Annotated in this window: 108 protein-coding genes, 2 tRNA genes and 1 riboswitch (2 of these 111 only partly in view); of the genes, 42 read left to right on the top strand and 68 right to left on the bottom strand. The window is 67.8% G+C overall.

Annotation, left to right across the window (positions count from 1 at the left end):
- Both aztC and aztD read left to right on the top strand, forming a co-directional pair.
- Positions 1-319: the 3' end of a zinc ABC transporter substrate-binding protein AztC gene (aztC, locus tag FJV46_RS06160; RefSeq protein ID WP_087028918.1), read on the top strand. 593 nt of this gene lie to the left of the window's left edge; 319 of the gene's 912 nt are visible here — the last part of the coding sequence; its start codon lies beyond the left edge, outside the window; its stop codon occupies positions 317-319.
- A gap of 33 nt (positions 320-352) precedes the next feature.
- Complete coding sequence (gene aztD / locus FJV46_RS06155; RefSeq protein ID WP_232008531.1) at positions 353-1,609, top strand: zinc metallochaperone AztD; 1,257 nt, start codon at positions 353-355, stop codon at positions 1,607-1,609.
- A 74-nt stretch (positions 1,610-1,683) separates the two neighbouring features.
- Here aztD and FJV46_RS06150 read toward each other — a convergent pair whose 3' ends face one another.
- Positions 1,684-2,142, bottom strand: coding sequence for a MarR family winged helix-turn-helix transcriptional regulator (locus tag FJV46_RS06150; protein WP_087028920.1), 459 nt, complete (start codon positions 2,140-2,142; stop codon positions 1,684-1,686).
- Between the two features lie 61 nt (positions 2,143-2,203).
- Here FJV46_RS06150 and FJV46_RS06145 point away from each other — a divergent pair, with 61 nt between their 5' ends.
- Positions 2,204-2,572, top strand: a complete 369-nt coding sequence (locus FJV46_RS06145) for a VOC family protein (RefSeq protein ID WP_087028921.1) — start codon at positions 2,204-2,206, stop codon at positions 2,570-2,572.
- A 239-nt stretch (positions 2,573-2,811) separates the two neighbouring features.
- Here FJV46_RS06145 and FJV46_RS06140 read toward each other — a convergent pair whose 3' ends face one another.
- The 3 genes from FJV46_RS06140 to FJV46_RS06130 are packed head-to-tail and all read right to left on the bottom strand — an operon-like array spanning position 2,812 to position 4,586.
- Complete coding sequence (locus FJV46_RS06140) at positions 2,812-3,693, bottom strand: DUF4031 domain-containing protein (RefSeq protein WP_087028923.1); 882 nt, start codon at positions 3,691-3,693, stop codon at positions 2,812-2,814.
- 33 nt (positions 3,694-3,726) lie between these two features.
- Positions 3,727-4,020, bottom strand: a complete 294-nt coding sequence (locus FJV46_RS06135; protein ID WP_087028924.1) for a DUF4287 domain-containing protein — start codon at positions 4,018-4,020, stop codon at positions 3,727-3,729.
- Positions 4,021-4,022: 2 nt separating this feature from the next.
- A complete protein-coding gene (locus FJV46_RS06130; RefSeq protein ID WP_087028926.1) occupies positions 4,023-4,586 on the bottom strand; it encodes a dihydrofolate reductase family protein in 564 nt (187 codons plus the stop codon).
- Positions 4,587-4,721: 135 nt separating this feature from the next.
- Here FJV46_RS06130 and FJV46_RS06125 point away from each other — a divergent pair, with 135 nt between their 5' ends.
- Positions 4,722-5,777 carry a sigma-70 family RNA polymerase sigma factor gene (locus FJV46_RS06125; protein ID WP_087028927.1) on the top strand — a complete coding sequence of 352 codons (1,056 nt, stop codon included), beginning with the start codon at positions 4,722-4,724 and terminating at the stop codon, positions 5,775-5,777.
- On the opposite strand, the gene FJV46_RS06120 is transcribed toward FJV46_RS06125, so the two are convergent.
- The gene (locus FJV46_RS06120; RefSeq protein WP_087028929.1) at positions 5,774-6,208 is read right to left on the bottom strand and encodes a hypothetical protein; all 435 of its coding nucleotides are present in this window, start codon (positions 6,206-6,208) and stop codon (positions 5,774-5,776) included. The two genes, FJV46_RS06125 and FJV46_RS06120, sit on opposite strands and share 4 nt — an antisense overlap.
- Before the next feature lie 187 nt (positions 6,209-6,395).
- Between FJV46_RS06120 and FJV46_RS06115 the strand changes: the two genes are divergently transcribed.
- The 3 genes from FJV46_RS06115 (at position 6,396) to FJV46_RS06105 (ending at position 9,275) form a co-directional block, all read left to right on the top strand.
- Positions 6,396-7,490, top strand: a complete 1,095-nt coding sequence (locus tag FJV46_RS06115; protein ID WP_087028931.1) for a WD40/YVTN/BNR-like repeat-containing protein — start codon at positions 6,396-6,398, stop codon at positions 7,488-7,490.
- A 14-nt stretch (positions 7,491-7,504) separates the two neighbouring features.
- Positions 7,505-7,816: a MoaD/ThiS family protein gene (locus tag FJV46_RS06110; protein ID WP_087029381.1), complete on the top strand. Its 312-nt coding sequence runs from the start codon at positions 7,505-7,507 to the stop codon at positions 7,814-7,816.
- Between the two features lie 172 nt (positions 7,817-7,988).
- Positions 7,989-9,275, top strand: coding sequence for an ammonium transporter (locus FJV46_RS06105; protein ID WP_087028933.1), 1,287 nt, complete (start codon positions 7,989-7,991; stop codon positions 9,273-9,275).
- A 165-nt stretch (positions 9,276-9,440) separates the two neighbouring features.
- Here FJV46_RS06105 and FJV46_RS06100 read toward each other — a convergent pair whose 3' ends face one another.
- The 19 genes from FJV46_RS06100 to FJV46_RS06005 all read right to left on the bottom strand — a co-directional run bounded on the left by FJV46_RS06100 (position 9,441) and on the right by FJV46_RS06005 (position 29,968).
- The gene (locus FJV46_RS06100; protein WP_087028935.1) at positions 9,441-11,066 is read right to left on the bottom strand and encodes a carbohydrate-binding domain-containing protein; all 1,626 of its coding nucleotides are present in this window, start codon (positions 11,064-11,066) and stop codon (positions 9,441-9,443) included.
- Positions 11,067-11,104: 38 nt separating this feature from the next.
- The gene (locus FJV46_RS06095) at positions 11,105-11,884 is read right to left on the bottom strand and encodes a polyphosphate polymerase domain-containing protein (RefSeq protein ID WP_087028937.1); all 780 of its coding nucleotides are present in this window, start codon (positions 11,882-11,884) and stop codon (positions 11,105-11,107) included.
- On the bottom strand, positions 11,881-12,588 hold the full coding sequence (locus FJV46_RS06090; RefSeq protein WP_087028939.1) for a DUF4956 domain-containing protein: 708 nt from the start codon (positions 12,586-12,588) through the stop codon (positions 11,881-11,883). Before FJV46_RS06090 ends, FJV46_RS06095 begins: the two co-directional genes overlap by 4 nt.
- Positions 12,585-13,826, bottom strand: a complete 1,242-nt coding sequence (locus FJV46_RS15565; RefSeq protein ID WP_087028941.1) for a bifunctional glycosyltransferase family 2/GtrA family protein — start codon at positions 13,824-13,826, stop codon at positions 12,585-12,587. The genes FJV46_RS06090 and FJV46_RS15565 overlap by 4 nt, the downstream gene beginning before the upstream one ends.
- Before the next feature lie 9 nt (positions 13,827-13,835).
- A complete protein-coding gene (locus tag FJV46_RS06075; protein WP_087028943.1) occupies positions 13,836-14,840 on the bottom strand; it encodes a phosphodiester glycosidase family protein in 1,005 nt (334 codons plus the stop codon).
- Between the two features lie 137 nt (positions 14,841-14,977).
- On the bottom strand, positions 14,978-16,516 hold the full coding sequence (locus tag FJV46_RS15685; RefSeq protein WP_087028945.1) for a CotH kinase family protein: 1,539 nt from the start codon (positions 16,514-16,516) through the stop codon (positions 14,978-14,980).
- Between the two features lie 136 nt (positions 16,517-16,652).
- Complete coding sequence (locus tag FJV46_RS06065; RefSeq protein WP_232008532.1) at positions 16,653-18,185, bottom strand: HAMP domain-containing sensor histidine kinase; 1,533 nt, start codon at positions 18,183-18,185, stop codon at positions 16,653-16,655.
- Entirely contained in the window at positions 18,182-18,928 is a 747-nt protein-coding gene (locus tag FJV46_RS06060; protein ID WP_087028947.1) for a response regulator transcription factor, read from the bottom strand. Before FJV46_RS06060 ends, FJV46_RS06065 begins: the two co-directional genes overlap by 4 nt.
- A gap of 170 nt (positions 18,929-19,098) precedes the next feature.
- A complete protein-coding gene (locus FJV46_RS06055) occupies positions 19,099-19,311 on the bottom strand; it encodes a hypothetical protein (protein WP_087028949.1) in 213 nt (70 codons plus the stop codon).
- 49 nt (positions 19,312-19,360) lie between these two features.
- Positions 19,361-20,395 (bottom strand): glycoside hydrolase family protein, encoded by a 1,035-nt coding sequence (locus tag FJV46_RS06050; protein WP_126130660.1) that lies wholly within the window; start codon positions 20,393-20,395, stop codon positions 19,361-19,363.
- Between the two features lie 68 nt (positions 20,396-20,463).
- On the bottom strand, positions 20,464-20,823 hold the full coding sequence (locus FJV46_RS06045) for a GNAT family N-acetyltransferase (RefSeq protein WP_204840866.1): 360 nt from the start codon (positions 20,821-20,823) through the stop codon (positions 20,464-20,466).
- Between the two features lie 156 nt (positions 20,824-20,979).
- Positions 20,980-22,314 carry a multidrug effflux MFS transporter gene (locus FJV46_RS06040; protein WP_158250148.1) on the bottom strand — a complete coding sequence of 445 codons (1,335 nt, stop codon included), beginning with the start codon at positions 22,312-22,314 and terminating at the stop codon, positions 20,980-20,982.
- Between the two features lie 94 nt (positions 22,315-22,408).
- Positions 22,409-23,965, bottom strand: coding sequence for a 5-oxoprolinase subunit B/C family protein (locus FJV46_RS06035; RefSeq protein ID WP_087028957.1), 1,557 nt, complete (start codon positions 23,963-23,965; stop codon positions 22,409-22,411).
- Between the two features lie 133 nt (positions 23,966-24,098).
- Complete coding sequence (locus FJV46_RS06030) at positions 24,099-24,854, bottom strand: LamB/YcsF family protein (RefSeq protein WP_087028959.1); 756 nt, start codon at positions 24,852-24,854, stop codon at positions 24,099-24,101.
- 112 nt (positions 24,855-24,966) lie between these two features.
- Positions 24,967-26,754 carry a hypothetical protein gene (locus FJV46_RS06025; protein WP_087028962.1) on the bottom strand — a complete coding sequence of 596 codons (1,788 nt, stop codon included), beginning with the start codon at positions 26,752-26,754 and terminating at the stop codon, positions 24,967-24,969.
- Positions 26,755-26,985: 231 nt separating this feature from the next.
- Positions 26,986-27,258 carry a CDGSH iron-sulfur domain-containing protein gene (locus FJV46_RS06020; protein ID WP_306298281.1) on the bottom strand — a complete coding sequence of 91 codons (273 nt, stop codon included), beginning with the start codon at positions 27,256-27,258 and terminating at the stop codon, positions 26,986-26,988.
- Positions 27,255-28,289, bottom strand: a complete 1,035-nt coding sequence (locus FJV46_RS06015; protein ID WP_087028964.1) for an iron-containing redox enzyme family protein — start codon at positions 28,287-28,289, stop codon at positions 27,255-27,257. Before FJV46_RS06015 ends, FJV46_RS06020 begins: the two co-directional genes overlap by 4 nt.
- A gap of 278 nt (positions 28,290-28,567) precedes the next feature.
- The gene (locus FJV46_RS06010; RefSeq protein ID WP_087028966.1) at positions 28,568-29,038 is read right to left on the bottom strand and encodes a DUF4383 domain-containing protein; all 471 of its coding nucleotides are present in this window, start codon (positions 29,036-29,038) and stop codon (positions 28,568-28,570) included.
- Positions 29,039-29,086: 48 nt separating this feature from the next.
- Positions 29,087-29,968 carry a manganese catalase gene (locus FJV46_RS06005; RefSeq protein WP_087028968.1) on the bottom strand — a complete coding sequence of 294 codons (882 nt, stop codon included), beginning with the start codon at positions 29,966-29,968 and terminating at the stop codon, positions 29,087-29,089.
- Positions 29,969-30,250: 282 nt separating this feature from the next.
- Between FJV46_RS06005 and FJV46_RS06000 the strand changes: the two genes are divergently transcribed.
- From FJV46_RS06000 to FJV46_RS05990, 3 genes are read left to right on the top strand one after another with little or no spacing between them, the layout of a single operon-like run.
- Positions 30,251-31,138, top strand: coding sequence for a hypothetical protein (locus tag FJV46_RS06000; RefSeq protein WP_104150525.1), 888 nt, complete (start codon positions 30,251-30,253; stop codon positions 31,136-31,138).
- Positions 31,138-31,590 carry a phage holin family protein gene (locus FJV46_RS05995; RefSeq protein ID WP_087028971.1) on the top strand — a complete coding sequence of 151 codons (453 nt, stop codon included), beginning with the start codon at positions 31,138-31,140 and terminating at the stop codon, positions 31,588-31,590. The genes FJV46_RS06000 and FJV46_RS05995 overlap by 1 nt, the downstream gene beginning before the upstream one ends.
- A complete protein-coding gene (locus FJV46_RS05990; RefSeq protein WP_087028973.1) occupies positions 31,587-32,303 on the top strand; it encodes a DUF3618 domain-containing protein in 717 nt (238 codons plus the stop codon). Before FJV46_RS05995 ends, FJV46_RS05990 begins: the two co-directional genes overlap by 4 nt.
- 27 nt (positions 32,304-32,330) lie before the next feature.
- On the opposite strand, the gene FJV46_RS05985 is transcribed toward FJV46_RS05990, so the two are convergent.
- Positions 32,331-33,023, bottom strand: coding sequence for a cysteine hydrolase family protein (locus FJV46_RS05985; protein WP_087029387.1), 693 nt, complete (start codon positions 33,021-33,023; stop codon positions 32,331-32,333).
- 410 nt (positions 33,024-33,433) lie between these two features.
- Between FJV46_RS05985 and FJV46_RS05980 the strand changes: the two genes are divergently transcribed.
- Positions 33,434-34,339, top strand: coding sequence for a DUF2382 domain-containing protein (locus tag FJV46_RS05980; RefSeq protein WP_087028975.1), 906 nt, complete (start codon positions 33,434-33,436; stop codon positions 34,337-34,339).
- Between the two features lie 227 nt (positions 34,340-34,566).
- Complete coding sequence (locus FJV46_RS05975) at positions 34,567-34,989, top strand: MarR family winged helix-turn-helix transcriptional regulator (RefSeq protein ID WP_158250149.1); 423 nt, start codon at positions 34,567-34,569, stop codon at positions 34,987-34,989.
- Here FJV46_RS05975 and dnaB read toward each other — a convergent pair.
- The 15 genes from dnaB to FJV46_RS05900 form a co-directional block, all read right to left on the bottom strand.
- Positions 34,986-36,362 carry a replicative DNA helicase gene (dnaB, locus tag FJV46_RS05970; RefSeq protein ID WP_087028979.1) on the bottom strand — a complete coding sequence of 459 codons (1,377 nt, stop codon included), beginning with the start codon at positions 36,360-36,362 and terminating at the stop codon, positions 34,986-34,988. The genes FJV46_RS05975 and dnaB overlap by 4 nt on opposite strands.
- Before the next feature lie 695 nt (positions 36,363-37,057).
- The gene (gene rplI / locus FJV46_RS05965; protein ID WP_043442543.1) at positions 37,058-37,507 is read right to left on the bottom strand and encodes a 50S ribosomal protein L9; all 450 of its coding nucleotides are present in this window, start codon (positions 37,505-37,507) and stop codon (positions 37,058-37,060) included.
- A gap of 15 nt (positions 37,508-37,522) precedes the next feature.
- Complete coding sequence (rpsR, locus tag FJV46_RS05960; protein ID WP_005273147.1) at positions 37,523-37,762, bottom strand: 30S ribosomal protein S18; 240 nt, start codon at positions 37,760-37,762, stop codon at positions 37,523-37,525.
- 123 nt (positions 37,763-37,885) lie between these two features.
- Complete coding sequence (locus tag FJV46_RS05955) at positions 37,886-38,467, bottom strand: single-stranded DNA-binding protein (RefSeq protein ID WP_087028981.1); 582 nt, start codon at positions 38,465-38,467, stop codon at positions 37,886-37,888.
- 60 nt (positions 38,468-38,527) lie between these two features.
- The gene (gene rpsF, locus FJV46_RS05950; protein WP_087028983.1) at positions 38,528-38,833 is read right to left on the bottom strand and encodes a 30S ribosomal protein S6; all 306 of its coding nucleotides are present in this window, start codon (positions 38,831-38,833) and stop codon (positions 38,528-38,530) included.
- 168 nt (positions 38,834-39,001) lie between these two features.
- Positions 39,002-40,282 (bottom strand): M18 family aminopeptidase, encoded by a 1,281-nt coding sequence (locus FJV46_RS05945; protein WP_087028985.1) that lies wholly within the window; start codon positions 40,280-40,282, stop codon positions 39,002-39,004.
- Between the two features lie 88 nt (positions 40,283-40,370).
- Positions 40,371-41,078, bottom strand: coding sequence for a response regulator (locus FJV46_RS05940; RefSeq protein WP_087028987.1), 708 nt, complete (start codon positions 41,076-41,078; stop codon positions 40,371-40,373).
- Positions 40,978-42,348: a sensor histidine kinase gene (locus FJV46_RS05935; protein WP_087028989.1), complete on the bottom strand. Its 1,371-nt coding sequence runs from the start codon at positions 42,346-42,348 to the stop codon at positions 40,978-40,980. Before FJV46_RS05935 ends, FJV46_RS05940 begins: the two co-directional genes overlap by 101 nt.
- A gap of 36 nt (positions 42,349-42,384) precedes the next feature.
- Positions 42,385-43,260: an ABC-2 transporter permease gene (locus FJV46_RS05930; RefSeq protein ID WP_087028991.1), complete on the bottom strand. Its 876-nt coding sequence runs from the start codon at positions 43,258-43,260 to the stop codon at positions 42,385-42,387.
- A 2-nt stretch (positions 43,261-43,262) separates the two neighbouring features.
- Entirely contained in the window at positions 43,263-44,222 is a 960-nt protein-coding gene (locus tag FJV46_RS05925; protein WP_087028993.1) for an ABC transporter ATP-binding protein, read from the bottom strand.
- A gap of 175 nt (positions 44,223-44,397) precedes the next feature.
- The gene (locus FJV46_RS05920; RefSeq protein ID WP_087029389.1) at positions 44,398-45,183 is read right to left on the bottom strand and encodes an ABC transporter permease; all 786 of its coding nucleotides are present in this window, start codon (positions 45,181-45,183) and stop codon (positions 44,398-44,400) included.
- Between the two features lie 86 nt (positions 45,184-45,269).
- Positions 45,270-46,265 carry an ATP-binding cassette domain-containing protein gene (locus FJV46_RS05915; RefSeq protein ID WP_087028995.1) on the bottom strand — a complete coding sequence of 332 codons (996 nt, stop codon included), beginning with the start codon at positions 46,263-46,265 and terminating at the stop codon, positions 45,270-45,272.
- A gap of 32 nt (positions 46,266-46,297) precedes the next feature.
- Positions 46,298-47,518 (bottom strand): MFS transporter, encoded by a 1,221-nt coding sequence (locus FJV46_RS05910; RefSeq protein ID WP_087028997.1) that lies wholly within the window; start codon positions 47,516-47,518, stop codon positions 46,298-46,300.
- Between the two features lie 132 nt (positions 47,519-47,650).
- Entirely contained in the window at positions 47,651-49,333 is a 1,683-nt protein-coding gene (locus FJV46_RS05905; protein WP_087028999.1) for an ABC-F family ATP-binding cassette domain-containing protein, read from the bottom strand.
- Between the two features lie 57 nt (positions 49,334-49,390).
- Positions 49,391-50,137, bottom strand: a complete 747-nt coding sequence (locus FJV46_RS05900; protein WP_087029001.1) for a response regulator — start codon at positions 50,135-50,137, stop codon at positions 49,391-49,393.
- An 88-nt stretch (positions 50,138-50,225) separates the two neighbouring features.
- Between FJV46_RS05900 and FJV46_RS05895 the strand changes: the two genes are divergently transcribed.
- The 3 genes from FJV46_RS05895 (at position 50,226) to FJV46_RS05885 (ending at position 52,514) form a co-directional block, all read left to right on the top strand.
- Entirely contained in the window at positions 50,226-50,984 is a 759-nt protein-coding gene (locus FJV46_RS05895; protein WP_087029003.1) for an alpha/beta fold hydrolase, read from the top strand.
- 186 nt (positions 50,985-51,170) lie between these two features.
- Positions 51,171-51,614, top strand: coding sequence for a MarR family winged helix-turn-helix transcriptional regulator (locus FJV46_RS05890; RefSeq protein ID WP_087029005.1), 444 nt, complete (start codon positions 51,171-51,173; stop codon positions 51,612-51,614).
- Between the two features lie 168 nt (positions 51,615-51,782).
- On the top strand, positions 51,783-52,514 hold the full coding sequence (locus tag FJV46_RS05885; RefSeq protein WP_232008533.1) for a GAF and ANTAR domain-containing protein: 732 nt from the start codon (positions 51,783-51,785) through the stop codon (positions 52,512-52,514).
- Positions 52,515-52,617: 103 nt separating this feature from the next.
- Here FJV46_RS05885 and FJV46_RS05880 read toward each other — a convergent pair whose 3' ends face one another.
- The 4 genes from FJV46_RS05880 to gcvP are packed head-to-tail and all read right to left on the bottom strand — an operon-like array spanning position 52,618 to position 58,857.
- Positions 52,618-53,442: a methylenetetrahydrofolate reductase gene (locus FJV46_RS05880; protein WP_087029007.1), complete on the bottom strand. Its 825-nt coding sequence runs from the start codon at positions 53,440-53,442 to the stop codon at positions 52,618-52,620.
- Positions 53,443-53,458: 16 nt separating this feature from the next.
- On the bottom strand, positions 53,459-54,832 hold the full coding sequence (locus tag FJV46_RS05875; RefSeq protein WP_087029008.1) for an L-serine ammonia-lyase: 1,374 nt from the start codon (positions 54,830-54,832) through the stop codon (positions 53,459-53,461).
- On the bottom strand, positions 54,829-55,962 hold the full coding sequence (gcvT, locus tag FJV46_RS05870) for a glycine cleavage system aminomethyltransferase GcvT (protein ID WP_087029010.1): 1,134 nt from the start codon (positions 55,960-55,962) through the stop codon (positions 54,829-54,831). The genes FJV46_RS05875 and gcvT overlap by 4 nt, the downstream gene beginning before the upstream one ends.
- A 12-nt stretch (positions 55,963-55,974) precedes the next feature.
- Positions 55,975-58,857, bottom strand: a complete 2,883-nt coding sequence (gcvP, locus tag FJV46_RS05865; protein WP_087029011.1) for an aminomethyl-transferring glycine dehydrogenase — start codon at positions 58,855-58,857, stop codon at positions 55,975-55,977.
- 157 nt (positions 58,858-59,014) lie between these two features.
- A riboswitch (glycine riboswitch) is annotated at positions 59,015-59,115 on the bottom strand.
- 195 nt (positions 59,116-59,310) lie between these two features.
- On the opposite strand from gcvP, the gene FJV46_RS05860 reads away from it, so the two are divergent.
- Positions 59,311-60,375 carry an SGNH/GDSL hydrolase family protein gene (locus tag FJV46_RS05860; RefSeq protein WP_338079058.1) on the top strand — a complete coding sequence of 355 codons (1,065 nt, stop codon included), beginning with the start codon at positions 59,311-59,313 and terminating at the stop codon, positions 60,373-60,375.
- A gap of 51 nt (positions 60,376-60,426) precedes the next feature.
- Here FJV46_RS05860 and FJV46_RS05855 read toward each other — a convergent pair whose 3' ends face one another.
- Positions 60,427-61,344, bottom strand: a complete 918-nt coding sequence (locus FJV46_RS05855) for a LysR family transcriptional regulator (protein ID WP_087029013.1) — start codon at positions 61,342-61,344, stop codon at positions 60,427-60,429.
- A gap of 72 nt (positions 61,345-61,416) precedes the next feature.
- On the opposite strand from FJV46_RS05855, the gene FJV46_RS05850 reads away from it, so the two are divergent.
- The 5 genes from FJV46_RS05850 (at position 61,417) to FJV46_RS05830 (ending at position 65,135) form a co-directional block, all read left to right on the top strand.
- Complete coding sequence (locus tag FJV46_RS05850; RefSeq protein ID WP_087029016.1) at positions 61,417-62,385, top strand: EamA family transporter; 969 nt, start codon at positions 61,417-61,419, stop codon at positions 62,383-62,385.
- Complete coding sequence (locus tag FJV46_RS05845) at positions 62,382-62,819, top strand: YybH family protein (protein ID WP_087029018.1); 438 nt, start codon at positions 62,382-62,384, stop codon at positions 62,817-62,819. The genes FJV46_RS05850 and FJV46_RS05845 overlap by 4 nt, the downstream gene beginning before the upstream one ends.
- Before the next feature lie 67 nt (positions 62,820-62,886).
- Positions 62,887-63,357: a hypothetical protein gene (locus FJV46_RS05840; protein WP_087029020.1), complete on the top strand. Its 471-nt coding sequence runs from the start codon at positions 62,887-62,889 to the stop codon at positions 63,355-63,357.
- A 117-nt stretch (positions 63,358-63,474) separates the two neighbouring features.
- The gene (locus FJV46_RS05835; protein ID WP_087029022.1) at positions 63,475-64,506 is read left to right on the top strand and encodes an LLM class flavin-dependent oxidoreductase; all 1,032 of its coding nucleotides are present in this window, start codon (positions 63,475-63,477) and stop codon (positions 64,504-64,506) included.
- Between the two features lie 266 nt (positions 64,507-64,772).
- Positions 64,773-65,135: a hypothetical protein gene (locus FJV46_RS05830; RefSeq protein WP_087029024.1), complete on the top strand. Its 363-nt coding sequence runs from the start codon at positions 64,773-64,775 to the stop codon at positions 65,133-65,135.
- Here the strand turns inward: FJV46_RS05830 and FJV46_RS05825 are convergent.
- Positions 65,090-65,905 carry a response regulator transcription factor gene (locus tag FJV46_RS05825; protein ID WP_087029027.1) on the bottom strand — a complete coding sequence of 272 codons (816 nt, stop codon included), beginning with the start codon at positions 65,903-65,905 and terminating at the stop codon, positions 65,090-65,092. The two genes, FJV46_RS05830 and FJV46_RS05825, sit on opposite strands and share 46 nt — an antisense overlap.
- 100 nt (positions 65,906-66,005) lie before the next feature.
- Positions 66,006-68,273 (bottom strand): putative bifunctional diguanylate cyclase/phosphodiesterase, encoded by a 2,268-nt coding sequence (locus FJV46_RS05820; protein WP_126130662.1) that lies wholly within the window; start codon positions 68,271-68,273, stop codon positions 66,006-66,008.
- 143 nt (positions 68,274-68,416) lie between these two features.
- Here FJV46_RS05820 and FJV46_RS05815 point away from each other — a divergent pair, with 143 nt between their 5' ends.
- Positions 68,417-69,202: a class I SAM-dependent methyltransferase gene (locus tag FJV46_RS05815; RefSeq protein WP_087029031.1), complete on the top strand. Its 786-nt coding sequence runs from the start codon at positions 68,417-68,419 to the stop codon at positions 69,200-69,202.
- Positions 69,203-69,270: 68 nt separating this feature from the next.
- A complete protein-coding gene (locus FJV46_RS05810; protein WP_087029033.1) occupies positions 69,271-69,666 on the top strand; it encodes a DUF7793 family protein in 396 nt (131 codons plus the stop codon).
- Between the two features lie 109 nt (positions 69,667-69,775).
- Here FJV46_RS05810 and efeB read toward each other — a convergent pair whose 3' ends face one another.
- The 6 genes from efeB to FJV46_RS05780 are packed head-to-tail and all read right to left on the bottom strand — an operon-like array spanning position 69,776 to position 77,333.
- Complete coding sequence (efeB, locus tag FJV46_RS05805; protein ID WP_087029035.1) at positions 69,776-71,050, bottom strand: iron uptake transporter deferrochelatase/peroxidase subunit; 1,275 nt, start codon at positions 71,048-71,050, stop codon at positions 69,776-69,778.
- A 5-nt stretch (positions 71,051-71,055) separates the two neighbouring features.
- A complete protein-coding gene (gene efeO, locus FJV46_RS05800; protein WP_087029038.1) occupies positions 71,056-72,258 on the bottom strand; it encodes an iron uptake system protein EfeO in 1,203 nt (400 codons plus the stop codon).
- On the bottom strand, positions 72,255-73,112 hold the full coding sequence (gene efeU / locus FJV46_RS05795; protein ID WP_087029040.1) for an iron uptake transporter permease EfeU: 858 nt from the start codon (positions 73,110-73,112) through the stop codon (positions 72,255-72,257). Before efeU ends, efeO begins: the two co-directional genes overlap by 4 nt.
- Positions 73,113-73,171: 59 nt before the next feature.
- Positions 73,172-74,650, bottom strand: a complete 1,479-nt coding sequence (locus FJV46_RS05790) for a phytoene desaturase family protein (protein WP_087029043.1) — start codon at positions 74,648-74,650, stop codon at positions 73,172-73,174.
- A gap of 38 nt (positions 74,651-74,688) precedes the next feature.
- Positions 74,689-75,783, bottom strand: coding sequence for a lipid II:glycine glycyltransferase FemX (locus tag FJV46_RS05785; RefSeq protein WP_126130663.1), 1,095 nt, complete (start codon positions 75,781-75,783; stop codon positions 74,689-74,691).
- Positions 75,780-77,333 (bottom strand): glycosyltransferase family 87 protein, encoded by a 1,554-nt coding sequence (locus FJV46_RS05780; RefSeq protein ID WP_087029046.1) that lies wholly within the window; start codon positions 77,331-77,333, stop codon positions 75,780-75,782. Before FJV46_RS05780 ends, FJV46_RS05785 begins: the two co-directional genes overlap by 4 nt.
- Positions 77,334-77,523: 190 nt before the next feature.
- On the opposite strand from FJV46_RS05780, the gene FJV46_RS05775 reads away from it, so the two are divergent.
- Positions 77,524-78,609 (top strand): inositol-3-phosphate synthase, encoded by a 1,086-nt coding sequence (locus FJV46_RS05775; RefSeq protein WP_087029048.1) that lies wholly within the window; start codon positions 77,524-77,526, stop codon positions 78,607-78,609.
- Between the two features lie 92 nt (positions 78,610-78,701).
- Here FJV46_RS05775 and FJV46_RS05770 read toward each other — a convergent pair whose 3' ends face one another.
- The 4 genes from FJV46_RS05770 to FJV46_RS05755 all read right to left on the bottom strand — a co-directional run bounded on the left by FJV46_RS05770 (position 78,702) and on the right by FJV46_RS05755 (position 82,976).
- Positions 78,702-80,369, bottom strand: a complete 1,668-nt coding sequence (locus FJV46_RS05770; protein ID WP_087029050.1) for a formate--tetrahydrofolate ligase — start codon at positions 80,367-80,369, stop codon at positions 78,702-78,704.
- A 26-nt stretch (positions 80,370-80,395) separates the two neighbouring features.
- Entirely contained in the window at positions 80,396-81,166 is a 771-nt protein-coding gene (locus FJV46_RS05765) for a phosphatase (RefSeq protein ID WP_087029051.1), read from the bottom strand.
- Positions 81,167-81,175: 9 nt separating this feature from the next.
- Positions 81,176-82,444: a D-inositol-3-phosphate glycosyltransferase gene (gene mshA / locus FJV46_RS05760; RefSeq protein ID WP_087029053.1), complete on the bottom strand. Its 1,269-nt coding sequence runs from the start codon at positions 82,442-82,444 to the stop codon at positions 81,176-81,178.
- A gap of 187 nt (positions 82,445-82,631) precedes the next feature.
- Positions 82,632-82,976 carry a hypothetical protein gene (locus FJV46_RS05755; protein WP_087029055.1) on the bottom strand — a complete coding sequence of 115 codons (345 nt, stop codon included), beginning with the start codon at positions 82,974-82,976 and terminating at the stop codon, positions 82,632-82,634.
- Positions 82,977-83,339: 363 nt separating this feature from the next.
- Here FJV46_RS05755 and FJV46_RS05750 point away from each other — a divergent pair, with 363 nt between their 5' ends.
- Positions 83,340-84,500, top strand: coding sequence for a DUF418 domain-containing protein (locus FJV46_RS05750; RefSeq protein ID WP_158250150.1), 1,161 nt, complete (start codon positions 83,340-83,342; stop codon positions 84,498-84,500).
- 70 nt (positions 84,501-84,570) lie between these two features.
- Here FJV46_RS05750 and FJV46_RS05745 read toward each other — a convergent pair whose 3' ends face one another.
- Positions 84,571-85,212, bottom strand: coding sequence for a histidine phosphatase family protein (locus FJV46_RS05745; RefSeq protein ID WP_087029392.1), 642 nt, complete (start codon positions 85,210-85,212; stop codon positions 84,571-84,573).
- A 5-nt stretch (positions 85,213-85,217) separates the two neighbouring features.
- On the bottom strand, positions 85,218-86,663 hold the full coding sequence (locus tag FJV46_RS05740) for a CCA tRNA nucleotidyltransferase (RefSeq protein ID WP_087029059.1): 1,446 nt from the start codon (positions 86,661-86,663) through the stop codon (positions 85,218-85,220).
- Positions 86,664-86,900: 237 nt separating this feature from the next.
- On the opposite strand from FJV46_RS05740, the gene FJV46_RS05735 reads away from it, so the two are divergent.
- From FJV46_RS05735 to trxA, 5 genes are all read left to right on the top strand, one after another.
- Positions 86,901-87,380 (top strand): NUDIX hydrolase, encoded by a 480-nt coding sequence (locus FJV46_RS05735; RefSeq protein ID WP_232008534.1) that lies wholly within the window; start codon positions 86,901-86,903, stop codon positions 87,378-87,380.
- Between the two features lie 78 nt (positions 87,381-87,458).
- Positions 87,459-89,186: a murein biosynthesis integral membrane protein MurJ gene (murJ, locus tag FJV46_RS05730; protein ID WP_087029061.1), complete on the top strand. Its 1,728-nt coding sequence runs from the start codon at positions 87,459-87,461 to the stop codon at positions 89,184-89,186.
- 74 nt (positions 89,187-89,260) lie between these two features.
- Positions 89,261-90,916, top strand: a complete 1,656-nt coding sequence (locus tag FJV46_RS05725) for an ABC transporter substrate-binding protein (protein WP_126130664.1) — start codon at positions 89,261-89,263, stop codon at positions 90,914-90,916.
- 222 nt (positions 90,917-91,138) lie between these two features.
- On the top strand, positions 91,139-92,173 hold the full coding sequence (trxB, locus tag FJV46_RS05720) for a thioredoxin-disulfide reductase (protein WP_087029394.1): 1,035 nt from the start codon (positions 91,139-91,141) through the stop codon (positions 92,171-92,173).
- A 23-nt stretch (positions 92,174-92,196) separates the two neighbouring features.
- Positions 92,197-92,523 (top strand): thioredoxin, encoded by a 327-nt coding sequence (trxA, locus tag FJV46_RS05715; protein WP_087029064.1) that lies wholly within the window; start codon positions 92,197-92,199, stop codon positions 92,521-92,523.
- 2,723 nt (positions 92,524-95,246) lie between these two features.
- Here the strand turns inward: trxA and FJV46_RS05710 are convergent.
- From FJV46_RS05710 to rpmH, 8 genes are all read right to left on the bottom strand, one after another.
- Positions 95,247-96,656 (bottom strand): ParB/RepB/Spo0J family partition protein, encoded by a 1,410-nt coding sequence (locus FJV46_RS05710; RefSeq protein WP_087029065.1) that lies wholly within the window; start codon positions 96,654-96,656, stop codon positions 95,247-95,249.
- Between the two features lie 71 nt (positions 96,657-96,727).
- Complete coding sequence (locus tag FJV46_RS05705) at positions 96,728-97,651, bottom strand: ParA family protein (RefSeq protein WP_232008722.1); 924 nt, start codon at positions 97,649-97,651, stop codon at positions 96,728-96,730.
- A 266-nt stretch (positions 97,652-97,917) separates the two neighbouring features.
- Positions 97,918-98,598, bottom strand: coding sequence for a 16S rRNA (guanine(527)-N(7))-methyltransferase RsmG (rsmG, locus tag FJV46_RS05700; RefSeq protein WP_087029070.1), 681 nt, complete (start codon positions 98,596-98,598; stop codon positions 97,918-97,920).
- Complete coding sequence (locus FJV46_RS05695; RefSeq protein ID WP_087029072.1) at positions 98,591-99,157, bottom strand: Jag family protein; 567 nt, start codon at positions 99,155-99,157, stop codon at positions 98,591-98,593. Before FJV46_RS05695 ends, rsmG begins: the two co-directional genes overlap by 8 nt.
- Entirely contained in the window at positions 99,154-100,116 is a 963-nt protein-coding gene (gene yidC, locus FJV46_RS05690) for a membrane protein insertase YidC (RefSeq protein WP_087029074.1), read from the bottom strand. The genes FJV46_RS05695 and yidC overlap by 4 nt, the downstream gene beginning before the upstream one ends.
- Positions 100,117-100,118: 2 nt before the next feature.
- A complete protein-coding gene (gene yidD, locus FJV46_RS05685; RefSeq protein WP_370684678.1) occupies positions 100,119-100,481 on the bottom strand; it encodes a membrane protein insertion efficiency factor YidD in 363 nt (120 codons plus the stop codon).
- Positions 100,478-100,849, bottom strand: coding sequence for a ribonuclease P protein component (rnpA, locus tag FJV46_RS05680; RefSeq protein ID WP_306298283.1), 372 nt, complete (start codon positions 100,847-100,849; stop codon positions 100,478-100,480). Before rnpA ends, yidD begins: the two co-directional genes overlap by 4 nt.
- A gap of 90 nt (positions 100,850-100,939) precedes the next feature.
- The gene (gene rpmH, locus FJV46_RS05675) at positions 100,940-101,077 is read right to left on the bottom strand and encodes a 50S ribosomal protein L34 (protein ID WP_022892375.1); all 138 of its coding nucleotides are present in this window, start codon (positions 101,075-101,077) and stop codon (positions 100,940-100,942) included.
- Between the two features lie 460 nt (positions 101,078-101,537).
- On the opposite strand from rpmH, the gene dnaA reads away from it, so the two are divergent.
- From dnaA to FJV46_RS05620, 12 genes are all read left to right on the top strand, one after another.
- Complete coding sequence (gene dnaA / locus FJV46_RS05670) at positions 101,538-102,953, top strand: chromosomal replication initiator protein DnaA (protein WP_087029080.1); 1,416 nt, start codon at positions 101,538-101,540, stop codon at positions 102,951-102,953.
- A gap of 468 nt (positions 102,954-103,421) precedes the next feature.
- Positions 103,422-104,546, top strand: a complete 1,125-nt coding sequence (gene dnaN, locus FJV46_RS05665; RefSeq protein WP_087029082.1) for a DNA polymerase III subunit beta — start codon at positions 103,422-103,424, stop codon at positions 104,544-104,546.
- Positions 104,547-104,590: 44 nt separating this feature from the next.
- Complete coding sequence (gene gnd, locus FJV46_RS05660) at positions 104,591-105,508, top strand: phosphogluconate dehydrogenase (NAD(+)-dependent, decarboxylating) (protein ID WP_256940815.1); 918 nt, start codon at positions 104,591-104,593, stop codon at positions 105,506-105,508.
- A gap of 10 nt (positions 105,509-105,518) precedes the next feature.
- Positions 105,519-106,805 carry a DNA replication/repair protein RecF gene (gene recF / locus FJV46_RS05655; RefSeq protein ID WP_087029085.1) on the top strand — a complete coding sequence of 429 codons (1,287 nt, stop codon included), beginning with the start codon at positions 105,519-105,521 and terminating at the stop codon, positions 106,803-106,805.
- Positions 106,806-106,866: 61 nt separating this feature from the next.
- Positions 106,867-107,421, top strand: coding sequence for a DciA family protein (locus FJV46_RS05650; protein ID WP_087029087.1), 555 nt, complete (start codon positions 106,867-106,869; stop codon positions 107,419-107,421).
- Between the two features lie 240 nt (positions 107,422-107,661).
- A complete protein-coding gene (gene gyrB / locus FJV46_RS05645; protein WP_087029396.1) occupies positions 107,662-109,689 on the top strand; it encodes a DNA topoisomerase (ATP-hydrolyzing) subunit B in 2,028 nt (675 codons plus the stop codon).
- Positions 109,690-109,831: 142 nt separating this feature from the next.
- Positions 109,832-112,501, top strand: coding sequence for a DNA gyrase subunit A (gene gyrA / locus FJV46_RS05640; RefSeq protein WP_087029089.1), 2,670 nt, complete (start codon positions 109,832-109,834; stop codon positions 112,499-112,501).
- Positions 112,498-113,034, top strand: coding sequence for a DUF3566 domain-containing protein (locus tag FJV46_RS05635; protein ID WP_087029091.1), 537 nt, complete (start codon positions 112,498-112,500; stop codon positions 113,032-113,034). Before gyrA ends, FJV46_RS05635 begins: the two co-directional genes overlap by 4 nt.
- 85 nt (positions 113,035-113,119) lie before the next feature.
- A tRNA-Ile gene (locus FJV46_RS05630) sits at positions 113,120-113,193 on the top strand.
- Positions 113,194-113,231: 38 nt separating this feature from the next.
- Positions 113,232-113,348 (top strand): DLW-39 family protein, encoded by a 117-nt coding sequence (locus tag FJV46_RS15550; RefSeq protein ID WP_218777874.1) that lies wholly within the window; start codon positions 113,232-113,234, stop codon positions 113,346-113,348.
- A gap of 34 nt (positions 113,349-113,382) precedes the next feature.
- Positions 113,383-113,455, top strand: a tRNA-Ala gene (locus FJV46_RS05625).
- An 86-nt stretch (positions 113,456-113,541) separates the two neighbouring features.
- Positions 113,542-114,459, top strand: coding sequence for a DMT family transporter (locus FJV46_RS05620; protein WP_087029093.1), 918 nt, complete (start codon positions 113,542-113,544; stop codon positions 114,457-114,459).
- A gap of 85 nt (positions 114,460-114,544) precedes the next feature.
- Here FJV46_RS05620 and FJV46_RS05615 read toward each other — a convergent pair whose 3' ends face one another.
- Positions 114,545-115,343 carry the 3' portion of a hypothetical protein gene (locus FJV46_RS05615; RefSeq protein ID WP_140995575.1) on the bottom strand. 128 nt of this gene lie beyond the right edge of the window, so 799 of the gene's 927 nt are visible here — the last part of the coding sequence; its start codon lies off the right edge, out of view; its stop codon occupies positions 114,545-114,547.

Genomic DNA, 115,343 nt, shown 5'->3' with positions numbered 1-115,343 from the left:
CTTCGGCTACCTCGCCGAGCGCTACGGCTTCCGCATCATCGGCGCCGTCATCCCGGGAGGCACCACCCTCGCCTCCCCCAGCGCCTCCGACCTCCGCGACCTCGTCGCGGCCATCGAGGAGGCACAGGTGACCACGATCTTCGCCGAATCCTCCCAGCCGGACCGGCTCGTCCAGGTGCTCGCCGACGGCGCGGACCTCGAGGTCGACGTCGTCGAGCTGTTCACCGAATCACTCACGAACCCCGGCGAGGGTGCTGACACGTACCTCGCCATGATGCGCACGAACACGGAGCGCATCGCCGCCGGACTCTCACCCTGAGCGTCCTCCTACAGGAAAGACACCCCGATACCCATGCAGACACCGAAGCACCCACCGTTGCGCCCCAGGCGCCACGCCCTCGCGGCCACCGTCGCGACCTCCGCGCTGCTCCTCACGGCGTGCGGCTCCTCGTCGGGCCCGGCGGCTGACGCCTCCGCCGCACCCGACACCACTTCCTCGGCCACTGCTGCCACGGCCACACCGCGCGTTGCCGTGACGTACGACGGCGGCATCGTGGTCCTCGACGGCACCACGCTGGAGGTGGAGGGCGACCTCCCGATCGAGGGCTTCACGCGCCTCAATCCAGCGGGCGACGGGCGGCACGCCCTCGTCACCGTCCCCGCAGGCTTCCAGGTCCTCGACCTGGGCACCTGGACCGACGACTCCGGATCACATCTGGCCGAGCCGGATCTCAACGACCTCGTGTTCGAGGCCGACACCGCCGGCCACGTCGTCCGGCACGGCGGAAAGACCGTCCTCTACGCCGACGGCACCAGCGACACCACCATCTTCACCACGGCCGACCTCCTCGACACGAAAGGCAGCCTCCCGGACACCGAGGTGATCGAGGGCGAGGACGCACACCACGGCGTCTCGATCGTGCTCGAGGACGGAACCTTCCTCACCACGGTGGGCAACGCGGAGAGCCGCTCGGGCATCGCGGTCATCGACGCCGACGGCAACGAGGTGGCGACGAGTGACGAGTGCCCGTCCGTCCACGGCGAGGGGACCGCGATGAACGAGGTGGTCGTCTTCGGCTGCAGCGACGGAGCACTCGTGTACGACGGCGGCGAGATCACCAAGATCACCGCGCCGGACGAGTTCGGCCGCATGGGCAACGCCTACGTCAGCGAGACCAGCCCCATCATCGCCGGCGACTACAAGTCGGACCCCGACCTCGAGGGCTACCTCCTCCATCAGCTGACGCTCATCGACACCGAGACGAAGACGATGGACGTCGTCGACCTCCCCGACGGCGTCGAATACACCTTCCGCGATGTCGCACGCGGGCCGGCTGACGAGATCCTCATCCTCGCCTCGGACGGGGCACTGCATTCCATGGATCCCGGAACGGGTGAGATCACCGGGTCGACACCGGTCGTGGACGCCTGGGACGGACCCGTCGAGTGGCAGGACCCGCACCCCGCCCTCACGGTCGTGGACGGCACGGCATTCGTCACGGACCCGGCCTCGAAGAAGCTGCACGCCGTCGACATCGCCACGGGCGAGATCACGTCCTCGAAGGAGCTCCCCGGCGCACCCGTCGAGATGGCGGCGGTCACCGGCTGACCTCCAGCAGGCGCGGCGCGGGCCGGCACCTCTGCGAAGGTGCCGGCCCCCGTCGGCTTCTCTTCCGGCGTCGTTCACTCCAGCGAATCCTCGTCGGCGTTCCGCAGGGCTCGGATCATCCTGTTCAGAACATGGTGCGCAGTGGCCTGCTCCTCGGGTGTCATGCCGCCGAGCATCTGCACTTCGACGGAGCGGACTGCTGCTGAGGCCTGCTCGAGGCTTTGCCGACCACGTGGTGTGAGCTGTGCAGGAGAGACTCTCCCGACGCGAGCTTCCGTGGGGCGTGTCACGTATCCGTCTCGCTCCAGTGCCTGCAGGAGCACGTTCATGGATTGTCGGGTCACGAAGGCACCGCGGGCGAGCTCCGAGTTGGACAGCCCCGGGCGCTGCGCCAGCAGCTCCAGGCACGAGTAGTGCGTCACGGTCATCCCCAGCGGACGTAGAACCGCCTCCATCGCGGCCCGGAGCTCACTCGAAGCCTGTTTCAGCAGGTAGCCCAACGATGTCTCGAGGTGGATGCCTTCTTGACTCATGTCAGCATTCTGACATACTGTTTTCATGGCAGATAACTGACGGCGAACCCAGGAGTAGCGTATGCCCGTCACCGGCCCAGATTTCATCTCCCTCCAGGTGAGAGACCTCGATGCATCGCAGGCGTTCTATGAGCAGCATCTCGGTCTCGTCCGCTCTCCAGCCGGCCCGCCCCACGCCGTCGTCTTCGAGACGACCCCGATCGCCTTCGCACTTCGGGACCGTATTCCCGGGACGGACTTCACATCCGTTGTCCAGCCCGGAATCGGAGCCGCGATCTGGCTCCACGCCACAGATGTCCAGGCCATCCACGACACTCTCGTCAGTCACGGCCACCCCATCGTCTCCAGTCCCGTGGATGGACCCTTCGGTCGCACCTTCACCCTCTCCGACCCGGACGGCTACCACATCACCCTCCACGACCGGGCCTGAACACCACCGAGGCCCGCGGGGATGACAAGGCATGGGTGGCATGCGACACCAGGACCCCGACGCCGTCGTGCGCGGCTGCTCCCCTACCTGCGGGTGGTGCACAGCAATGAGGAGAAACTCCCCTGGATCACCGACGTGGTCCTGAAGACCCAGGACGTGAGGGTCCGACGTCTCCCCGGTCTCCCGCAAACTGATACCACCGCCGGGCGGCACTGACCCGCCACGCCTGCCCCGTCCGGTCAGCCGAGCCCCGTCAGCTCCCGCTGCAGGTTCCGCCGCGCACGGTCGCCCCAGCGACCCTGCGCCGCTGGGGTGCGGAACAGCGGCTCGAGGGCGATCAACCGCGTCAGGACCTCCCGCCGGCCGGCGGCGAATACCTCATCCGTCAGCTGGGCGTACTCCTCGCGGATGGCTGCCGTGTAGCGCGCGTAGTCGACGTCGCCGCCGCCGAGAACCGCGAGATCGGCGTCGCAGAGGAGTTGCCCTGCGCGGTCCTCGTCAGCCGGATCGTGACTGATCGTGAGGAGCACGAGGCGCTCGATCTCATCCACCTCCGAAGCGGGGATCCGCCCGGCCAGACGGGCAGCCGCGAGGGCAGCCGACGCGCGTTCGTCGTCGCCGGCCGCACCGTCATAGATCGCGTCATGGAACCACGCGGCCAGGCGCACCGGACGCCGGAGAGCCGCGTCCGAAGCGTGCAGGAGGAGGTCGAGTGCCTCGAGGACAGCCAGGAGGTGGGTCTGCGTGTGGTACCGGCGGTGCGGCTCGCCCCACCGGTCGAGGAGCTCCGCGCCGAGTGCGGGATCCTGCGGAAGCAGGGCGTTCCACCGGGAGGTGAGGGCCGCGCGAAGCTTCGGCCCGCGCCGTCGCGCCGGGACCCTGAGTCCGCTCGCGATCAGCGCCCGCACCAGCTCCGTCCCACTGACCTCCTCGGCGCCGCGCTCGACCAGCTCGCGATACCGCCGCGCCGGTACGTCGTAGTGGTCCTCGTCGAAGGCGCGCCGGGAGATGCCGGCGGCACCCGCGAAGGCGTGCAGTTCAGCGAGCGACGACGTCGAGACCAGGTGCGAGAAGACCGTTCCGTGGGCGGGCCAGGACGGCGGATCGATGAGGACGGCCATGGGCAGCAGTCTAGGGCGGCTCCGTCTCGACGTTCACGGACCGGGTTTCGATGCGACCCCATCGAGCCACAACTCCGTGGAGGCATCCGCATGGACGCCGCCGCTCCCCACGTGCTGTCCGCTGATGGTGGGCCCGTTCCTGATGACGTGGACCAGTGCCATGGCATGGCCCCGCCCGAGCCCGTGGTCCTCCTTCAGCCAGGAGACGATCTCCCCGGCCTTCGCGCCCGGACCATCGAAGCCGTGGTCCCTGGCCTGCGCCACGAGCTGCCGTGGGGTCAGCCCCGTCTTCGCTTCGATGGCGTCGAGATATGCCTGGAAAGACATGCTTACTCCCCTGCCGTCCCGGGACGGAGACCGTACGAAGCGAGGACATTGCCCCTGCTCGTCGTCGTGACGTCCTGCAGTTCGAGCCTCGTGACGGGGTCCGAGGGCCCGAACAGGTGGCGACCCGCGCCCGCGACCACGGGGTGGGTCATCAGCATCAGCGAGTCGAGCAGCCCGGCGAACAGGAGCTGGCGTACCAGGGAGATGCTGGCGCAGACTGCGATCTCGCCGCCCTCCGTCTGTCTGAGTGCGCGGACGAAGTCCTCGAGCGGCTGGTCCATGAGGGACGCGTTCGTCCAGCCGAGCTGCCCCGAGAGGGTACGGGACGCCACGAACTTCTCGACCGGGTTGATGAAGGATCCGAAGGGGTCCGCTGCCTCGGCCGCGGGCCAGTACTCCGCCCATTCCTCGTAGCCGTGGCGTCCGAGCAGCACGGTGTCCACCCTGCTGATCATCGCGCCCATCCCGGCCCCGAGTTCGGCGTCGAAGCTGTCGAGTTGCCAGAGATGGGGGGACTCGACCACCCCGTCCACGGAGGAGAAGAGGCCTGCTGTGACTCGACGCATGGAAGTGCTCCTGTCCGGATGAAGTGCTGCTGTCCTCCAGTAGACGGCACGCGGCCACGGGAGTCATCGCTTCAGGACGAAACTTTATGCGCCGGATACCTCCCGCGGTCCCCCTGGCATCGCTACGCTCGAGCCATGCAGCCCGTCACCGCCGCCTCGCAGCAGGCTACGACGATGCCGACCGGCCCGGACGGCACCCCTTTCGAGCAGCTCCTCGAGTCGTCCCGCCGGGACCTGACGAGCTACTGCTACCGGATGCTCGGGGCGTCGTCGGAGGCAGAGGACGCCGTCCAGGAGACCATGATCAAGGCCTGGTCGGCGCGGGATTCCTTCGCCGGCCAGTCCTCCCTGCGCACCTGGCTGTTCCGTATTGCACACAACGTCTGCGTCGACATGGTGCGCAGTCCCCAGCGGCGGGCCCGGCCGATGGACCTCGGGGCCTCCACCCGGACAGCAGATGCCGTGCTCGGCGCGCCCCTGCCGGAGAACGCGTTCGTCCAGCCGATTCCCGATCAGCGCGTGATCGACACCTCCGGGGATCCTGCCGCCGTCGCCGAAGCCCGTGACAGCATCCGGCTGGCTTTCGTCGCCGCGCTCCAGCACCTGCCGCCGCTCCAGCGCAGCGCGCTCATCCTGTGCGAGGTGCTGAATTGGTCCGCCTCGGAGGTGGCCACCCTGCTCGAGGTGACCCCTGCCTCCATCAACAGTGCCCTGCAGCGGGCCAGGAAGACCATGTCCTCGCACCGGGCCGCCGCATCGATGCCTCTCGAGGACCCCGCGCACCGGCACCTGCTGAACCAGTACCTGCGCGCTTTCGAGGCCTACGACATGAACCTGCTGGTATCGCTGCTGCGGGACGATGTGGTCCTCTCGATGCCGCCGTTCGGCCTCTGGCTCAGCGGGCCGGACGACGTGATCGCATGGTTCGTCGGGAAGGGCAGCGTCTGCGAGAACGGACGGCTGATCCCGCTGGACGTCAACGGTGCGGGCGGGTTCGCCAACTACCACTTCGTGGAACCCGGACTGTGGAAGCCCTGGGCCATCCAGGTCATCGAGACGGACGGCGGGCGCATCATCGGCCACCACAACTTCCTCTACCCGGAACTGTTCGAGGCGTTCGGCCTTCCGACGGTCATCGACGAGCGCGAGCGACCCGCCGTCGGCCGCTCTCCCGGCGGTGCGTCGGACTAGGTTGCGGGGCAGCCGGCCCCGGCCCACTCGGCAGCGAGCTGTGCACGTTCGAAGTAACGGGACTCGCAGATGCCGTGGTCGAGGAAGGCGGCAATGACCTGGTCCACCGGACCCGTCCCGACGAACGCGACACGCGCGGCGATCTCGTCCTCGAGGATGAGGGCCCGGGCGTCCGCGGCGATCCCGGTCATGGCCTGCAGATGGACGACCAGCGGCAGCAGGTACCCCTCGGAGAGGTCGCGGACGGCGTGGTGGGCGCTCTCGACGTCGGTGCTGTTCAGCAGGGACCCGGCGGCCCACCAGAGCTGCAGCCCCGCGGTGGTGGACTGGACGCAGAACTTGCCCTCGCAGTATGAACGGACGCACGGATCGTGGCCGGATGCCGGACACAGCCGTGCCGGCGCGGGTGTTCCGAGAACTGTCTGACGCACGGATTGCCTCCTGGGTGAACGGGTTGTCCGCGCCCCAGCGTCCGGATAATTCCACTCTGACACGGCCGGACCCGCACGTAGAAGGATCAGGACAGAAGCGGGTAGCCACCCCTGTACAAAACGAGTGGCGGGTGGCATCCTCCCAAGTGATCTGCATCAGGAATCCACGACGCCAACGGGGGCAGTCATGTCAGCAGCGGGAACCACACTCCTCGCCATCGGCACCAAGAAGGGCCTGTGGCTCGCGACGAGCACGGATCGAGCAACGTGGTCGCTGTCCGATCCGCTCTTCCTGATGGAGGAGATCCCGAGCGTCGGCATCGACACCCGTGGCGGGCGCACACGCCTCTTCGCCGGGCGCATGTCATGGCACTTTGGCCCCTGCATCGCCCACTCGGACGATCTCGGGTCCACCTGGACGGAGCCGAAGGAGGGCAGCATCCGCTTCGCAGCGGAGGACGGCGCCGCCCTCGAGCGGGTCTGGCAGATCCAGCCCGACGCCGAGAGCCGCCCCGGCGTGGTCTGGGCCGGATGCCAGCCCATCTCGGTCTGGAAGTCCACCGATCATGGTGAGACCTTCGAGCTCAACCGTGGCCTGTGGGACCACCCGCACCGGAGCGAGTGGGGCGCGGGCTTCGGTGGCGCAGCAGCCCACACCGTGCTGCCGAGCCCGGCGGACGAAACCCTCCACGTCGCCATGAGCACCGGTGGTGTGTACCGGTCGGACGACGGCGGAACCTCCTGGGAACCGAAGAACAAGGGGATCAGCGCGTACTTCATGCCCGGCCCGGAGCCGGAGTTCGGCCAGTGCGTGCACAAGGTGGCGCGCGACGCCGTCGATCCGGACCGTCTCTTCGCCCAGAACCACCACGGCGTGTACGCGAGCACGGACCGGGGAGACTCCTGGCAGTCCATCGCCGATGGCCTTCCCGCCGATTTCGGCTTCGTGATGCTCTCCCACCCGCATCGCAGCGGCACCGCCTGGGTGATCCCCCTCAAGGCCGACGGCGAGCGCATCCCGCCGGACGGGCATCTCGCGGTCCACCGGACCGACGACGGCGGTGCCAGCTGGCAGGCGAGCGACGCCGGACTGCCGACGAGCGAGTTCAATGCCGTGCTGCGCGACGCCGCCTGCGTGGACGACGCGGACACGACGGGTGTGTACTTCGGCACGCGCGGCGGGAGCGTCTACGGGAGCGCGGACGAGGGCCGCACGTTCCAGGAGATCGCGAGCCATCTACCGGACGTGCTGTCGGTGCGCGCCGCCGTCGTTCTGGCCTGACGCCCGTGCACGCCATGCGCACTGCAGCGACCGATGCCCGCGGCGCGGTGACCGTCCTGATCCCCACCCTGCTCCGCGCGTACATCGACGGCCGCAGCGAGGTCAGCATGGACGTGCCGGACGACGGCGACGTCGCGTCACTGCTCGACGGCCTCGGTGAGGGGCGCCCGCTGCTGGACCAGCGGATCCGTGAGGAGACGGGGGCGCTGCGACGCTACGTGAACATCTACGTGGACGGCGAGGACGTGCGGCGCCTGGACGGTCTGGGAACAGCTGTCCCGGCGGGCTCGACCGTCATGATCATCCAGTCCGTGGCGGGCGGCTAGTGCCGAAGCGCGGCGTAACACGGAATTAACCCCGTTCGCGGGATTCCGAAACGTCGCGCTGACTACCATGATCCAGCGCGGCGTGTCCTCCCGGTTGCGCACCACACCCCGGTGCGAGCACGGGCCCAGTCCCCTCCGGCACGCAGGAGCGCTGTCACGGAAATGGACTCCCATGGATTCTGGAAACGTCGCTTGGATTCTCGCCAGTTCTGCACTCGTCTGTTTGATGATCCCCGCGCTGGCACTGTTCTACGGAGGAATGGTCGGCTCGCGCCGCATCCTCAACATGATGATGATGTGTTTCGGCGGCGCGAGCCTCGTCGCCGTGCTCTGGGCACTGTTCGGCTATTCGATGGCCTTCGGCAACTCGGTGGGCGGCCTCGGCCTGATCGGTGACGTGGCCGAGTACGCCGGGATGGGCCAGCTCCTCGCCGAGGATCCCTCGGCCTCCATCCCGCCGATCCTGTTCGCGGCCTTCCAGCTGTTCTTCGCCTGCGTGACGACGGCGCTGGTGGCCGGGGCCGCGGCCGGTCGCATGAAGTTCGGGGCGTGGATGATCTTCGCGGGTGTCTGGGCCACCCTCGTGTACTTCCCGATCGCCCACTGGGTCTTCGCGTTCAGTTCCGAGGACGGCTCCGTGGTCGGCGGGTGGATCGCGAACACGCTCGGAGCGATCGACTTCGCCGGTGGCCTCGCCGTCCACATGAACGCGGGTATCGCGGCTCTTGCGCTGGCGCTGGTGCTCGGGCGGAGCCACGGCTGGCCGACGGTCGATCATGCCAGGCCCCACAGCCGGCCCCTGATCCTCGTGGGTGCCGGTCTCCTGTGGATCGGCTGGTTCGGCTTCAACGCAGGCTCCGCCCTCTCGGCCGGCCAGGCCGCGTCGGTGGTCTTCCTCAACACTGCCGTCGCCGCCTCCGCCGGGCTGCTCGCCTGGGCCCTGGTGGAACGGATCCGGAACGGCGCGGCCACGAGCCTCGGTGCGGCGTCGGGTCTCATCGCGGCCCTCGTGGCCATCACTCCCGCGTGCGGGGCGGTGAGCCCCATGGGCGCCCTCGCCATCGGTGCCATCGCGGGGGCCGTCTGCTCGCTCGCCGTCGAACTGAAGTTCCGCCTGGGTTTCGACGACTCGCTCGACGTCGTCGCCGTCCACCTGGTCGGTGGAATCCTCGGTACCCTGCTCATCGGCCTGTTCGCCACGGAGGACGCCCCGAACGGAGTTGCCGGCCTGTTCTACGGGGGTGGCCTGGAGCTGCTCGGCATCCAGTCGCTCGCCACGCTGGCGGTGCTCGCCTACTCCTTCGTGGTCACCTGGGTGATCGCCCAGGTTCTCCAGCGCACCATCGGCCTCCGGATCGAGGAGGCGGACGAGCTCCGGGGCATCGACATCTCGGCGCACTCGGAGTTCGCCTATGTGACCGACGAGGATCCCGTGGACCTGGGTGCTCCGCGCGCCTGAGCTGCGAGCGGACCCAGCGGCATCGGTACCGGCTGTCGGCGCAGCGATGAGGGCTGCACGGACGGTGAAGCCCCAGCAGTCCGGGCGGTGGCTGACCGACCGGTGCCCGGGAGCTCGGTGACCTCGAGCCCCGGGCGCCGGCGGCTGTGCCCGGGCGGATCCTTGTCAGCGCCTGCCGGGTCCCTGCGACTGGGTGTACTCGCCCGCCGTGACGGTGCCGAGCTCGTCGGCGCCGTCGAGGGTTCCCTCGGTGACGCCCTCCGACTCGGTGGTGGTGCCGCCCGTGTAGACGGTGTAGGTCTCACCCGCCGCGATCGACGCCGAGGAGAAGATGAGCGAGGCCGTGTCCTTGGTGCCGACGAAGGACCCCACCACGGTGCCGTCGGCGTCGGCGATCTGGATCGCCGTTCCGGCCGGAACGGTGGAGGCGAACGTGAGTTGCACCCCGGATTGTGTGGAGGCGGCGCCCGGTGCCACCGCCATACCCGCGCTGCCGGCCGCCGCGACGGTCCCGCCGTCGACCGTCAGTTCGCCGTTGACGTCCAGGGCTCCGTTGCCTTCGCCGGTCGGGCCGTTCACGACGACGGTCCCACCGGTAATGCCGGCGTCACCGTTCGAATCCAGGCCGTCGCCGTCCGATGTGATGGTCAGGGAGCCTCCCGTCACGCTGACCGTGTAGTCGCCGACGGCATCCATGCCCCCGCCCATGCCGCCCATGCCGCTGGTGGTTTCCGCTGAGCCACCCGCGGCGTTCACGCCGTCGTCGCTCGACGTGACCTCGGAAGTACCCCCGTTGATGATGATGTGGGGTGCTTCCATACCCTCCACCGACTCCGTGACCGTCACCGTTCCCGCATCCACGGTGAGCGTGGTCGCCGCCTTGACGCCGTCGTCGCCCGAGGACACCACGAGGTCACCTCCGTAGACGGTGAACCAGCCGCGGCCGTCCTCGTCCTCGTTGGTGGACTTGATGCCGTCCCCGCCGGCTGTCACGTCATACGTTCCGCCGAGCAGCGCGATGTAGTCCTTGCCCGTGATGCCGTCGTCGACCGCGTCGACGGTGACGTCACCGTCTGCGAGGACGAGCCCGTCTTTGGAGACGATGCCGTCATTCGAGGTGCCGTTCACCGTCAGGCTCCCGTCACCGGCGATCGTGAGATCGGCCATCGAGTACAGCGCGGCGTCAGGTGCGTCCGTGCTGTCGTCCGCATAGGAATCGGCATCGGTCAGGGTGTTGGTGCTGCCGTCCTCGAGGTAGACGAGGGCCTCGTCTGCGGTCGTCACCACGAGCGGGGAGCCGGTGCTGCTGGTCAGCTCCACGCCGTCGAGGATGAGGCGGACCACGTCCTCCTCTCCCGCGGCAACGACGACCTGACCATCGGTGAGGCTGCCGGACAGGCGGTAGGTCCCGGCAACGGTGATGGTGACGACGTCTCCGTCCACGGTGACGCCGTCGCCCGCCGCACTGGTGGAGCCGTCGGCCAGGGTGACAGCGACTTCGTCGGCCGCATCCCAGGTGAGGTCGTCGTCATCGTAGTGGGTGTCCTCCGCGATGGCCGTGGAGTCGGCGACGACGGCGGTCGTCGCGTTCGTGTCGCCGGACTCCGCGGTCGCGGTCGTGTCGGAGGCAGCCGAATCCGTCGTGGCCGTGCCGGCGGACTGCGTGGTGGAGGTCGTGGAGCCGGCGCCCGCCGTGGTACCGACGCTGCAGCCGGCCAGCGCCAGTGTGAGCGCGAGGCCGGCAACGGAGGTCCTGAGGGTCGTGGTCCGGATCGTGGAGAGGAGTCGCATGAGGTGTCCTTGGGTGGGGAGGTTCGGAATCGCGCAGGTCAGCGGGAGAGGGGGCGAAGCGGGAGGGTGGTCGAGACGGTGCGGTGCCAGCGGTTGGCCGGAAGCGACGGGTCGAGCGCGGCCATGCCGGTGGCGAACTTGGAGATCCTGCAGGGCCGGATGCCGTATGCCCAGAGGTGGCGGTCCAGGGCACTCGCCGCACTGCCTGACTTCGTCTCGATGATGACGGCGCCGTCGAGTTCGTGGGCCTGCCCGCCCGGGCGGCGCCAGGTGACGCCCAGGTCGAGCGTGGCGCGGCTCGCGGAGCTGGGCAGGTAGAGCGTGATCCGTCGATACGCGGTCTCGATCACCGGCCGGAGGTTTCCCGAGGGTACCGACCCGATGGAGCAGGCGAGCGTCTCGTTGATGTAGTCGAGACCCGCGGGCGTCAGACGATGGCTGTCGGAGGGCTCATAGGGGATGCGCTCCTTCACGGTGGCCGCCCGAGCGCCTTCGGTCTTCACCTCGAGGAAGCTGATGCCACTGTCCACATAGGTGCGGGTGCGGATCTTGTAGCGGCGACGCCTGCCGTGGGCGGCGAGCAGGTAGCTATCCAGGGCTGGAGTGTCGAAGTAGACGGAGTCGTAGGCGAAGGTGCGTCGCCCCGCCATCTCGAGGACCTGCACCTCGGCACCGAAGGCCTCGATGGCATCGACTGCCCGATGCGCTTCGACCACGTATTTGCGGTCCGTCCTCGTCTGGAGCGCGGCTGCACTGTTGAGGTCGGCCAGGCTGACCGCCGGCCGGTGGTCCAGGTCCGCGAAGGTGCCGGTGCTCATGGCCTGCCCGCCGTGCTGCGCCCGCTGTCCGCCGGCACCAGGGCCGGGTCTGCGCCGGGTACGGTCTCCGGGAGGTGCGCGGCGTAGGTGGTGCCGGTCGGGCGATCGGGCAGGGTGGCGATCAGGGGCGCTGCGGGGGCCGGCACGGCCCGGGGGCCGGCAGCCGCCGCTTCGTAGCGGACCTCGACGATGGTCTTGTCGTTCACGAGGTCCAATTCGGACACCGTGGCGGAGTGGATGCGTGCGCCCAGCACGTCGGCGAGACGGGCATGGAGCGCTGTCTCGTCGCTGATGGCCTGGTCCAGCACGACGATCTGGTGCCGGTAGGCCGGCAGGACCCCTGAGTGGTCGCCGATGAACATGACCACGAGGATCAGGCCCATCAGGGCCAGGGGCAGCCACAGCGGTTCCGCACCGAGGCCCGCGATGAGGCCGAGGGCGAGAGCGGAGAAGTAATAGGCCACCTCGTGCTGCGCCAGCTCCGTGGAGCGGAGCCGGATGATCGAGAGGACCCCGAACAGGCCGAGGCCCAGGCCGACTCCGGCCGCCGACCCGGAGAGGGCGGTGGCAACCGCGAGGACTCCGACATTCATGCCGAGATAGGAGACCACCAGATCGCGGCGGCGGTGGCGGCGGAGGTACAGGCCGACGGTGAGGAGCGTGATGGCCAGCAGGTCTGCGGCAATGAGGATCAGGATGTTCATGGCGTGTTCTCCAGAAGATGGGCAGTTGTTCGTTCTCTACGATCGACGCGGAGTCTGTGCCGGGGCTGTGCCGGCCCAGAGCCCCTCATATGAGCTGTACCGCGGTGCCCTTTTCCCCGTCCCGAAAGAAAGCGTTGCTGGGCGGTGAAACTCACGGCGAAGAGGAGGATCTCCGTCAGGACCTTCGCCGGCACGTCCGGCATCCCGGCGACGGTCAGCACGAGGATGGCTGCGTAGTTCGCGGCGAGCAGGGCGACGACCAGCCCGAAGTACCGGCTCGCGGCCGGCAGGAGAGGCCTGTGCCGACCGTCGGGGAAGACGAGGCTGCGGTTGCTGAGGAAGTTGATGAAGGAGCTGATCAACCTCGCTCCCACGACCGTCAGCAGCAGCGACTCCGTCATGAAGCCGAGCACCACGAAGGCCGCCAGATCGATCCCGAAGGCGGCGAGCGAGGACAGGGAGAATCTGAGCAGCGGAGCATAGATGCGGGCCGAGTCCACCAGGGGCCGGAAGTGGGACGAACTGTTCCCCGCAAGGTAGATGGTCGAGATCTCGACACTGTCGATCCGATACCCTGCCTGCCCTGCGTGAAGCAGCAGATTGAGCTCGTACTCGTAGCGGTCACCCCGCACCGACCGGAGCCAGGGAAGCAGTGCAGCGGGATACCCGCGGAGCCCGGTCTGGGTGTCGTGCAGCCGCACGCCGGCGGAGTATCGGAACAGGGTGCGGGTGAGGGCGTTCCCCAGGCGGCTGCGGACGGGGACCTCGCCGTCGAAGGTCCGCTCCCCCAGGACCATCGCCGGACGCGAAGCGTGCCGATCGTCGCGGCACTCATCCTGGGGATCGCCCCCGCCACCGCAAGCACCGCACCCACCGGATCCACCGGATCCACCGAAGACACTGGAGACGCCTGCGATGCCGAGCACACGCGCGGCGACGCGCAGGATGTCCGGCACCGCATGCTGGCCGTCGCTGTCCGCGCAGACCACGCCTTCGCCGGGATGGTGGCGTTCCGCATACCCGAACCCGGTCTTGAGGGCCTGTCCCTTGCCCCGGTTGTGCGGATAACCGATGACCGTGGCGCCGGAGCGGCGGGCGGTCTCGAACACCGCGGCGAATCGCGGACCACTGCCGTCGTCGACCACCAGGACCACCAGGCGCGGATCTGCGGCGAACAGGTCGCGGACGAGGTCGGGGAGTGCTGCGTCCGGCTCGAACGCCGGGATGAGGATGATCATGGCACGGCCCTACTGTCCGATGTAAAGGATGTCGGACGTCGCGCGTTCCTCACCCCGGCCGAGTGGATTGTTGACCAGCTCGCCATCGAAGTACATGGTCGAGGAGCCGCCGCCGTCGATGTTGTAGGCGGTCGTGGCACCCAGGCCCTGCAGGATCCCCGCGAGCTCTGTCATGGTGACGCCGTCGCTATAGCCGTCGGACCGCCCGTCGACGACGACGAACACCAGGTGGTTCTCGTCGATGACACCGATGGCGGTGCGCGGTTGCTCGCCCTGGATGGAGTGGTTGCCGAAATTCGTGTCGACCTCGATGTCCTCGATGCCCTCGGCGATCTCACTGGCGTCCAGCAAGGACGGCCCGAAGGAGAGTGTGTTCCAGACGCCGTCCGCCACCAGCTGGTCCGCCGTCGTGGCCGTCTCGTCGTACACCTCGACCGTGCCGTCGGTGTAGAAGGCCAGACCCTCCCGCGCGCCGTCGTCGCGGTACACGACGCCGTTGCGGATCACGATCCCGGTGTCCCGGAAGCCGTAGTAGTCACCGTTGATGGCGAAGATCGCGTCGTTGTCCTCTGCGATCGCCGAGGTGGTGTCGGTGATGTTCTCCCCGAAGCTGTCCTCGGCGAAGGCCGAACGGAGCGTCGTCGCATCGGTGAGGTCGACGTCGGCCACGTAGTATGTGACCGTCTCGTCACCGGACCCCGTGACGACGGTGGAGATGTCGATGCTGCTGTCCGCCGACGCGTAGGACGTGTCGGTAAGGACGTCCGCGGAGGTCGTGCCGGACGCCGCATCGGAGCCGGACGTCGTGCCGGACGAGGAGCCGGACGGTGTCCCGGTGGCGGTCGTCTGCTCCGCCTCGTACGCGGAGACATTCGAGATCTCGACCTTCTCGACGACGAACCTGTCGAGAGCCCAGGCTGTCGTACCGCCTGCGGCGAGGGTCACGGCGAGGGACGACGCGATGATGGTTCTGCGGAGACGGCCCGGCGTCCGGGTCTTCGAGGAAGTAGGCATACTCCAGTTCTATGGAGCCGCCCTATGGCTGGCGTGTGCCGTTCTTATGGCGAAGCTGTGAGCATCGGGCATTCGCCTCGGGACGAGAAGGGCACCGGGGAGCCGGCGTGAGCGGTTCCCGGGTGCCCCTGGATAGGTCAGCCGGCCTGGTCTGCCAGGGCGTCCGTCCGTTCCTCGACGAACGCCGACAGCGTGTCGACCTGCTGGTCGATCTCCTCCTGGGTCAGTGCGTCACTGGTCGGGATGGATGCTGCGATGTCCTCTAGCAGACCGGACGCCGTACCGTCTCCGTACATCTGCCCGTAGAGATCGGCATACGCGGAGTCGTACGCCTCCGCGAAGGCGTCGGATGCCAGGAACCGCTCCTTGAGCAGGTTGCCTCCCATCCTTCCCGTGCCCCCCATTCCGCCACCAGCTCCGCCGGAGTCCGGAGCTGTCTGGTCCTGGGCTGTGCCGGGATCGATCAGGCCACCACCGGGCGGCGAGGAGCCGTCCTGCTCCGCGACCGCGGTGTCCGCGGAGGGCGGCTGGGTCCCGGCGCCGTTCCCGGACGGTCCCGCGCCGGGGCGCCCGCCCGGGCCCATGCCGCCCCCTCCGTAGCCGTTCATACCGCCGCCCATACCGCCAGGACCACCCTGTCCTCCCATGCCACCGATACTCGGTTGCTCATCGGCGGACAGCGTCGCGTCGCCCGTCATGGCCCCGTTGAGATCCCAGGAGATGACGGAGATCTTCCCGGTATCGAGGTCGTACCGCAGGTAGTAGTTGTGGCCCGGCCCTGCCATGTCATCGCCGTTGACCAACAGGTTCATGGTCGCCGCGTACCGCGCGAAGGACTCGACGTCGACCCGGCCGGCGAGACCGGCGTCGAATTCCTCGTCGCTTGCTCCTTCCATCCACTCGAGGAAATCGACAATGGGCTGGAAGTCCGCTTCATCCTCCGCATTGAGTTGCTTGAACTGGTCTTCGTAGGTGGCGAGGTCATCCCCCTGATAGGTGAAGCTCGAGTCCGCGTCGGCCTTGAACAGGACTCCGGACGTGTCGAACAGGGCATCGGCATAGTCCTCGTCGGGATTCTCGATCACGAGCCGGGTCTCGGTCGCACTCCCGTTCACCGAGTAGGTGGTGTAGGCGTAGCGCTGGCTCGCCTGCCCCGACGCGGCGGTGAGGGCCAGTGCGAGCGCCTCGTTGACGACGGGGCTGCCCGGCCGGATGGCCAGCTGGGTGAGGCCGTCGAAGTCCTGGCCGTCCACGTACTTGTCGAAGTCGACCAGCAGGGGCAGGGTCTGGGGGTCGTCCGCTGACACATCGGCAGAGGTGCCGCCGGCACCACCCGCTCCCCCGGTGCCCTGGAGCGCCCGGAGGGTCGAGTTCCCCTTGAGCCTCACCCCCACGTCCTCGAACACGGCTCCGTCGATCGTGATGGTCGCATGAATCCACTCCTTGGACTCATCCACACCGTAGGCGTCGATCATGGCGTCGTAGTCTGCTTCGTCCCACTCGACACTGACGGTGTGGGGGCTGTCGGTGAAGAAGCTGGAACCTGTTGTGAGGACCGTGATCGCGCCGGTCTGGCCGGTACGTGCTGCGATGTCGGCGGTGCCGATCGAACTGCATCCGGCGAGCGCGAGTACTGCGACGACGGCTGTGGAAAGGCTGAGCGGTGGGCGGGGCATGGCTTCCTCCGAGTAGGGCTATCGGTCTGCTCCAATGCTCGTGACGTTTGCTGTGCCGCTGCTGTGCCTGCCCCCTGTCGGGAATGTGCAGGTGCTCGCCACTCATGCCGGCAGTTGCGGATCTGCGACGACGGCGTCAGGACGCTCCCTGTGTCAGCGCCGATGCCAGGGGGAGCTGCACCCGGAACTGTGTTCGCCCCGGCTCACTGGTGACCCTGATGTCACCGCCGTTGGCCTGGACGAGTGCGTGGACGATGGCGAGGCCGAGCCCTGTGCTCCCCTCCGTCGCGGTCCTCGCGGAATCTCCACGGCTGAAGCGCGTGAAGATCGTGTCGAGGAATGCGGGGTCGATCCCGGGGCCGCTGTCCGTGACGGTGAGGATGGCCGTGCCGCCGTCGGGGCCCGGTGCAACGGTGAGCGCCGTGCTGACGGACGTTCCCGGCGGTGTGTGCTTGTAGGCGTTCGAGAGCAGGTTGATGAGGATCTGGCGGATCTCGGTACCCACGGCCCGGATCTCGACGGGGTCCTCGGGCAGGTCCAAACCCCAGGAGTAGCCGGGCGCCGCGACGCGGGCATCGCTGGTGGTCTCGATGACGAGTTCCGTGAGGTCGACGTCGGCCACTTCACCACGCTGCCCCTCGTCGAGGCGCGCGAGCAGCAGGAGATCCTCGACGAGGCTGGACATGCGTCTGGACTCGCTGTCCACGCGCTCCAGCGCAGACCGCCCGGACGGGCTGACCGACTCGCTCATCAGGACGAGTTCCGTGTAGCCGCGGATCGAGGTCAGGGGCGTGCGGAGCTCGTGGCTTGCATCGGCGACGAACTGGCGGACCTTCATCTCGCTCGCGTGCCGCTCCCGTAGGGCGCTGGTGACGTGGTCGATCATCTCGTTGAGCGCGAGCCCCACCGTCCCCACCTCCGTCCCGGGCTGGGCGGCAGCGGGCGGCACCCGCACGGGGATCGCCACCTCGCCGGAGGACAGCGGCAGCCGGGAGACGGAGGTCGCGACGGCGCTGAGTTCCTCGAGTGGACGCAGGGACCGCCTGATGATGGCTGTTCCGGCGAGCCCTGTCAGGACCAGTCCGGCGAGCGACAGCCCGGCCACTGTGATGTCGAGGGACACGAGCGTACTGTCGCGCTCCGTGGTGGAGAGACCCGTGACCAGGACGGTCCCGTCGGTGGTGAGCTCGGTAGGGAGCTCCGCGGCGTCCACCCGGTAGTCCCCCGTGCTCAGGGTGACTTCCTCGGGCCCCGCAGAGGGGTCGATACCGGCCAGGGTGTCGAGGTCGGCCTGCACGAGCGAGGCAGTGGTGCCGTCGTCCAGAACGAGCCCGGAGTTCTGCGCCTCGCCGTCCGCGAACACGGCGTTCAGGGTGCCTGGCCGCTGGCCGGCTGCGTCACCCGGGTCGATATCATCCGGTCCGATACCGCGGAAGGGACGCGCATCGTCACCGGGGGGACGTCCACCCGGGAATCCTGCGCGAGTGGCCGCCTGTTTCAGGGCCTCGTCGAGTTGCCCGGTCAGGTAGGTGCTCATCGCGAGGTGGCTGAAGACGCCGATGGCGATGCAGATCGCGGTGAGCAACGCGAGGGTCGTCAGGATCAGCGTGGTGCGGAGGTGCAGCGGGCGCCGCCCGCCCGGGCCGGCAGGAACGGGCGGGTGGCTCACGGGAGCGCGGGCTTGATCACGTAGCCGGCGCCGCGCACGGTGTGGATCATGGCGGGGCGGCCGACGTCGATCTTCTTGCGCAGATAGGAGATGTACAGCTCGACGATGTTCGCCTGCCCGCCGAAGTCGTAGTTCCACACGTCGTCGAGGATCTGCGACTTGCTGACCACGCGCCGCGGATTCTCCATGAGATAGCGCAGCAGGTCCCACTGGGTGGACGTGAGGGCGATGTCCTCGCCTCTCCGGGTCACCTCCCGGGTGTCGACGTTCATCACGAGGTCCCCGACCACCAGTTCGGCGGAGTCCGACGCCGCGACGCCGGAGCGCTGCACCAGCCGGTGCAGGCGGAGCATGAGCTCCTCCATGCTGAAGGGCTTGGTCACGTAGTCGTCACCGCCGGCAGAGAGCCCGGCGATGCGGTCCTGGACGGCGTCCTTCGCGGTGAGGAACAGTGCCGGGACGTTGGGGGCGAACGAGCGGATCTTCGTCAGCGCCTCGATACCATCGACCCCCGGCATCATGACGTCGAGCACCAGGACGTCCGGGCGGAAGTCGCGCGCCGCGGCCACGGCGGTGGCGCCGTCGTTCGCCGTCGTCACGCTCCAGCCCGCCATGCGCAGTCCCATGCTGACAAGTTCCGCGAGGCTGGTCTCGTCGTCGACGACGAGCGCACGGATCGGGCTGCCGTCCGGGTGGGCGAGGCGCGGCAGGTTGTCGGTCATGGAATGGGAGGCGTCGGCCATGGTGGGTTCCTCGAGGTTGGTCCCGGAGTCGGCTCGGGTGCCGGGTGGTGAGTGGAGCGATGCGGTCAAGTATTTCGCACAGGATGCAGAGATCCGGGGAACGGGATTGGGGCGGGAGGCTCGGCGCCTCGCGGTGTCAGTGGCCCTGCCGCACCCTGCACGGCCGGATTTCAGAGGTCCTGCCGTCGGGCGATGTCCTCATCCGCGGCAGGGGCGGTCCCGAGGACGACGGCGTCGAGGGTGGGCGAGGCCGCAACCGCGCCGGCGTCGGCGGGCGCGAACGCCGTGGTGCCGATGACCGCCGCCAGTGCCATCGCTCCCACCGCGGCCCTGAATCCTTTCCGTCCGGCGATGAGAGCGGGTGTGGGTCGGTAGGTGATCATGGTTTCCTCCTGATGGGCCGGCGTTGTCCCTCCACGATGCAGCCCCCACCTACGCTCCTGCTTTCCCGAAGCTGTGCGGCTGCTGTGCAGCGGATTCCCAGCAGGGCATCAGGTGACCGGCGGGCGACACGGTGAACCACGCCGCGCGGATGTGGCTTCGCCGGTGGTCGGTCCCGCTGGTCATGTCGGCCAGCTCGGAGCCCGACCAGGCGGGGTGCGTGAAGTAGACGACGGCCGCGGCTGCTCCCTGCACCACGACGTCGGCGTGCCGGGCGACCACCGGCCGGCCCTCGAACTCCTCCGGCCCGGTGAGGATCAGCCCGTTGTCGCGATGCTGTCGTTCCCACCCTCCCGCGCCATCCGCGGAACGGTACACGGCCAGTCCGCGCCATTCGTCCGTGATCAGCCAGAACCAGCCACCCAGGGTGAAGACCTTCGGTCCCTCGTGCGGGCGTCCGTCGATGGCGACGCCTTCGACCTGCCAGGAACGTGGATCGGAGGGCGTGGCGGTGACGGCCGAGAAGGTCCGTGACCCGCGCTGCTCGTCCTTGTACCAGAGCCGGTACAGGCCATCCCCGCAGAGAGTGACCGCGGCGTCGATGACGCGGTCCGAGCGCAGATCCACGTACGCCTGGAAGGTCCAGCGCTTCAGGTCGCTGCTGGTGTACTGCGCAATCACGGCATTCCCCGACCAGTCCGACCGCTTACCGCCGAGGAGCGTCAGGAACATCACCCAGTGCTCACCGATCCGGACGACGTCGGGAGCCCACTTCGTCACGGGGTGGTCAAGCCCTGGTGTCGGCACGTCGTCGAGCACGCCCTCGTACGCCCACGTCTCCCCGCCGTCGTAGGAGCGGGCACAGCCGATCTCGGACTCGTGGACCCATTCCACACCGCCGAGGCCCGCAAGCGCCGCACGGCGCTGGGTGTAGAACAGGAGCCAGGAACGGGTGGTGGGATCGGCTACGAGGACCGGGTCCGTCGCGCCGTCAAACAGGGGGTCGCGGTACGGGGTCAGCAGAAGCCGGTCGGACAGCACAGGAACGGTTCCTGGCAGGTAAGCCTCGGTCGGTGGAGGCTGCATTCAGGGCACCTCACAGGCGGCGGGTCGTCGCCCGGACCAGCGATCACCGAGGCCGGCGCGGGAGTGCCTCAGAGCCGGAGGGCGGCGAGTTCCGCCAGGGCGCCGTCGGGCCCCACCGCCGCAATGCCGTGGGCCCGTGCCCACGCCGTCAGTTCCTCCGTGATGGCCCTCGACACACCTGACCACCGCGCGTAGGGCAGCACGTAGATGTAGTCCACGTCCGCCCTCGACGCGCCGACCAGCCGGAGCCCTCCGCAGCCCACGGGCTGGCCCGTGGCCAGCTCGTAGGCGATGAGGAACACCGCCACACGCGTGCCGTCGTCGTCCGCCGCGGGCGGGGCGGACGGCACCCGGCCGCGACAGGACTCCGCATGCAGCGCCTCGCGCAGCCCGATACCCACCGGATTGGTCCATGGGACCTGTCTCACCCTCAGCGTCTGCACGGCGGCCTCCTCGGCGTTCCTGTCGTGACTTCACGGTAGGCAGCAGTGGTTTCGGGGGCGTTTCCACCGGCGAAATTCCGTGTGCACTCCTCCGCACCGCCCTGAGGCCCCGTGCATGGGCTCCCTGGCCCGGTCGACGGATCATGCCCGTCGCGCGGGCTCGCGGCGGGCCGTCACGGTGTCCCGGCTCTCCGCCTCCTCGCGAGCGGACTCGGGCGTCTTCGATGTCCCGGCTGCTTTCCGGGCCCCGTCGACCAGCAGGGCTGCCGCGACCAGGACGCATCCGGCCATCACGACGGCGGTGGGCAGCGCGGACGAGAGACCGAACGCCCCGGAGACGGGTGCGATCAGCGCCGCGCCGGCCATGTTCGAGGCTCCGAGCAACGAGGCGGCCGTCCCGGCGCGCAGCCCATGGTGCTCCAGGGCGGTCGCCTGGATCGCCGGGCTGACCAGGCCGAAGGAGAGGGTGAAGGCCATGATCGGACCCGTCAGTCCCCACAGTCCGAGACCGGGCGCAAGACCGACACTCGAGACCAGCAGCCCGATGGCAACCACCAGCGCAACGGCCCCGACCCGGATGACCAGCACGGGTGAGGAGCGCTGGGCAATCACACCGCCGAGCTGCGCCCCCACCACCATCAGGGCGCCCTGCGCGCCGAAGACCAGTGCGTACTCCGTGGCGCTCAGGGCGAACAGATCCTGGAGCAGGAAGGCACTGCCCGCCATGTAGGACATCATCGCGGCGAACAGGAACCCGCCGGCCAGGGCCAGCGACCGGAACTGGCCGTCGCGCACCAGGCTGCTGTAGTCGTCCCGTGGACGTACGCTCGTGCGAAGCCGCCGCCGCTCGACGGTGTGGGTCTCGTTCCGCAGCAGGATCCCTCCTGCGACGCACAGCAGCACCACGCCGTACCCGAGGAGAACCCAGAACAGGCCCCGCCACCCCACGACCTGCAGCAGCTGGGCGCCGAGGGCGGGGGACAGCACCACGAAGACACCGGAGGCGATGGACAGCCGCGCGAGGAACACCATCAGGCGCCGCCCGGTGTAGAGGTCCCTCACGATGGCGATCGCGAGGACGGCGCAGGCAGCCGAGCCCATGCCCTGCAGCGCGCGCCCGGCGATGAGCCCCTCGATGCTCGTCGCAAGAGCGCAGGACGCCGTCGCTGCGCAGTAGACCAGGATCATCGCCACGAGCGGTCGGGCCCGCCCGACGGCATCCGATACCGGCCCGGACCCCAGCTGTCCGATCCCCATGCCGATGAATGCGGCCGTCAGGGTGAGCTGGACCCCGGCCTCGTTCGTCCCCAGATCGCTCCGGATGGCGGTGAACGCCGGAAGATACAGGTCCATCGTCAGCGGCCAGATGACCTGCAGCATGACGAGTGCGCAGACTAGGACCACGATGTTCGGGTGCGGCCGCGCTCCCCTGCCGCCGTCGTCCTGCCCCCGAGGATCCCTGTACAGCTCTGACACCCGACCTCCTGCTGGATAGCGCTTTCCAACAGTCTGCCTCATCCGGGCCGAGGCAAGAAGTCCCGCCTCCGGTCCGCGCGTCGGGCAGGCGCCGTCAGGAGTCGGCGGCCCGGAACCGCATCACGGACCCGGGCGCCAGCTGCGCTGCCCTGTCGAGATCCGCGGAGACGACGACAGCGATCACCGGGTACCCGCCGGTCACCGGATGATCGGCGAGGAAGAGGACGGGCCGTCCGGACGGCGGCACCTGCAGGGCGCCTCGCATCGTACCTTCGCTCAGCAGCTCCCCTTCCCTGGTCCTCAGGAGAGCCGGACCGTCGAGGCGCAGGCCGATGCGGTCCGACTGCGCCGTGACCGTCCAGTCCGCAGCCAGGAGGCGCTCGAGACTCTCGGCGCCGAACCAGTCGTCCCGCGGACCGGGGATCACGCGCAGGATCTCCGGCGATGCCAGCGGGCGGGGCAGTTCGGGGACGCCGACCGCCGACGCCGCACCCTGGGCCGCCACGACGAGCCGGCTACCGGCCACAAGCGGGGCGGGTCCGAGTCCCGACATGGTATCGGTGGAGCGGCTGCCGAGGGTCTGCTCCTCGGCGAAGCCGCCGCGGACGGCCGTGTAGGTCCGCAGACCCGACGCCGGCGCGGACTGCCGCAGCACTTCGGCGCCGCGCAGGAGGAAAGGGGCACACAGGAGGGCCGCTCGCTCACGACCGTCCGGCGCGGTGATCACGAGTCCGACATCGGCGCCCGTCACGGCCACCACGTGGTCCTCCCCGGCCTCCAGCACCAGACCGCCGTTGAGGCTCTCGATAACCGCTGCTCCCGCAGGATTCCCGACGAGCCGATTGGCCTGCCGTGCGGCGGACCGGTCCAGCGCGCCGGCTTCCGCGACACCGAGGGACATGTGTCCGGGCCGGCCGAGGTCCTGGAGGGTGCTGGACAGGCCGGGGTGGACGACGGCGAGGCCTTCCCCACGCGCGGCTCGGGTAGCATCGGGCGTTCCCGTCGGCGTCGGGCCGGAAGCGTCGGCCCGGACCAGGACCCGGTCACGCACCGCGACGAACCGGACGCGATTTCCGGGCCGGATGAGCGCCGGAGCCTCTCGGTGCGTGTCCCACAGGACGGCGTCGGTGTGGCCGATCAGTTGCCACCCGCCCGGAGACACCCGCGGATAGACAGCCGAGAAAGTACCGGCGAGCGCCACGGACCCTGCCGGGACAGCTGTGCGGGGCGTCTCCCGCCGGGGTACCTCGAGGCGTGGATCGCCTCCGGTGAGGTAGGCGAACCCGGGGGCGAACCCGCCGAAGGACGCGATCCAGGGCCGGGACGTGTGGGCGGAGACCACGGCCTCCTCGCTGAGGCCCGACCGTCGCGCCACCTCCGCAAGGTCCTCGCCGTCGTACTGCACCTCGAGGGTGACGAGCGCGTCCTCCTGTTCCACCGGCACCGTGGGATCGAGGGACAGCAGTCGGTTCCTCAGCGCCCGGAGGTTCGATGCGGCCTGCACCGTCACGAGGACCGTTCGGGCCGCCGCGACCACGTCCACCTGGCCGTCGGCCGGATCCGCGTGCAGCTGGGCCTGGACACTGAGCACCTCAAGGAGGCCGGGCAGCTCGACGAGCAGACCGCGGTCCCCCACGGGCCGGAGCGTCATCCCGACGGCATCCGTTTCGCAGGCAGCCGTTGCGGCACTGCCCGGTCCGTGGGGGACCGGGCCGTCGCGGCCCGGTCCAGTACTGTCCGGTCCGTCACTGCCCCTTTGGTCACTGCCCGATGCGTCGGGCACCTCAGGCGAAGGCACCGACGTCCACCCCTGCCGCGGTGAGGGCCCGGCGGACGGCGGCGGCCATCGCCACGGCACCGGGCGTGTCCCCGTGCACGCAGATGCTCTCGGCACCGATCCGGACCCGCGTACCGTCGGCCGCGAGCACCTCTCCATCCGTCGCGATGCGCAGTACCTGCGCGACGACCTCGGCTTCGCTGCGCAGCACGGCGCCGGGTTCCCGACGGGAGACCAGGCCGCCGTCGGAGGTGTAGGCGCGGTCCGCGAAGGCCTCCGCCACCGTCCGCAGCCCGGCCGATCGCGCCTCGGCCTCGATGACGGTGTTCGGCAGCACGAGCAGCGGCAGGTTCTCGTCGACCTCGCGAACCGCCCGCACCACGGCACGTGCCTGCTGCTCGTGCACCGCGATGGTGTTGTAGAGGGCACCGTGCGGCTTCACGTACCGGACCGTCGTCCCGGCTGCCCGGGCCAGCGCCTGCAGGGCACCGATCTGGTAGACCACGTCATTGGTCAGGTCCGTCGGTTCGACGTCGATGAAGCGGCGGCCGAACCCTGCGAGGTCCCGGTAGGCGGGATGCGCACCGACCGACACCCCGGCCGCTGCGGCCGCGCCGCACGTGACCCTGATACCCGTGGGATCGCCCGCGTGGAAGCCGCAGGCCACGTTGACGCTCGAGACGGACTCGATGATGCGCGCGTCGTCGCCGAACGTCCAGGTGCCGAAGGACTCCCCGACGTCGCTGTTCAGATCCAGTCCCACGGTGTCCTCTCGATGGTCTTCCGGATGCCGCTCCCCGACGCCCGGCCGGCGACCGGAGTACGGCGACCGGAGTACGGCGACCGGAGTGCCCAGGAGTCGCCGCTGCCGTCCCTTACTGGTAGGTCACCAGCCAGGGTTTCGGGTCGACGAGCGCGTAGGTCTCCTCGGGCCCGAGCATGGGCTGGTCCTCATCGTAGAAGTTCTTCCACGACGGCCACACGCCCGCCGGCATGGAACCCTGCAGCGCTGCCCAGGTGTCGAGCTTCTGTCCAGGGGTGCCGTGGCCGTCGGCGTGGAGCGTGACGGCGAGCTCGCTGCGCGAGGTGTCGAGCGCCGCGCGGTCGCCGATCATGTCCAGCCGGAACTGGTGCACCATGAACAGCTTCTGCGGCAGGTTCCGGTCCCGGGTGAGGTCCGCGAGCCAGGCCGAGGACGCGTTGATCTCCGCGGCGTCGACGGTCCCGATCTGCTGGAGTGGTAGCTGGCCCGGCATGAGCCTCCACTCCGGATCGAGCGCCAGTCCTACGGATGGGCGTGCCAGCAACTCCTCGTAGCGGCGCACCTGGGAAAGGAAGTCCGTGCGACCCGATTGGAAGTCGAGCACCACGTACACGCCCGCCTTCTCCGCGGCATCCACCCAGGGCTCCAGGACCTCCACCGGGGTCTCACTCGAGTAGTCGCCGTCCGGCCCCGGATCAGCGCTGGCCACGGTGGCGATGAGGTCCAGGGCCGGAACCACCGGCTCGTCACTGAAGGGCTGGTATTCCGCCGCCAGGTCCTTCACCCGCGCCATGGTCGCGTCGACGTCCTGCTCTCCCAGTGCACCCAGGTAGGGGCCGCTGGGGTGCCCGTAGAGCGCCACCATCCTCCTCCCCGGGAACACCGTCTGGCCTCCGCCGGGAAGTTCGACGCCGGTCGCCGCCACCGCGGCGTGGGCCGCGAAGTCCTCGGTGCTGCCGAAGTCCGCACCGATCCCGTAGACGGGCGCGCCGACGTTCCGGTGCACGGCGGACACCGCAGCCGCGGTCGCCCGCGGATCCCCGGTGGGCAGCACCTCCACCTGTGCTCCTGCCGCCCGCGCCGTGGCGATGGAGGTGGGTGACGACGCCGCTGTTGCCAGGACCAGTGCGGCTGCGCTCCCCTCGGGCGCGGTGAACGCGGGCAGCTCGTCGAGGGTCGCCAGCGACGCCAGGTCGTGGGGGCCCTCGGCCGCTTCGTCCGTGCCGCCGTCCGTGGCCGCTCCCGTCCCGGCGTCGGCTTCCGTGGTCGGGCCTGTCGCCGGGTCCGTCCCGCCGGACTGGGCCGACGGGGCAGCCGACGGGGCTACCGAGGCGGCGTCGTCCTCCGACGCCTCCGACGGCCCGCCGCCGGACCCGGCGATCGCCACGACAGCCAGGTCGTCGGCGGTCAGGGCGCTCACAGCGGTGACCAGATCCGCGGCCGGCACGACCTGCTCCCTGACGGTGAGACCCAAATCCGCCGAGAACGCCTCCGGGGACAGCGGTCCTGCGAGGAGGTCGCGCGTGGCGGTGATCCCCGTCCAGTCCGCAGCCGCGTCGCCGTAGCCGAGCACGGTGTCCGCTCCGAGCCGGTGCAGTTCGTCCAGAACCGGAGCGAGGCCCGCGGGGCCCGGCTCGAGGACGAGAAGGGGGACGTGAAGGCCGACGGCTGCCGCGGCGGCTCGACCGAGCTCCGCGTTCACCGCAGGTTCGTTCGGGTACCCCGCGAGGACCACGGCGACGGGACTCCGCTCGAAGAGGGCGTGACTCAACTCGACGGCCTCCCGGGCGGGCGGGCCGGCGACGACGCTGCGGTCTCCTCCAGCACCGGTTGCGAGGACCACCGCATCCGTCGGCCGCTCCCCGGCCGTCTGCTCCCCCGTGGAAGGCGCGTCGGGCACGGACTCCTCCGACGAGGTACAACCGCTGAGGACCAGGAGCGTCCCCAGCGCCAGGGCCGCGCGACGGTGAGCGTATCGGGTTCGGGTACGGATGAGAATCGCCTGCTTTCATGTGGAACGTCCGCGTCCGAGCCTAGCGACTTCCACCACCTGCTCGCGGCGTGCCGATCCTTTGCCCGGCTGCAGCGCGACCGGCAGCTCACCGACGGACCGCCGCTCCGAGCCGGCGGACTAGCGCCCGGAGCGGAACCCGGTGAACTTGTGGGAGCCGTCGCAGTAGGGCTTCAGGGCGGAGGCGCCACAGCGGCAGAGCGCCACGGTCCGCCGGCTGCGGGGCAACTCCTCACCGTCCGCCCCGACGAGCTCGAAGTCCCCACGGATCAGCAGGGGCCCATCAGGACAGGCGACGACGGACACCGGCGCGGCGTCGCCGGAATTCAGCGGACGCTCGGGCACGCTCCCCTCGCGGGAGCCGGCCGGGCCCGGTGCGGCGTCCGCGCTCACGACGCCATCGCTTCCGACGTGCGGAGGGAGGACCGTCCGCTCTCCCACGACCCCATGATGTGGGACGTCATGAGCGTATCGATGGCGAGCCCGGCAGCAGCTCCGAACAGGACGTCCTGGAGGAGACGGGGGTCCTCCTCGACCAGGCCTCCAGCCATGTCCCGTCCTGCGATCTGCTCGTGGACGGCATCCGCCTCGACGTGCTCGTCGAAGTACTCCAGGGCCTCCTCGCCGTACCCGTGGCGCTTGAAGCCGCGCGAGTACAGGCGGTTGGGCTGGGACGACGTCATCTCATAGGCCGCCAGATGACCCACGATCGCACCCCGCAGCCGCCGGTTGAGGCCGAAGAGGGACATGAGGTTGTTGGAGGCCAGCGTGATGGCCGGCGTGGCGTCGAGATACGCGCCGTAAGTGTGGTCCATGCCGAGGGACCTCATGGTCCGGGCGAAGAGGGCCGAGTGCATGCGCGCCGGCAGGCCGTTCCCGTACTCGTCCACCTGGATCTCGACGAGCGCGGCCTTGGAGCGCCCGGTCAGCCGCGGAATCGCGAAGGTGTGCGGGTCCGCTTCCTTCAGCTGGTAGACGGACTTGTGGACCAGGAACTCGTGCAACTGCTCGTCGGAGGCCGCTGTGGCGACGAAGCGGGACATGCTCGGTCCCGTGTCCTCACCTGCCATGCGGAACAGCTCCGCGCACACTGCCTCGCTCGTCGTCCCGGGCAGGGCTCCCAGCACCACTTCGCCACGAACCCGCTGCTCGAACACGGCCTCGATCTGCTGCCGGACCCGCAGGAGCTCGGGGTTCCACTCCCAGTCGTCGCCGGCCTCGTCGATCCCGCTGTAATGCAACTCGTACAGGCTGAAGAGTGCGAGCTGGAGGTCGTCGTCGTACAGGATGTCCGGAGTCTCGGACAGTGCCTCTGCGACGAGCGTGGCGAGCCGGGCGAGCGCCTCCTGGCCGTCGTCGACTGTTCCGGCGACGGTGGTCAGCACGAGGGCGCTGATCTCTCCGCGCGGGGAGGGCTGCTTCATCAAGGACCTCTTCTGTCGAACGGGTGCCCTGGCGGGCGGGGCGGTGATAGTAAGCGTACTTCGCTTCCCGCCCGATGAGCGGACCGTCATTCAGCCCCCGCGGCCACCGGCCGTCTCTGCCTCGGCGAACCGGGTGCGCGAATCGGCCCGGACACGACGACGCCGGGTCGGCCGGCCCCCATGGAAGCCCTGCCGACCCAGCGTCGTCGTCCTTCACCGCGGGCGCTGGCCGCTGCCGACCTCGTCGGTCACGGTGCACCCCCAATCACGTGGACGGCCTAGGCGCTGCGGGGGGTGTTACGCGCGTTGCGGGCGTCACGGCTCAGGATCAGCGCGAGCGCGATCATGCCCACGGCGAGGAAGAAGTGGAGCCAGTTGTCCGCGCCGTTGAGCGGCACGAAGTTGGCCCCGGACTCCTGCCCGATGATCAGGCCGTAGATCCACAGGATCGCGTAGATGATGCCGCCGCCGAGGAGGTAGGAGCGCGCCCCGGAGATGGTGCCCGCCATCGCGAGCCCGGCGATACCGAACAGCAGGTGGACGATGTTGTGCAGGATCGAGACCTGGAAGACCCCGAGCAGCAGCGCCTCCGATTCGTGGCCGGCGAACTGCATCGTGTCGTAGTTCGAGGTGATGCCCGGGATGAAGCCCAGGATACCGGCGAGCAGGAAGACAACGCCTACCACCTGCGCTGCACGCTGGACGGCTGTCCGTCCCCTGTCGACGGTCCGATTGTTCGTGTTTGCCATGAGATTCTCCTTCTGGTCGTAGAACTGGGGCGGGTAAGGGCCCAGCGTCTATTCGCGGTTCAGCTTGTCCTGAACGGTGCCCGCCATCTTCTCGACGGTGTTCGGGATTTCCGTGGTGCCGTAGAAACGGGCATCCGGGTGGGTGGCAGGAGGGAGGGGGGCGGACGTCGTCGTGCCCTCGTGATAGGTGAACTCACCCTTGCCGTCCGGCGTGGGGCCCGAGGCCCAGCTTCCCTCCGAGGCGGCCTTCCCGTCGGAGAAGTTGAGGTACTGATAGGAGACCTCCGTGGCCTCCTTCTTCTGCGGGAAGTTACTGGGCACCGGGAATTGCTCCAACTTCTCCTCCTGCAGCTCACGGGCGGCCGCCATCCACTGGTTCTGGTGCATGGTGTCGCGGGCCAGCAGGAAGGAGAGCAGGTCCCGGACGCCGTGGTCGTCCGTCATGTGATAGAGGCGCGCCACCTGCAGGCGGCCCTGCATCTCGGCGTTGGCATTGGCCGTGAAGTCGGCCAACAGGTTTCCGCTGGCCGTGACGTAGCTGCCCTGCCAGGGGTTGCCCATGCTGTCGACCGGGCGTGCCCCGGCCCCGGCCACGATGGCGTGCTGCAGATCGGTACCGCCGATCACGGCGGCGATCGCGGGATCCGACTGGACGGCGTCGTCGGTGATGCCGAGGGGCGCCTTCTCGAGGAGCTGCGCGATCATGGTGGCGAGCATCTCGACGTGGCCCATCTCCTCGGCAGCGATTCCGAAGAGCAGGTCGCGATACTTCCCGGGGATGTGGGCGTTCCAGGCCTGGAAGCTGTACTGCATCGCGACGGTGATCTCACCGTACTGCCCGCCGAGCACTTCCTGGAGCTTGCGGGCGTAGACGGCGTCGGGCTTACCCGGACTGGCCTTGTACTGAAGTTCCTGCTTGTGGAAAAACACGAGTGGTTTCCTCCCCACGTCGGGGCCCTCCGGGGTGGTTCCGCTTCTTCTGGAAGCGGCCGTGGAAAGCCCTCTTGCTTCCGACGCTAGAGGTGACCGGGGGAATTCCGGAAGATACTAAGCGTACTTATTTAGAGGTTGCAGGATCCATGAAAAGGGCTTGCAATGAGGAATGTAAGCATGCTTAGCTTCAGGCATACCTTCAGAACGAGATGCCGGTACGACGCATCGGAATCTCGATGGAGTGTCCGCCACACGGCAGAAACAACGTTAGGAGTCACCATGACTACGCAGAACTGGCCGAAGGATCCCCTGGTGCCGTCCACCACGGGCAACGAGGGTTCCTCAGCGGACCTCGCCCCGCACGAGCTCGGTACGACGCAATTTTCGGGCGGCACCGCCGGAACCGACGATTCGAAGAGCTCGGCCGCCAAGGACAAGGCAAAGCAGGTGGGTCAGGACGGCAAGCAGGCAGCCGCGAACGTCGCCGACACCGCCTCGTCGGAGGCGAAGAACGTCGCCGGAACTGCCGCATCCGAAGCGAAGAGTGTTGCCGCAGAGGCCGGCGCGCAGGCGAAGGATCTCTTCGGCACTGTCTCCGCCGAGGTCAAGAGCCAGGCAGGCAGCCAGCAGGAGAAGATCACCGAGGGCATCCGCGGGATCTCCGACGAGCTCAAGTCGATGGCGGAGAAGTCCGACAACCAGATGGTGGCCGGATTCGTCCGGCAGGCCTCGCAGCGCACGGACTCCGCCGCCAGCTGGCTCGAGGACCGCGACGCCGCCGGCATCCTGGAGGACGTCAAGTCCTTCGCGCGCCGCAAGCCGGGAGCCTTCCTGGCCATCGCAGCAGGTTCCGGTCTCGTCGTAGGGCGCCTGACCCGGGGGCTCACCGGTAACCACGACTCGTCGTCGAACGCGAACCGCTCGCAGAACTACGCTCCCACGGGAACCACCACGGGCACCGCCGGTTCCGGCTATGCCGGCTACTCGGAAGCCGATTCCGACCTCTACAGCGGGACCCCCGCGACAGCAGGGTTCGGTGAGACCGGTGGAGGCCAGCACGTCGCCGATTCGAATCCCGCGTTCGTCGATCCCACGGACGACTACCCCACCATCCCGCCGGGCACGCCGCCCGTCACGACCCGCCCGAACGACGGGGGTCTGCGCTGATGAGCGAGGCATACACGAGCGGCGCCCACCAGGCTGCCGCGCCACTGCCGACGGAGGCCGAGCAGCGCTCGGCCAACGCATCGGTCGGCGAGCTCCTCGGGGAGGTGACCAAGGACCTCTCGAAGCTCATGCGCCAGGAAGTGGCCCTGGCGAAAGCCGAGGCCACGGAGTCGGCGAAGAATGCCGGGAAGGGTGCCGGCATGTTCGCCGGAGCCGCTGTCGGAGGCCACTTCGTCCTCCTGTTCCTCTCCATCGCCCTCATGTGGGGACTGGGCGCCCTGATGCCCCTCGGCTGGGCCGCCCTCATCGTGGCAGTCCTCTGGGGCATCATCGCCGCCGTCCTCGCCCTGATGGGGAAGAAGGAAATGAAGCAGGTCAAGGGTCTTCCGCAGACTGCGGAGACCGTCAAAGAGATCCCGCCGACACTGAAACCAGGTGAGCACACCGCATGAGCCAGACACCAGATGAGATCCGCGCCGATATCGAGCGCACCCGCCAGGAGCTCGGCACCGATGTAGACGCCGTCGCCGACAAGGTGAACCCGGCGAACATCGCGCACCGCCAGACCGAGAAGGTGAAGCACAGCTTCAGCAATGTGAAGGAGACCGTCATGGGCAAGGCCGAGGACGTCAAGGATTCCGTACTCGGCAAGGCCGACGACGTGAAGGGTACGGTCGCCGACAAGGCCGGGCACGCGAAGAACAAGGCAGGCAGCGGCCTGGGCAGCGCCCAGTCGACCGGCGGCTCCGCCAAGGACAAGCTGCACAGTGCCGGGCAGGCAGCGCATGACGCCCCGGGCCAGCTGGGCACCAAGGCCGCAGGCAACCCGCTCGCAGCCGGCCTGATCGCCTTCGGCGCGGGCCTTCTCGTGGCCAGCCTCATACCGGCCAGCCAGAAGGAGCAGGAGGCGGCCTCGCACCTCAAGGAGCAGGCCGCTCCCCTGAAGGAGAAGGTCACCGACGCAGCCAAGCAGGTTGCGAACGAGGTCAAGGAGCCGGCTCAGGAGGCCGTTCAGTCCGTCAAGGACTCCGCGACCGACTCGGTGCAGACGGTGAAGGACGAGGGCCAGAACGCCGTCGGCGAAGTCAAGGGCGAGAGCCGGCAGGCCGCCGGCGACGTCAAGGGAAGCGCCCAGGACGCGAAGTCCAGCGTCCAGCAGAGCTGAGACCCCGTCGCGGAGGAGGCCACCGGTTCACCCGGTGGCCTCTTCGTGCTCGGCGCTGAGCAGACCTCGACCGAGCCTGGCCACGGCGTCCGCCAGGTCGACGATCGGCTGCCGGTACTCCGCGGAGAGGATCTCCAGCATCGCCTCGGCATACTTCTTGTTCGTGTGCCCGATCGCATCGCTCACATAGCTGACCCTGAAATCGTGCGCGAACGCGTCCGCCCCCGTGTGTGCCACGCAGTTGTGCGCCGAGACGCCGGCCAGCATCAGTTCGTCCACACCCAGCGCCCGCAAGCGCTCGGCCAGATCCGTCCCGAAGAACGCGCTGTCCCGGGTCTTGGTCACGATGACGAACAGGTGTACCTGCAGGCCCCTCACCATCTCGGCCTGATGCGACCCACGAAAGATGAAACCCTGGTCGTCGTCGAGCATGGAGGTGGTCCAGGTCGACCTGTCGGGTAGGTGTTCCGTCCGTGCGACCAGTACGGGAGCGCCACTACGGACGGCTGCTTCGATCAGTGTGTTGCACGCCGCCACGAGCGCGTCCCTGGACGCAGCCAGGGTCTCGTGTTCGAAGAAGGCGTTCTGCATGTCGATGATCAGGAGTGCGGTCCTGTGGTCGCCGGCTCCAACCGCAGGCAAGCCGGTGGCTGCGTGGTCGGTCCCGCCGGGGGTGCTCCCGGCACGACTACTCGTCGATGCGTTGCTCGGTGATGACATGTGATGCCCCTTCACGGGCTCGTGTCGCACACTCCCTTCCGTGCGCGGACCATCCTGCTCCCAGGACGCGAGCATCGACCCGCACCCTTGGTGCCGCTGCAGGTTCGGCCCCGCGGAATGACGCGCGCCCGGATGAACCCCGAGCGCTGCAGGCAGGCATGCCCGCTCACAGAGAGAGTGCCGTGGCGGACCGTTTGCTGGACCCGGTCCCATCCTAGGATCGCGGACCCTCAGGGCGACAGTCGCCCGCGAAGGAAAGCCCCGAGAGCCAACATTTCCCCCGAAACGCTAAGTAGGCTTCCCATCAGGTACTAAGTGTGCTTACTCTAGAGGCCGGTGGTTAGCCGCGGACTCCGGTCCCGGCGAAACCGGAATCCCGAACCAGTGAGAATACTCAGAAGGAGAAGGACATGATCACTCAGGACAACATCGATACCCTGCTCGGCAACGGCGGCAACGTCCTCGGATCCGACGGCGAGAAGATCGGCTCGATCGGCCAGGTCTACCTCGATGACCAGACCGGCGAGCCCAGCTGGGTCACCGCGAAGACAGGACTGTTCGGTACGTCGGAGTCCTTCGTCCCGCTCCAGGGCGCTGACGTCGAGGGCCATGATGTCCGCGTGCCCTACACGAAGCACCAGGTGAAGGACGCACCCCGCGTCGAGTCGGACGGCAACCTCAGCCCCGAGGAAGAGGATCGCCTCTACCGCCACTACGAGATCGGCGGCGGCACCGGCGGCTATGACGACACCACCACGGGCATGACCGGCACGAATGACACCACGGGCCGCAACAACCGCGACGTCGACCTCGACGCCACATCGGGCCGCTCCGCCGGCCTCACGGACACCACCACGCGCTCGGACGCAGACGCCTCCAACCAGCACGGCACCGTGGGCCACGACACGTCCGGTCCCACGACCGACGACGCCATGACCCGCTCGGAGGAGCAGCTGCACGTGGGCACGGAGCGTACGGAAGCAGGCCGCGCACGCCTCCGCAAGTATGTCGTCACGGAGAACGTCACCGAGACCGTCCCGGTCAGCCGCGAGGAGGTCCGGGTCGAGCGCGAACCGATCACGGATGCCAATCGCGGAGACGCCTTCGACGGTCCGGCCATCAGCGAGGAAGAGCACGAGGTGACACTCCACGCCGAGCGTCCCGTCGTCGACAAGGAGACCGTGCCTGTCGAGCGTGTCCGTATGGACAAGGAGACCGTCACCAGCAACGAGACGGTCAGCGGGGAAGTCCGCAAGGAAGAGATCGAGGTCGAGGGAGCCGATGGCACCCGCCGCGACAACGACCGCGGCCTCTAGGGGATTCTGCGACACCGAAGGGCCCGGAGTACGCTCCGGGCCCTTCGTCGTCTCCACTCACGGGCAGCCCGAGCGCCATGGTCTTCCGGCGTCGGATTGCACAGGATTCATGCCCGGCGTGCACTTTTTATGATAAGCCTGCTGTCTATTTCGGGCCAAGTTGTCTAGAGTGAAGAGCAGGATGCACTGCACCAATCGCGTAGGACCAAGGGGAAGGACACACCATCGTGCCGGAGTTGAACGATTGGTCGACCAGCCGCCTGTTGACGACCGCCGCCAGGATCGTCGAGCACTCATGGAATGAGAAGCTCCTCGGGATCGGGATCACCCACGCGGGCCTGACGACGCTGGGGGTCCTCGAACGCGAAGGCACACTCACCGGTGTACGCCTCGCCCAGCTGGTCCATGTGCAGGCGCAGACCGTGGGCCGCACTCTCGACCGCCTCGAAAAGCGCGGGCTCGTCACGCGGCTGAGGAACACCGCTGACCGCCGCAGCCAGCGCATCACCATCACCTCCGCCGGCCAGAAAGCCCTGGAGCGCGCAAAGAACATCGAGCACGAGCTCATGGCCGAGGACGGCTTGGCCTCGGAGGACCTCCGCGCCCGCCTGCAGACCGTCATCAACGAGCTCGGCCCCAAGAGGGGCTAGTAGCCGCCGCCGTCCGCGGCCATGTTGTTGAACCGCGAGTAGTGGCCCTGGAAGCCGACGACCAGCGTCTTGGTCGGGCCGTTACGGTGCTTGGCCACGATCACGTCGGCCTCACCCGCCCGAGCTGACTCCTTGTCGTAGACGTCGTCGCGGTGCAGCAGGATCACCATGTCGGCGTCCTGCTCGATCGATCCCGACTCGCGGAGATCGGATACCTGCGGCCGCTTGTCGGTGCGCTGCTCCGACCCACGGTTGAGCTGGGAGAGAGCGACGACCGGCACGTTGAGTTCCTTGGCCAGCAGCTTCAGCGCACGCGAGAATTCCGAGACCTCCTGCTGCCGGGACTCCACCCGCTTCCCGGAGGACATCAGCTGGAGGTAGTCGAGCACCACGAGCTTCAGATCGTGGCGCTGCTTGAGCCGTCGGCACTTCGCCCGGATCTCCATGAGAGACATGTTCGGGCTGTCGTCGATGAAGAGCGGGGCATCGTTCATACGACCCATGGTCGTGGCGATCTTCCCCCACTGTTCATCCTTGATGGTGCCCTTGCGGAGATCCTGCAGACCGATCGTCGCCTCCGCGGACAACAGGCGCATGGCGATCTCGTTGCGGCCCATCTCGAGGGAGAAGAAGACCGTGGTCATGTTGTGCTTGATGGCCGCCGAGCGGGCCCAGTCCAGGGCGAATGTGGACTTTCCCATGGCAGGCCGTGCTGCCACGACGATCATCTGGCCGCCGTGGAGTCCCTGGGTCAGCTCGTCCAGCTCGTAGAAACCCGTGGGAACACCGGTCATCCCCTCACCGCGGTGGCCGGCCGACTCGATCTCGTCAACGGTGCCCTCGATGATGTCCTTGAGCGCCACATAGTCCTCGGCCGTCCGGCGCTCCGCCACGGCGTACACCTCGGCCTGAGCAGCGTTGACGAGGTCGTCGACCTCGCCGTCGTTCGAGTATCCGAGCTGCACGATCTTCGTCCCGGCATCGACGAGCCTCCGGAGCACGGCGCGCTCACGCACGATCTCGGCGTAGAAACCGGCATTGGCAGCCGTGGGCACGGACTGGATCAGCGTGTGGAGATAGGCCGGACCGCCGATCCTGGAGATCTCCCCGCGCTTGGTCAGCTCGTCCGAGACGGTCACGGCGTCAGCGGGCTCTCCGCGCCCGTAGAGATCGATGATCGCCTCATAGATGCTCTCGTGGACGGGCCGGTAGAAATCGAGCCCCCGGAGGACCTCGACGCAATCCGCGATGGCATCCTTCGAGAGCATCATGCCCCCCAGCACGGATTGCTCTGCGACGAGATCCTGCGGCGGGGTCCGGGAGAATTCGGGGGTGCGGGTGTCCGATGACGAGTCCGCGTGTGCCAGGGACACTGAAGGGCCTTTCTCCTACTGTCGAAGCGGCCGCCGTCGGGACGTCAGCCGGACACCCCGGGCCGGGTTCGACAGGTCAGTCCTATCACCCGACACCCTCACTATCGGGAATCTTCCGCAACGCTAGCGGTCTGCGGCGGAGCCACCAAGCGCTCCACCAACAGGGGGTGTGGGTAAGTGTGAATAAGCTGTGGATTACGCGGCGTGTCTTGTGCACAGGATGGGGAGAACTCTGTGGACAACAAAGTTCTTTCGCTCACCACCCCGCTCTGACCTGCGGAAACGTCATCGACAGCCTGTGCACGAAAAGAATTGTGCGACGATTCTCATCCACAGGTGTGCTGTTGACAACATCGCTGATCCTGTTCACTAGGTTGCCTAGGAGAAGGCTCTGCGGCCCGCCACGCCCCGGGAAGGGACCGCCGCGGGCGGGCACGCCCCGCACCAGTGCGTATGCCGCCAGGCGTACCTGACAGCACGGTCCGGGCACCCGTCCAGCACCGCTCCGGCATGGACGGGCGCGGCGCATGCTCACGACCGTATACGGAGGTGTGGCGTCCTCCGGACCCTGCGCGGACCGCGCTCCGGGACCCGCACACCTCCCCGTGGGACAACGACCTCACGACAGAAGGCCCCCGCCGTGGCGGAGGCCTTCTGTGGTGATGCGGTGATGCAGTGGTGCGTCCTGCCTGGTGTCAGCTTGCGACGACGTCCAGGTCGATGACTGCGGCTACGTCTTCGTGGAGACGGACGTTGGCCTGGTAGGAACCCACCGACTTGATGTGGGCCGGCAGTTCCACCTTGCGCTTGTCGATCTTGCCGAGGCCTGCGGCCTCGACTGCCTTGGCGACGTCGTCTGCCTTGACCGTGCCGAACAGGCGGCCGGAGCCGCCCGCCTTGACGGTCAATGTGACGGGCTTCGCCGACAGTGCGGCGGCCTGGCGCTGGGCGTCCTCGAGCGATGCGTGCTCGCGGGCGGAGCGGGCAGCCTTGATCGACTCGACCTGCTTCTCGCCACCCTTGCTCCACATCAGGGCGAACCCGCGGGGCAGAAGATAGTTACGTGCGTAACCGTTCTTCACCTCGACGACATCGCCTGCGGCACCGAGTCCGGTGACTTCCTGGGTCAGAATGAGCTTCGACATGGTGTGTCCCTTTCCCTAGCCGCGGCCGGCGCCGGAGTACGGCAGGAGGGCGACTTCGCGGGCGTTCTTGATTGCCTGGGCGATCTTGCGCTGCTCCTGCACGGTCACGCCGGTGACGCGACGGGCGCGGATCTTTCCGCGATCGGAAATGAACTTACGCAGCAGGGCTACGTCCTTGTAGTCGATGACGGTGACGTCAGCGGCCTTCAAGGGGTTGGACTTTGGTTTGGGCTTACGGAGTTCAGCCTTAGCCATCGTGGTGCTCCTTTTTCTGGTGGAGCCCGCAGAACGATTCTGCGGGATGGGAAGTGCAGGTCACAGGGTGTGACCGCGGCAGGGGGTCCGGGACCGGAATCCCTGCCTGGGTACGGGGCGTACTTAGAAGGGAGGCTCGGAGTCGGGGCCGTTGCCCCAGCCCTGCGAGTTTCCACCCGCAGGTGCGCCCCACGGATCGTCCGCGGGCTGCTGCGCCTGCTGGCCGCCGCCCCATCCCGATCCCGAGTTCGAGCCACCGGAGTTGCCTCCGAAGCCACCCGAGTTCGAGCCGGAGTTACCGCCGAAGCCGCCGCCGGAGCCGCCGTTCCCGCCGCCGGAGCGCTGGGTACGGGTGACCTTCGCGGACGCATAGCGCAGGGATGGACCGATCTCGTCCACCTCCAGCTCCATGACGGTGCGCTTCTCGCCTTCTTTGGTGTCGTACGACCGTGACTTGAGTCGGCCCTGGGCAACCACGCGGGTTCCCTTGGTCAGGGTCTCGGCAACGTTCTCCGCAGCCTCACGCCACACCGACGCGCGAAGGAACAGCGTTTCGCCGTCCTTCCAGTCGTTGGTCTGGCGGTCGAACGTACGGGGAGTGGACGCGATGGTGAAGTTGGCGACCGCCGATCCCGACGGCGTGAACCGCAATTCGGGATCATTGGTGAGGTTGCCGACCACCGTGATGACTGTTTCGCCTGCCATGGTGCCTCCTTGAGTCACTACCCGCCGGAGCGGGATGGGTGGGTGAGCTGTCCGCCGGAACTACTCGGCGGTGACCTTCTGCTCCTCGGGACGGATGATCTTGGTACGCATGATCGTCTCGTTGAGGCTCAGCTGGCGGTCGAGCTCGGCTGCCACGGCCGGGGTCGCGGTGAAGTTGACGACGGCGTAGATGCCCTCGGTCTTCTTCTGGATCTCGTAGGCGAGGCGCCGACGTCCCCAGATATCCACCTTGTCCACGGTGCCGCCGCCGTTGCGGACGACATTCAGGAACTTCTCGAGTGTTGGGTCGATGGAGCGTTCCTCGACGTCGGGGTCGATGATTACCATCAATTCATATGCACGCATGTGTGAACCCACCTCCTCTGGGCTGAACGGTCGCGGTCTTTCCGCAACAGGAGGTTCTTTAGCGTTTGTTCTGGCCGCCGTCAGCGACAGGTACCGCCGACCGGCTGGGGCACAGACGTACCAATGTTACCGGACCACGCGGCCGGAACGAACTCCTGTGGAGGGAGCTCAGCGATCACCGCGGAAGAACGCCGTCGTCACGGCCGCCAGGTGGCCCGGGTCCTCCACTCCGCAGAGCTCGCGCGCCGAGTGCATCGACAGCAGCGGTGTCCCGACATCGACCGTCCTGATCCCCAGCCGGGTCGCTGTCAGCGGACCGATCGTGGATCCGCACGGCATCACATTGTTGGAGACGAACTCCTGGTACGGCACTCCGGCGGCGGAGCACAGCGCTGCCCAGTAGGCAGCTCCCGGTGCGTCCGTCGTATACCGCTGGTTCGCATTGATCTTCAGCAGCGGTCCGCCGTTGAGGACGGGCAGGTTCGCGGGATCGTGCCGCTCGGCGTAGTTCGGGTGCACCGCGTGGCCCGCATCGGCCGAGACGCAGAACGACGACGCCAGGGCCCGCAGCCGCTCCTCCGTCCCGGCGCCGAGGCCCAGGGAGATCCGCAGCAGCATGTCCTCGAGGAAGGGGCCGCTGGCACCGGAGCGGGACCCGCTGCCGACCTCCTCGTGATCGAAGGCGGCGAGGACCGCGATCGGCCCGTCGGCTCCGCCGTCGGCAGCGTCGATGATGGCGGCGAGACCGGCATGGACGGAGGACAGGTTGTCGAGCCGGCCCGACGCGAAGAACTCGCCGTGTGATCCGAAGACCCGGGGCTTCTGCGTGTCCGCGACGACGACGTCGAACCCGCCGATCCCGCGAGGATCCACATCCGCGTGGGTCGCGAGGAGGCCGAGGAGGTCGGCAGCTGCCGGATCGCCGAGCCCCCACACCGGGTTCATGTGGCGTTGCTTGTCGAGCGCCAGGCCGTCGTTGACCGCACGGTCCAGGTGGACGGCGAGTTGCGGGAAGCGGAGCAGCGGTCCGGTGGCCACGAGGTGCTCGGTGCCGTCGAGCAGGGTCAGGCGGCCCGCGAGCGCCAGCTCCCGATCGAGCCACGAGTTGAGCAGCGGCCCCCCGTACACCTCGACGCCGGCCTGCAGCCACCCGAGCTTCCCGGTGGTCGGCCGTGGCTTCAGTTTGAAGGAGGGTGAGTCGGTGTGGGCGCCGAGGATGTGGAAGGCCGTCGCCGGGCCCGCCGACGTCGGGACCGTCCAGGCGATGAGCGCGCCGTCGCGGAGGACGAAGAAGCGTCCGGCACCTCCCTCCCACGCGTCCTGCTCCTCGAGCCGCCGGAAGCCGGCCGCGGCGAGGCGTCGCCCGGCCTCGGCGACGGCGTGGAAGCTCGACGGCGACGCGGAGACGTAGGCGCCGAGGTCCTGGATGTGTGCGGGTGCAGTGCTCATCCCCCGATTCAATCAGATGGACGCGTACCGGTCGGCTCGATGGACGGGAGCCCGTAGACGATCCTCGACGGTGCCCGGCAGGCGGTGCTCAGTGAGCGGCAGCCGGGCCCGGCACCACGATCCCGTTCTCGTACGCGTACACCACGGCCTGGACGCGGTCCCGCAGATCCAGTTTCGTGAGGATACGCCGTACATGGGTCTTGATGGTGGCCTCCGAGAGGAAGAACCGTGCGGCGAGCTCCGCATTCGAGAGCCCCTCGGCGATGGCCTCCAGGACCTCGCGCTCCCGTGGCGTCAGCTCCGCGAGGCGGCGATCCGGTGTCCGCGCCGTCTGGGCAGGCGGCAGTGAGCGCACATAGGTCTCGAGCAGTCGCTGGGTCACCCGGGGCGCGACGACGGCGTCGCCGCTGGCGACCACGCGGACCGCGTGCACGAGGTCCTCGGGCGCCACGTCCTTGAGCAGGAAAGCGGACGCCCCGGCCTGCAGGCCCGCGAAGGCGTACTCGTCGAGGTCGAAGGTGGTGAGGATGATGATGCGGGAGCACGACCCCGACGCCGTGATCTGCCGCGTGGCCTCGATGCCGTCCCCGCCGGGCATGCGCACGTCCATGAGGACCACGTCCGGCTGCAGTTCGGCCGCGAGCTGCACGGCCTCGGTACCGGTCGAGGCCTCCCCCGCGATCTGAAGATCCGGCTCACCCTCCAGGATGAGCCGGAAGCCCATCCTCAACAGCGGCTGGTCGTCGGCGAGCAGAATCCTGGTGGTTGGTCCAGGGCTGCCGGTGTGCGTGGTCATCTTCCTCTTTCCCCCGTTGGTTCCCCTGACCGCCGTCGGCGTCGGGGACTGCCAGTTGCACCTCGACCAGCCAGCCCCCCGACTGGCGGAGCCCGAACTCCACCGATCCGGCGTAGATCGCCGCACGTTCCCTCATGCCCGCTATGCCCTGGCCGGACCCGAGGGAGACGGCAGGGCCCATGGCCCCCCGTCCGTCGTCGGCGACCCGCAGGGACACGGTGTCCGCGGTCCTGGCGATCGAGACGTCCACCAGCGTAACGCCCTTGCCGTATCGCAGGACGTTGGTCAGCGACTCCTGCAGAATCCGGTAGACGGTCAGCTGGAACGCCGGATCCTCCGGCAGTCGCGGTCCACTCGTGGTCACCCTCAGGGGGAGCCCCGCCGCGCGGAAGCCGTCGAGGAGGTGGGCCAGCGAACTCGACGCCGGCAGCGGTTCGCGGGACTCGCTCGCCGCTTCCGCGCGGAGCACCCCGAGCACCCGGCGCATGTCGGCGATCGCCGTGCGCCCCGTACCGGACAGCTCTCCGAGGACAGCGGTGGCACGCTCCGGGTCCCGCTTCATGACGACGGCGGCACCGTCGGACAGCGCCACCATGACCGTCAGCGAGTGTGCGACGACGTCGTGCATCTCGCGCGCTATGCGGTTCCGCTCTCCCGCGGAGGCCAGCTCCGCGTTGCGGGCTGCCCACTCGCGCAGCTTGCTCTCGTGGTCCCTGTCCCGGCGGACGGTGACCCCGATCCCCACGGCGATGGCCAGGAACATCACGACGAATCCGGCGAGGACCCACCGGGCGCCGGGCGCGCCCGCGAAGAGGTCGACGGGGAGGACGAAGAGGGCGCCCACCGAGAACACGGTGGCTGCGACACCCGCGATCAGGGCCCACCGCATCGGGTACATCACCGCGACGGTGTAGAGCGCGAACGTGGTCGCCACGCCACTGCTTCCGGCGCCGTCCGTCACCAGGCTGACGGGGATGTCGAGGAGGGCCACGAAACCGAGGACGGCCACGGGCCGGTCGCGCCGGAAGACCAGTGCCGCGGCACTCAGCGCAACCCCGGCAAGGCCGAGGGCGGAGCCGTCCTGCACCACGAGGATCAGTGCGTTGGGGAGGGACAGCAGGAGGAACACGAGGACCACGACGGCGTCCATGGCCCGTGCATGCTTACGGAAGTACCGCCGGATGGGACCGAGCCGGCGGGCATTGAGCTCGGTGAAGGAGACAGCGGCCGTTCGTTCCGCGGTCTCCTTCACCAAGGGTTCCTGGCTCATGGCGTCATGTCATGAGGCGCTCGGGGAAGGCACGCCCTACACGTCCCGCTTCTTGGTCACCACGAGGGATACCGCGAGGAGAAGGAGGGACCAGCCTCCGAGGATCAGGGCGCCCTGCCACTGGTTGAAGTCGCCGTCCTGGATGGTGGTGGCGACCATCTGCTCTCCTCCCGAGCTGGGAAGGAAGCGCGCTGCGTCCGCGACCCATTCCGTGCTGCCGCCGAAGATGGCGACGAGGATCGGCAGGACCAGCAGGACGCCGATGGAGGTGACCACGCCGCCGGCCGTATTGCGGATGAGCGTACCGACGGACATCGCGAAGACGGAGACCAGAGCGAGGACGGACCCGGTGTTGATGATGTGCAGCAGCGCGCCGTCGGCGTCGAGACTGAAGCCCAGATCCGCGGAACCGAGGATCGGTTGCGCGATGAAGTAGCTGATCAGCGCGGACCCTGCCCCGACCAGGAAGGAGATCACTGCCATGATGAGCTGCTTCGCGAGGAGGGCGGAGGTACGGTTCGGAACGGCCACCATGGTGGAGCGGATCATCCCGGTGCCCCACTCCGAGGCGATGAGCACGACGGCGAGGGATGCCATGAGGAGTTGTCCGAAGATCAGCCCGGATCCCGGGATGTCTCGGGAGATCTCCGCTGCGTCGGGGGCACCCTGCATCTGCGCGGCCATCTCGGGGTTGCTCTGCGCGTCGAAGAGGAAGGTGGTCTGCCAGGCGAGCAGGGCCGCGATACCCACCATGACGATGACCGTCGTGGCGATGAGGATGACGGTCGAGGGGATCGTGGTGACCTTGATCCACTCGGATTTCAGCACGCGGCCGAAGTTCACGCCGGGCCCTGACTCGCGCTGCCGGCGGGGCCGCTGGGCGGCGGGAACCTGGGAGGTGGGGGTGGCCATGATCAGCGTCCTTCCACTGGGGCGGGAACCTGCTCGGCCGCGTCCTGGACGTTCGGCAGGTCGTGTGACTGGTACTCGACCTCGGTCTGCGTGAGCTGCATGTAGGCGTCCTCGAGGGATACCTGCAAGGGCGTCAGCTCGTAGACGAGGACGCGTTCGCGCAGCGCGACCTCCGCGATGCGACGAGCGTCGACGCCGGTGATCTCGATGAGTTCCGGCTCGAGGATCTGGGAGGAGACACCTTCACCGGCGAGGCTTCCGAGGAGGTCCTGGGGACGATCGGCCCGCACACGCACCCGGGCTCGGCCCTGGCCGTCGATGATCGACTGGATCGGCGCGTCGGCGATGATCCGTCCGCGACCGATCACGATCAGGTGGTCGGCTGTCAGTGCCATCTCCGACATGAGGTGCGAGGACAGGAAGACCGTGCGGCCCTCCGAGGCCAGGCCCTTGGCGAGATGGCGGACCCACTGGACACCCTCGGGATCCAGGCCGTTGACGGGCTCGTCGAGGATCACGGTGTGCGGATCGCCCAAAAGAGCCGCCGCGATGCCGAGGCGCTGACCCATCCCGAGGGAGAATCCCCCCACGCGTTTTTTGGCGACCGGCCCGAGGCCGGTGAGTTCGATGACGTCCCTGACCCGGCTGTCCGGAATGCCGTGCGTGGCGGCCATGGCGCGGAGGTGGTTGTAGGCGGAGCGCTTGGTGTGGACGGCTTTCGCGTCGAGCAGCGCACCCACCTCCCGCAGGGGTGCCCGGTGCTGGGCGTAGGGCTTGCCGTTCACGGTGACCCGGCCGCCGCTCGGGTTGTCCAGTCCCACGATCATGCGCATGGTGGTGGACTTGCCCGCGCCGTTCGGGCCGAGGAACCCGGTGACCTTCCCCGGATGCACGGTGAACGAGACGGCGTCGACGGCCGTTTTCGCTCCGTACCGCTTCGACAGGGCCTGTGCCTCGATCATGATGTGTCCTTCGGCTGGTGGTGGCGACTGCCCCGCGTGCGTGAACCGTCACCATCAACAGTAGGCCTGGGACCGTGACGGGTCACCGGTCCCAGGGATGATCACCGCTGGGGCCTCCGTACTTCTTTCGGACGACCCGGCACCGACCCGGCACCGGCCCTCGCCGGCGCCCGCGTCAGCGGGAGCTGATCGAGGCGAACTTCCGGATGCAGAGGGGGACGAAGATCACGAGCATCAGGACGACGCCGATCAGGACCGTCAGCAGGGCGTTCTGCATGGGCCAGGCATCCGGGACCGGAACTGTTCCCGTGTTGCCGAACAGTTCGCGGACAGCCTGGACGAGGGCGGAGACGGGATTCCAGTTGGCGAACGCCTCGAGCGGGGCCGGCAGGGTCTGCGATTGCACGAAGGCGTTCGAGATGAACGTCAGCGGGAACAGGACCATGAAGGAGGCGTTGTTGATGACTTCCGGGGACTTGACCGACATCCCGAGCAGCGCCATGACCCAACTGAAGGCGTAGGAGAAGAGCAGGAGGAGCCCGATCCCCGCGAGCGCGCTGCTCACCGAGGTGTTCACCCGCCAGCCGACCAGCAGCCCTGTCCCCATCATGATGATCACCGATAGCGCGTTCAGCACGAGGTCGCTGTTGGTGCGGCCGATCAGTACCGCGGAGGAGCTCATCGGCAGCGTGCGGAAGCGGTCGATGATGCCGTCCTTCAGGTCCTGGGCCATCGCCGAGCCGGAGAACGTGGACCCGAAGATCACCGTCTGCGCGAAGATGCCGGCCATGAGGTACTGCGTGTAGTCGCTGCCCTCCACCTGGATGGAACCGCCGTAGATCTGGCTGAACAGCAGCACGAACATGATGGGCTGCAGGATCGCGAAGACCAGCATGTCCGGTGATCGCTTGAGCTTGGTGAGATTGCGCTTGGTGACGGTCCAGCCGTCGGACAACCACATCGCGAGTTCGGACGGCGGCTCCACGGTGTGATTCGATGCGGGATCCTGCCGGTTCTCGGGCTGCCGGCCCTCGGGTGCCAGGACACTCATGCTGCGGTCTCCTTCTGGGTCGATGCGTCGGTGCTACCGGCGTCCTCGGCGTGCCGACCGGTGAGGGTCAGGAAGACGTCGTCGAGGCTGGGGCGCCGCATGCCGGCGTCGTGCAGTTCGATACCGCTCTCGCCGAGATCCGACAGGATGTACTGCAGCGCGCGCGGGCCGTCGCTCACGGCCACCTCGATGCTCCGACCGTCGTCACCGACGAGCGGCTCGCCGTCCCCGTGCCGCCCGAGGATCTCGCGCGCGGACGCGGCGTCGGACGCATGGACGAGCGAGACCACAGCGCGGTGTCCGCCGATCTGGGCCTTGAGCTGATCCGCCGTGCCCTCGGCGATCGCCTTGCCGCCGTCGATCACCGCGATGTCGTCGGAGAGCTGGTCCGCCTCCTCCAGGTACTGCGTGGTGAGCAGCAGGGTGGTGCCGTCCCGCACGAGGTCCTTGATGATGCCCCAGAGGGACAGCCGGCTCCGGGGATCGAGCCCCGTGGTGGGTTCGTCCAGGAACAGGATCTTCGGGTTGTTGACGAGCGCGCCCGCCAGGTCGATCCGCCGTCGCATGCCGCCGGAGAACCCCTTGACCGGACGGTTACCGGCCTCCGTCAGTTCGAACTGGTCGATCAGCTCCCGGGCCCGCCGCTTGGATGCGCTCGCGCCGAGATGATAGAGCCGTCCCACCATCTCGAGGTTCTCGAACCCGGTGAGATTCTCGTCGACCGCCGAGTACTGCCCGGACACCCCGATGATGCGCCGCGCCGCCTTCGGGTCCCGCAGCACGTCGATGCCGTCGATCTGGGCCCTGCCGGCTGTCGGCTGGATGAGAGTGGTCAGGATCTTGACCACCGTGGTCTTGCCTGCGCCGTTGGGGCCCAGCAGGGCCTTGACCGTTCCCTGCGGAACGGAGAGATTCATGCCGTCGAGCGCGTGGACGGGCCCGCTCTTCGACGAATAGGTCTTCTTCAGACCTTCTGCCTCGATAATCGTCATGCAGAAAGGGTAGAACCGGGTACCGCGTGTTCCTAGGGACGCTGGTCAGAAGCTGTCCGCATTGGTGCGTCGTCGGGAGGGCCGGCGTCCGGGAGGGTCCGGACCACGGTCGCCGGGCGTTCGCGCGCCGCGGGGGCCACCAGGAAGGAGGCGAGGACGGCGACGCCGACCGCCAGCAGCGCGTTCCGGATGCCGACGGCGTCGCCGAGGAACCCGATGAGCGGGGGGCCCGCGAGGAACGCCGTGTAGCCGATCGTGGAGACCACGGACACGCGGGCCGCCGCGCGCTCCGGCTCGTCGGCGGCTGCCGACATCCCCATCGGGAAACCGAGGGCCGCGCCCGCGCCCCACAGGATGGCGCCGACGGCGGCGAGCGGGACGTTGGGGGCCACGACGAACAGGACGAGGCCCGCGAGCGAGGAGCCCAGGCTCGCCTGCAGCACGCGGACCCGACCGAAGCGGTCGATCAGCGGGCCACCCACGAAGCGCAGAGCCGTCATCGCGGCGACGAAGACTGCGAACATGATGGCGCCCGTGCTCTCGCTGGTACCCAGTCCGTCCACACTGGCCTTCGCCACCCAGTCGTTCGCCGCTCCCTCCGTCAGCGCCGCGCCGAGCACCACGAGACCGATCAGCAGGGTGCGAGGTTCCCCCCAGGCCCCGAAACCGCGCGGGCGGCCCTCGCCGTGAGCGGCAGCGGCAGCATCGTGGGCTTCCGGCAGGAAGTGGCGGGGTGTCCACTGCGACACCGCCAGGCTGAGGATCGCGATGGCGACGAGATGCGCGGAGAGCGACACCTGCAGGGCGGAGAGTCCCGCACCCACGAGCGCCCCGACGAAGGCTCCGCCGCTGAACGCGGCGTGGAAGCGCGGCATAATGGTCCGACCGACCCGCCGTTCGACGTCGGCACCCTCGATGTTCTGGCCCACGTCCCACAGCGCGATGCCGCACCCGAACAGGAACAATCCGACCGCCACCACGGGGACCGAGACGACTCCGAGGCCCAGGGCGACGGTGCTGGCGGCGACGGTGGCGGCCACGCCGCCGATTCTGACGGTGTTCGCGGTGCCGACGCGGGCGGCGATGATGCCGGCCAGCGGGAGGGCCAGGACCGAACCGATCGCGCCGACGAGCAGGAGGCCGCCCATCTGCCCCGATCCGAGGCCGAGCGTGGTCGACGCCGCGGGGATCCGGGCCGCCCAGCTCGCGAAGACGAGGCCGTTCAGGCCGAAGATGGCGTAGGTGGCGAGCATGGCTGCCCGGACGGTTGATGTCACGGGAGTAACGCTAAGCCGCTCCGGGTCGCGCACCAAACGACCCGCGTGTGGCACAGGGTTGTCCACAAAGTGTGGACAACCCTGTGGAGAGCGTGTGGACGGGCTGCCTCAGCGCGCCCGGACCACGCGGCTCTCGTCCCAGACGGGCTCCTTGGTCTCGTAGACCTTGCCGTCGGAACCGAACACGAGGAAGCGGTCGAAGCTCCGCGCGAACCACCGGTCGTGGGTCACGGCCATCACGGTCCCCTCGAAGGAGTCGATGGCGCGTTCGAGTGCCTCGGCCGAGTGGAGGTCGAGGTTGTCGGTCGGCTCGTCGAGCAGGAGGAGCGTCGCCCCGGACAGTTCGAGGAGCAGGATCTGCAGGCGCGCCTGCTGCCCCCCGGAGAGGGAGTCGTAGGGCTGCTCGGCCTGCGGGGCGAGGCCGTAGCGGTCCAGGACGGCGGACGCCGCCTCCCGCCCGAGCCCGGAACGGTGCTCGTCACCGCGGTGCAGGATGTCGATCAGCGTGCGCCCGAGCAGGTCGGGCCGCGAATGCGTCTGCGCGAAGAACCCGGGGCGGATACGCGCCCCGAGCTTCACGGAGCCCTCGTGCGGCACCTCCCTGATGTCGACGTCGGACACCGGCAGGTGCTCCTTGTCCGGGTCGGAGCCGCCACCCGCGAGCAGGCGCAGGAAGTGCGACTTCCCGGAGCCGTTGGACCCGAGCACACCCACGCGGTCGCCGAACCAGACCTCGGTGCTGAAGGGTTTCATGAGGCCGGTCAGTTCGAGGTCCCGGGCGACGACGGCACGCTTGGCGGTCCGACCGCCCTGCAGCCGCATCGAGACGTTCTGCTCGAGCGGGATGGCCTCCGGCGGACCCGCCTCGAGGAACTTCGCCAGGCGGGTCTGCGCCGCGTGGTACCGGTTGGCCATGTCCGAGCGGAAGGCCGCCTTGTTCTTGTACATGTTGACGAGTTCCTTGAGCTTGACGTGCTCCTCGTCCCAGCGCTTGCGCAGCTCCTCGAACCGGGCATTCCGGTCCTCCCGCGCTTTCAGGTAGGTCTCGAAGCCGCCGCCGTGCGTCCAGGAGGACGCCCCGAGCGCCCCGGGCTCCAGCGTGACGATGCGCGTGGCGGCATTCGCGAGCAGTTCGCGGTCGTGGCTGACGAACAGCACCGACTTCTTCGAGTCGCGGAGCTTCGCCTCCAGCCAGCGCTTCCCGGGCACGTCGAGGTAGTTGTCCGGCTCGTCGAGGAGCAGCAGCTCGTCAGGACCGGAGAACAGGGCCTCCAGCACCAGGCGCTTCTGCTCACCGCCGGAGAGCGACGACGCCGCCCGGTTCTGTGCGCGGTCGACGGGGACGCCCAGGGCGGCCATGGTGACTTCGTCCCAGGTCGTTTCGAGTTCGTACCCGCCGGCGTCGCCCCAGTCGGCGATCGCCTGGGCATAGGCCATCTGCGTGGGCTCGTCGTCGGCCTCCATCATGGCGAGCTCGGCGTCGTCGATCCTCTGCGCTGCGGCGGCGAGGACGGGCGGCGCCGCCGAGACCAGGAGGTCCCGGACCGTGGTGTCGTCGCGCACCTGACCGACGAACTGCCGCATGATGCCCATGGCACCGGAGCGGTTCACGGAACCCTCGTCCGGGGAGAGATCGCCGGAGACGATGCGCAGGAGTGTCGTCTTACCCGTCCCGTTGGGCCCGATCAGGGCCGTCTTGTGCCCGTCGCCGACCTTGAAGGCCACACCGTTCAGCAGTTGCCTGCCGTCGGAGAGGAAGTAGTCGATGCCGGAGATGTCGAGGTGAGCCACGCCTCCAGTGTTTCACCGATGCACCGGCCGCCCGCATCGCGTCCGGGGATCAGGGAGTCAGCGGGGTGATTCGTTCGGCATCATGCGGTAGCCCACGCCGCGCACGGTGCGGATGAAGCGCGGATTGCTCATGTCCTCGCCGAGCTTCTTCCGCAGATTGCGGATGTGCACCTCCACCAGGTGGTGGTCCTGGCCCCAGCCGTCTCCCCACACCCGGGTGAGCAGCGCCTCCCGGGTCCAGACGCGCTGGGCTCCGGTCATGAGCGTCTCGAGGAGATCGAACTCGATGCGGGTCAGGGGGAGCTCCTGCCCGTCCAGCGTGACGACGCGGCCCTCGACGTCCATCAGGAGATCGTTGTGGCGCAGCATCTCGTTGCATTCCTCCGCAGCCGGAACGGCGTCGGGCACGGCCGCCGCCGCACCGGTGCGGGGCCGGCGGAACATGGCCGAGACACGGGCGGAGAGCTCCCGGGGGCTGAAGGGCTTGCCGATGAAGTCGTCCGCGCCGGTCTCGAGGCCGACCAGCCGGTCGATCTCGTCCTGCCGCGCCGTGACCATGACGATGTACGCGTCGCTCACGGCGCGGCACTGGCGGCAGACCTCGACGCCGTCGAGGTCCGGCAGATTGAGGTCGAGGGTGATGAGGTCGGGCCGGTACTGCTTCAGCGCGGCGAGCCCTTCATGGCCGGTCGCTGCCTCCACGGTGGTGAAGCCGTTCATCCTCAGCGTGATGGAGAGCAGCTCGCGGATGTCCGGATCGTCCTCGACGATGAGCGCGATGCGCTGCGACGGAGGAACGGACATGGACCAAGAATTCCACAGATCGGCCCGGGGCAGGGCACGGCATCGTATTTCGTCGGGTCCGTCCCCGCGGGCGCCGTAGACTTCCGGGATGCCCTCAACCCTGCTCAGGACCGTGCAGGTGAGCGGCTGCACCGTCCGCGTACGCACGACGCCGGCCGCGTCACCCGCCGTCGGCCCTCCCTTCGTCCTGGTGCACGGCCTCGGGATGACCCACCGCTATCTGGACCGCCTGAGGGTGGAACTGGCCGCTGACGCCGACGTGCACGCGGTCGACCTCCCCGGGTTCGGGCCGGACCCCCGGCCCCGCGTCCCGCTCGAGGTGGAGGACCAGGCTGCGCTGCTCGTCGAGGCCCTCCGGACGCTGGGGCTGACCTCCTGCGTGCCCGTGGGGCACTCCATGGGCGTGCAGTTCGTCGCAGCAGCTGCGCTGCAGGCACCGGACCTCGTGGACCGGGTGGTCCTGATGGGTCCGGTGGTGGACCGGCGGCGCCGGACGGTGGTGCAGCAGGCCGCCGCTCTCGCACTCGACACGGCGCGGGAGACCGCGAGCGCCGATCTCCTGGTGCTCACCGACTATGCCCGGACGGGTATGCGCTGGTATGTGCGCCAGCTGGTCCCGATGATGAGATTCCCGCTCGAGCGCGCGGTGGAGCGCCTGGACTGCCCTGTCCTCGTGCTGCGCGGCGGTCGGGATCCGGTGGCCCGGCGGCCGTGGTGCCTCGAGCTCGCGCAGCGCGCACGCGAGGGCATCTTCGTCGAGCTGGAGGGCCAGCCGCACGTGGTCCAGCACACCGCCGCACCCCGGGTGGCCACCGAAATCCTGTCGTTCTGCCGGCGTGAACGCTGAGCGGGAGGCCCATTCTTGCCGGTAGCTTCGGACGGGTCGATGCAAAACTTGAATATTGAAGCGCATAGTAGACGGTATTGCACCTGATTCCGTCCCCATACAGCAATCGGGTGCAACGACACGACACCCGGCCGGCGCTGTCCAGCAGGACCGGCCGGGTGTTCCAAGTTTCTGGAGGAAAATCGAATGTCTGAATTGGACGAGTGGTCAACCAGCCGCCTGCTCACCACGGCCGCACGCCTCGTGGACCACGCATGGAACGAGCGCCTGCTCGACATCGGGATCACGCACGCGGGCTACACGACCCTCGGAGTCCTGTCCCGCGAGGGCACCATGACCGGGGCCAAGCTCGCCCTCGCCGTGCACGTGCAGGCGCAGACGATCGGCAAGACCATCGAGAAGCTCGAACGCCAGGGTTTCATCTCCCGTATCCGCGACAGCATCGATCGTCGCAGTCAGCGCATCACCATCACCCCCGCCGGGGTCGAGGCGCTCGTGAAGGCCGAGAACATCGAGCGCACCCTCATGGTGGGCGAGGGCCTCGAGTCCTTCGAACTGCGTAGCCTGCTGCGTGGCATCATCGGCGAGCTCGCCCCCCAGCGCCAGAAGCCGGCGGCCGCCGTCGTCTGACAGCGGGTGCCCTGAAGATTCTCAAGAGAACGGAGAACGGCCGCCCTTCGGGGCGGCCGTTCTGCCGCGCCGGGGATCTTCCCGACTGCGGGAGCCAGGGGCGGCCACTCGTCGACCCTCGGTCCCGGTATTGCTAGACGAACTAACTACATCTCGTAGGATGGGCTGGTGAACGACGAACAGCACGGCGCACCCGCCGTAGCCGAACTGCAGGACCTCATGCTCAGCAACGAGAGCGTGGACCAGTTCCTCGAGGATCTCGCCGGCCTGTCCTCGCGCATCCTCGGTGGCTCGGTCGAGGTGCAGTGCGGAGTCACCTACCGCCACCAGAACCTCGCGACGACCGTAGCCTGCAGCAGCGACGAGGCGCGCGTGCTGGACGAGATCCAGTACGGCTTCGGCGACGGGCCGTGCCTGCACGCCATCAGCACGGGCCGCACGGTCGTGGTGGAGGACGTCCGCACCGACGGCCGCTGGCCCGACTACTTCGAGGCCGTCGCCGGACGCGAGTACTTCGCCATGATGGGCGTTCCCCTGGTGCTCGGGGCTGAGAGCGGGGCCGCCCTCAATTTCTACGCCGCACAGCCGGGCACCTTCTCGAGCAGCACACAGTCCCTTGCCGAGGGTTTCGCAACCCAGGCGGCGAAAGCCCTGCAGATGGTGCTGCGCGTGTCCCAGCATGCGAACACCTCGTCGAACCTCAGGGCTGCCATGGAGTCACGGACCATGATCGACATCGCGATCGGGATCATCATGGGACAGAACCGCTGCTCGCAGGCCGAGGCGTACGCCATGCTCACGCGTGCCTCCAATGCGCAGAACATCAAGGTGCGGGAAATCGCCCGGAAGATCGTCAGCGGCGTTTCCACCGAGCCGTCCCACACCCACTTCGCGCCGTGAGTTCCGCAGTGAGGCTCCTGTCGACGGACCGTTGGGCCACCCTCGGGGGCCCTCGTCAGCTCGGTGGTCGTCCCCGGACCGGTTGATCGGCGATGCGGCGTGTTCACCGGCCTCCGGTGATCGGCGCCGCGAGCTCCGACCCCGCCAGTTCCGCGAGGTCGTTGAAACTGTAGACATGCAGTCCCGCGTAACCTGCACCGTCCACAGCCCGCACCAGGGGTGCCGGGTCGTAGGACGCCGTGGTGACCAACTGGCGCATCACGGAGCCGCTGTTCGAACCGCCGGCGGACCGCCGCAGGAAGCCGAGGGACTGCCCGACGCCGATCCTGCGCGTGAGGCGGAGCAGGCGGCTGACCCGCACCGGCCCGGGTATACCGGCCCACACGGGAAGCTCGATGCCGTCCGCGCGCAGGCGTCCGGGGAAGGCCCTGAGCGTCTCGGGGTCGAAGCACAGCTGGGTGACGCTCCAGGACGCGAGGTCCTGGCGGGATCGCAGTGTGGCCACCAGCTCCCCGTCGTCCGTGGCCGGGTGGCCTTCCGGGTAGACGGCGATCCCCATCCGCAGACCGCCGCCCGAGAGGTCGGCGATGTCCTGCATGAGGGCGCCGCTCCAGGCGTAGGGACCGGCAGCCTCCGGGCGGTCACCCCCGATGACGAAGACTTCCGTGATCCCGGCATCCAGGCACTGGTGCACGTAGCCGGCCAGAGCCCGGCGGTCCGTGACCGATCGGGCGGCCAGATGCGGTATCGCCGTGTATCCAGCGTCCGCGAGCCCCACCGCAGTCTGCACGGCCTCCTGGGGGCCGTGATGGGGCAGGCACGTGACCGAGACCGTGACAGGCGCCGGCAGGTGCGTCAGCAGGCGCTCCAGGAGCGCCTCCCCGGGAATCACCTCGACGTGGAGGGGCAGGCCGGGCCGCACCGTCACCGGGGGGCGACCATCATCAGCACTCCACTACGTTCAACGCGAGTCCGCCACGAGCCGTTTCCTTGTACTTGTCCATCATGTCGGCGCCGGTGTCGCGCATCGTCTTGATCGCGACGTCGAGCGAGACGTGGTGCTGGCCGTCGCCGCGGACCGCCATGCGGGCGGCCGTGATCGCCTTCATCGCGCCCACCGCGTTGCGCTCGATGCAGGGGATCTGCACGAGCCCGCCCACGGGATCGCAGGTCAGCCCCAAGTTGTGCTCGATCCCGATCTCAGCTGCGTTCTCCACCTGCTCGGGTGTACCGCCCAGGACCTCGGCCAGCGCACCGGCCGCCATGGCACATGCCGAGCCGACCTCGCCCTGGCACCCGACCTCGGCGCCGGAGATGGAGGCGTTCTTCTTGAAGAGGGAACCGATCGCGGTGGCGGCGAGCAGGAACCGGACCACGCCGTCGTCGTCGGCCCCCGGCACGAAGTCCACGTAGTACTTCAGAACGGCCGGGATGATGCCCGCGGCGCCATTGGTCGGAGCGGTGACGACGCGCCCGCCCGCCGCGTTCTCCTCGTTGACCGCGAGGGCGAAGAGCGTGACCCACTCCATGGTGCCGAGGCGGTCGTTCGGGTCGTCGGCCTTCTCGAGCAGCTCCCGCTGGCGCTCGGCCCTGCGGCGCACGCTCAGCCCACCAGGGAGGATCCCGCCCGTGGTGGTTCCCCGGCGGATGGTGTCCTGCATGACGGACCAGATCTCGAGCAGCCCGGCACGCACCTCCTCCTCGGACCGCCACGAGAGCTCGTTCGCGAGGACGACGTCGGAGAAGTCCCACCCGGTGGAGGCGCACACTCCGAGAAGCCGGTCCGCCGTGTCGAAGGGGTGGGAGACGGGAACGGGTTTCAGCACCGCGGTCTCGGACCCGATCTGGTCCTCGTCCAGGACGAACCCGCCGCCGACCGAGAAGTATTCCCTGCTCTGCATCAGCTCGCCGGAGGCGGTATATGCCGAAAAACGCATACCATTCGTGTGGTATTCGAGGCGCTGACGGCGGTGCAGCAGCACATCCGCCTCCGGGTCGAAGGAGATGCGCTGCTCCCCGGCGAGATTGAGGGACCGGCACTCGCCGATGTAGGCGACGCGGGCGTCGGCCGAGGTCGGGTCGACGAGGTGCGGCTGGTCTCCCTCCAGCCCGAGCAGCACGGCTTTCACCGTCCCGTGGCCGTGGCCCGTCACGCCGAGCGAACCGAAGAGGTCCACCTGGACGCGCTGGACGTCCGCAAGGAGCCGGTCCCGACGCAGCAGTTCGGTGAACAGATAGGCCGCCGTCATCGGCCCACCCGTGTGCGAGCTCGACGGGCCGATCCCGATCTTGAAGAGGTCGAAGGCGCTGATGGTCACGAGGCCGGCCCGCCCTGCTTCTGCCGCTTGTAGAACGGCGTCTGGACGACAGTGAACGGTTCCGGCCGGCCGCGCAGATCCACCTGTACCTCGGTGCCGAGGGCCGCGTGGGCGGCGTCGACGTACGCGAGGGCCACGGGATAGCCGAGGGTCGGGCTGGGGAGTCCGGACGTCACGGTGCCGACCGGTACCCCGTCCACGACGACGTCGTACCCGGCACGTGCCGACCGGCGGCCGACGGCGCGCAGTCCGACCAGGCGGCGCGCCGGCTCGACGTCCTTGAGCGGCTCCAGCACGGTGCGGCCCACGAAGTCGTCGGCCTTCTTGGTGCTGACCACGGGGCCGAGGCCCGCTTCGAAGGGGTTGGTGTCCAGGCCGAGCTCGTGCCCGTACAGGGGCATACCTGCCTCGAGCCGCAGCGAATCGCGCGCGGCGAGACCGCAGGGCAGGAGCCCGTGGGCCTCCCCCGCCTGCAGTGCCGCATCCCAGAGACGCACGGCGAAGCTGCTGCCGATGAAGATCTCGAACCCGTCCTCACCCGTGTAGCCGGTGCGCGCCAGCAGGACGGGGAGTCCGGCGAGGTCCACCTCGACCGCCGCGTAGTACTTCAGCTCACGGATGATCGCGGCGTCCTCCGGTCGGGCGAGCTCGAGGAGGACGGCCTCGGCCGTCGGCCCCTGCACCGCGACGAGCGCCGTCGTCTCCGACTGGTCCTCGACCGCGACGTCGAAGCTGCTCGCGCGGATCCGAAGCGCCTCGGCCACCACCGGTGCGTTGGACGCGTTCGGCACCACGAGGAAGGAGTCCTCGGCGAGACGGTAGGTGATGAGATCGTCGATCACTCCGCCCTCGGCTGTGCAGATGAGGGAGTACTTCGCCTTGCCGACCGCCATCACCGCGAGGTTGCTCACCAGGGCGTAGTTCAGGAACTCCGCGGCCTGCGGTCCGGTGACGAGGACCTCACCCATGTGGGACAGGTCGAAGAGCCCCGCGGCCTTCCGGACCGTGTGGTGCTCCTCGAGCTCGCTGCGGTACTTCAGGGGCATCTGCCATCCGCCGAAATCGGTGAACGACGCCCCGTGGGCTTCGTGCTGGGTGTGGAGGGCGGTGTGCTTGCTCTGCTCGCTCATGGAGGCGGTGTCCTAGTCTTCGAAGGCTTCGATGGGCGGGCAGGAGCAGATCAGATTGCGGTCGCCGTGGGCGCCGTCGATCCTGCGCACCGGGGGGAAGTACTTGTCGTGGCGCAGTGACCTGAGCGGGTAGGCGGCGAGCTCGCGCGGGTAGGCCTGCGTCCAGTCATCGGCGATGAGCAGCTGCGCGGTGTGCGGCGCCTGGCGCAGCGGGCTCTCCTCGATGCTGGACTCTCCCGAAGCCACACGGTCGATCTCGCCCTTGATCGCGATCATGGCGTCCACGAAGCGGTCCAGCTCGGCGAGGTCCTCGGACTCCGTCGGCTCCACCATGAGGGTGCCGGCCACCGGGAAGGACAGCGTGGGCGCATGGAAGCCGTAGTCGATGAGCCGCTTGGCCACGTCCTCCGCGGTCGCGCCGGTGGCGGCGGTCAGGGGGCGGAGGTCGAGGATGCATTCGTGGGCCACCAGCCCCTGCACGCCCGTGTACAGCACGGGGAAATGCTCGGTCAGGCGGGAGGCCACGTAATTGGCCGCGAGGAGGGCATGCGCCGTCGCGCTCGTCAGGCCCTCGGCGCCCATGAGGGCCACGTAGGCCCAGGAGATGGGCAGGACGCCGGCCGAGCCGTACATCGATCCGGAGACCGGCGTGCCGCTCTCGGCGCCGGGGGCGTCATCCGTGGTGACGTCGCGGTTCGCATCGCCGGGCAGGAAGGGCGCCAGGTGCGCGGCCACCGCCACGGGACCGACGCCGGGACCGCCGCCGCCATGCGGGATGCAGAACGTCTTGTGCAGATTCAGGTGGGAGACGTCGCCGCCGAACTCCCCGGGCTGTGCGAGCCCGACGAGGGCGTTGAGGTTGGCGCCGTCGATGTACACCTGACCGCCCGCCGCGTGCACCTTCTCGCACACCCAGCGCACATCCTCCTCGAAGACGCCGTGCGTGGAGGGGTAGGTGATCATGATGGCCGAGAGGTTCGCGGCGTGCTGCTCGATCTTCGCCAGCAGGTCGTCGTGATCGATGTTGCCGTTGGCCGCCGTGCCGACGACGACGACCTTCATCCCCGCGAGCACCGCGGACGCCGCGTTGGTGCCGTGCGCGGAGGACGGGATGAGGCAGATGGTGCGGTTCTCGTCGCCACGCGAGCGGTGGTACCCGCGAATCGCGAGGAGACCGGCTAGCTCCCCCTGCGACCCTGCGTTGGGCTGCAGGGACACGCGGTCGTAGCCGGTGATCTCCGCGAGGCGCTCCTCGAGGTCGGTGATCAGCTCACGCCAGCCCTCGGTCTGGCTCTCCGGCGCGTAGGGGTGGATGGACGCGAACTCGGGCCAGGAGATGGACTCCATCTCCACCGTCGCGTTGAGCTTCATGGTGCACGAGCCCAGCGGGATCATGGTGCGGTCCAGTGCGAGGTCCTTGTCGGAGAGCTTCCGCAGGTAACGCAGCATGGCGGTCTCCGAGCGGTGGCGCGAGAAGACCGGGTGCGTCATGAACGGGGACGTCCGGTGCAGGTCCGCAGGAATGCGCTCCGCGCGATCGGCGTCGGCCTCGACCGTCGCACCGAAGACGCCGGCGACGGCCGCGACGTGCTCCGGTGTCGTCGTCTCGTCGCAGGAGATGCCGAGGGTGTCGGCGTCGACGCGGCGGAGGTTGAATCCCGCGGCCTCGGCGGCGTCGGCATACTGCGACGCCTTGCCGGGCACACGGACCAGCAGCGTGTCGAAGAACGCCGCATGCACCACCTCGGCCTCCGAGCCCGCGAGGGCGGCGGCCAGCTCGACGGCGCGCTGGTGGGTGGTGCGGGCGATCGCCGTCAGGCCCTCGGGCCCGTGGTAGACGGCGTACATCGAGGCCACGATGGCCAGCAGCGCCTGGGCCGTGCAGATGTTGCTCGTGGCCTTCTCGCGGCGGATGTGCTGCTCGCGGGTCTGGAGGGCCAGGCGGTAGGCGGGGGCGCCGTCGGCGTCCTTTGAGACGCCGACCAGGCGCCCGGGCAGCATGCGCTCAAGGCCCTTGCGCACGGCCATGTAGGCGGCGTGCGGACCGCCGAAGAAGAGCGGGACACCGAAGCGCTGGGCGGAGCCGACGGCGATGTCCGCGCCCTGTTCGCCCGGCGCGGTGATGAGCGTGAGGGACAGGAGGTCCGCGGCCACCGTGACGAGGGCGCCGCGCTCCTTCGCCGCGTCGACGACGGCAGCGTGGTTGCGCAGGGCGCCCGACGCACCGGGCTGCTGGAGGACGACGCCGTTGATGTCGCCGTCGGGCAGGCCGGTGGAGAGATCGGCGATCTCGACGTCGAAGCCGAGGGCCTCCGCGCGGCCGCGGACCACGGCGATGGTCTGCGGCAGGGTATCGGCGTCGATGACGGTGCGGCCCTTGTTCTTGCCCGAGCGGCGCATCAGCAGGACGGCCTCCGCGACGGCGGAGGCTTCGTCGAGCAGGGAGGCGTTGGCGATGTCGAGCGCCGTGAGGTCCTGCACTATGGTCTGGAAGTTGAGGAGCGCCTCGAGGCGACCCTGGGAGATCTCGGGCTGGTAGGGCGTGTACGCCGTGTACCAGGCGGGCGATTCGAGGACGTTGCGCCGGATCACCGGAGGCGTGACCGTGTCGAAGTAGCCCTGGCCGATCATCTGCACGGCGGTCCGGTTACGGCCCGCGATGCGGCGGAGCTGCGCCAGGACCTCGGTCTCGCTGAGCGCTGAGGGGAGGTTCAGTGCCCGGTCCAGGCGGATGCTCGCGGGCACGGCCAGATCCACGAGCCTCTCGAGGCTCGGGTAGCCGAGGACCTCCAGCATCTGCCCGGCGTCGGAGGACCGTGGGCCGATATGGCGGTCGGCGAACGTCGCGGCGGGGGCGGGTGAGGCAGCGGATGGTGCGGGGAGCGAGGCGTTCATGGGAACTCCGTACGTCGGGAACGGTGCGCGGATCAGCGCGTGCCTGGTCGGGTTCCTCCCCGCTCTGTAGGGGACCTGAGAGTTTCCGCAGGACGCATTGCCTGCTTGCACCGTCGGTGAGCGCCGAGTGGATGTCGGGGCTGCTTTCCAGAGTTGCCTAACCGCAGCGGTGCGTGGGCCTGAGAGATTCCTGGGGAGGAGTTGCTCCTACGGCGCCTGCCGGCGTGATGGACGGGAGGACTCTCCCGCTGCAGATCGATGGCGTATTGAGTTGTGGAGATGGCGTGTGAGCCGTCCCACAGCTTACCGCGCGCTGCAGGACGGGAGCAAAGACCGGCGGACGGAACAGTACCGGGCCGGCACGTGCCGCGGAAGGGTGCCGTGGAAAACACTCCGCGCGACGGTGGGGGAACCCCCTTCCGGGGTTAGCGTGAGTCCACATCCACCGGACCCCTGGAGTATCAATGCCGATTCCCTGCCTCCGTTCCGCTGCCGCCGCCCTTCTCGTGCTCGCCGCCGTCGTGCTCGCCGCACCGCCCGCGACGGCGGCCGGGGCATCCTACGTGGCCCTCGGCGACTCCTACTCGTCGGGGACGGGGACGCGCCTACCTCGCGGACGGGACGGCGTGCCAGCGCTCGGTCTACGCCTACCCCTCCCTCATCGCGAGCGCGAAGGGGTATGCGCTGAACTTCCGGGCCTGCTCCGGCGCCACGATCCCGGACGTCGTCGCGACGCAGCTCGGCGCGCTGGGCCCGACGACGTCGTACGTGACCCTGAGTGTGGGCGGTAACGACGCCCGGTTCGTGTCGGTGCTGACCGAGTGCGCCAAACCGGCGTGGATGAGCAACTGCACCGCGGCCGTCGACAGGGCGCAGGCGATCATCACGGACCAGCTGCCCGGCGGCCTTGCCTCGCTGTACGGACAGGTGCTGGCGCGGGCGCCCCAGGCGTCCGTGACCGTCGCGGGATACCCGCACATCTTCAACGGCGAGGACTGCAATGCGGCCACCTGGTTCTCGCCTGCCGAGGAGGCCCGGCTCAATGCCACCGCGGACCTCCTCAACCGGACGACGGCGGCCGCCGCCGCCAGGGCGGGCTTCGCCTTCCTCGACCCCGTGCCGGCCTTCACCGGGCACGCGGTGTGCGACGACGTCGAGTGGCTGAACGGCCTCTCGAGCCCGGTCTCGGAGTCCTACCACCCGACCCGCGCAGGCCATGCGTCCGGGTACGCGCCCCTCATGGGCGCGGCCCTGACGGGAAGCCGCGTGGCCGTCACGCAGGAGACGCTCTCCTCCGCCGCGCTCACCGCGCCGGCCCTCTCGGAGCAGCAGGCGGGGTACGCGGTGCAGGACGCGCGGATCAGGCCGCAGGAGTTCGTGCTTCCGGATCTGAAGAGCCCCGCGGCGCGGGCAGCGGCGGCGAGAGCCGGCGTCGATCTCTCCGACCCGGCGAGCATGGCGCGCGCCGACCGGGCCGCCGAGGCGCGGCAGGGGCGGGGACGCCAGGAGCATTCATGACGGATTCGCGCCGCTGCCGGCCGCCCCTGCGACGGGCGGTCCGGTGCCGGATCAGGAGTCGTTCGGGACTGCCTGTGCTGCGGCGTCGCGCAGCAGGGCGACGATGTGGCGGACACCCGGGCTCTCCGCCATGGTGCGGCGGTGGACCACCCCCACCTGCCGCGCGGGCGTGGGTCCGACCACGGGCACGACGACGACGCCATGAGGCAGGACGGGACGCCCCAGCCTGGGGACGAGCGCCACCGCGACGCCCTGCTCCACGAGGGCTATGTGTGTCGCGAAGTCGTCGTCGTACACCCTGATGTCCGGGACGCGGCCGAGATCCGCGTGGAGTTTCAGCAGTGCCTCGTTGCAGATGGCACCCTGTGGCGTACTGACCCAGATCTCGTCGAGCAGATCGCCCGGCTGCACCGCGGCACGGCCCGCGAGGGCGTGGTCGTCGCGCACGAGGAGATCCGCCACGTCGACACAGAGCCATTCGAGCTCCAGGTTCTCTGGAACGGCGAGCGGTACCGAGTTCCAGTCGTGCACCAGCCCGAGGTCCGCTTTTCCCTCGGCGACACGGGCCACGGCCTCCCGCGGATCGTCGCAGGTGACGCGGAGCTGCAGATCCGTCCCCTCGGCCGTGATGCGCCCGAGGACCGGGCCCATCAATCCCCTGCACCCCGTCGAGAACGCCACGACCTGCAGGGTCCCGTGCGGCTCTCCGGGTTCGGCCAGGAGGGTGGACTGCAGGGCCTCGAGGTCGGCGCGCATGCGTCGACCGTAGTCGGCGAGCGCGCGCCCGGACGAGGTGATGAGTACGCCACGTCCGTGCCGCTCGAGCAGTGCCACGCCCGTCTGCCGCTCGAGCTTCTTGATCTGCTGGGACACCGCGGAGGGGCTGTAGCCGAGGGCCTCGGCAGCGCCCACGACCGACCCGTAGGACTGCACGGCCGCGAGGGCCTGGAGGGCGGAAGGATCGATCATGAAGGAAATGTACCTTGTACGTCCCACTTCTGTGCGCTGGTGCTTCACGATCCGAGCCGGTTGACTGGCAGCATGACCCGCCGCCACAGTCTCCTCGCCCTCCTGGTGCCCACCCTGTGGGGGGTGAACTTCGTCGCCATCGATCTCGGCCTGCATCCCGCGGGCGGGCAGGCCGTTCCCCCGCTGCTCTTCGTCGCGCTGCGCTTCGCCCTCGTGGTGCTGCCCTGGATCCTCTTCATCCCGAAGCCGGCCATCAGCTGGACGGCGATCATCGGCGTCGGGCTCTTCATGAGCGCCGGACAGTTCGGGCTGCTCTACCTCGCGATCTCGCTCGGCATGCCGGCAGGGCTGGCCTCCCTGGTCCTCCAGGCCCAGGTCCTGCTGACGGTGCTCCTCGCAGCGGTCTTCCTGGGCGATCGTCCACGGCTCCTGCAGCTGGCCGGTTTGGCGGTCGGGGCGCTGGGACTGCTCATCGTCGCCGTGGGGCGCAGCGCCGTGGCACCCCTGCTGCCGCTCGTCGTCGTCCTCGCCGCCGCCCTGTCCTGGGCCGCGGGCAACGTGATCGCCAGGAAAGCCCGCGCAGCCTCCGGGCTGGGCCTCGTCGTCTGGTCCGGTGCAGTAGTCCCCCTGCCCCTCCTGGCTCTCTCCCTCGCGATCGACGGCCCCTCCGCCGTGGGCGACGCGCTTCTCCACCTCGAACCCGTGACCATCGCGAGCGCCCTGTACACCGCGATCCTCGCCTCCCTCGTGGGATACGGCATCTGGAACCACCTGCTCGCGGTCTACGAACCTGCGTCCGTGGTCCCCTTCACGCTCCTGGTGCCGGTGGTGGGGATGGGAACAGCATGGCTGGTTCTCGCCGAGGTCCCATCACGCATCGAGGTGCTGGGAGCCGCCGTCCTGCTCGCCGGCGTGGGAACGGCCCTTATCCGCCCGCGCCGCAACCGCCACGATGGCGGCACAGCGATGATTCCCGGTCGCGCGGCACGTCCGAAGGGTGTGGACCGGGACGCGGACCACCAACCCCTAGGAGCATCATGACGCATCGAGACATCCCCGGATCCGTGGTCGAGCAGTACGCATCGGCCGTACTGCAGAAGGATGCCGAGGCACTGCTGTCCCTGTACGACGACGAGGCGCGCATCTTCGACCTCTGGTCCGCCTGGTCCTACGAGGGGAAGGCTGCGTGGCGGGTCGCGATCGGGGAGTGGTTCGGCTCGCTCGGGGACGAGCGCGTCCGGGTGGAGTTCGACGACGTCCGGTCGATCGTCGCCGAGGACCTCGCGACGGTGGTCGCGACCATCTCCTACTGCGAGATCGGAGGCGACGGCACGGACGGCAGGTCGATGGAGAACCGGCTGACCTGGGTACTCCGGCGCCTCGACGGGAGCTGGCGCATCGTGCACGAGCACACCTCGGCGCCGGTGGACGCCGAGACCGGGACGGCGACGCTCGAACGATCACGTACCGAGTAATCCGCAGCGCGGTCCCGGAGGGCACTTTCCCAACCATCCGGGCAGGGCTTTGGCTAGGGTCGGATACATGGAATCGACAGGCACCGGGCAGGGCTCCGGCTTCGTACGCGCTTCGCGCAGCACGATCGGCCGCGAGAGCACCACCTTCGGCTTCTCCATCCTCGTGACGGTCGTCTTCGGCCTTCTGCAGAAGCTCGAGGGCAGCCCCTCCCTGGGGGCCATCGTCGTCTACGCGGTCGGCGCCGTCCTGTCCTTCACACTGCTCGAAGGCGTGCTCTCACGCGGCTTCACCGCTCCCATGCCCCAGCACCGCACGCAGACGCTCGCCGTCGGCACGAGCATGAATCTGCTCTCCGTGCTGGCAGGAATGGGCGCCGCCTTCCTGACCGGAGCCACACTTTCCGGGCTCTGGGCCTGGGCCCTCGCGCCGTTCCTCGGCAGCATCGCCTATCTGGCGGCCGAAAGCCTGGAGACGATGGTCGGCGAGCGCATCCTCCGAGCGAGGGGGGACACGACGGCGGATGAGGTGACGCCGTGACCCTCGCGCCGATGCAACACGCAACTACATACGTTTGCATGGAATAAGGATGCGGAGTGCTCCGTTCTACCAGCAGGCCCAGGGTGGGTCCGCACGCAGAGCACGGGAGCAAGAACCATGGCATCGACACTGGAACTCGGACTCGACACCTTCGGGGACGTCACGCGCGGCGAGGACGGCAACCCCGTCCCGTATCCGCAGGTGATCCGCAACGTGATCGCCGAAGCCGTGCTCGCGGACGAGGTCGGGGTCGACTTCATCGGTCTGGGCGAGCACCACCGCGACGACTTCGCGGTCTCCGCCCCCGAGACCGTGCTCGCGGCCATCGCCGGGCAGACCCGACGGATCCGCCTCGGCTCGGCCGTCACCGTGCTCAGCTCCGACGACCCCGTCCGCGTCTACCAGCGCTTCGCGACGCTCGACGCCGCCTCGAACGGCCGCGCCGAGGTCATCCTCGGGCGCGGCTCCTTCACGGAGTCGTTCCCCCTCTTCGGCTACGAACTCTCCGACTACGAGCGGCTCTTCGAGGAGAAGCTGGGGTTGTTCGCGGAGCTCATCAAGGAAGCTCCGGTCACCTGGTCCGGCAGCACCCGCCCCGGCCTCACGCACCACGAGGTGTACCCGAAGACCGAGGGCGGTCGGCTCAAGACCTGGATCGGTGTGGGCGGAAGCCCCGAATCCGTCGTTCGCGCAGCGCGTTACGGCATGCCGCTCATGCTCGCGATCATCGGCGGCGAACCCGCCCGCTTCGCCCCCTACGTGGACCTGTACCACCGGGCGCTGGCGCAGCTCGGCCAGCCCACCCTGCCCATCGGGGTGCACTCCCCCGGCTACATCGCGGACTCGGATGAACAGGCCCGCGAGGAGCTGTGGCCTGACAACCGGATCATGCGCGACCGCATCGGCCGCGAGCGAGGGTGGGGTCCCACCACGCGGGCCGAGTTCGACCAGGAGGCGGACTTCGGTTCGCTCTACGTCGGTTCGCCCGAGACCGTGGCCCGGAAGATCGCCGCGACGGCACAGACCCTCGGGATCGACCGCTTCGACATGAAGTACAGCGCCGGCCCCCTGCCCCACGAGAAACTGATGCACAGCATCGAGCTGTACGGCACGAAGGTCATCCCGATGGTGCGCGAGATGCTTGCCTGAACCCAGCGATCCCCGCACCTCCCGAGCCCTCCCTCGCCTCCGGTCAGGGAGGGCTCGCTGCATCCCGGGAGCCCGCTTCGCCCTTTCTTCGGCCTTCTTTCGCGTTTACGGCACGCCCTCATTGAATGACGCGGAGCAGAGTGGTCAGGAGGAGCTCACAGCTCCGAAACGTCCCGCCGGCCCCGGTCCGTCCATCGGAGCCGGCGGGCAGCACCGCCCGGCGACATCACCCGGACCAGGAACCAGCGGCAGCACAAGGAACAGGCGTGACCACCATCGACATCGCCCGGCACCCCGTCCTCGACCGGCAGACCCTCGACAACCTCGGCGTCGAGCTCTCCAGCCGCGATGGCGCCCTGCAGTTCGCGGGGACCTTCTCCGACATGCTGCCCCGTCGCGTGGACGCCGTCGAAGCCGCGTTCGCGGCCGGAAACGGTGACGCCGCCGTCGTCGCACTGCTTAGCCTGAAGGTGAGCGCGGCGATGGTGGGCGCACGACGCCTCGAGGAGATGTCCTCGACGGCCCTCGGGCTCCTCGGCGACACCGCCGCAGCCCACGCCGGGGCCATCGCGCACCTGCGGAGCTACGGCGCCGAATTCGAGTCCGTGATCGGCGGCATCATCCGGTAGCCGACGCCGCGGACCGTCCGGATGAAGCGTGGGGCCTTGGTGTCCTCGCCGAGCTTCTTCCGGAGATTCCGGATGTGCACTTCCACCAGGTGCTGATCGTTGACCCATCCGTCCCCCCAGATGCGCGAGAGCAGCGTCTCCCGCTGCCAGACCCGCCGCGGACCGGAGACCAGGGTGGCGAGGAGATCGAACTCGATGCGCGTCAGCGGCACCTCGTCGCCGTCGAGCGAGGCGATGCGTCCCTCGGTGTCGATGGTGAGCACACCGTGCCTGAGGAGCCCCTCGACCTCCTCCGGGACAGGCGCGGCAGGAGTCTCGGGGACCGCCTGCGGCTGGGCTGCCTCCGGCGGCTCGACGCCGAGCAGGGGCTGGGAGACACTGCGGACCGTGCTGCGCGGTCGGCGGAACATCGCGTTGACCCGCGCACCCACCTCCCGGGGGCTGAACGGCTTCACCACGAAGTCGTCCGCGCCGATCTCGAGGCCGATCAGGCGATCGATCTCGTCCTGGCGGGCGGTGATCATGATGACGTAGGCATCCGTCAGCGGCCTGATCTGCCGGCACACCTCGACACCGTCGATATCGGGGAGATTCAGGTCCAGGGTCACGAGGTCCGGCTGGTGCTCACGGACGAGCGCCACGCCCTGCCGGCCGTTCTCCGCCTCGATGGTGGTGAAGCCGTTCATCCCCAGGGTCATGACCAGGAGCTGACGCACGTCGGCATCGTCTTCGATGACGAGAGCAACGCGCGCATCGGGATCGGTTGTCATGGCTTACACACTGCCAGATGATCGAACGCGGACCGAGGGCATCGGTCCGGCTGCCGCGTGTCTCTGCACGATCGACCGGAGGAGCACGCCGTCAGGGCCGTCAACGGCATGATCCACCACCTAATCCCACCCGTCCGCTGACCCAGGACGATATCTCGCGGGCGGGCAGCGGACGCGAGAACAGGAACCCCTGGGCGGAGTCGCACCCCTGCGCGAGGAGATCGTCCCTCGTCCCCTCGTCGTTCACACCTTCGGCGACCACCTCCAGGCCCAGGCTGTGCGCGAGGTCGATGATCGAGCCCACGAGCCCGCGGGCCCGCACGTCGTGGGGCATCGCGGTGATGAAGGACCGGTCGAGCTTGAGCTCGTCGACGGGCAGGTCGCGGAGGTAGGCCAGCGAGCTGTAGCCGGTGCCGAAGTCGTCGATGGAGATCCGGATACCCGAGACACGGAGATCCTCGAGAATGCGCGCGGTACCGACCGGCGTCGACATCAGGACGTCCTCGGTGATCTCGAGCACCAGGCGCGACGGCGGGAGGGAGTGCGTCCGGAGGAGCTGGTGGATCTCGTACGGCAGGCAGGACAGGATGCAGGAGCCCGACATGTTCACCGCGACGGAGATGTCGAGGCCCTCCGAGCGCCAGCGGGCCGCCCGCCGGATGGCCCGCCGGAGCACGAGGGAGGAGAGCTCGGGCATCAGGCCCGCCTCCTCGGCGAGCGCGAGGAAGGCGGCGGGTGGTAGCTGTCCCCGGGTCGGGTGGTTCCATCGCACCAGCGCCTCGACGCCCGTGACCTCCTGGTCGACCAGGCGGACCTTCGGCTGGTAGTGCATCTCGAACTGGTCCTCCGCGAGGGCGGTGCGCAGCTCCTGGATGGTCCGGAGCCGCAGAGCGCCGTCGTTGTCATCCGACGCGTCGTACACGTGATGGCCCCGATGCTCCGCCTTGGCGCGGAACATCGCGATGTCGGCCTTCCGCATGAGCAGCCCCATGTCGGTACCGTGGGCGGGAACCAGGGCGATGCCGACACTGGCGCTGACCAGCAGGGTCGCGGAGGCCACCTCGACGGGATCGGCGAGTTCCTCGGCGAGGCGCTGGGCAGCCGCCACGGCCTGATCCTCCGACACCCCTGCCAGGAACACCGCGAACTCGTCCCCGCCGAGCCGCGCCAGCATGTCGTTCGGGCGGATGTGCCGCGCGAACCGCTCGCCCACGTGCACCAGGAGCTCGTCGCCGACGTCGTGCCCGAGGGCGTCGTTGACGTGCTTGAAGCGGTCGAGGTCGAGGAGGAAGAGCGCTCCCGTGGTCTCCCTGGACAGCCTGGCCGGGACGTCGGTGAGGAAGGCGCGACGATTCGGCAGTCCGGTGAGCTCGTCCGTCCTGGCGAGCGTGATGAGCATGCGGTTCCGGGAGGTCAGCGGCAGGGCGGCGAGCGCGAGCGTGGCGCCCGCGAACACCACGGCCAGGGCCGGGATGCTCATTTGCGTTCCGGCGAGCAGCACTACCAGCGCGACGGCGGTGGACACCAGGGGTGCCGCGAGCTCCGGGACCGCGTGACTCCTGCCGTGCAGCGCCCCGCGGGTGTCCGCGGCACCGTCCACCCACGCGGCGATCGCCACGATCCCTGCGACCCACCCGGCGTCGACGATGGAGCCGACGGCGTAGTCCTGCATTCCCAGCGCGTAGCCCACGTCCGCCAAGGAGAAGACGAGCAGGCCGGCGATCAGGAAAGGCCAGCGTGGTCCGACGTCCAGCCCGCGGGTGGCGAGGATACCGGCCACGGCCGAGATGAGGAGCAGGTCCAGCAGCGGATAGACGACGGCGACGATCACCTCGTAGCTGCCGCTCTGCGCGCCCAGATGGAGGACCGGCGCCAGGATGACGGCCATCAGCGAGGCGGCACCCAGGGCCCCCACCAGGCTGTCCACGAGCAGGGGCCAGACGAGCGCCTTCGGGCGCCGCACCACCACGACCGCCAGCGTGCCGAGCATGAGCGGATAGAAGGCCAGGTAGGCGACGTCGGCGAGGGACATCGCGACGAGCGCGTCGGCGCCGTCGAGGGATGACGCATAGTAGGCGTCCCCCGCGGCGTACGTGCCGACCGCGAGGGTCCCGAGGACCACCTGCGGTTCGGCCAGGCGGGATCGGACACAGGCACTGATGCAGAGGGCCACGGCCGCGAGCTCGGTGAAGATGCAAAGCCAGCCGTCCACGAGCGGATCGAACGCCTCGTGGTCTCCCAGGGCGAGCCCCACCGTGTAGGCAGTGAGCAGGAGCACCATGACCACGAGGAGGACATCGACGAACGGCGGTCGGCGGGTGCTCCCCGAGGGGTGACCTGCCGCCGCACGGGCAACACTGCGCCGCATCCCGCCCCGTCCTCCCTCTGGTCCTGAGCCTGAAGCATAGGTCGGTGGCGGACGGGATCGACCGGCCTTGCGTGAGCCACGGCTCATTCCTGCGGAGATCCTTGGTGTCGGAACGGATCGGAGCGCGTCGGTACCCTCGTCCTATGCGCTCATTCGTCGATCAGCTGAGGATGGTGCCCGAGGTGGCGCGCCTGGCCTCGGGCACCCCGCGGAACACCACCGACGCGTGGGAACGCTACTGGGCTTCGGTGCGGACCACCGGGACGCAGGGCGAGGTGCTGTGGGATGCGGACATCGGCGCGGAGGCGGAGCAGTACGCCGGTGTGCTCGAGGAGCGCATGGACGGCGCGCTCCCGATCGTGGACGTGGGCTGCGGCAACGGCCAGTGGACACGCTGGCTCGTAGGCCGCTTCCCGGCGGCGGTCGGTGTGGACGTCGCCGACAGCGCCGTCCTCCGGGCCCGCGCGGAGTCGCTAGGCGTCGCAGGGGTTTCCTACCGGACCCTCGACCTGACGTCTCCCGGGACGGGTGGGAGACTCCACGGCGAGTTCGGCGATGCGAACGTGTTCATCCGGGGCGTGTTCCACGTCCTCCGGCCGAAGCAGCGCGCGCAGCTCGCCGCGAACGCCCTGGACCTGGTGGGCGCCCGGGGCCGCGTCCTGCTGACCGAGACGAACTATCGGGGCACTCCGCTGGCCTACATGCAGAGCCTCGGCGCGTCCCCCGGAAGGATCCCCGAGCCGCTCCGCCGCGCGATCGGGAACATCCCCGTCCCCGGGCACTTCGGGGCGGCGGAGCGCCGCGCGGCGTTCCCTGCCCGGGCGTGGAGCACCCTCGCGGAGGGACGCGTCAGCATCGAGGCGGTGCCGATGAGGGGCACCGCCGCCACCGCCATCCCGGGGTACTTCGCTATGCTGGGTGCTCGCTGATCCTCGGTCTCAGCAGGAACAGGGCCACCCGGTCCGGAGGTCCCAGCGGGGTCATCAGGAGGTGGGCCATGCCCGCACGACGCATCGACGGTGGCAAGGCCACCCTGGAACTGCTGCCCAACGGAGTCCTCCATCTGGAATGGGACAGGGACTGCACCATCGCCACGACGGACGCCGAGTCCGCCATGGCCGCCGTCGACGTCCTGGCCGCGGGGCAGGTACACCCGATGCTGGTCGACATGGAGACGACGCGCACGGTCACGCGGGGCGCACGGTCCGTGTTCGCCATCCCGTGCTCGGCGTCGCGCATCGCCCTGCTCGGCTCGTCGCCGGTCGATCGCATGATCGCCAACTTCTTCCTGGGCGTGAATTCACCACCCTGCCCCACCCGGTTCTTCACGTCCCGCCCGCTCGCCGTGGCCTGGCTGCAGAGCGCGGCGGATGAGCACCCGGCGACCGCCTGACGCCGTCCGGGTGGGCGCGCCGCGCCGGGCTGTCAGACCCGCGGGGGCGCTCCCGCGGGTCTGACGCGCCGAGCCGCGCTGCACAGGGGTGGGAACGGGGCGGGGCGATTCAGGCCTCGAAGAGCCGGGCGCCCACGTAGCTTCCCTCGGTGGCCCCGCCGGGAACGGCGAACAGCGCCGACCCCACGTGGCGGATGTACTCGTTGAGGATGTCGGAACCGGCAAGGCGCGTCTGCACCGGGATGAACGATCGTTCGGGGTCCCGCTGGAAACAGATGAAGAACAGTCCGGCGTCCAGGCGTCCGAGGTCGTCGTTGCCGTCCACGAAGTTGTAGCCCCGGCGGAGCATCCGGGCTCCGCCGTTGGTCTCGGGATGGGCCAACCGGACGTGGGAGTGCTCCTCGATGATCGGGCGCCCGCCGCTGCCCTGCATGCCGAAATCCGGCGCGGTGAACTCGTCGCCGCCTGACAGCGGAGCGCCCGCGCCCTTGGTCCGCCCGATGGACCGCTCCTGCTCGGAGAGGCGCGTCCGGTCCCACGGCTCGACGTTCATGCGGACCTTGCGGGACACCAGGTAGGAGCCGCCCGCCATCCAGGCCTGGTCGTCCCCCTCGGCCACCCAGACGTGCTCCTCGACCGCGGCGGGATCCTCGGCCTTGAGATTCGCGGTGCCGTCCTTGAAACCGAACAGGTTGCGCGGCGTCACCTGTGCCGTGCTGGTGCTCGACGTCCGCCCGAAGCCGAGCTGCGAATACCGCAGGGAGGCGCGGCCGAAGGCGATCCGGGAGAGATTGCGGATGGCGTGCACGGCCACCTGCGGATCGTCCGCGCAGGCCTGGATGCACAGGTCCCCACCGCTGATCCGGTCCTCGAGCATGTCTCCCGAGAACTTCGGCAGTGCGGTGAGGGCGCGGGGACGTCGGGCGGCGATGCCGAAGCGGTCGGTGCCGTCCGACGCCGTGAACAGCGTGGGGCCGAATCCGAAGGTGATGGTCAGCCCGGACGGACCGAGGTCCATGGCTTCACCGGTGTCCTCCGGCGGGGCCTCGTAGGGACCGGCATCCGGTGCGAAGGCGCCGGCGCTCCCGCCCTGGCTCATGCGCGCGGCGGCGGCGGTCCAGTCCTCAAGGAGGCCGATGAGCTCCGCGCGGGAGATGGCGTCGACGTCGAAGACGGCGAAGTGCAGCCGATCCTGGGCCGGCGTGATGATGCCGGCCTGGTGCTCACCGTAGAAGGGGTAGGCCAGCAGGTCGGGGTCGGCGGGTGTGGCCGTCGCCTCCGGGGTGCCGCGTCCCGCCAGGATGCCGGCCCCGACGCCGGCGGCGGCGCTGACCCCCGCGAGGGAGAGCGCCTTGCGGCGGGAGATGCGGAAGGTGCGCGCCATGGCCGTCAGCCCAGGAGGGACGCGGTGATCCGCGAGAGCGGTTCGCTGAGGGCATTCACGCGATCGGACAGGGCCTTCACGTCCGCCTGGCTCAGCTCCCCGTAGGACACGTACGTGATGTCCCGTTGGGCGGCGCCGTCCGGACTGGTGCGGTGCTTGTCCAGCTCTGCCTCGAGCGAGGCGAAATCCTCGTCGAGTGTCGCCGCGAGCTCGGGATCCTTGGCGTCGAGCAGGTCACGCAGTCCGTCGACCAGCACGCGCGCGCCCTCGACATTGCCCTGGAAGTCCCAGAGGTCGGTGCCGGACCAGATCTCCTCCTCGCCGGTCACCTTGCCGTTGGCCACCTCGTCCATGAGGGCGATGGCACCGTTGGCCAGCTGGTCGAGGGTGAGCTCGACGCCCTGGACGCCTGCGCGCAGGGTGGTGGTGTCCTCGACCAGCTGGTCGGCGAACACCTCGCGCTCCGTCGGGGTCAGCGGTGTGTAGGGCGGGTCGGCCGGGGGCCAGAGGTCCTTCTCGATGCGGTGCCAGCCGGTCCACTCCTCGCCCTCCGCGAGGTCCGCCTCGCGGTTGTCGAGCTTCGGGTCGAGATCGCCGAAGCTCTCGGCCACGGGTTCCACGCGCTCGAAGTGCATCCGGGTGGTCGGGTAGAGGCGCCGCGCCTCGTCGTCGTCCCCCGCGCTGTAGGCGGCGGCGAAGTCCTCGGTCCCGTCGAGGAGCTGGTCCACCTGGTCCTCGACGTAGGCCTCGTAGTTCGCCACGGCATCGTCGATCTGTGCCTGCTCGTCACCCGAGGCCTCCACGGTCGTCCCGGAATCCGTCACGGTGAAGGCGGTCCTGCCCACGCCGTCGCCCACCATGCCGGGCTTGCAGACGGTGTAGTAGGAACCGGGCCGCGCGTTCACCACGAGATTGCGGCTGATACCGGGGCCGATGTTCTCGACCTCGGAGACGATCCGCAGGCCGTCCTCGGCGAGGAGGTAGAACTCGGTGACCTGGTCCCCCTCGTTCGTGATGGCGAAGGTCAGCGGGCCGCTCTCAGCCGTGGCGGCCGAGACCGCGCACTCGTCGGCGGTGCTGGTGACAGTCAGGCCGTCGGCAGCTCCCTCGGATGTCTCCGCGGTGGCGTTCGGTGTGCAGGCGGTGGCGAGGAGGACGCCGCAGGCTACTGCGACGGCAGCGGGCCGGGACAGGCGGGCGGTGGTCACGAGACTCCTTGGGGGATGCTGGGTTGCACGGTGGCCGGAGCCGGAGCCGGAGCCCTGCGCACGCTCTGCCGGATGAAGAGGGTCATGGTGGGGATCGTGTAGAGCAGCCAGGCGATGCCCTCGAGCCAGGTGGTGGCCGGGGAGAAGTTGACGGTGCCCTTGAGCAGCGTCCCGTACCAGCTCGACGGCGGGACGGCCGCACTGACATCGAACATGAGGCTGTTGAGCCCGGGAAGGATCCCGGCCTCCTGGAGGTCGTGGATCCCGTAGGACAGCACGCCCGCCGCCACGATGATGAGCATGCCCCCCGTCCAGGTGAAGAATTTCGAGAGGTTGATGCGGAGCATCCCCCGGTAGAACATCCACCCGAGTACGACGGCGGAGGCCAGTCCCAGCGTGGCGCCGAGAATGGGCTGGGTGGTGGAGCCGGTGGCCTGGACCGCGGACCAGATGAAGAGCGCGGTCTCGAGGCCCTCACGCCCGACGGCCAGGAAGGCGACGACCACCAAACCCCTGCCGCCTCCTGCGAGATGGCGGTCCACCCGGCCGTGGAGTTCCCCGCGCATGTTCTTCGCGGTGCGCGCCATCCAGAAGACCATCCAGGTGACCAGCCCGACGGCGATCAGGGAGAGGGAGCCGCCGATGGCCTCCTGCGCCTCGAAGGTCAGGCCGTGCGTACCGTACGTGAGCAGCGCGCCGAATCCGAGGGACAGCGTGCCGGCCAGGGCCACGCCGAGCCAGATCCCCGGCAGGAGATCCCGCCGCTGGATCTTCACCAGGTAGGCGACGAGGATCACCACCACGAGGGCGGCCTCGAGGCCCTCGCGCAGGCCGATCAGGTAGTTGGCGAACATGGAGGGGCTTTCTTGCCGGGAGGGGCCCTGTCAGCAGAGCAAGGCAAGCGTAACCTAACTTACGTCAGCGGAAGGAGTGGCTCCCGGGGTGGCATGCCTTCCAGTCCGAGGTAGGGCACCGGCAGGCCGAACTCGCGGCGGAGGGCGAGCCCCGCCGCATTCAGACCCGCCATCCCGTGGACGCCGGGGCCCGGCGGCGTGGACTGGGAGCACAGGTACACGCCCTTCAGCGGGGTTGCCCAGGGCTGCAGCGACGGAACAGGACGCGCGAGGATCTGCCGCAGGTTCACCGCCCCGCTGCTGAAGTCGCCGCCCACGTAGTTGGCGTTGTACGCCTCGAGTCCACTCGCCGTCGTCGTGTGGCTGCGGACGACGACGTCACGGAAGCCGGGCGCGAAGCGCTCGATCTGTGCGGTGATGGCCTCGGCCATGTCCCTGGTGGAGCCGCGCGGCACATGGCAGTAGGTCCACAGCGTGTGCCTGCCCTCGGGCGCTCGGGTCGGATCGAACGACGACGGCTGGGACAGGAGCACGTAGGGGCTCGCAGGATGTCGGCCCTGGTTGACCTCCTTCTCCCCGGCGGCGATCTCCTCGCGCGTACCGCCGAGGTGCGCGGTCCCTGCCCGGTGCAGTTCGGGGTGTGTCCAGGGGACGGGTCCGGACAGGATGAAATCCACCTTGCAGGCCGCGTTGCCGTAGGTGAAGGCAGCGAGCGCCGCCTCGTAGGCGGCCGTGAGCCGACCGCGCGCCATGGCCTGGAAGTTCTTCGGCGCCACGTCGAGGAGCACCACGCGGGCGTCGGAGACCTCGGCGAGCGATTCGATCCTGCTGCCCGTGACGATCTCCCCTCCGTGGTCGCGGACGTCGAGGGCGAGGACGTCGGCGATCGCCTGGGAGCCGCCGACGGGGATGGGCCACCCGACCGTGTGGGCCAGGAGGTTCAGGACGAGCCCCGCTCCTGCCCCCGTGAGCGAGGGAAGGGTCCCCACGGGGTGTGCCATCACTCCGGTCACCAGGGCCTTCGCCTCGTCCGTGCGGAACCGTCGGTTCCAGGCGGGCAGGCCCTGATCCAGGACCGCGCCGGCGAATCGCAGGGCCGCCACTGGATGCTTCGGGATGCGCACCACGTGGTGGAGTGCGACGCCGAGGATCGCCTGCTCACGATCGCTGAGCGGCTGCACCAGCCGGCGGTAGGCCTCGCCGTCGACCCCCAGCCCGGCCACGGTCCGCTCCATGCTCCGATAGGCCACGCCCGCCCGGCCTCCGTCGAGCGGATGGGCGAAGGACACATCGGGCACCGCGAACCCGATGCGCCGGCTCAGCTCGAACGCCCGGAAGAAGGGGGACGCGAGGGCCATGGGGTGCACGGCGGAGCAGAAGTCGTGCAGATGATCCTGCTCCATGAGCTCCACGGAACGGGACCCGCCCCCGATGGTGGCGGCCGTCTCGTGTACGCGGACCGACAGACCGGCGCGCGCCATGACGACGGCCGCTGCCAGTCCGTTGGGGCCCGAACCGACGACCTCGACATCAACCATGGGGCTCTCCTCCTGCGACGGGAACGATGTCGCCGCTGTCAGCTCTTCGTGGTGGCCGGGCTGCTCCTGCGGAGCCGGGTGGGCCCGGCCATCCGGCGAGCGAGGCCCTTCGCGGCCGAGGGACCCGACCGGCGCGCGGCAAGGACGGCCGAGACCGCTGCGTAGCGCGCACTGTTCAGCGGAATGTCGTACGTGGTCGGGACCACCACTACGTTCTTCGAGAAATTCCGCTTGAACGTAGTGACATTGGCCAGCGACGGATAGTTCTCGCTCTCGATGCCGGTCAACCCGCAGGCCGTGTTGCCTGCTGCTTTCAGGGCTCTGAACGCTTCCCACAGCAGGAGGTAGGGTGCGAACATTCTCCTCGCTGCATGAGTGCTGCCCGCGAAGTAGTAGACCGCGTAGCCGCGGTACTCGGTGGTGATGAGCCAGCTCAGTGCGACGCCGTCCTGATAGGCGACCAGCAGCCGCAGGTGATCGCCGAGCACCCGGAGGAGGGTCTCGTAATAGGTCGAGTCGAAGGACTGGAAGCCGTCGCGCTCGGCGGTCTCCACCATGATCGGGAACAGTTCCCGCGCGAACACAGCAGTCCATTCCTCACGAGGAATATGCCTGACGGTGATACCGTCCCGCTGCGCCCTCCGGATGCTGTTCCGGGCATTGGGCCGAAAACCCTTCAGCAACTCGGCCTCGGTCGGTCGGAGGTCGACCACGATCTCCCGCTCGTACCAGCCGTGCTCGATCGGCCCGGTCGCGGGCGCCTGGCGGGTGGCGACCTGCATCCGCACGTAGAGCGGATCCACCGTCGGATCCTTGCGGAACTGCTCCCGCACCGCCTCCAGGAGCAGGCGCTCCGCCGCGGGTGTCCGCTCGGCGAACCAGACAGGCCCGTTGACGGCGACCACCGAGGCGCGGAGCCGCCGCACCACGTGGATGAAGCTCGCCGTCGCGACGAGCTCCCCCGAGGGATCGCGGTACTCCCAGATACCGAGTGGAGCACGTCCCAGGGCGCGCTCGAACTCCACCCAGTCAGGCGTCTGTTCGAGGGGGATCACCACCTCGGGATGCGCGGCGGCGATGGCCTCGAAGGCCGCTCGGTCGACCATTCTGGCGGTCAGGGAAGGTGCTGTCACTGAGGGTCTTTCGGTGGGCGGTCGTCGGGGTCCCGCCAGCCTATCCGAGCGTGGCCGGAGCGGCCCCTCCCTGGTGGTTCGGCGGATGACGCGACGGCCTCCTTGCGCGGCGAAGGCCTCCGGTGCCTGATGCGGGACAGGACGAAGCGGTCGGCCGTGCCGTCGAACACGCCTCCCTGGGGATCGTCGATGGCGATCCGGCGCACCACGTCCTGCCGGGGATCGAGGATCTCGGAGACCACGACCCCCAGCACGTATGCAGTTGCCAGTATGTGCAGGATGACCGCCAGTGCGTACGTCCCCAGCCCCAGGTTGTGCTCGGGCGGGCCGCCGCTCGTCATCCCGCCGAGGTACAGCCAGACGGCGCCCCAGTGCAGGACCTCTGCGAGTTGCCAGACCAGGACGACGCGCCAGCGGGGCACCGCGAGCGCTATGAGGGGGACGAGCCACAGGGCGTACTGGGGCGAGTAGACCTTGTTGCACAGGATGAACGCGCCCACGATCAGCAGGGCCAGCTGGGCGAGGCGGGGACGGCGGCGGGCGCCGAGAGCGAGCAGGGCGATCCCCGCGCACGCCAGGCCGAAGAGCACACCGGCCCCGGTGTTGATGGCCTCCGGCGTGAGCGAAATGCCTCCTGCCCGACGGGCAAGGGCGTTGTAGACGTACCAGCCCGAGGAGAAGCCGGCGTCCCGGTCCTCCGAGAAGGTGAGGAAATACCCCCACGCCTCGCGGTCGCGGAGATAGAAGGGGACGTTCACCAGGAACCAGGTGGACGCCGTCGCCAGCGCGGTCACGGCGAAGGGCCGGTAGCGCCCGGTCCGGAGCGCGAGGACCAGTACTGCCCCGAGGAGCAGGACCGGGTAGAGCTTCACCGCGGTACCGAGCCCCCAGAGGATCCCGGCGAGAACCGGGCGGTCACGCGCAAGGGCCAGCATGCCTGCTGTCGCGAGCAGCACGGCCCAAAGATCCCAGTTGATGGTTCCCGAGAGGATGATCACCGGAGCGACGGCGACGATCGCCGCGTCCCACGGCCTGCGGTTCGCCAGTCGAAGCGTCGCCAGCACCGTCAGGAGCCACACGCCGGCGATCAGCACGGCATTGATGTCGAAGTAGAGCAGGGTTTTCTGCTGCAGGTCCGCACCGGTGGCCAGCGCGCCCACGAGGAGGGCCGTTCCGGAGGCCAGGAGTCCGAGCAGCACGGGATACTCGAACAACGTGCCGGGTGTGATGAAGGGGAGCACACCGTCAGCGAGGCCGCGGCTCCGGTAGAGCTCCGCCCAATCGGAGTAGCAGGCTCGGTAGAAGTAGTCCGGAGAGCTCCACCCCGCTGCCCGGCAGGGATTCTTCACCAGCACGGACAGCACAGCGGACAGCACGGTGAGCAGGATCACGACCCGCTGCACGGTGAAGTGGCCGGGCGCTACCCGCCCCGGATCCGCGTGACGCCCGAGGGGCCCTCCGATCCCGCCCGCGAGTGGGCGAAGGAGCTCGTCCGACCGGCTGGGCGCACTGATGCGGTACGGCCCGCGCCTGCCCGTACCGGAGGTCATGGATGGAGCCTATCGGTCCCGGCCGGGCCCGCGGCCCCCGGATACGCCCCCTTGCACACCCGAAGGCGGAGGGCGAGGAATGGCGGGCGCGACATCGGCGTTGTGAACTGAACGTAGACTGGCACTTCCTGCCGACCGCGCCCAGAGCGATAGCGGCCGGAGCATATTCAACTGGCTTTCGAGGAGAACTGTGGGACAGAACCCCATTCGCGTGGCAATCATTGGAGTCGGCAACTGCGCCGCGTCGCTGGTGCAGGGCGTGCACTACTACCGCGATGCGGACCCGGCCGGCACGGTGCCCGGCCTGATGCACGTCGAGTTCGGCAAGTACCACGTGGGCGACGTGGAATTCGTCGCCGCGTTCGACGTCGACGGCAAGAAGGTCGGCCACGATCTCGCCGAGGCCATCGGCGCCAGCGAGAACAACACCATCAAGATCGCCGAGGTACCCCCCACCGGAGTAATCGTCCAGCGCGGCCACACCCTGGACGGCCTGGGCAAGTACTACCGCGAGACCATCGTTGAATCCGACGAGGAGCCCGTGGACATCGTGGGCCAGCTCAAGGCCGCCAAGGCCGACGTCCTGGTCTGCTACCTGCCCGTCGGCTCGGACCACGCCGCGAAGTACTACGCCCAGTGCGCCATCGACGCAGGCGTCGCCTTCGTCAACGCCCTGCCCGTCTTCATCGCCGGCACCAAGGAGTGGGCGGACAAGTTCACCGAGGCCGGCATCCCGATCGTGGGCGACGACATCAAGAGCCAGATCGGGGCCACCATCACCCACCGCGTCATGGCGAAACTCTTCGAGGACCGCGGCGTCACCCTGGACCGGACGTACCAGCTCAACGTCGGCGGGAACATGGACTTCAAGAACATGCTCGAGCGCGACCGCCTCGAGTCCAAGAAGATCTCCAAGACCCAGGCCGTGACCTCCAACGTCAAGGCCGAGCTGCACGCCGACGACGTCCACATCGGCCCGTCGGACTACGTCGCCTGGCTCGATGACCGTAAGTGGGCTTTCGTCCGCCTCGAGGGACGCAACTTCGGTGACGCCCCCGTCTCCCTCGAGTACAAGCTCGAGGTCTGGGACTCCCCGAACTCCGCAGGTGTGATCATCGATGCCATCCGCGCCGCGAAGATCGCACTGGATCGCGGCATCGGCGGACCGATCCTCTCCGCGTCCAGCTACTTCATGAAGTCCCCACCCGAGCAGTACGCCGACGACATCGCCTTCGAGAAGGTCGAAGCCTTCATCCGCGGCGACATCGACCGCTAGGCACTGCCCGCCACGCGACTGATCCGATGAGAGGCCGGGACGACGACGTCGTCCCGGCCTCTCATCTCTCCAGGGCGGCAGTCCGGCGGGGGTTAGAAGAGCCCGACGGCGTTGCCGTCCGCGTCGACATCCATGCGGAGCGCCGCCGGCTCCTTCGGCAGGCCCGGCATGGTCATGACGGAACCCGTGAGGGCCACGATGAACCCCGCGCCCGTCTTCGGGATGAGGTCCCGGACATGCACGGTGAAACCCTTGGGGGCACCGAGCACGGTCGCGTCGTCCGAGAACGAGTACTGGGTCTTGGCCATGCAGACGGGCAATCCTGACCAGCCGTTCGCCTCGATCTCCTTGAGCCGTCGCAACGCCGGGACGGAGAAGTCGACGCCGTCGGCCCCGTAGATCTCCTGGACGATGGTGCGGATCTTCTCCTCCACCGACAGGTCGAGGGAGTAGAGGTGCGAGAAGGCGACGGGCCGGTCGAGGGCCGCGAGCACCGTGGCCGCGAGATCGTCCCCACCGGGGCCGCCTCCGCCCTGGCCCCAGACGTCGGCGACCGCTGCATCGATGCCCTCGCCCGCGCACCAGGACAGCAGCCACTCGAGTTCTTCCTCGGTGTCCGTGCCGAACCGGTTGATGGCGACCACGGGCGTGACGCCGAACTTCTCGACGTTCCGCACATGGCGGAGCAGGTTCGCGGTCCCGTCGCGGAGGGCCTCCACATCGGGCATGGCGAGGTCCGCCTTCGCGACGCCCCCGTGCATCTTGAGCGCCCGGACGGTCGCGACGACGACGACGGCGTCGGGGGCCACATCCGCGACGCGTGCCTTGATGTCCATGAACTTCTCGGCGCCGAGGTCGGCGCCGAAGCCGGCCTCGGTGACCACGATGTCGGCCAGGCTCCGGGCCGTCCGTGTGGCGATCACCGAGTTGCAGCCGTGCGCGATGTTCGCGAAGGGTCCGCCGTGCACGAGGGCCGGGGTGCCGGCGATGGTCTGCACGAGGTTGGGCTTGATGGCGTCCTTGAGCAGCAGCGCCAGCGCACCCTCAACCTGCAGGTCGCCCACCGTGAGGGGTGTGCGGTCGAAGGTGTAGCCGAAGGTGATGGCGGCGAGCCGCCGCTTGAGATCGTCGAGGTCGCGGGCGAGGCAGAAGACGGCCATGACCTCGGACGCCACGGTGATGTCGAAGCCGTCCTGCCGGGGCGTGCCCTGCGCGGGGCCGCCGAGTCCGATGACCACCTCGCGCAGGGCCCTGTCATTGACGTCCAGCACGCGCTTGAAGGTGATCCGACGGGGGTCGATCCCGAGGTCGTTGCCCTGATGGATGTGGTTGTCGATCAGCGCGGCCAGTGCGTTGTTGGCGGAGGTGATGGCATGGAAGTCACCCGTGAAGTGGAGGTTGATCTCGTCCATCGGCAGGACCTGCGAGTACCCTCCGCCGGTCGCCCCGCCCTTCATGCCGAGCACGGGCCCGAGGGACGGCTCGCGCAGGGCGATCATGACACGCTGACCGGCCCGCGCCAGCGAATCCGCGAGCCCCACCGTACAGGTGGACTTGCCCTCGCCCGCCGGCGTAGGGCTCATGGCACTGACCAGCACCACTTTCCCCGGCGCGCGCCCGGTCCCGGGCAGGAGGCGCGGATCGATCTTCGCCTTGAAGCGACCGTGCAGTTCGAGCGCCTCCCGGGGGATCCCTGCAGCATCGGCAATGTCCTCGATGGGCCTGACCGCAGCGGCGCGGGCAATCTCAAGATCGCTCATGCAGCCAACCTACCAGCGCGCTCGGGTCAGGCTGCCGGGAGCCCCGCCCTGTCGAGCACGTAGGCGATCAGCGGGTCGTACAGCCCGGGGCACACGTTGTCGTCGAGCGGGACGGCCACCTCGAGGTGCCCCTGTGCCTCCGAGACGAACAGCCCGGGATCGTTGCAGTCGGCGAAGCCGAGGGTGGGAATCCCGGCGTCGGCTGCCTGCCCCGCCCACCCGTGATCCGCCACCACGAGGTCGGGCAGGCCCGCACCGTCCCCGGCGAGGGTCTCGAGACTCAGGCGCATGGGGTCCGGGGAGTGCGTGTGCATCAGGCCCCCGTGCTGGTGCCACACCAGCACACCGAAGATCTGCCGGATGTCGCCGGCACGGAAGCGCCGCCCCTCGGGCACCTGCACCACGGTCGCACCGGCTGCTGCGACGGCACGGGCGAAGGCCGCATGGACGGGCAGCAGTCCCGCGGGGTGTCCGGTGGCGAAGAGGATCCGCTCCTTCCGGTGCGCCGCCTCGCCGAGGCGGTCCGCGAGCCTGTCGAGTGCAGCGACGCAGAGAGCGCCGTCGATGGTGTCCTGGCCCTCCGTATGGGTGTGATCCGCGCTCGTCCCCACGCGCTCGTGCATGAGGTCGAAGACGTCGTCGTACGTCCACTCACGCGTGAGCGTCACACCGAACTCGAGGTTCTCGTTCCCCTCGAGGAACAGACGCATGTGCCGGAGGTTGTCCTGTCGGGGCGTTGCCACCGGACCGGTGATGAGGGCGGAGTCGAGGTAGGCAGCGAGCTCGGTGGGGTTCACGTACCCATCCTAGGGGCGTGCCGGGGAGCCCTTGCGAGCGGTCGCGGGAGAGAACCGGTCGACGGCGGTGCGGTAGCTCTGCGCGGTCAGCAGGGCCGTGCGCTGCCAACCGAACGCCAGCGCGTGCGTTGCCGCTCCGCGCCCGAGTGTCTCCCTCAGCCGGACGTCGTCGTGAAGCCGTTCGAGCGCATCCGCCCAGCGTCCGGCGGAGTGGCCGTCCACCAGGAGCCCGCTGCGGCCGTCGCTGACGGCCTGCGGCAGCCCGCCCACGTTCGCCGCGATCACCGGCGTCCCGCAGGCCTGCGCCTCCAGAGCCACCAGCCCGAAGGACTCGCTGAAGGACGGCATCGCCACGGCATCCGCCGCACGGAACCACTGCGCGAGATGCGCGGCGGTCACCGGTGGGTACAGGCGGATGTCATCGGTGAGCCCCGCGGCATCGATGAGGGGTTGCAGGGCGAGGGCCTCGGACCCGCTGCCCGAGCCCAGGATGCTGACCACGAGGGGGATGTCGGGGCGGCGACGGCGGAGCTCCTCCGCGGCGGCGACCAGCACCTGCGGTCCCTTCAGTTTCTGGATCCGGCCGGCGAACACCACGTGGAACTGCCCGGGAGGGAAGGCGAGCGCAGCGCGTGCCGCCGAGCGATCGCGCGGATGGAAGGTCGTGAGATCCACCCCGGGTGCCACGACGTCGATGCGCTCCGGGGCCGCCCCGTAGAGGGAGACCAGTTCAGCGGCCTCGGTACTGGTGTTGGCGATGAGCCGCTCCGCATCCGCGACGATCCGCTGCTCCCCGGTCACGCGGTCCTCCGGCTCCGGAGCCCCGAGCGACTTCATCCGCAGGTCCTTCACCTTCGCCATGGTGTGCATGGAATGCACGAGCGGCAGGTTCATCTCCCTGCTGAGCATCAGGCCCACCATGCCGGAGACCCAGTAGTGGGAATGCAGCACGTCGAAGTGTCCGTCCGCAAGAAGATCCGCGACATCGGTGATCGCGTCCGCGAAGGTGTCACTCAGCTCGGGGAGATCCTCCTTGGGAATGCGCTGACGAGGCCCGGCCTCCAGATGGTGCACCACGACGCCGTCACCCAGCACCTCACGGCTGGGCCGGCCCTCACCCGCCTCCCGCGTGAAGATCTCGACGTCGATCCCTACACGGGCGAGCTCGAGCGCGGTGCTCCTGACATAGACGTTCATGCCCCCGGCATCACCCCTACCGGGTTGCTCGAGGGGGGAGGTGTGCAGGGACAGCATGGCTACGCGCCGAACGCCGGACACACCCTCTCCCTTCCGGCCGGCACGTAGGGAGGCGGCCGGTCCAGTGACTCCCCTGACCCTACAACGCACTGTTCGTGCGCTGAATTCCGGGTACGCCGAGCCTCGGCGCCCCGTGCGGCGTCCGATCAGGCGGGCCTCCGCAGGATCGCTGAAGTGATCGCTGTGGGGCACGCCGTCGGACCGACGCTCACCGGATGTGGAGCAGATGGTTCGGTTGCTCGAACCGCCGCGAGTCGTCCCAGGGACCGCGGGCCTCACTGGAGAGGATGCGCCCGCAGAGCGAGAGACCGTTGCGCCACCTCGCGAGGAGACGCTGGACGTCGGCCCTGCGATGGAACGCAGGCATCGTGACCTCCGGCGCGCCCGGCAGATCCTGCCGGGCGGTGCCACCGGTGGCGCCGTCCGGCGGTGTCAGGGAGCCGCCGATGATCAATTCACCCCGCAACGATTCACCGGAAGGCGGGGGTGCGTTCATCATGGATGATTCGGGTTCGTCGAGGAATTGGGCAGGCAAGGGCTGGGAATCGGTCATGACCACTTTCAGGGCGTGAATTCAGGCAGGAGAATGCGATGAATTGAAAGGGAAAGGGAAAAGGAAGACGCGCACGGGTGCGGGTCGAAGCGAGTGGGCCGGCTGGTGCCGGTGCGCGGTCTTCCTAGTGCGTACGGATGAAGAAGGCGGGATTGGTGCGGCGGGCGTAGGTCACGCCGAGCAGGGTATTCACAATCTCCACCTCCTTTTCGCTGGATAGCACGTACCGATCAGTGCCGGCCGAATCCCCACTCGATGAGTTGGGAAGGCCCAATGGCACGTAAGTAAAGCTACCGTAAGAATTAGCGTCGGCATAGACCGATGCGCATATTTGTCGATGAATTTTTGGAAGGGGCGAATTCGGTGCATCATCCGGTCGGCCCTACCCCGCGTGTCGTCGAGATCGATGCGCTGCGGGGACTGGCGCTCTTCGGCATCCTGATGGTGAACATCTGGTTCTTCGCGGATTCGTCCACCGTGGCCGGCGGGCCGGACACGACCACAACCCCGATGGCGGACCTGATCGTCCTCTTCCTCGTGGCGACCTTCTTCGAGGGCAAGTTCTACCTGCTGTTCTCCCTGCTGTTCGGCTACGGATTCGCCGTGCTCCAGGGTGCGGGCGGACAGGATCCGCTCCGGCCGGTGCGTCGCCGCCTCGGATTCCTCGCCGTGCTGGGTGTCCTGCACGGGGTCCTGCTCTTCTACGGTGACATCCTGCTCACCTACGCGCTGGCGGGCGCACTCCTCGTAGCCACCCGAGGGATCCCCGTCCGGAGGGCCCTCGGCGTCGCGGTCGCCATCACGTCCGGCGTCGCCATCCTCTTCCTCGGCGCCGCCGTCCTCCTGCTGGTCATCGGTGCGGACGGGACATCGTCGGCGACGGGCACCGCGCTGCCGCTGACGGGCGGGCCCGGCGCCGCGCTGGCCGTCAACGCGGCCACGTACGGAATCGTCCTGCCGTCGGTGGTCCTCTTCCAGGGTCCCCTCGCCCTCGCCGCGTTCTACGCCGGTTCAGCCTTCGCCGGCTCCGGCGTCCTCCGGCCCGATCCTCCCTCGGAGGTCGTTCTTCGTCGCGTGGCGTTCCTGATCCTGCCGGTGGGTCTGGGCGTATCGGCGCTCCAGGCCTGTCTGTCCCTGTGGGCCGAGGGCGAGGCCGCCGCCCTCCTGGCCACCGGGCTCTCGGTCGCGGCCTCCCCCCTCGTCACGCTCGGGTACGCCTCACTGCTCCTGCTCCTCGTGCGGACCCGCGCGGGAGGCCTGCTGACAGGGATACTCGCCCCAGCCGGCCGCTTGTCGCTCAGCAACTACCTAGGGCAGTCGGTCCTGCTCTGCATCCTGTTCACCGGCTACGGATTCGGCCTCATGGACGAGGTTCCACCCACGGCGGTCCCCGGCATCGTCGTCGTGATCTTCACCGCACAGTCGGCGGTCAGTCGGCTCGTCCTGGCGACCGGCCGTACGGGCCCTCTCGAACAGGCCCTCCGCTGGTTCGTCCACCGCCCTGGAAGGAGGCCGGGAACCTGACACGCGGCGCCGTCGGGATCCGGGGTCCGGGACCGGACGGGCGCCCCGAGGTGCAGGGTGGCATCCTGTCTCAGAGGTTCCAGTGCACGATCGCGGGTGTCCGCTTGTCCCAGCCGAGCGCGCACACAGCGGCGGTGCCGAGCACGAAGCGGCGTCCCTCGATGGCCCCGAACTGCATCCACCGGGCAGCGACGATCCGCAGGAAATGTCCGTGGGCCACCAGCAGTGCGTTCTCGACAGGCTTCGCCGCCGGATCCCTGTCCGCCGGGGTACCGCACCCTGCCTGGACGCGGGCGATCACGCGGTCCGCCCGCTCCGACACCTGATCCAGCGTCTCGCCGTTGGGCACGCCGTCGTTCCAGATCAGGTAGCCGGGGTTCTCCTCGCGGACTGTTGCACTGTGGCGACCCTCGTTGTCGCCGTAGTCCCACTCGTGGGCGAAGGGAAGGACCTCCGCGTCGGCGAAGCCCGCGAGCTCGGCCGTCCGGACGGCACGCTGGAGTGGCGAGGTCAGCACGAGACCGAAGTCGATTCCCTCGAGGTGCTCGCGTGCCGCGAGAGCCTGTTCCTCGCCGTGCTCCGTGAGCGGCAGGTCCGTGAGACCCGTGTACCTGCCGTCCCTCGACCACTCCGTCTCGCCGTGGCGCAGGAGCCACAGCTTCGGCAGGGGCGTGCCCGCGGGCGTGAGGTCAGGGGTGGCTGCGCCGGTCATGGGCTTCATGGTGTGCTCTCCTGGGATTCGGGTTGTTCGCCCCACCACCGGCGGAGCTTCGTTTCTGCGTCCGCCGGCTCGTGCGGTCCGTGCTCCATGCGCTCCTCGAGGAGGAACCGGTAGGCGCGCCCCACCACAGGGCCGGGGCGGATTCCCAGCAGCAGCATGATCTGCTCGCCGTCGAGGTCGGGGCGGATCGACGCCAGCTCCTCCTGCTCGGCGAGCACCGCGATCCGGGTCTCGAGGTCGTCGTAGGCGAAGGCGAGCCGCTCGGCCTTCCGCCGGTTACGCGTCGTGACGTCGGAGCGGGTGAGGCGGTGGAGCCGCTCGAGCAGCGGACCGGCGTCGCTCACGTAGCGCCGCACGGCGGAATCGCTCCAGCCGGCCTCGCCGTACCCGTAGAAGCGCATGTGCAGCTCCACCAGGCGGGCAACGGACTTGACGGTGTCGTTGTCGAAACGCAGGGCGCGCAGCCGTCTGGCAGCGAGCTTGGCGCCCACGGCGTCGTGATGGCGGAAGCTGACCGCTCCGCCCGGCTCGAACTTCCGGGTCGCGGGCTTGCCGATGTCGTGCAGGAGTGCCGCGAGGCGCAGGACGACGTCGGGAGCGGGAACCGGTCCGTCGTCACCCGTCTCCAGCTCGCACGCCTGGCGCAGCACGGTCAGCGAGTGCTGGTAGACGTCCTTGTGCCGATGGTGCTCGTCCGTCTCGAGTCGCAGCGCCGAGACCTCGGGCAGCACGTGGTCGGCCAGACCCGTGTCGACGAGGATGTCCACCCCGGCGTCGGGCGCAGCGCCCTGGATGAGCTTCACCAGCTCGTCACGGATGCGTTCCGCGGAGATGATCGAGATGCGGTCGGCCATGCCCGTCATCGCCTCCGCGACCTCGGGCGCCACGCTGACGCCCAACTGCGAGACGAAACGCGCGGCGCGCATCATGCGGAGCGGATCGTCCGAGAAGGACGACGACGGCGTGCCGGGGGTGCGCAGGATGCCGGCGTGGAGGTCGCGGACACCGCCGAACAGATCCACGAGTTCCAGGGAGGGCAGCCGCAGCGCCATCGCGTTGATGGTGAAGTCGCGGCGGACGAGGTCGTCCTCGAGGCTCGACCCGAACGCCACGGCGGGCTTCCGGGATGCGGGATCATAGGCTTCCGCACGGTAGGTGGTGATCTCGATCTGGAAGCCGTCCTTGCGGAGGCCGATGGTGCCGAACGCCCGGCCCATCTCCCAGTAGGCATCAGCCCATCGCTTCACGATGGCCAGTGTCCGGTCCGGGTCGGCGTCCGTGGTGAAGTCCAGATCGGGTGAGACCCGCCCGAGGAAGAGATCGCGGACGGGTCCGCCCACGAGGGAGAGCTCGTGTCCTGCGGCGTCGAAGAGTGCGCCGACCTCGAGGACCACGGGAGGGAGGGGTGCGGTGAGGGTCGAGGTGTCCAGCAGATGCGCCATAGTCCCTTAAGGGTGCCAGATCGGGCAGCCTTGTCCACACCGCGGCGCCGGTCCTGCCGCCCTTGCCCTGCCCTCATGCGGGCCCGTCGCAGGGCCCGGGATCCGGGTGCGGACCCGGTCCCGAAGCGGCCCCGCACCCGGTCGTGCCGTCAGTGCGTCCGCTGAAAGATCGTTAGAGTGGTCATCATGGACCGTCCCGTTCCAAGTGCTCCGAAGCGCACCCCGTTGACAGTGTCAATGGGAACCACGGGCATGCCTGCCGTCCAGCACCAGCTGCCCACGGTGGAGGAGGTCTCCGCCGGAGGGATCGTCGTCGACGCCTCGCGGAAGACACTCGACGTCGCCATCATCGCCCGCCTCAACCGCGGCGGGCGCCTCGAGTGGTGCCTGCCGAAGGGCCACCCCGAGGGGGTGGAGAACAACGAGGAAGCGGCCGTCCGTGAGATCGCCGAGGAGACCGGCATCGAGGGCCGGATCGTCTCGACGCTCGGCAGTATCGACTACTGGTTCACCGTCAGCGGCCATCGCGTGCACAAGACCGTGCACCACTTCCTGCTCATCGCGACAGGTGGCTACCTGACCATCGAGAACGATCCCGACCACGAGGCCATCGACGTCGCCTGGGTCCCGCTGCAGGAGCTCGGTCGGCGCCTGTCCTTCCCCAACGAGCGCCGTATCGCCGATCTCGCGCGTGAAGAACTGCCCGAGCACCTCTGAGCCTCGATGCACCACCTGACCTGACCGCCGTCCGACCGGGCAGCGCCGTCGTTCCCGTGGGTGAGACGATGGGACGCGATGTCTGACACCAACACCTCCTCGATTCCCCTGCAGGACGACGGATCTCCGGCCAACGAGGATCCGTCTGATCCCCGCAGCGGCTCCACCGCCCGCTCGAGCGCCATCATGGCGGCGGGCACGCTCGTCTCCCGTGTCCTCGGACTCGTCCGCGTGGCCCTCCTCGCAACGGCGATCGGCGCGGCAGGCCAGGTCTCGGATCTCTTCGTCTCGGCCAACAACCTGCCCAACTTCCTCTATCTGATGCTCGCCGGCGGGGTCTTCAACGCCGTCCTCGTGCCGCAGATCATCCGCGCGAGCCGCTTGCCGGACCGGGGCGCGGACTTCGTCAGCCGCCTCCTCACCCTTGCCGCCGCAGCTCTGTTGGTGCTGACGGTCGTGGTCACCCTTGCCGCACCGCTCATCGTGGACGTCACCACGCGTTTCACAGGGGCGAACCTCGCCCTGGCGACCACGTTCGCCTTCTGGTGCCTGCCCCAGATCTTCTTCTACGGCATGTACGCGGTGATCGGTCAGATCCTCAACGCGAACGGCTCCTTCGGGCCCTACATGTGGGCTCCCGTGGTCAACAACATCGTGTCGATCGCCTTCCTGATCGTCTTCATCACACTGATGGGGACGGAGCAGGCCGAGCGGCACCGTCCGGAGACCTGGACCGTCGACCAGACACTGCTGCTCGCGGGCGGGACCACCCTCGGCATCGTGATCCAGGCACTGGTCCTCCTGATCCCCCTCAAGCGCCTCAACCTCGGGCTGCGGCCCAGGTTCGGCATCCGCGGCACCGGTCTCGGCCGGACGGGGAAGCTCGCCTCGGTCACGATCGTGACGATGCTGATCGGTAACGGGCTGTACCTCGTGAACCAGTTCGTGGCGACCATGGCCTCCAATGCGAGGCCGAGGTTCCTGGCGCAGGATCCGCCGGTGGAGATCGCCGGACTCGCCAATCTCGAATTCGGTTCGATGGTCTACCAGTTGCCGCACGCGGTGATCGCACTCTCGCTCGCCACGGTGATGTTCAACCAGCTGTCCTCCGCCCATGCCGACAACGACCTCGTCGCCGTGCGCGCCACACTGTCGCAGGGTCTGCGGATCATCGGCGTGGCGACGGTCTTCGGCGCCGCGGCGCTGCTCGCGTTCGCCGGGCCACTCGGCGTGCTGTTCAGTGAATCGCCGTCCAGCGCCGCCATCAACGGCGTCATCATCGCGATCCTCGCCGTCGGGGCTCCGTTCCTCAGCGCCAACTTCTTCCTCAGCCGCGTGTTCTACGCTGCCGAGGACGTCCGGACGCCACTCAGGATCCAGCTGATCCTGTCCGTCGTCGGGGTGGTCCTCGCCCTGATAGCGTCCACGTTCGATCCGCGCCTGATCGTCCCCATGCTCGCGGTCGCCTATTCGGTCGGCAATGTGATCGCCGTCGTCATCAGCCATGTCTTCCTCACGCGTGCCATCGGCCCCTACGGCGCGGGGCACGTCTTCGACGTCCACGTGCGCCTCGCCGTCGCCGGAATAGTCGCGGCGGCCGCCGGGACCGCAGTGTGCTGGGTCTTCGGCGGCTACGACGCCGCTGGCTTCGTCTGGCAGTCGAAGCTGAACGCCGTCGTCGTGCTGGCGCTAGGAGGGACCGTGATGGGCGCCGCGTACCTGGCCATGCTGAAACTGCTCCGCGTCACCGAACTGACCGACTTCGTAGGCCCGCTCCTGGGACGATTCCGCCCGAGCGGCGGCTGACGCGCCAGCCAGGGAATGGCCGGACCGACCGGTAGCATGGGTAAAAATCAGCGAGGTTTCGCCGGGAGGAACACGTGCCAGAAGCAGTAGACGTCGGTTCAGTGCTGGGCGGCCGTTACAAGGTGACCGCCTATGTCCTGGCATCTGCTGAGAAGGATCTCGTGCTCGACGGCGTCGATCAGGTCCTCAACCGGCCGGTCAGCATTCTCGTCGCGTCGCCCGGGAATGCCTCGCAGGTCGCCACGAGCGCCCGGGAACTCGCGTCGGGAGATCGCAACGAGAACATCCAGGTACTCGATCTCGGGATCACCGAGACAGGCACCTATCTCGTGACCAATCGTGCTCCTGCCGCGGACATGCTGGATCTGATCGTCCAACAGGACGCCCCTGCAGCTGAGGCACCCTACGTCGAGCCGTTCTTCACGGACACGCTCGGCTCCGAGATCTTCGGCGGCCCCCGCTCCACGGAACCCGAGACGTACGACGACGACCACTACGGTGACGGTCACTACGGCGACGGTCATCCCGGCGACGACGACGAGGACGGGCACCCGCGGAAGTCCAGGTTCTCGGGACTGATGGGACGCTTCGGGCGGAACGGTTCCGACGACTCCACCGGGAATTCCGCAGAGGACTCCCGCGGTGACTCCCGCGAGGACGACGACACCTCGGACCTCCCACCCGTGGCTGCCCGGCCCGCAGGGGAGCGCCGACCCTCCACGCACACCGTCCCGCCGCCTCCCAGCAGCCGCCCGGCGGCATCCTCGAACTACTCCGACGACGACCGGGAGCCAGATGGTGATCGGCACCGCTCGTCGACGGCGGGAGTGGTCACCGCTGGAGCTGTGGGTGCTGGAGCTGTGGGTGCTGGAGCTGCCGGCGGAGGAGCGCTGGGTGCGGGAGCGCCGGGCGCTGCGTCGAGCTCAGAGTCCGGTCGTGCGGCGTCGCGCTTTCCCCTGTCAGGAAGCGGGGACGGCCGCTTCGACGACGGCTACGACGACCCCGACACGTCCGACCACTACGGTGAGCCCGAGAGCGACGACGATACAGGTGGGCGCACCTTCACGCGCGTCCTGGTCGGAGTCGTCCTGACGGTCGTCCTCGTGGTGGCCGTCGTCCTCGCCGCAACACAGTTGGGATCGATCTTCGGCGGCAGCACGACGGCGGATGAGGAGACGGAGCAGGTGACGACCGCTCCCACTGCGGAACCGGAACCCACGACTCCGGCACCGACCACGGCAGAGGCAGAGCCCACCCCCGAGGCCGCCGACCCCGTCATCACGGGGATCACCCGTCAGGTGCCCGACTCTCCCGAACTCGATGCAGGCAATGACGTCAACCTGCCCCTGATCATCGATGGGAACCCCGCCACCTTCTGGGGCAACCAGGTGTATGCGAGCGATACCTTCGGCGGTCTGGCGACGAGCCTCGCGCTCGTGGTGGAGCTCGAGGAGGAATCCGCCATCTCCCAGGTCTCGATCGACCAACTCAACGGCGCGGGCGGCATCTTCACGGTCCTGGTGAACGACGAGCCGACACCCGTGGGCGCGCAGCAGATCGCCCAGGGAGGGTTCACGGCGCCCACCGTGACCCTGCCCATTCCAGCGGGAGCCGACGGACAACCGACCGGCCGGTACGTGATCATCAACTTCACACAGCTGCCCAGACTCTCCAACATCCAGGCACAGTTCCCCTTCGGTCTCAGGATCGCGGAGATCCGCGTCAGTTGACCCGACCGGCCGCCCGGCTTCCATCCGGAGTCGCCGCGGCGAGCACGTGGAGCTCATCGCGACCCGCCACCACGTCGGCCGTCCGCCCGGGCGGTCGACGGAATAAGGCTGCGTGTGGTTCCGTTGGAGGAAGTGTCTGCCGAAGTGTCCGGCTCGGGCATATCAGCGATGGAGAAGACAGAAAGGTCTTTCGAGAACGTGACGACGCATACCGAGGTCCAGATGGACAAGCCGACCCAAGAGACCCAGGACAACGGGCAGAAGATCCACGACGTCATCATCGTCGGATCGGGCCCTTCGGGCTACACGGCCGCGGTCTACACTGCACGCGCCAATCTGAAGCCCGTGATGATCGCCAGTTCCGTGAAAGCCGGCGGTGAGCTCATGAACACCACCGACGTCGAGAACTTTCCCGGTTTCCCCGAGGGAGTCATGGGACCCGATCTCATGGAGCAGTTCGAAAAACAGGCCCGGCGCTTCGGCACCGAGGTGCTCTATGAGGACGTCGTATCGGCCGACCTCGCCGGGGACATCAAGAAGCTCACGATTGCCACGGGCGAGGAGTTCCTGGCACGGGCGGTCATCATCTCGACCGGCTCTGAGTACCGCGAGATCGGCCTGGACGACGAGAAGCGACTGTCGGGCCACGGCGTCAGCTGGTGCGCTACCTGCGACGGCTTCTTCTTCCGCGACCAGGACATCGCCGTGATCGGCGGTGGCGATTCCGCGATGGAGGAGGCCCTCTTCCTGACCAAGTTCGCGCGATCGGTGACCGTCATCCACCGGCGCGACACGCTGCGTGCCTCCAAGATCATGCAGGACCGCGCTTTCGCCCATGAGAAGATCTCCTTCGTCTGGAACTCGGAGGTCGTCGCCATCCAGGGCAGGGACAAGGTCACGGGGCTCACCCTGGCGAGCACGGTCGACGGGTCGACGAGCGACATCGCCGTCACCGGAATCTTCGTTGCCATAGGCAACGATCCCCGTGTCGAGCTGGTCAAGGACCAGCTCGAGCTCACCTCGGAGGGCACCATCGCAGTACAGGGCCGCACATCGAAGACGTCGATCGCCGGCGTTTTTGCCGCGGGTGACGTCATCGATCCGACCTACCGGCAGGCGATCACCGCTTCCGGAAGCGGCTGCGTGGCAGCCCTCGATGTGGAGCACTACCTCGCCGATACCGTCAGCGCAGGACAGACCGCCGCAAGGGTGCCCACCCCTCCAGCCGAAGCCGTATCCGAAAAAGCCTCTCTCTGAGAGACCAACCACAAGGAGTCAGCATGAGCAACGCAAAGGATGTGACGGACGCGTCTTTCGACGCCGACGTCCTGAAGTCCACCAAGCCGGTCATCGTCGATTTCTGGGCAGAATGGTGCGGCCCCTGCCGCATGCTCTCTCCCATCCTCGATGACATCGCAGCGGAGCACGCCGAGAAGGTGGATGTCGTCAAGGTGAACGTCGACGACAACCCCGCCATCGCAGCAAAGTACGGAATCACCTCTATCCCTGCCGTCTACGTTTTCCAGAACGGAGAGGTCGCGGCGACCTCGATCGGGGCCAAGCCCAAGCAGGTTCTCGAACAGGAGTTCGCCGCGTTCATCGCGTAGCAATCGATCCGCAGTAGAAGGGGCTCGCCGATCAGGCGGGCCCCTTCTTGCGCCTCCACGCAAGAACAGGCTCGCACCCGATCCTCCGTCGGGCAGTGGATCACCCGTCAGTGCGGGCGAGAACCGACGCCCTCCCATCTTGTTTCGCTCGACTCGGATGTTGTCCTGCGCCTGGACCCGACCTTCAGAGGAGCGGGTGCAGCTTTCTCGGCTAAGCGGGCGGCGACGCTTGATACGATGAACTATCGGTTGGATTGCCCCTCGAGCACGTCAGGTGCCCCTTCAGAGCCAGACGAAAGTAGCCCTCTCATCGGAACCATCATCCGAGCGGTCTCCCTGGACGAATGAGACACGCTGCACGCCCAGAGCCGGTAGTGCGCCAAGCCGAAGTCACCCGAAAGGCGAGGCGACACGAAAAACAGGGCGATACAGACAGTCGGACAGAACCATGCAGCCCTTTCGTTCCACGTGAAACATGCGCAGAGGTACTGGCGATGGTGGACGGCGCTGACTGTACGAGACGACCAGCATCGAGCGGCTACTCTTACGAGTCCGATCCCGGGGTCGACCCTTCATCCTGCTATCCGACTCGTGTCTGTGCATCATGTTCCGATCTCGTGAACCCTGATCGATGTCATCAGAGGATCAATACCCCGACCTCGGACAGAAAGAGGCGCCCGTACTCGCGTCCGACAAGCCACCCGAGTTCGGCGGGTTGTAGCCGTGGCGCTGGAGTCCGAAGCAGCTCAACAGGCTTCGGTTCCGGCAGGCCGGTACATCAGGGACTGGCGCGACTAGTGCGACAGCGCGATTCCCACGACCTTGTTCCTTCGCGTGCCTTCGGCCATGCCCCGGGCCGCTGGCCCAGCTCGAACAACCCGATGAACTGCACGTCGGAAGCAAGGCTCTCCGCCAGCCCGTCGTCCAGGGCGCCTCCGCGTTGAGCTTGTTCCACGTGAAACATGCCTACGGCACCTTCGAGAGAAGCAGAAAGTCACATGGTGACCGAAAGATACGGGTAGCTACCGAAGCGCATCGGCCACAAGAATTGAGCTGCAGCTACCGGCGACGTGGCTCGTTATATGCCTCGGCGGGCGCTGGGCTGCGGAACGGGGGCAACTCGTCAAAGTCCCACCGCCTCCCCCACGATGTCAGTCGAAAGCGATGACAAGCATTTTGAAAGGGCGCTATCGCCCCGGTCACCACGAGGTCGCGGTACAAGGGCGATTCCAGGAACGGCTCACAAGTAGCGCCCATCAACCATCCCAGAAACGTAACAGCAAATGGCGCTGCACCGGCGTCCCGTCCACGTTTCACGTGAAACACGCCATGACCGCCCGTCCCAGCAGGGCTATGAGGCCCAGGTGTCGCAGCGGACCGATGCTCAACTCCGTTGGACTCCCACCGCCTGTCATGGCGTTGCACGACACTAGACGGGAAACGGGAGATTTGAACCTCCGTCGGCTAACCAACAGCGATATGGCACGCAGACGGACGACCCATTGCTGGCGATGCCGAGACGCCTCGGATCGTCCGGCGGCCCGAATCGTTTGCCGGGCCATCGGTATGAAGGATTGTGTAAACGGCACCGCCTGCATCCCGCACTGGCGTGATTTCCTGGACAGAACGCATCGAAGAGAACTGCCCTGAGCCTTCAGCCTTATATGCCCGGCCCTGATGACGCTCATGTTTTCACCCTGTATATCGACACTTCTCAGCGGTTTCACGTGGAACCGCTGAGAAAGTGCTGCCTACAATGCGCGATCTGGGCGCGAATGGTCAGCCGGTGAACTCAGACCGTTGGGGTAGAGGGTCAACGCTCCACTCGCGGCACTCGGTCAAAAGACCACAGCTGCGCCAAGCTGCTGAGTGGCGCCAAACGGCACCGAAAAGGATGAAGATCTCGGAAGTCTGAACCTCTGTCGGTTCGTTTGAAGCTGCTCTTCTGCGCGCAGCACGGCCGGGTGGAGGCAACTGGGCAATAGTCGTCGTGACCGACGACACCCGGTTGTGGAATTGGGCCAGCTCATGAACTGATGTGCCGCATCTGGTTAGTCCAATCCAACCGAGGTTGCCAGCTGTTTCACCTCATCAATCGCCGTCATGTGGGGCCGTTTCACGTGAAACATCCACACCAGCGGCGATCGCACGAGCCGCTTGTATCAGGTACAAGACCTAGGGCTACGACGCGCTCGAGAGTGCTGGCCGACGTCATGTTGCCCGGGCCGTTTGTGGCACGGAACTTCGTGGCTGGTGAGGATTTCTCTTGTCATCTTCTTAGTACGCGCATCTACACAACGAACAACATCAAACCGTCGCTGAATTACTGAATTTCCGAGACCGTGTCCGTGAATCCGTGAATCCGTGAGTCCGTGAGTCCGTGAGGCGACCTTTCCTTCATCGCTCTCAGGGAGTGGAGCAGTAGATGGTGAATCGGCGGGCCACGCTGCGCCACCGCCGCGTCCGAGAACCAGCGTGCGGGCGCCGGCCACCCGGTGCACTACACCGGACGAGAATTCGAGAGCCATCCTCCGCCATCAAGAGCGAGGCTTCCGAAGTCCGGGTACTGCACCAGTCATCCGCACCGAACACGCTGCGTCGCCTGGAACGAATCTCGCTCTGATCCTGGAGCGGCGTCCGAATGAAAAAGACCTCCCGTGCTGTTTCACGTGGAACAGCACGGGGAGGCCTTATGAACCCAGGTTAAGCCACTCTTTAAGGAGTTAATCTGCCCCGGGTGAGAGAGCTGCCACGATCCGGTTGAGGTCGTCGACACTCGCGAATTCGATACTGACGCGGCCCTTCTTTGCTCCGAGGGTGATTTTAACATTGGTGTCGAGCCGGTCGGACAACGAAGTGGCCAGGTAGTCGAGCCGCTCGTGCCTCGCTCCTTCGCGCACTGTTGATGATCTGCTGGCCCGTCTCAATCCACCGCTCAGGGCCACGATCTCCTCGGTGGAACGCACCGAGAGACCCTCGCTGACGATCCGTTGCGCCAGCTTCTCCATCTCTGCGGGTTCTGCGAGTCCCAGCAGTGCCCGCGCATGCCCCGCGGACAGCACACCGGCGGCGACACGACGCTGCACCAGTGGCGGCAGCTTCATGAGCCGTAGGGTGTTGGAAATCTGGGGGCGCGACCGACCGAGCCGGCCGGCCAACTCATCGTGCGAGCAGCCGAAGTCGTCCAGCAGCTGCTGGTAAGCAGCTGCTTCCTCCAGGGGATTCAGCGCACTTCGGTGCAGGTTCTCGAGCAGCGCGTCGCGCAGGAGGTCGTCATCGAGGGTTGTCCGGATGATCGCGGGTACGCTCGCCAGTCCGGCCTCGCGGGAAGCCCTCCAACGGCGCTCACCCATGACGAGCTCGTACGTCGCCCCGCCCTGCTCCTGTGACGGCCGAACCACGATCGGTTGGAGCACACCGATCTCGCGGATCGAATGAACCAGCTCGGCAAGTTCGTCCTCGTTGAACTCGACTCGGGGCTGTTTCCGGTTTGGGTGGATGTCATCGAGGAGTACCTCGGCGAAGGAAGCACCAGGCACCTCTACGAGTCCGTTCGCACCGTCCCCTGCACCGAACTCACCAGGAGCTGTGCCTGACGCCGCTGACAGGGGTGTTTCACGTGAAACAGCCTGGCTCACTGGCTTACTCTGACTGTCCGGCTTACCAGGAACCGCCTTCTCCGTCGGGCGCTCGGGAGCCTCCGTACCGACAGCACGCCCCTCCGTCGGGCTATCGGAAAGTGCTCGCGAGCCATCAACCTGTCCGGCCAACGGTTCACTGCTGTCGGTCGTGCCAAGGGCCGGCTCGGACGAAGGTCGCCCGGCAGTCTTACCCGGCTTGCGAGGAGAACTCTTCGCAACTCTTTTCGTTTGCGCTTCGAGCACGTTTCGATTGATCCCACTCCGCAGCGCGGACGAATAGGAACGGGGCGCTGCGCTGAGACCACTCTCCGTGACACGCTCGAAGAACAGATCGACCGGACGCCCTCCACCCTGAGGGCGCTCCTCCGAATCGCTGTTCCTTGTCTCAGCCGCCGGTCCAGCCATCGGCGTCGGCTCCGTTTCCTCCGGTGCCGGTGCGCTCGGGATCAGCGCCCCGAGTCCTCGGCCGAGACCGCGCCGCTTTTCCACCATGTCATTCCTTCCGAAGATTCACTGGCCCAAAGGCCAGTCCTTGGTCGTTCCCCGCTCTCACGCACGGGCTCCTACGATCGCGACGCTATCTCGGCCGCTGCTTCCTGATAGGAAAGGGCACCGCTAGACGACGGGTCGTACGTCATCACCGTCTGCTGGTAGCTCGGAGCCTCCGAGATCCGCACGGACCGTGGGACCACGGCCTTCAGCACCTGTTCGGGAAAGTGCTCACGGACCTCAGCAGCGACCTGCGCCGCAAGATTGGTCCTGCCGTCGTACATCGTCAGGAGGATCGTCGACACGGTGAGATCCGCATTCAGGTGCTTCTGGATCATTTCGATGTTCTTGAGCAACTGGCTGAGACCCTCCAGAGCGTAGTACTCACACTGGATCGGGATCAGGACTTCCTTCGCGGCCACGAATGCGTTGACGGTGAGCAGTCCGAGGCTCGGAGGGCAATCGATGAAGACGAAATCCAGCCTCGGTTCACCTTTGGCCTCCCGCTCCCGGGCGTAGACCTCGATGGCGCGTCGCAGGCGCTGCTCCCTGGCCACCAGTGACACCAGTTCAATCTCCGCCCCGGCCAGATGGATCGTCGCCGGCGCACAAATGAGATTCGGCACATCGGGGCAGGGCGCGACGACGTCACCGAGCGGTACGTCATCGATCAGGACGTCGTAGATCGAATCGACGTCTGCGTGGTGATCGATGTTCAGGGCCGTGGATGCATTGCCCTGCGGATCGATGTCGATGACGAGCACCTGGAGCCCGGCTGTTGCGAGGGCGGCGGCGATGTTGACCGTCGTCGTCGTCTTCCCCACCCCACCCTTCTGGTTGCTGATCGTCATGATCCGCGTGCTGGAGGGCTTCGGAAGCGCTTTACCCGAGAGCCTCTCGCGCCTTTTGACCTCGCGCGCCAACTCACGTCCGAGCGGGGAGGACTCGTCCATGGTCTCCATGACGTTTCCTCCCTTCCCGCTCTTCTTCGGCGTCACGGCACCCGCGGAACCGCTCGCCGACCGGGCCTGACCTGCGACCGGAGCAATGGTGGCAGGGTCAGTGAGCAAGGTCGACGGAATCTCACGCCGACCCTCGCCGGAGCGGCCGCCGGATACTGACAGGGCCTCGATCTTGGTGCCGGGGGTGTCCTTGATGGTCACTCGGTAGCTCACTCTCACATGCCAGACGTCATTACTTCTAAGGGTAGCCGGATATACCCGGCACTCCTGATCTGGCGCGGTCCACCCGGCCTGCTGCGGGCTCAGGCAGGGGAGCGTACGGGGATGCGGACAACGGTGGTCGGCTCCTGAAGCACACCCTGCCCGGCAGTGACGACCTCGGGCGTACCTCCGCCGAGTTTACGGATGACCTTCCTGGCCTTCTCGATCTCCTCACCGGCGCTTCGCCCCTTGATGGCGAGCACCTCCCCACCGGGGACGGCGAGTGGAAGGGTCCAGCCGGCGAGGGTTGTCAGCGCGGACACCGCGCGAGCGGTGACGTAGTCACCGCTCAGGGTGCCGATGACCTGCTCGGCACGTGCCCGGTGGACGGTCACATTACCGAGAGCCAGCGCCTCGACCACCTCGCTGAGCCAGATGACGCGACGCTCGAGCGGTTCGACCAGATGGAGCTGAAGATCGGGCCGTGCTATCGCTATCGCCAGGCCGGGGAGACCGGCGCCACTGCCCACATCCACGACGGTGGAATCCTGCGACATGAGGTCGGCGATGACGGCACAGTTGAGGACGTGCCTGCTCCAGAGCCGCGGCACCTCCCGTGGACCGAGTAGACCGCGCTCGATTCCCGAGGTCGCCAGATACTCGACGAACCCTCGTGCGATATCAAGCCGGTCACCGAACACGGCCTTCGCCGCGACCTGTTCCTCGGCCGTGGCTTCCGGCGCCCCACCCGTGGAGGGGTCCTGTGGATCCGCGTCAGTCATCGCTCGGAGACACGACGATGTGTCGTGACTGGCCCTCACCCTCGGACTCGCTCACGAAGCCGAGGTCGGCGACGACGTCGTGCACGATCTTCCGCTCGTAGGCGGACATCGGAGCCAGGGCGACGTCCTCGGCCGTCTCCCGTACTTTCTCGACGGCGTCCTTGGCGATGGCGGACAACTCGCGGCCCCTGCGGTCGCGGTATCCGTCCACGTCCAGGACGAGACGCGAACGCGCATCGGTGGCGGTCAGCACGCTCAAGCGCGTGAGCTCCTGGAGTGCCTCGAGCACCTCGCCGTCGGACCCAACGAGAACGCCAAGATCCGCGCCGGACGAGTCCTCCGACACGATGGAGATGTAGGTCCGCCCGCTTCGGACCTCGATGTCGATATCGCCGTCGATATCCGCGATGTCGAGGAGTTCTTCGAGGTAGTCGGCGGCCACGTCGCCCTCTTCGTCGAGACGTGCGGACTTGGACCCGACGGGGGATTCCGCCGGTTCTGCAGTCTCGGATGTCGTCTCGTCGGAATCAGGGGTCAGCTCTTCGTTCTCCACGCTCATCGCTTCTTCCTCTTCTTGCGCTGGGGCTGGACACGCTGCACCCGGGCTTCGGGGGCAGCCTCGACAACCGGTTCGGTCTTCCGCTCCCCGAGCAGGGGGATCATGGGAAGACCCTTCCTGGCGCGCCGCTCAGCCAGCGCCTTGGCGGCGGGCGACCCCGGTGTGGGCATCTTGCGGATCACGTAGAACTGCTGGGCCATGGTCCAGATGTTCGTCGTGGTCCAGTAGACCAGGACGCCGATGGGGAAGTTGATGCCACCGATACCGAACACCAGAGGGAGGATGTAGAGCATGATCTTCTGCTGACGCATGAAGGGGCTCTGCATCGCCTCCTCGGACATGTTCTTCGCCATGATCTGTTTCTGCGTGATGAACTGCGAAGCCGTCATGGCGATGATCATGATCACGGACAGGATGATGACGCTGATGTTGCCGCCACCGCCGAAACTGCCGAGGAAGGTGGAGGAGAGCGGCGCACCGAAGATCGTGGCGTTGTCGAACTGCCGCACCGATTCGGAGGACAACGCCCCGATCGTCTCACCCTCCTCGCTCGCACGGGAGATGCCGTTGAGCACGGTGAACAGGGCGAAGAAGAAGGGCATCTGGATGATGATCGGCAGGCACGCGGCGAAGGGATTGGTGCCGTGCTTCTTGTACAGCGCCATCTGTTCCTGCGTCATCGCCTGGCGCGAGAGCTGGTCCGTCTTGCCCTTGTACTTCTGCTGGAGCTTGCGCAGATCCGGCTGCAACGCCTGCATTCCGCGCTGGGCCTTGATCTGCTTGACGAAGACCGGGATCAGTGCGGCACGAATGACGACGACGAGGCCGACGATCGACAGAACCCAGGTCCATCCTGAGGCCGGGTCCATTCCGAGGAACGAGAAGCCCTCGTGGAACATGAACATGATCCACGACACGAGCCACCTGAACGGCGCCAGGATCGTCTCAAAAAAACCCATAATCAGTTTGCTCCTCGAGCCGCGGGGCGGCTTTCGTCATCGGCCGGGATGACCGGGTGGTTCAACACAACAATCGAAGGGATCTTCCCTTCCGGGAAGGTCCTGGACCCGGCGGGCACGTGGTCCACACCGCCGTCGTTCCAGGGATGACACCGAACCACCCGTCGCGAGGCGAGCCAGGTTCCCCTCAGGAATCCATGGACGGTGACCGCCTCGAGGGCATAGGCCGAGCAGCTCGGGTAGAACCGGCACACCTGGCCGTACAACGGAGAGATGACCTTCCGGTACGCGATCAGGACGCCGATCGCGGCCAGGCGGGGGAAGCCGATCACGAAAGCCGATCCCGTCGACGCGACGTTCCTCACGATACTCCGCCTTCCTGCTCCGCCTGATCGGAGCGCCCCAGTTTGCGCTCCACCGTTCCGAGGCAGGCCAGCAGATCCTTCCGTAGCGTCGGCCAGTCGGCCTCACCAGCCGGAGGGAGAGCCCGGACGACGACGTCGTACCCGCATGGATTCGCCGCTACCCACCCGGCCGCCACCTGGCGCAGCCTTCGTTTAACGAGGTTGCGTGTGACGGCGTTCCCGACGTTCTTCCCGACGATGAAACCGACGCGCGAGGGAGCCGAAGCCGGGTGCTTCGCCCCGTATAGCACGACGTTCCGGCGCCCTGACCGGGCACCGGAACGTACGGTACGTGCAAAGTCCGCTGCCGTCCGCACTCGATGGATCATCGGCAGCACGGAGATCCCCTGCCCATCACTGGGTGGTGACTTCCTGCGCCGGCGCGATCATACGAGGTCGCATGGCGGGGGAGGAACCGCCTAGGCCGAGAGTTCGGTACGGCCCTTGCCGCGGCGCGCCGACAGGATGGCGCGGCCTGCGCGCGTGCGCATGCGAAGACGGAAACCGTGCTTCTTGGCACGACGGCGGTTATTCGGCTGAAAAGTCCGCTTGCTCACTGTAGTTACTCCAGAACGATCTTGAGATGCGTCCGGCCCATTGCAACAAGGGGGAAGAACAGACTGACGCGATGAAGGTGTACATCCGACATTCGCGTGGGTAGCTGTCACATCCCGAGGCCACTTCGTACCCGGAAACATCTGTGATGGCATGCGAAATGCAGACATGTTGGACTACATCACGTTAGGGGACGCGGCTGAGGGGCGTCAAACCCGCCCTCGTTCGGGCTGTGGGGTTCTTTCCCCCACACCCTGTGGACAACCGACTCACCGAACACACTACACGGACCACGAACAGCACCGGCGGGACCGCGGGACGGGCCCCGTGGGGCCGCTCCAGCCCGCTATCTTCTGCACTTTTCTTCCCTTAGTCTTGCCATGGTCCGTTTATCCACGACTTGTGTACAACCCTGTGGATGGCGGACCTTTTCGAGGGTTGTGCAGCTGATGAGGGGTTTTCGTGGGTACAGATGAAGTCAACGACGTCGGGAGTTCCTGGCGTAAGGTCATCCGCACCCTCGAACAGGACGATCGGGTCACTCCACGTCAGCGGGGCTTCATGGTGCTGGCGCAGGCTCAGGGTCTGATCGGCACCACCATGCTCATCGCCGTCCCGAACGAATTGACGCGGGAGGTTCTCCAGGCCCAGTTGAAGGGTGCCCTGGACGAAGCACTCCGGGACGTCTTCCGGGAAGACATCCAGTGTGCTTTCGTCATCGACCCCGACCTGACACCTGTCGAGGAGGACGTGCCCGACCAGGAGCCCGCGGAGGAACCGTCGCCAGAGCCGCGCGGGGAGGCGAAGCCGTCACCGACGCCGCCCAGCAATTCGCACGAGTTCGGCCGGCTGAACCCGAAGTACATCTTCGATACCTTCGTGATCGGATCCTCGAACCGCTTCGCCCACGCTGCAGCCGTCGCGGTCGCCGAAGCGCCGGCGAAGGCCTACAACCCGCTGTTCATCTACGGCGACTCTGGTCTGGGCAAGACACATCTGCTGCATGCCATCGGTCACTACGCGCGCCACCTCTACACGGGGATCCGCGTGAGGTACGTGAACTCGGAGGAGTTCACCAACGACTTCATCAACTCCATTCGTGACGACGAGGGCTCGAGCTTCAAGCAGACGTACCGCAACGTCGACATCCTCCTCATCGACGACATCCAGTTTCTCTCGGGCAAGGACAGGACCATGGAGGAGTTCTTCCATACCTTCAACGCCCTGCACAACCACAACAAGCAGGTCGTCATCACCTCGGACCTGCCACCGAAACAGCTGATCGGCTTCGAGGAACGCATGCGGTCGCGCTTCGAGTGGGGCCTCCTGACGGATATCCAGCCCCCCGAACTCGAGACACGCATCGCCATCCTCCGCAAGAAGGCCATCAGCGACAGCCTGAGTGCCCCGGACGACGTCCTCGAATACATCGCTTCCAAGATCGCAACCAACATCCGTGAACTCGAAGGCGCCCTCATCCGGGTCACGGCCTTCGCGAGCCTGAACCGCCAACCCGTGGACGTGAATCTCGCGGAAGTCGTGCTGAAGGACCTCATCTCCGACGACGGAGCACAGGAGATCACGTCGACGGTGATCATGGCGCAGACGGCCGACTACTTCCAGATCAGCCTGGAGGAACTCTGCAGCAAGTCGCGCACGAGGACCCTGGTGACGGCCAGACAGATCGCCATGTATCTGTGCAGGGAGCTGACAGACATGTCCCTCCCCAAGATCGGAGCAGAGCTGGGCGGCAGGGACCATACGACGGTGATCCATGCGGACCGCAAGATCCGCGAGCTGATGGCGGAACGTCGGGCGATCTTCAACCAGGTCACCGAACTCACGAACCGGATCAAGCACAAGCAGCGAGAGGGCTGACACCACACTCGACTTCCACCCCTGTAATTAACAGGTGTGGACAGTGCTGTGGATAACCTGGTCATTCAGGAGGGTCAGCCTGAGGACAAACCCCCATCCACCTGTGGATCCGCGAAATGACAAGGATTCCACGCACAGGCACGTCCTGCGGACCGTCGTCCGGACCCACACCTTGTCCACAGGGAGGATCCGCATGAACGTACGGCCGGCGGCAGTTATCCACAGAATCCACAGCAGTTATTAACACTACGAACCTTAAACTTCAAAAGTTCTTCAAATAACATTCCACGTTCCGAACTCCCTACCCCCCCGCCCCTGAACCACCGCTCCGCGGTGCACCTATCCGGCTAAGCTGTCACCCAGTAGGTTTGTAGTTCCCCGTGCCCGGGCCCCTCCGAGGACGTCCTTGGACCCATCGACCGCTGGCTGACCGCCAGTGGCTGTTTTTTTGAAAGGCGGCACTGCTCCGTGAAATTCAGAGTTGAGCGGGATGTTCTGGCGGAGGCTGTCTCCTGGACCGCTCGATCGCTGTCCCCGCGTCCGCCCGTGCCGATCCTGGCCGGCCTCCTGATCAAGGCCGAAGCAGGCACCCTGAGCCTCGCGAGCTTCGACTACGAGATCTCCGCCCGGCTCGAGATTCCGGCGGATGTTCTCGAGGAGGGGACCATTCTGGTCTCGGGGCGTCTTCTGGCAGACATCTGTCGGAGCCTCCCCTCTGCACCCGTGGAGGTCGCGACCGACGGCTCGAAGGTCACGTTGACGTGTCGGAACAGCCGCTTCAACCTCGCCACGATGCCCGAGGGCGAATACCCCGAACTCCCGAAACTGCCCGATATCAGCGGGGTCGTCGACGGTGACGCCTTCGCACAGGCTGTCTCCCAGGTGATCATCGCCGCGAGTCGCGATGACACCCTCCCCATCCTCACCGGGGTACGGATGGAGATCGAGGACGATCTCATCACCCTGCTCGCCACCGACCGGTACCGCCTCGCGCTGCGCGAGGTCACGTGGAAACCCACGACACCCGGCATCTCGACGAGCGCCCTGGTGAAGGCGAAGACGCTCAGTGAGGTGGCCAAGACCCTCGGCGGAGCCGGCGACCTCAACATCGCCTTCTCGGCAGACTCCGAACTGATCGGTTTCGAATCCGGTGGTCGCAGGACCACGTCGCTGCTGGTCGACGGCGACTACCCGAAGATCCGTTCGCTGTTCCCGGAGAACACCCCCATCCATGCAACCGTCCAGACGAGCAGCCTGGTCGAGGCAGTGCGGCGCGTGTCCCTCGTAGCCGAACGGAACACCCCTGTTCGGCTGGCCTTCTCGGAAGGTCAGGTGACCCTCGACGCCGGTACCGGCGAGGATGCCCAGGCCTCCGAATCCATCGAGGCAACGCTCGAGGGCGACGACATCACCGTCGCGTTCAACCCGCACTACCTGAGCGAGGGCCTCGGCGCCTTCAGTAGCACCTATGTCCGTTTCTCGTTCACATCTCCTCCCAAGCCGGCCGTCATGTCGGCACAGGATGACGTCGCGGGTGAGGACAGGGAAGACTACAGGTATCTGCTGATGCCGGTCCGGTTGCCCAACCAGTAACCCGGCGCAGCAGACCCGCCGGCAGACGTCATCGGCGCCGGTACATCGTCAGGAAGGACAAGATCATGCACATCGGCCTCATCGGACTCGGAAAAATGGGATTCAACATGAGGGCGCGGCTTCGCGCCAAGGGTGTCGAGGTGACCGGTTTCGACCGGAACCCCGAACTCACCGATGTGACCAGCCTCGCCGACCTCGTCGCCGCCCTGCCCACGCCACGGATCATCTGGGTCATGGTGCCTGCCGGGCAGATCACCGATGGCGTTGTGAAGGACCTCTCGGAGTCGTTGTCCGAGGGCGACATGGTGATCGACGGCGGCAACTCGAAATTCACGGACGACCAGGTCCACGCGGCGCTCCTGGCCCAGAAGGGCATCAGGTTCGTCGACTGCGGTGTCTCCGGCGGCGTCTGGGGACTGGAGAACGGCTACGGCCTCATGGCAGGTGGTGACGCCGCTGACATCGAGCTCGCCCTACCGATCTTCGACGCCCTCAGGCCCGAGGGTGACCGCGCCGAGAGTTTCGTCCATGTGGGCGACGTCGGGGCCGGTCACTACGCGAAGATGGTGCACAACGGCATCGAGTACGGGCTCATGCAGTCCTATGCGGAGGGGTACGAACTCCTCCAGGCCAAGGACATCGTGAAGGATGTGCACGGCACTTTCGCCGCATGGCAGGAAGGCACCGTCGTCCGCTCCTGGTTGCTCGACCTGCTGGTGAAGGCGCTGGAGGAGGATCCCGGGCTGTCGAGTATCGCGGGCTACGCAGAGGACTCCGGTGAGGGTCGCTGGACCGTGGAGGAGGCCATCGCCAGTTCGGTACCGGCTCCTGCCATCACGGCCGCCCTGTTCGCGCGCTTCTCGTCCCGGCAGGAGGACTCGCCGTCGATGAAGATGGTCGCCGCGCTCCGCAACCAGTTCGGCGGGCACGCAGTGAAGCCGGCCGCATCGAAGGCCGAGTGAGTGGGACCCGGTGTACGTTGAGCACCTCTCGCTCACCGGGTTCCGGAGCTACCCGCAGCTGGAGACGGTCATCGAGCCCGGGATCACCGTCTTCGTAGGGCCGAACGGGGTAGGCAAGACGAACATCGTCGAGGCCATCGGCTATCTCGCGACGCTCTCGTCGCACCGGGTCAGCAGTGACAAGCCGTTGATCGCCTTCGGTGAGGAACGGGCGATCATCAGGGGCAGGTTCGTACGGGGTGAACAGCACACCAGCGTCGAGGTGGAGATCAACGCGGAGGCGGCCAATCGGGCTCGCATCAATCGGTCCAACCCGGTCAGGGCACGGGATGCTGCCGGGATTCTGAGAACCGTGATCTTCGCTCCCGAGGATCTCTCGCTCGTCAAAGGAGATCCCTCCGTCCGGCGTCGTTATCTCGATGACGTCATGGTGGCCCTGGTTCCGCACCAGTCCGCACTGCGGACGGACTACGAACGTGTGCTCAAACAGCGCAACGCGCTCCTCAAGTCCGCCCGCGCAGCCGGCCGCTTCTCGACGGCCCACGAGTCGACGCTGGAAGTGTGGGATCAGCATCTCGCCGAGACGGGGGCCCGACTGCTCTCGGCGCGGCTCGACCTCGTGGAGCAGCTGCGTCCCCACGTCCAGCGGGCGTACAACGAGTTGACCGACGGGTCGAAGGCGGCGGACCTCACCTACGGGTCCAGCGTCCCCTCGGGATCGCCGTCGGACGCTCCCCAGGACCCTGCAGAGGACGACGGCGCGGCCCTCTCGCGCGGATCGGATCAGCTCCGGGGACGTAGCCTGTCAGAGCTGACCGAACTCTTCGTGGCGACGCTCATGCAGTCGAGGAAGAAAGAGCTGGAACGGGGGATCTCGCTGGTCGGTCCACATCGCGACGAGCTGATATTGCTACTGGGGAATATGCCGGCCAAGGGATATGCCTCGCACGGCGAGACCTGGTCCATGGCCCTGGCCCTGCGTCTTGCCTCCTACTACCTGATGCTGCAGGAGGACCAGGTCCCGGGTGGGGATCCGGTCCTGATCCTCGACGACGTGTTTGCCGAGCTCGATGTCCATCGCAGGACCCGCCTGGCCGAGATCGTAGCTCCTGCGGAGCAGGTCCTGGTGACGGCCGCGGTGGGCGACGATATCCCGGGTGCGCTTCTCGGCCGGCAGATCAGGGTGGTTCCCGGTGGAATCGCGGCGGGCGACCCGCGCAGCCGGGCCGGCGCGCAGGACGACGCCATCCTGCCGTACGACGCTTCGGCTCGGATCGGCAGTGATGGCTCCGGATGAGGACGGCCCCCGAGAGGGGTCCACCGGTGGCCGGTCCGCTTCGAAGCATTCCGATGCGGCTATGGAGGGGGTGCGAGCGGATGATTCCATCACGGACGGCGTCGACGACCAGGGAGGCTATCCGGCACAGGATGCTCCCCAGGCACTGCTCAACCGTCTGCGCCATGCATCCCAGGCACGGGGAACGCCGCGGGAGACCGCGACGCGGAAGGCAGCCAAGTCCACCCGTCGGCGCTCTTCTCCCGAGCCGGTGTACGGCGGGCGTGATCCGGAAGGCGTGGGCAATGTCTTCTCGCGCATGCTGGCGGACCGGGGCTGGAAGTCCCCGGTGGCCGTGGGATCGGTGCTCGCACGCTGGGGTGAGATCGTCGGCGCGGAGATAGCCGCACACTGTGTCCCGGAGAGCTTCGACTCCGACACGGTCCTCGTGAGGTGCGATTCCACGGCCTGGGCCACCCAGCTGCGTCTCGTCACGCCGCAGGTCCTGCAGCGGTTCGAGGCTGAGTTGGGGCCGGGGGTCGTCACGCGGCTATCCGTCGTCGGGCCGGCCGCTCCGAGCTGGCGGAAGGGCGGGCGCACGGTGAAGGGGCGCGGTCCGCGCGACACCTACGGCTGAGATCTCGCATTCGGCGTGACGGCTACGCGGCCTGTAGGGCAATTGGGGGTCCACCGCCTGTATCGGTCCTCACGGAAGGTCCCGCTATCGGCTCTGGGCCCTCTTTATTGGCCAATGAGGGCCTGTTCGTGCGTGATTGTAGCGCTCCACAGGGTAGAATAGGACGAGATCGAATTGGTCCACCCAGTTGAGGAGCCGTCTACGCCTGTGGCACACGAGAACGAGTTGAACGCAAGTGATGTGGTGATCGGCGAGGGGGAGTCCCCGATCCTCGAGGCAGCGACGGAGCATGCCTACGGGGCGAGCGAGATCACCGTGCTCGAGGGCCTCGAAGCTGTCCGGAAGCGCCCCGGCATGTACATCGGTTCCACCGGACCCCGCGGCCTCCACCACCTCGTGTACGAGGTCGTCGACAACTCGGTGGACGAGGCTCTGGCCGGATACTGCGACCACATCGAGATCACGCTGCAGGCCGACGGCGGTGTGAAGGTCGTCGACAACGGTCGTGGCATCCCGGTCGACATGCACCCCACCGAGGGCCGCCCGACCGTGGAGGTCGTCATGACCATCCTCCACGCGGGTGGCAAGTTCGGCGGTGGTGGATATGCGGTCTCGGGTGGACTCCACGGTGTCGGTATCTCCGTGGTGAATGCCCTGTCCCAGCGCGTGGAGACCGAAGTACGCCGTCAGGGCCATGTCTGGCGCCAGACCTTCGCGGACGGCGGCAAGCCCGTGGGAGAGCTGCGGAAGGGTGAGGAGACCACGGAGACGGGGACCACCCAGACGTTCTACCCGGACGATTCGATCTTCGAGACCACCGAGTTCGACTTCGAAACGCTCCGTGCGCGATTCCAGCAGATGGCCTTCCTCAACAAGGGACTGCGGATCACCCTCACCGACGAACACGTCGACGAGGTGGAGGACGAGGTCACTGCGGAGACCGGCGAGGACTCGACGCCGAAGCACCGCGAGGTCCAGTACCTGTACGAGAACGGCCTCCTCGACTACGTCCACCACCTGAACTCGTCGAAGCGCGTGGAGGTTGTCCACCCCGACGTGATCGCGTTCGAGACGGAGACTCCGGACCGCACGATGTCCGTGGAGATAGCACTGCAGTGGACCTCGGCCTATTCGGAGAGCGTCCACACCTACGCGAACACGATCAACACGCACGAGGGTGGGACGCACGAGGAAGGCTTCCGCGCAGCGATGACCACCCTCATCAACCGGTACGCGCGCGAGAAGAACATCATCAAGGAGAAGGACGACAACCTCACGGGTGACGACATCCGCGAAGGGTTGACCGCCGTCATCTCGGTCAAGCTCTCCGAGCCACAGTTCGAAGGGCAGACCAAGACGAAACTCGGGAACTCCGAGGTCAAGGGCTTCGTCCAGCGCGTGGTGACCGACCAGCTCGGAGACTGGCTGGAGCGCAACCCCGGCCCGGCACGCGACGTCATCCGCAAGTCGATCCAGGCGTCACAGGCCCGGATGGCAGCACGCAAGGCGCGCGAGTCGACCCGCCGCAAGGGGCTCCTCGAATCCGGGGGCATGCCCGGGAAGCTCAAGGACTGCCAGTCCAAGGACCCCTCGCGCTCCGAGATCTACATCGTGGAGGGCGACTCCGCGGGTGGTTCAGCGGTCCGCGGCCGCAATCCCGAGACACAGGCGATCCTCCCGCTGCGCGGCAAGATCCTCAACGTGGAGCGTGCGCGGCTCGATCGCGCCCTCGGCAACAGCGAAGTCCAGGCGATGATCACCGCCTTCGGTGCCGGGATCGGCGAGGACTTCGACGTCGCCAAGGCTCGGTACCACAAGATCGTCCTGATGGCCGACGCCGACGTCGACGGTCAGCACATCACCACGCTGCTCCTGACCCTGCTGTTCCGCTACATGCGGCCGCTCATCGAGAACGGTTTCGTGTACCTCGCGCAGCCGCCGCTGTACCGCATCAAGTGGTCCAACGCGAAGCACGACTACGTGTTCAGCGATCGTGAGCGCGACGAAGTCATCAAGATGGGCCTTGCCCGGAACCAGCGACTGCCGAAGGAGAACGGGATCCAGCGGTACAAGGGCCTCGGCGAGATGGACTACACGGAACTGTGGGACACCACGATGGATCCCGACCACCGCACCCTGCTGCAGGTCACCATGGACGACGCCGCCGCCGCCGACCAGGTGTTCTCGGTGCTGATGGGCGAGGACGTCGAGTCCCGCCGCAACTTCATCCAGCAGAACGCCAAGGACGTGCGTTTCCTCGATATCTGAGTGCCGATACCCGGCATCTTGCCGGCGCAACGAAATCTGCTCGTTCCTCGCAGATATTGAAGCGCCTACACAAGATGGCGGGTACCGGCCGGCGACCGCGTCAACTTTGTGGTCGAGAACCTTTCACGAACGGAACTGATTCATGAGTGATGACACCACCGGCAACGGATCCGACGAGCCCATCGAGGGTGAGGTCCTGACGGACCGCGTCAAGCAGGTAGACCTCCAGACGGAGATGCAGCGCTCCTACCTGGACTACGCGATGGCCGTCATCGTCGGACGCGCCCTGCCCGACGTCCGGGACGGGCTCAAGCCCGTGCACCGGCGCGTCCTGTACGCCATGTTCGACGGCGGCTACCGCCCGGACCGTTCGTTCAACAAGTGTGCGCGCGTGGTCGGCGAGGTCATGGGGCAGTACCATCCCCATGGCGACTCCGCGATCTACGACGCCCTCGTCCGGCTCATCCAGGACTGGACCATGCGATACCCCCTGGCTCTCGGCCAGGGCAACTTCGGGTCGCCGGGCAATGACGGGGCTGCCGCTCCCCGATACACCGAGACCAAGATGGCCCCGCTGGCCATGGAGATGGTGCGGGACATCGACGAGGAGACCGTCGACTTCCAGGACAACTACGACGGCAAGAACCAGGAACCGACGATCCTCCCGTCGCGTTTCCCGAACCTCCTCGTCAACGGTTCCTCCGGAATCGCCGTAGGCATGGCCACCAACATTCCGCCGCACAACCTCCGCGAGGTGGCGGACGGGGTGCAGTGGTACCTGGAGAACCCCGAGGCCTCGAAGGAGGAACTGCTCGAGGCGCTGATCGCGCGGATCAAGGGGCCCGACTTCCCGACCGGTGCCCAGATCCTGGGACACAAGGGCATCGAGGACGCGTATCGGACCGGGCGCGGCTCCATCACGATGCGAGCCGTGGTCAACGTGGAGGAGATCCAGAACCGCACGTGCCTCGTCGTCACCGAGTTGCCCTACCAGGCCAACCCGGACAACCTCGCGATCAAGATCGCCGAACTGGTCAAGGACGGCAAGGTCAGCGGGATCGCCGACCTGCGCGACGAGACGTCGGGCCGTACGGGTCAGCGACTGGTGATCGTCCTCAAGCGGGACGCCGTCGCGAAGGTGGTCCTCAACAACCTCTACAAGCACACGCAACTGCAGGACAACTTCAGCGCGAACATGCTGGCGATCGTCGACGACGTCCCCCGCACGCTCAGCCTGGATGCCTTCATCCGTCACTGGGTGACCCACCAGCTCGAGGTCATCGTGCGGCGCACACGCTACAGGCTGCGCAAGGCCGAGGAAGAGGCGCACATCCTCCGCGGCCTCCTCAAGGCGCTCGACGCACTGGATGAGGTCATCGCTCTGATCCGGGCATCGTCCACCACGGAGGAGGCGCGCGACGGGCTCATGGGCCTGCTCTCGATCGACGAACTCCAGGCGACGGCCATCCTGAACATGCAGCTCCGCCGGCTCGCCGCCCTGGAACGCCAGAAGATCCAGGACCGCCACGCAGAGCTCGAATCCATGATCACCGAGTTCAACCGGATCCTCGCCTCCGAGGACGTCCAGCGCGGGATCGTGAGCACCGAACTCTCGGACATCGTCGCGAAATTCGGCGACGACCGGCGCACCGAGATCCTCATGGGCTACGACGGCGACATGAGCATGGAGGATCTGATCCCCGAGGAGGAGATGGTCGTCACCATCACCCGCGGCGGATACGTCAAGCGCACGCGCAGCGACAACTACCGGCAGCAGGCGCGCGGAGGGAAAGGCATCAAGGGTGCCCAGCTCCGCGGGGACGACGTCGTCGAACACTTCTTCGTCACCACCACGCACCACTGGCTGCTGTTCTTCACCAACCTCGGACGGGTCTACCGGGCGAAAGCCTACGAACTGGTCGAGGCCGCGCGGGATGCCAAGGGCCAGCACGTCGCGAATCTCCTGGCGTTCCAGCCCGACGAAACCATTGCGCAGGTACTGGACCTTCGCGACTACCAGCAGTCGCCCTACCTGGTCCTCGCCACCAAGCGCGGCCTCGTCAAGAAGACCCGCCTCGAGGACTACGACACCAACCGCACGGCCGGTGTGATCGCCATCAACCTGCGCGACAACGACGAACTGGTGTCCGCACAGCTGGTCTCCGGCGACGACGACATCATGCTGGTGTCCCGCAAGGGACAGTCGCTGCGCTTCACCGCGGACGACGACGCCCTGCGGCCCATGGGCCGTGCGACGTCCGGTGTCACCGGGATGAAGTTCCGCATGGACGACGAGCTGCTGGCGGCCAAGGTGGTCACCGACGACTCCTTCGTGTTCATCGTCACCGAAGGCGGCTTCGCCAAGCGCACCAGCGTCGAGGACTACCGGGTCCAGGGCCGAGGGGGCCTCGGCATCAAGGTGGCCAAGCTCGCAGAGGAACGCGGTGACCTGGTCGGGGCGCTCGTCGTGCAGGAGGAGGACGAGGTCCTGGTGGTCATGGGTGGTGGGAAGGTGGTTCGTTCCGCCGTCGCCGGTGTGCCCGCCAAGGGCCGCGACACCATGGGTGTCATCTTCGCGAAGCCCGACAAGTCGGACCGCATCATCGCTGTGGCTCGCAACAGCGAGCGGAGTGTGGCCGTCGAGGAAGGCCTGATCGACGACCCCTCGGAAGTGAGCCCCGACGTCGACGTCATCGATACGATCACACCGCAGGAGGAACCTGCGGAGTTCACAGCCGATGAAGTACGGTTGTCGACAGAGGAAACGGCTGAGCCTGACGCTGAGTCACCCGAACACGGAGGTAGCGAGTGAGCTCGGCCAACAGCAACCCGCGATCGACGGGCGGAAATGTGAGGACCCCCGGATCGTCGCCCCGTGTGAACGCTCCGGCTCGTCCGGCCCAGCGTCCGGCGTCGTCGGGCAGTCAGGGGCAGCGCCCCGCCCAGCGGCCGGGGCTCGTGAAGCCCGCACCGAAGGCGAAGGCCCGCAAGGCCCGGCTCCTCGTCAGCAAGGTCGATCCCTGGTCCGTCCTCAAGATGTCCTTCCTTCTGTCGGTGGCTCTCGGGATCGTGACAGTGGTCGCGTCCTTCGTGATCTGGACGGTGCTGGACCTGACGGGTATCTTCGACGGCGTCAACGAACTGCTCCGCGAGATCGCCGGGTCGGAGAATGGCGGGTTCGACCTCCGCCAGTTCGCCTCCCTTCCCCAGGTGCTGTCGTTCGCGACCATCCTCGCTGTGGTGAACGTCGTGCTCCTGACGGCGCTGGCGATGCTCTCGGCCGTCCTGTACAACATCTCCTCCTCGCTGGTCGGTGGTATCGGAGTGACGTTGACCGACGACTAGCGATACCGCTCGGCGGCGGTCCTCGGCGATTTGATGAATGCTGAGGCACTACTGTAAAGTCGTATCTCGGCCCGAAGAGGTATCGGGGCGTATAGCTCAGGCGGTTAGAGCGCTTCGCTGATAACGAAGAGGTCCCAGGTTCAAGTCCTGGTACGCCCACGGATTCACCACTCGCAGGTAATCGCAAGGAGACTGGCGTGAAGAAGTTGCTGATAGCAGCAGCAGTTGCAGCCGGTGTCCTCGTGTACAAGCGGTGGCAGGATTCGGAGAAAAGCAAGAACGTCTGGAGCAAGGCAACGGACGAGATAGCCTGAATGCGGATCACTCCCGAAAGGGATGTGGTTCTTCGGGGGCATGGCGCAATTGGTAGCGCACCTGCTTTGCAAGCAGGGGGTTCGGGGTTCGAGTCCCCGTGCCTCCACCGAAGGAAAGTCCCGGTCGATGACCGGGACTTTCTGCGTTGTCGGGGTGCGTACGGCCACTCACGGAGTGCCATAGTGTTGCTGAGTGATTATCTTCCTGTCGGTTCTGGGTGTGATCGGAGTGTCCGCCTCGGGACCCATCATGGCGGCGACGGCGGCACCGGTGCTCGCGATCGCGTTCTGGCGGAACCTCATCGGGGCCGTCCTCATGGGTGGTCCGGCAGCAGTCTCGAAGCGTGCTGAGTTCGCGGCGCTCCGCGGCCCTGACGCACGACGGCTCGCTATCGCCGCGGTGGCTCTTGCCCTCCACTTCGTCTGTTTCATCTCTGCACTCAAACTGACCTCGGTTGCGGCTGCAACGGCTCTCGTATGCCTACAGGTCGCCTGGATCGCCCTCTTCAATGCCCTGCTCGGATCCCGACCCCAGGGTGCCGTGGTCGCAGGGCTCGGTGTCGCCTTCGTCGGGGTCGTGATCATCACCGGGTTCGACCTCTCGCTCTCCCGCGATGCCCTCGTCGGCGACCTCCTGGCCCTTGCCGGCGGGGCTCTCGCGGGGATCTATCAAATGGCCGGCGCAGCAGCGCGGAAGACCATGTCCACCGGCACCTACACCACACTGTGCTACGGCGCATGCGCCGTCATCCTCCTGGCGCTCTGCGCGCTGACCGGGCAACCCGTCACCGGGTTCTCCCCTGCGGCGTGGGTCGGCATCCTGGCCGTTACCCTGATGGCCCAGATCATGGGCCACTCGGTCTTCAACCACTTGCTCGCCGTCATGAGCCCACTCGTGGTGTCGATGATCATCCTGCTCGAGATCCCGGGGGCGGCGATCCTGGCCGCAGTATTCCTGAACGAGACGCTACCCGCAGGGACATACGGCGGACTGGCCCTGATCCTCGTGGGGCTCGCCGTCGTCATCAGGGGCCAGCAACGTCGGCGGGGGCGGCGCTCCTCGTCTGCCGCGGTAGGCGCCGCCCCACCTCCGGTGCTCGGCGGGGAGTAGAGTTCGCCATTATGCCCACGTATGCATATATCGACCAGGGCATAGAAAAGCCCCCGGCTGTTCGCCGGGGGCTTTTCTGATGTAATCAGGCCTTCGGCTCGTCCGATGGCTTGGCGGCGTGCTTCGCCGTGTCCGAGGCGTCATCCGTCGCGTCCGTGACGGTCTCCGCGGACTGGGCCGGTGCATTCTTGCCCTTCTCGGCGGAGTCACCCGATGCTGCCGCGGCGCGGTCGGCTGCTTCCTTGATGTTGGCGACGACCTCCTTGGCTTCCTGGGACTTCTGGCTCGATACCGGTGCAGGTGTCGCCTTGACCGGTGCCGGAGTCTTCCAGGGATCCTCGACGGGCTTCGAGGCGCGCCATGCTGCGATGCCTGCCACCACGGCGGCCGCGATGATGCCGAAGATCAGCCAGCCCTTGCCGGACTTGCGCGGCGTGTTCTTCCTGAGGTCCTTCGATGCCTGGTGCGCTGCCTCCGCGAGTCGCTTCTGGGCCTTCTTGACGGCTTTCTTGTCGCCCGTGACCTTCGTGACCGCCTTCTCGACGGCCGGAGGGACCGTCACGGCGGCCAGGGAACGCGAAGCGCTATCAGCAGCCTCACCGAGCTTCGAGGAGAGGGCCGGCAGGTACTCGTCGACAACCCTGCCCTTGGCGGAGTTGATGGCGGGTGCGGCCTTGTCCAGCGTGCCCTGGATCTTCGGCGTGGTGTCGTCGATCACCTGGGAGATGCGGGGACCGACCTTGTCGAGGCCGTCCTGGATCTTGGGGGTCACGACGGCGATGCCGCCCGAGATACCGTCGGCGGCCTTGCGGTAGGTGTCCTGGAGAACTGGGCCGGCGGTCTCGATTCCCTTGTCCCAGCGCGGCTTGGCCCAGCCGTATGCG

Origin of the sequence: Arthrobacter agilis (assembly GCF_006494655.1) — a bacterium.
GTDB classification, from domain to species: domain Bacteria; phylum Actinomycetota; class Actinomycetes; order Actinomycetales; family Micrococcaceae; genus Arthrobacter_D; species Arthrobacter_D agilis.
This window is presented reverse-complemented; position numbering and strand designations above follow the sequence as displayed.

Coding starts and splice junctions, on each gene's coding strand:
- FJV46_RS05935 (WP_087028989.1), bottom strand. CDS start 42,348: ATGAGCCAGGAACCCTTGGTGAAGGAGACCGCGGAACGAACGGCCGCT.
- FJV46_RS05815 (WP_087029031.1), top strand. CDS start 68,417: ATGCGCTCATTCGTCGATCAGCTGAGGATGGTGCCCGAGGTGGCGCGC.
- FJV46_RS05825 (WP_087029027.1), bottom strand. CDS start 65,905: ATGACAACCGATCCCGATGCGCGCGTTGCTCTCGTCATCGAAGACGAT.
- FJV46_RS05745 (WP_087029392.1), bottom strand. CDS start 85,212: ATGACCGGCGCAGCCACCCCTGACCTCACGCCCGCGGGCACGCCCCTG.
- murJ (WP_087029061.1), top strand. CDS start 87,459: ATGTCTGACACCAACACCTCCTCGATTCCCCTGCAGGACGACGGATCT.
- FJV46_RS05695 (WP_087029072.1), bottom strand. CDS start 99,157: ATGAGCGTGGAGAACGAAGAGCTGACCCCTGATTCCGACGAGACGACA.
- FJV46_RS05930 (WP_087028991.1), bottom strand. CDS start 43,260: ATGGCCACCCCCACCTCCCAGGTTCCCGCCGCCCAGCGGCCCCGCCGG.
- FJV46_RS05735 (WP_232008534.1), top strand. CDS start 86,901: ATGGGAACCACGGGCATGCCTGCCGTCCAGCACCAGCTGCCCACGGTG.
- yidC (WP_087029074.1), bottom strand. CDS start 100,116: ATGGGTTTTTTTGAGACGATCCTGGCGCCGTTCAGGTGGCTCGTGTCG.
- FJV46_RS05945 (WP_087028985.1), bottom strand. CDS start 40,282: ATGAGCACTGCACCCGCACACATCCAGGACCTCGGCGCCTACGTCTCC.
- FJV46_RS06110 (WP_087029381.1), top strand. CDS start 7,505: ATGCGCACTGCAGCGACCGATGCCCGCGGCGCGGTGACCGTCCTGATC.
- FJV46_RS05820 (WP_126130662.1), bottom strand. CDS start 68,273: ATGCGGCGCAGTGTTGCCCGTGCGGCGGCAGGTCACCCCTCGGGGAGC.
- FJV46_RS05990 (WP_087028973.1), top strand. CDS start 31,587: ATGAGCCAGACACCAGATGAGATCCGCGCCGATATCGAGCGCACCCGC.
- FJV46_RS05650 (WP_087029087.1), top strand. CDS start 106,867: ATGGAGGGGGTGCGAGCGGATGATTCCATCACGGACGGCGTCGACGAC.
- FJV46_RS05845 (WP_087029018.1), top strand. CDS start 62,382: ATGACGCATCGAGACATCCCCGGATCCGTGGTCGAGCAGTACGCATCG.
- gcvT (WP_087029010.1), bottom strand. CDS start 55,962: ATGAGCGAGCAGAGCAAGCACACCGCCCTCCACACCCAGCACGAAGCC.
- rsmG (WP_087029070.1), bottom strand. CDS start 98,598: ATGACTGACGCGGATCCACAGGACCCCTCCACGGGTGGGGCGCCGGAA.
- FJV46_RS05755 (WP_087029055.1), bottom strand. CDS start 82,976: ATGACCGATTCCCAGCCCTTGCCTGCCCAATTCCTCGACGAACCCGAA.
- FJV46_RS06090 (WP_087028939.1), bottom strand. CDS start 12,588: ATGAACATCCTGATCCTCATTGCCGCAGACCTGCTGGCCATCACGCTC.
- efeU (WP_087029040.1), bottom strand. CDS start 73,112: ATGTTCGCCAACTACCTGATCGGCCTGCGCGAGGGCCTCGAGGCCGCC.
- trxA (WP_087029064.1), top strand. CDS start 92,197: ATGAGCAACGCAAAGGATGTGACGGACGCGTCTTTCGACGCCGACGTC.
- FJV46_RS06100 (WP_087028935.1), bottom strand. CDS start 11,066: ATGCGACTCCTCTCCACGATCCGGACCACGACCCTCAGGACCTCCGTT.
- FJV46_RS05940 (WP_087028987.1), bottom strand. CDS start 41,078: ATGACCACGCACACCGGCAGCCCTGGACCAACCACCAGGATTCTGCTC.
- FJV46_RS05890 (WP_087029005.1), top strand. CDS start 51,171: ATGTCTGAATTGGACGAGTGGTCAACCAGCCGCCTGCTCACCACGGCC.
- FJV46_RS06115 (WP_087028931.1), top strand. CDS start 6,396: ATGTCAGCAGCGGGAACCACACTCCTCGCCATCGGCACCAAGAAGGGC.
- FJV46_RS06145 (WP_087028921.1), top strand. CDS start 2,204: ATGCCCGTCACCGGCCCAGATTTCATCTCCCTCCAGGTGAGAGACCTC.
- efeB (WP_087029035.1), bottom strand. CDS start 71,050: ATGGCGCGCACCTTCCGCATCTCCCGCCGCAAGGCGCTCTCCCTCGCG.
- FJV46_RS05955 (WP_087028981.1), bottom strand. CDS start 38,467: ATGGCAGGCGAAACAGTCATCACGGTGGTCGGCAACCTCACCAATGAT.
- FJV46_RS06135 (WP_087028924.1), bottom strand. CDS start 4,020: ATGTCTTTCCAGGCATATCTCGACGCCATCGAAGCGAAGACGGGGCTG.
- FJV46_RS06130 (WP_087028926.1), bottom strand. CDS start 4,586: ATGCGTCGAGTCACAGCAGGCCTCTTCTCCTCCGTGGACGGGGTGGTC.
- FJV46_RS06055 (WP_087028949.1), bottom strand. CDS start 19,311: ATGATCACCTACCGACCCACACCCGCTCTCATCGCCGGACGGAAAGGA.
- FJV46_RS06010 (WP_087028966.1), bottom strand. CDS start 29,038: ATGGCAAACACGAACAATCGGACCGTCGACAGGGGACGGACAGCCGTC.
- FJV46_RS06060 (WP_087028947.1), bottom strand. CDS start 18,928: ATGGCCGACGCCTCCCATTCCATGACCGACAACCTGCCGCGCCTCGCC.
- FJV46_RS05810 (WP_087029033.1), top strand. CDS start 69,271: ATGCCCGCACGACGCATCGACGGTGGCAAGGCCACCCTGGAACTGCTG.
- rpsR (WP_005273147.1), bottom strand. CDS start 37,762: ATGGCTAAGGCTGAACTCCGTAAGCCCAAACCAAAGTCCAACCCCTTG.
- FJV46_RS05710 (WP_087029065.1), bottom strand. CDS start 96,656: ATGGTGGAAAAGCGGCGCGGTCTCGGCCGAGGACTCGGGGCGCTGATC.
- FJV46_RS05995 (WP_087028971.1), top strand. CDS start 31,138: ATGAGCGAGGCATACACGAGCGGCGCCCACCAGGCTGCCGCGCCACTG.
- gcvP (WP_087029011.1), bottom strand. CDS start 58,857: ATGAACGCCTCGCTCCCCGCACCATCCGCTGCCTCACCCGCCCCCGCC.
- FJV46_RS05740 (WP_087029059.1), bottom strand. CDS start 86,663: ATGGCGCATCTGCTGGACACCTCGACCCTCACCGCACCCCTCCCTCCC.
- FJV46_RS05780 (WP_087029046.1), bottom strand. CDS start 77,333: ATGACCTCCGGTACGGGCAGGCGCGGGCCGTACCGCATCAGTGCGCCC.
- aztD (WP_232008531.1), top strand. CDS start 353: ATGCAGACACCGAAGCACCCACCGTTGCGCCCCAGGCGCCACGCCCTC.
- FJV46_RS05980 (WP_087028975.1), top strand. CDS start 33,434: ATGATCACTCAGGACAACATCGATACCCTGCTCGGCAACGGCGGCAAC.
- FJV46_RS06140 (WP_087028923.1), bottom strand. CDS start 3,693: ATGGCCGTCCTCATCGATCCGCCGTCCTGGCCCGCCCACGGAACGGTC.
- FJV46_RS15685 (WP_087028945.1), bottom strand. CDS start 16,516: ATGCCCCGCCCACCGCTCAGCCTTTCCACAGCCGTCGTCGCAGTACTC.
- FJV46_RS06000 (WP_104150525.1), top strand. CDS start 30,251: ATGACTACGCAGAACTGGCCGAAGGATCCCCTGGTGCCGTCCACCACG.
- rpsF (WP_087028983.1), bottom strand. CDS start 38,833: ATGCGTGCATATGAATTGATGGTAATCATCGACCCCGACGTCGAGGAA.
- FJV46_RS05915 (WP_087028995.1), bottom strand. CDS start 46,265: ATGACGATTATCGAGGCAGAAGGTCTGAAGAAGACCTATTCGTCGAAG.
- FJV46_RS06050 (WP_126130660.1), bottom strand. CDS start 20,395: ATGCAGCCTCCACCGACCGAGGCTTACCTGCCAGGAACCGTTCCTGTG.
- FJV46_RS05835 (WP_087029022.1), top strand. CDS start 63,475: ATGGCATCGACACTGGAACTCGGACTCGACACCTTCGGGGACGTCACG.
- FJV46_RS15565 (WP_087028941.1), bottom strand. CDS start 13,826: ATGATCATCCTCATCCCGGCGTTCGAGCCGGACGCAGCACTCCCCGAC.
- trxB (WP_087029394.1), top strand. CDS start 91,139: ATGGACAAGCCGACCCAAGAGACCCAGGACAACGGGCAGAAGATCCAC.
- FJV46_RS05895 (WP_087029003.1), top strand. CDS start 50,226: ATGCCCTCAACCCTGCTCAGGACCGTGCAGGTGAGCGGCTGCACCGTC.
- FJV46_RS06125 (WP_087028927.1), top strand. CDS start 4,722: ATGCAGCCCGTCACCGCCGCCTCGCAGCAGGCTACGACGATGCCGACC.
- FJV46_RS05910 (WP_087028997.1), bottom strand. CDS start 47,518: ATGCTCGCCACCTACGCCATCTTCGGCCTGAACGGCCTCGTCTTCGCG.
- FJV46_RS05855 (WP_087029013.1), bottom strand. CDS start 61,344: ATGATCGATCCTTCCGCCCTCCAGGCCCTCGCGGCCGTGCAGTCCTAC.
- FJV46_RS05920 (WP_087029389.1), bottom strand. CDS start 45,183: ATGTGGTTGTCCGACGGCTGGACCGTCACCAAGCGCAATCTCACCAAG.
- FJV46_RS05840 (WP_087029020.1), top strand. CDS start 62,887: ATGGAATCGACAGGCACCGGGCAGGGCTCCGGCTTCGTACGCGCTTCG.
- FJV46_RS06035 (WP_087028957.1), bottom strand. CDS start 23,965: ATGACGCTCCGGCCCGTGGGGGACCGCGGTCTGCTCGTCGAGCTGCCC.
- FJV46_RS06075 (WP_087028943.1), bottom strand. CDS start 14,840: ATGCCTACTTCCTCGAAGACCCGGACGCCGGGCCGTCTCCGCAGAACC.
- FJV46_RS05790 (WP_087029043.1), bottom strand. CDS start 74,650: ATGGTTGATGTCGAGGTCGTCGGTTCGGGCCCCAACGGACTGGCAGCG.
- gyrA (WP_087029089.1), top strand. CDS start 109,832: ATGAGTGATGACACCACCGGCAACGGATCCGACGAGCCCATCGAGGGT.
- FJV46_RS06150 (WP_087028920.1), bottom strand. CDS start 2,142: ATGAGTCAAGAAGGCATCCACCTCGAGACATCGTTGGGCTACCTGCTG.
- FJV46_RS06095 (WP_087028937.1), bottom strand. CDS start 11,884: ATGAGCACCGGCACCTTCGCGGACCTGGACCACCGGCCGGCGGTCAGC.
- FJV46_RS05850 (WP_087029016.1), top strand. CDS start 61,417: ATGACCCGCCGCCACAGTCTCCTCGCCCTCCTGGTGCCCACCCTGTGG.
- FJV46_RS06015 (WP_087028964.1), bottom strand. CDS start 28,289: ATGAAGCAGCCCTCCCCGCGCGGAGAGATCAGCGCCCTCGTGCTGACC.
- rnpA (WP_306298283.1), bottom strand. CDS start 100,849: ATGATCCATCGAGTGCGGACGGCAGCGGACTTTGCACGTACCGTACGT.
- FJV46_RS05770 (WP_087029050.1), bottom strand. CDS start 80,369: ATGAGCGATCTTGAGATTGCCCGCGCCGCTGCGGTCAGGCCCATCGAG.
- FJV46_RS05925 (WP_087028993.1), bottom strand. CDS start 44,222: ATGATCGAGGCACAGGCCCTGTCGAAGCGGTACGGAGCGAAAACGGCC.
- FJV46_RS06105 (WP_087028933.1), top strand. CDS start 7,989: ATGGATTCTGGAAACGTCGCTTGGATTCTCGCCAGTTCTGCACTCGTC.
- rplI (WP_043442543.1), bottom strand. CDS start 37,507: ATGTCGAAGCTCATTCTGACCCAGGAAGTCACCGGACTCGGTGCCGCA.
- FJV46_RS05985 (WP_087029387.1), bottom strand. CDS start 33,023: ATGTCATCACCGAGCAACGCATCGACGAGTAGTCGTGCCGGGAGCACC.
- FJV46_RS05900 (WP_087029001.1), bottom strand. CDS start 50,137: ATGTCCGTTCCTCCGTCGCAGCGCATCGCGCTCATCGTCGAGGACGAT.